At 71.0% G+C, this 112,912-nt stretch carries 105 protein-coding genes and 1 pseudogene (1 of these 106 cut by a window edge); 61 read left to right on the forward strand and 45 right to left on the reverse strand.

All coding sequences use genetic code 11. The features are described from left to right. Window positions 1-454 (reverse strand): annotated as a pseudogene (locus tag ACIRL2_RS20285) (hypothetical protein); the annotation flags it as partial. A 176-nt stretch (window positions 455-630) separates the two neighbouring features. On the opposite strand from ACIRL2_RS20285, the gene ACIRL2_RS20290 reads away from it, so the two are divergent. From ACIRL2_RS20290 to ACIRL2_RS20305, 4 genes are all read left to right on the forward strand, one after another. Further along, complete coding sequence (locus tag ACIRL2_RS20290) at window positions 631-2,085, forward strand: NCS2 family permease (protein WP_402233807.1); 1,455 nt, start codon at window positions 631-633, stop codon at window positions 2,083-2,085. 729 nt (window positions 2,086-2,814) lie between these two features. After that, on the forward strand, window positions 2,815-3,216 hold the full coding sequence (locus ACIRL2_RS20295; RefSeq protein WP_395873381.1) for a MarR family winged helix-turn-helix transcriptional regulator: 402 nt from the start codon (window positions 2,815-2,817) through the stop codon (window positions 3,214-3,216). An 87-nt stretch (window positions 3,217-3,303) separates the two neighbouring features. Then, on the forward strand, window positions 3,304-4,608 hold the full coding sequence (locus ACIRL2_RS20300; RefSeq protein ID WP_395873379.1) for an MFS transporter: 1,305 nt from the start codon (window positions 3,304-3,306) through the stop codon (window positions 4,606-4,608). 108 nt (window positions 4,609-4,716) lie between these two features. Next, entirely contained in the window at window positions 4,717-5,475 is a 759-nt protein-coding gene (locus ACIRL2_RS20305; RefSeq protein ID WP_395873378.1) for a maleylpyruvate isomerase family mycothiol-dependent enzyme, read from the forward strand. A 231-nt stretch (window positions 5,476-5,706) separates the two neighbouring features. Here the strand turns inward: ACIRL2_RS20305 and ACIRL2_RS20310 are convergent, their stop codons facing one another. Further along, window positions 5,707-6,444: a 3-keto-5-aminohexanoate cleavage protein gene (locus tag ACIRL2_RS20310; protein ID WP_395873377.1), complete on the reverse strand. Its 738-nt coding sequence runs from the start codon at window positions 6,442-6,444 to the stop codon at window positions 5,707-5,709. A gap of 155 nt (window positions 6,445-6,599) precedes the next feature. Between ACIRL2_RS20310 and ACIRL2_RS20315 the strand changes: the two genes are divergently transcribed. Further along, window positions 6,600-7,655: a hypothetical protein gene (locus tag ACIRL2_RS20315; protein WP_395873376.1), complete on the forward strand. Its 1,056-nt coding sequence runs from the start codon at window positions 6,600-6,602 to the stop codon at window positions 7,653-7,655. A 71-nt stretch (window positions 7,656-7,726) separates the two neighbouring features. On the opposite strand, the gene serC is transcribed toward ACIRL2_RS20315, so the two are convergent. Continuing rightward, a complete protein-coding gene (gene serC, locus ACIRL2_RS20320; protein WP_395873375.1) occupies window positions 7,727-8,845 on the reverse strand; it encodes a phosphoserine transaminase in 1,119 nt (372 codons plus the stop codon). Between the two features lie 158 nt (window positions 8,846-9,003). Between serC and ACIRL2_RS20325 the strand changes: the two genes are divergently transcribed. Further along, window positions 9,004-11,859, forward strand: coding sequence for an FAD-binding and (Fe-S)-binding domain-containing protein (locus ACIRL2_RS20325; RefSeq protein ID WP_402233810.1), 2,856 nt, complete (start codon window positions 9,004-9,006; stop codon window positions 11,857-11,859). A 61-nt stretch (window positions 11,860-11,920) separates the two neighbouring features. Continuing rightward, window positions 11,921-12,352 carry a PPOX class F420-dependent oxidoreductase gene (locus ACIRL2_RS20330; protein ID WP_395873373.1) on the forward strand — a complete coding sequence of 144 codons (432 nt, stop codon included), beginning with the start codon at window positions 11,921-11,923 and terminating at the stop codon, window positions 12,350-12,352. Between the two features lie 75 nt (window positions 12,353-12,427). Here ACIRL2_RS20330 and ACIRL2_RS20335 read toward each other — a convergent pair whose 3' ends face one another. Next, window positions 12,428-13,375, reverse strand: a complete 948-nt coding sequence (locus ACIRL2_RS20335) for a threonine/serine dehydratase (protein ID WP_395873372.1) — start codon at window positions 13,373-13,375, stop codon at window positions 12,428-12,430. Between the two features lie 142 nt (window positions 13,376-13,517). On the opposite strand from ACIRL2_RS20335, the gene ACIRL2_RS20340 reads away from it, so the two are divergent. After that, window positions 13,518-14,366 (forward strand): (2Fe-2S)-binding protein, encoded by an 849-nt coding sequence (locus tag ACIRL2_RS20340; RefSeq protein WP_402233812.1) that lies wholly within the window; start codon window positions 13,518-13,520, stop codon window positions 14,364-14,366. A 108-nt stretch (window positions 14,367-14,474) separates the two neighbouring features. Here the strand turns inward: ACIRL2_RS20340 and ACIRL2_RS20345 are convergent, their stop codons facing one another. Then, a complete protein-coding gene (locus tag ACIRL2_RS20345; protein ID WP_395873370.1) occupies window positions 14,475-15,587 on the reverse strand; it encodes a citrate synthase 2 in 1,113 nt (370 codons plus the stop codon). A gap of 390 nt (window positions 15,588-15,977) precedes the next feature. On the opposite strand from ACIRL2_RS20345, the gene pdxH reads away from it, so the two are divergent. After that, on the forward strand, window positions 15,978-16,610 hold the full coding sequence (gene pdxH, locus ACIRL2_RS20350) for a pyridoxamine 5'-phosphate oxidase (protein ID WP_402234067.1): 633 nt from the start codon (window positions 15,978-15,980) through the stop codon (window positions 16,608-16,610). A 439-nt stretch (window positions 16,611-17,049) separates the two neighbouring features. Further along, window positions 17,050-18,306 carry an MFS transporter gene (locus ACIRL2_RS20355; RefSeq protein WP_402233814.1) on the forward strand — a complete coding sequence of 419 codons (1,257 nt, stop codon included), beginning with the start codon at window positions 17,050-17,052 and terminating at the stop codon, window positions 18,304-18,306. Window positions 18,307-18,352: 46 nt separating this feature from the next. Here the strand turns inward: ACIRL2_RS20355 and ACIRL2_RS20360 are convergent, their stop codons facing one another. From ACIRL2_RS20360 to ACIRL2_RS20370, 3 genes are all read right to left on the reverse strand, one after another. Continuing rightward, complete coding sequence (locus ACIRL2_RS20360; protein WP_402233816.1) at window positions 18,353-19,207, reverse strand: hypothetical protein; 855 nt, start codon at window positions 19,205-19,207, stop codon at window positions 18,353-18,355. A gap of 8 nt (window positions 19,208-19,215) precedes the next feature. Then, window positions 19,216-19,962 (reverse strand): sugar isomerase domain-containing protein, encoded by a 747-nt coding sequence (locus ACIRL2_RS20365; protein ID WP_395873367.1) that lies wholly within the window; start codon window positions 19,960-19,962, stop codon window positions 19,216-19,218. A gap of 76 nt (window positions 19,963-20,038) precedes the next feature. Continuing rightward, entirely contained in the window at window positions 20,039-21,439 is a 1,401-nt protein-coding gene (locus ACIRL2_RS20370; RefSeq protein WP_395873366.1) for a cryptochrome/photolyase family protein, read from the reverse strand. Between the two features lie 196 nt (window positions 21,440-21,635). Here ACIRL2_RS20370 and ACIRL2_RS20375 point away from each other — a divergent pair, with 196 nt between their 5' ends. Next, window positions 21,636-22,325, forward strand: a complete 690-nt coding sequence (locus tag ACIRL2_RS20375; protein WP_355538171.1) for an iron dependent repressor, metal binding and dimerization domain protein — start codon at window positions 21,636-21,638, stop codon at window positions 22,323-22,325. Between the two features lie 193 nt (window positions 22,326-22,518). Here ACIRL2_RS20375 and ACIRL2_RS20380 read toward each other — a convergent pair whose 3' ends face one another. Continuing rightward, on the reverse strand, window positions 22,519-23,175 hold the full coding sequence (locus ACIRL2_RS20380) for a bifunctional DNA primase/polymerase (RefSeq protein ID WP_395873365.1): 657 nt from the start codon (window positions 23,173-23,175) through the stop codon (window positions 22,519-22,521). Between the two features lie 445 nt (window positions 23,176-23,620). Here ACIRL2_RS20380 and ACIRL2_RS20385 point away from each other — a divergent pair, with 445 nt between their 5' ends. From ACIRL2_RS20385 to purU, 6 genes are all read left to right on the forward strand, one after another. Further along, window positions 23,621-24,997, forward strand: a complete 1,377-nt coding sequence (locus ACIRL2_RS20385; protein WP_395873364.1) for a transcriptional regulator — start codon at window positions 23,621-23,623, stop codon at window positions 24,995-24,997. A gap of 206 nt (window positions 24,998-25,203) precedes the next feature. Then, entirely contained in the window at window positions 25,204-26,592 is a 1,389-nt protein-coding gene (locus ACIRL2_RS20390) for a hypothetical protein (RefSeq protein ID WP_402233819.1), read from the forward strand. Window positions 26,593-26,863: 271 nt separating this feature from the next. Next, on the forward strand, window positions 26,864-27,988 hold the full coding sequence (locus ACIRL2_RS20395) for a uroporphyrinogen-III synthase (protein WP_402233821.1): 1,125 nt from the start codon (window positions 26,864-26,866) through the stop codon (window positions 27,986-27,988). A 191-nt stretch (window positions 27,989-28,179) separates the two neighbouring features. Beyond that, entirely contained in the window at window positions 28,180-28,992 is an 813-nt protein-coding gene (locus ACIRL2_RS20400) for a hypothetical protein (RefSeq protein WP_395873361.1), read from the forward strand. Between the two features lie 187 nt (window positions 28,993-29,179). Beyond that, on the forward strand, window positions 29,180-29,617 hold the full coding sequence (locus ACIRL2_RS20405) for a hypothetical protein (RefSeq protein ID WP_395873387.1): 438 nt from the start codon (window positions 29,180-29,182) through the stop codon (window positions 29,615-29,617). A gap of 146 nt (window positions 29,618-29,763) precedes the next feature. Beyond that, entirely contained in the window at window positions 29,764-30,660 is an 897-nt protein-coding gene (gene purU / locus ACIRL2_RS20410; protein ID WP_395873360.1) for a formyltetrahydrofolate deformylase, read from the forward strand. Window positions 30,661-30,802: 142 nt separating this feature from the next. Here the strand turns inward: purU and ACIRL2_RS20415 are convergent, their stop codons facing one another. Next, entirely contained in the window at window positions 30,803-31,021 is a 219-nt protein-coding gene (locus tag ACIRL2_RS20415) for a hypothetical protein (RefSeq protein WP_402233823.1), read from the reverse strand. A gap of 428 nt (window positions 31,022-31,449) precedes the next feature. Between ACIRL2_RS20415 and ACIRL2_RS20420 the strand changes: the two genes are divergently transcribed. Then, the gene (locus ACIRL2_RS20420) at window positions 31,450-32,643 is read left to right on the forward strand and encodes an RtcB family protein (protein ID WP_402233825.1); all 1,194 of its coding nucleotides are present in this window, start codon (window positions 31,450-31,452) and stop codon (window positions 32,641-32,643) included. Between the two features lie 96 nt (window positions 32,644-32,739). On the opposite strand, the gene ACIRL2_RS20425 is transcribed toward ACIRL2_RS20420, so the two are convergent. From ACIRL2_RS20425 to ACIRL2_RS20435, 3 genes are all read right to left on the reverse strand, one after another. After that, window positions 32,740-33,282 (reverse strand): DUF1772 domain-containing protein, encoded by a 543-nt coding sequence (locus ACIRL2_RS20425; protein ID WP_402233827.1) that lies wholly within the window; start codon window positions 33,280-33,282, stop codon window positions 32,740-32,742. 115 nt (window positions 33,283-33,397) lie between these two features. Beyond that, window positions 33,398-33,877, reverse strand: coding sequence for a DUF1772 domain-containing protein (locus ACIRL2_RS20430; protein WP_395873356.1), 480 nt, complete (start codon window positions 33,875-33,877; stop codon window positions 33,398-33,400). A 2-nt stretch (window positions 33,878-33,879) separates the two neighbouring features. Continuing rightward, window positions 33,880-34,734, reverse strand: a complete 855-nt coding sequence (locus ACIRL2_RS20435) for an NmrA family transcriptional regulator (RefSeq protein ID WP_395873355.1) — start codon at window positions 34,732-34,734, stop codon at window positions 33,880-33,882. Window positions 34,735-34,814: 80 nt separating this feature from the next. Between ACIRL2_RS20435 and ACIRL2_RS20440 the strand changes: the two genes are divergently transcribed. Continuing rightward, window positions 34,815-35,804, forward strand: coding sequence for an AraC family transcriptional regulator (locus tag ACIRL2_RS20440; protein WP_395873354.1), 990 nt, complete (start codon window positions 34,815-34,817; stop codon window positions 35,802-35,804). A 55-nt stretch (window positions 35,805-35,859) separates the two neighbouring features. Here ACIRL2_RS20440 and ACIRL2_RS20445 read toward each other — a convergent pair whose 3' ends face one another. Together ACIRL2_RS20445 and ACIRL2_RS20450 are read right to left on the reverse strand one after the other, a co-directional pair. After that, window positions 35,860-37,305 carry an ATP-binding protein gene (locus ACIRL2_RS20445; RefSeq protein WP_402233830.1) on the reverse strand — a complete coding sequence of 482 codons (1,446 nt, stop codon included), beginning with the start codon at window positions 37,303-37,305 and terminating at the stop codon, window positions 35,860-35,862. Next, window positions 37,302-38,003, reverse strand: a complete 702-nt coding sequence (locus ACIRL2_RS20450) for a response regulator transcription factor (RefSeq protein ID WP_402233831.1) — start codon at window positions 38,001-38,003, stop codon at window positions 37,302-37,304. The genes ACIRL2_RS20445 and ACIRL2_RS20450 overlap by 4 nt, the downstream gene beginning before the upstream one ends. Before the next feature lie 65 nt (window positions 38,004-38,068). Between ACIRL2_RS20450 and ACIRL2_RS20455 the strand changes: the two genes are divergently transcribed. The 5 genes from ACIRL2_RS20455 to ACIRL2_RS20475 all read left to right on the forward strand — a co-directional run bounded on the left by ACIRL2_RS20455 (window position 38,069) and on the right by ACIRL2_RS20475 (window position 42,809). Continuing rightward, a complete protein-coding gene (locus ACIRL2_RS20455; RefSeq protein ID WP_402233833.1) occupies window positions 38,069-39,271 on the forward strand; it encodes a UDP-N-acetylglucosamine--N-acetylmuramyl-(pentapeptide) pyrophosphoryl-undecaprenol N-acetylglucosamine transferase in 1,203 nt (400 codons plus the stop codon). Beyond that, the gene (locus tag ACIRL2_RS20460; RefSeq protein WP_402233835.1) at window positions 39,268-40,293 is read left to right on the forward strand and encodes an SDR family NAD(P)-dependent oxidoreductase; all 1,026 of its coding nucleotides are present in this window, start codon (window positions 39,268-39,270) and stop codon (window positions 40,291-40,293) included. Before ACIRL2_RS20455 ends, ACIRL2_RS20460 begins: the two co-directional genes overlap by 4 nt. 108 nt (window positions 40,294-40,401) lie before the next feature. Next, window positions 40,402-41,307 carry an alpha/beta hydrolase gene (locus ACIRL2_RS20465; RefSeq protein ID WP_395873349.1) on the forward strand — a complete coding sequence of 302 codons (906 nt, stop codon included), beginning with the start codon at window positions 40,402-40,404 and terminating at the stop codon, window positions 41,305-41,307. Window positions 41,308-41,340: 33 nt separating this feature from the next. Next, a complete protein-coding gene (locus ACIRL2_RS20470) occupies window positions 41,341-41,544 on the forward strand; it encodes a hypothetical protein (protein ID WP_402233837.1) in 204 nt (67 codons plus the stop codon). An 83-nt stretch (window positions 41,545-41,627) separates the two neighbouring features. Beyond that, entirely contained in the window at window positions 41,628-42,809 is a 1,182-nt protein-coding gene (locus tag ACIRL2_RS20475) for a hypothetical protein (RefSeq protein WP_402233838.1), read from the forward strand. Between the two features lie 84 nt (window positions 42,810-42,893). On the opposite strand, the gene ACIRL2_RS20480 is transcribed toward ACIRL2_RS20475, so the two are convergent. The 5 genes from ACIRL2_RS20480 to ACIRL2_RS20500 form a co-directional block, all read right to left on the reverse strand. Then, window positions 42,894-43,805: a DUF2797 domain-containing protein gene (locus ACIRL2_RS20480; protein WP_395873347.1), complete on the reverse strand. Its 912-nt coding sequence runs from the start codon at window positions 43,803-43,805 to the stop codon at window positions 42,894-42,896. Window positions 43,806-43,967: 162 nt separating this feature from the next. Then, window positions 43,968-45,548 (reverse strand): acyl-CoA synthetase, encoded by a 1,581-nt coding sequence (locus ACIRL2_RS20485; protein WP_402233840.1) that lies wholly within the window; start codon window positions 45,546-45,548, stop codon window positions 43,968-43,970. Between the two features lie 2 nt (window positions 45,549-45,550). Then, entirely contained in the window at window positions 45,551-46,402 is an 852-nt protein-coding gene (locus tag ACIRL2_RS20490; RefSeq protein ID WP_395873345.1) for an SDR family oxidoreductase, read from the reverse strand. Beyond that, complete coding sequence (locus ACIRL2_RS20495) at window positions 46,399-47,103, reverse strand: nitroreductase family protein (RefSeq protein WP_402233842.1); 705 nt, start codon at window positions 47,101-47,103, stop codon at window positions 46,399-46,401. The genes ACIRL2_RS20490 and ACIRL2_RS20495 overlap by 4 nt, the downstream gene beginning before the upstream one ends. Before the next feature lie 60 nt (window positions 47,104-47,163). After that, window positions 47,164-48,339: a CaiB/BaiF CoA transferase family protein gene (locus ACIRL2_RS20500; protein WP_395873343.1), complete on the reverse strand. Its 1,176-nt coding sequence runs from the start codon at window positions 48,337-48,339 to the stop codon at window positions 47,164-47,166. A gap of 231 nt (window positions 48,340-48,570) precedes the next feature. On the opposite strand from ACIRL2_RS20500, the gene ACIRL2_RS20505 reads away from it, so the two are divergent. From ACIRL2_RS20505 to ACIRL2_RS20525, 5 genes are all read left to right on the forward strand, one after another. Next, a complete protein-coding gene (locus tag ACIRL2_RS20505; protein ID WP_402233844.1) occupies window positions 48,571-49,197 on the forward strand; it encodes a TetR/AcrR family transcriptional regulator in 627 nt (208 codons plus the stop codon). A gap of 18 nt (window positions 49,198-49,215) precedes the next feature. Next, window positions 49,216-50,388 (forward strand): cytochrome P450, encoded by a 1,173-nt coding sequence (locus ACIRL2_RS20510; RefSeq protein WP_402233845.1) that lies wholly within the window; start codon window positions 49,216-49,218, stop codon window positions 50,386-50,388. Window positions 50,389-50,520: 132 nt separating this feature from the next. Continuing rightward, on the forward strand, window positions 50,521-52,203 hold the full coding sequence (locus tag ACIRL2_RS20515; RefSeq protein WP_402233847.1) for a serine/threonine protein kinase: 1,683 nt from the start codon (window positions 50,521-50,523) through the stop codon (window positions 52,201-52,203). Window positions 52,204-52,323: 120 nt separating this feature from the next. Further along, window positions 52,324-53,163 carry a hypothetical protein gene (locus tag ACIRL2_RS20520; protein ID WP_395873339.1) on the forward strand — a complete coding sequence of 280 codons (840 nt, stop codon included), beginning with the start codon at window positions 52,324-52,326 and terminating at the stop codon, window positions 53,161-53,163. Between the two features lie 290 nt (window positions 53,164-53,453). Further along, entirely contained in the window at window positions 53,454-53,642 is a 189-nt protein-coding gene (locus ACIRL2_RS20525) for a DUF397 domain-containing protein (protein WP_395873338.1), read from the forward strand. A 649-nt stretch (window positions 53,643-54,291) separates the two neighbouring features. Here the strand turns inward: ACIRL2_RS20525 and ACIRL2_RS20530 are convergent. From ACIRL2_RS20530 to ACIRL2_RS20550, 5 genes are all read right to left on the reverse strand, one after another. Then, window positions 54,292-55,197 carry a helix-turn-helix domain-containing protein gene (locus ACIRL2_RS20530; RefSeq protein WP_402233849.1) on the reverse strand — a complete coding sequence of 302 codons (906 nt, stop codon included), beginning with the start codon at window positions 55,195-55,197 and terminating at the stop codon, window positions 54,292-54,294. Between the two features lie 212 nt (window positions 55,198-55,409). After that, window positions 55,410-56,348, reverse strand: a complete 939-nt coding sequence (locus ACIRL2_RS20535) for a TauD/TfdA dioxygenase family protein (protein WP_395873337.1) — start codon at window positions 56,346-56,348, stop codon at window positions 55,410-55,412. Further along, complete coding sequence (locus ACIRL2_RS20540; RefSeq protein WP_395873336.1) at window positions 56,345-57,082, reverse strand: helix-turn-helix domain-containing protein; 738 nt, start codon at window positions 57,080-57,082, stop codon at window positions 56,345-56,347. Before ACIRL2_RS20540 ends, ACIRL2_RS20535 begins: the two co-directional genes overlap by 4 nt. Before the next feature lie 85 nt (window positions 57,083-57,167). Then, complete coding sequence (locus tag ACIRL2_RS20545; RefSeq protein ID WP_020556484.1) at window positions 57,168-57,599, reverse strand: hypothetical protein; 432 nt, start codon at window positions 57,597-57,599, stop codon at window positions 57,168-57,170. A gap of 203 nt (window positions 57,600-57,802) precedes the next feature. Beyond that, window positions 57,803-58,795, reverse strand: coding sequence for a hypothetical protein (locus tag ACIRL2_RS20550; RefSeq protein WP_395873335.1), 993 nt, complete (start codon window positions 58,793-58,795; stop codon window positions 57,803-57,805). 294 nt (window positions 58,796-59,089) lie between these two features. On the opposite strand from ACIRL2_RS20550, the gene hemL reads away from it, so the two are divergent. From hemL to ccsB, 6 genes are all read left to right on the forward strand, one after another. Next, complete coding sequence (gene hemL / locus ACIRL2_RS20555; protein ID WP_395873334.1) at window positions 59,090-60,406, forward strand: glutamate-1-semialdehyde 2,1-aminomutase; 1,317 nt, start codon at window positions 59,090-59,092, stop codon at window positions 60,404-60,406. 2 nt (window positions 60,407-60,408) lie between these two features. After that, window positions 60,409-61,089, forward strand: coding sequence for a histidine phosphatase family protein (locus ACIRL2_RS20560; protein ID WP_395873333.1), 681 nt, complete (start codon window positions 60,409-60,411; stop codon window positions 61,087-61,089). Window positions 61,090-61,267: 178 nt separating this feature from the next. Beyond that, complete coding sequence (locus tag ACIRL2_RS20565; RefSeq protein WP_395873332.1) at window positions 61,268-61,882, forward strand: TlpA family protein disulfide reductase; 615 nt, start codon at window positions 61,268-61,270, stop codon at window positions 61,880-61,882. Window positions 61,883-61,908: 26 nt separating this feature from the next. Next, entirely contained in the window at window positions 61,909-62,643 is a 735-nt protein-coding gene (locus tag ACIRL2_RS20570; RefSeq protein ID WP_395873385.1) for a cytochrome c biogenesis CcdA family protein, read from the forward strand. Further along, window positions 62,643-64,355: a cytochrome c biogenesis protein ResB gene (locus ACIRL2_RS20575; RefSeq protein ID WP_395873331.1), complete on the forward strand. Its 1,713-nt coding sequence runs from the start codon at window positions 62,643-62,645 to the stop codon at window positions 64,353-64,355. Before ACIRL2_RS20570 ends, ACIRL2_RS20575 begins: the two co-directional genes overlap by 1 nt. Window positions 64,356-64,399: 44 nt before the next feature. Next, complete coding sequence (ccsB, locus tag ACIRL2_RS20580) at window positions 64,400-65,413, forward strand: c-type cytochrome biogenesis protein CcsB (RefSeq protein WP_395873384.1); 1,014 nt, start codon at window positions 64,400-64,402, stop codon at window positions 65,411-65,413. Between the two features lie 125 nt (window positions 65,414-65,538). Here the strand turns inward: ccsB and ACIRL2_RS20585 are convergent, their stop codons facing one another. From ACIRL2_RS20585 to ACIRL2_RS20595, 3 genes are all read right to left on the reverse strand, one after another. Continuing rightward, window positions 65,539-66,225 (reverse strand): hypothetical protein, encoded by a 687-nt coding sequence (locus tag ACIRL2_RS20585; RefSeq protein WP_402233853.1) that lies wholly within the window; start codon window positions 66,223-66,225, stop codon window positions 65,539-65,541. A gap of 347 nt (window positions 66,226-66,572) precedes the next feature. After that, a complete protein-coding gene (gene mqnP / locus ACIRL2_RS20590; RefSeq protein WP_402233855.1) occupies window positions 66,573-67,487 on the reverse strand; it encodes a menaquinone biosynthesis prenyltransferase MqnP in 915 nt (304 codons plus the stop codon). Next, window positions 67,484-68,935: a menaquinone biosynthesis decarboxylase gene (locus ACIRL2_RS20595; RefSeq protein ID WP_402233856.1), complete on the reverse strand. Its 1,452-nt coding sequence runs from the start codon at window positions 68,933-68,935 to the stop codon at window positions 67,484-67,486. Before ACIRL2_RS20595 ends, mqnP begins: the two co-directional genes overlap by 4 nt. A gap of 92 nt (window positions 68,936-69,027) precedes the next feature. Here ACIRL2_RS20595 and ACIRL2_RS20600 point away from each other — a divergent pair, with 92 nt between their 5' ends. The 3 genes from ACIRL2_RS20600 to ACIRL2_RS20610 all read left to right on the forward strand — a co-directional run bounded on the left by ACIRL2_RS20600 (window position 69,028) and on the right by ACIRL2_RS20610 (window position 73,278). Further along, entirely contained in the window at window positions 69,028-71,142 is a 2,115-nt protein-coding gene (locus ACIRL2_RS20600) for a DUF4139 domain-containing protein (RefSeq protein WP_402233858.1), read from the forward strand. A 2-nt stretch (window positions 71,143-71,144) separates the two neighbouring features. Then, complete coding sequence (locus ACIRL2_RS20605) at window positions 71,145-72,749, forward strand: mucoidy inhibitor MuiA family protein (protein ID WP_402233860.1); 1,605 nt, start codon at window positions 71,145-71,147, stop codon at window positions 72,747-72,749. A 91-nt stretch (window positions 72,750-72,840) separates the two neighbouring features. Then, a complete protein-coding gene (locus tag ACIRL2_RS20610) occupies window positions 72,841-73,278 on the forward strand; it encodes a PLD nuclease N-terminal domain-containing protein (protein ID WP_402233862.1) in 438 nt (145 codons plus the stop codon). A 152-nt stretch (window positions 73,279-73,430) separates the two neighbouring features. On the opposite strand, the gene ACIRL2_RS20615 is transcribed toward ACIRL2_RS20610, so the two are convergent. Beyond that, window positions 73,431-74,333, reverse strand: a complete 903-nt coding sequence (locus ACIRL2_RS20615) for an IclR family transcriptional regulator (protein WP_395873324.1) — start codon at window positions 74,331-74,333, stop codon at window positions 73,431-73,433. A gap of 94 nt (window positions 74,334-74,427) precedes the next feature. On the opposite strand from ACIRL2_RS20615, the gene ACIRL2_RS20620 reads away from it, so the two are divergent. After that, complete coding sequence (locus tag ACIRL2_RS20620) at window positions 74,428-76,203, forward strand: amidohydrolase family protein (RefSeq protein WP_402233864.1); 1,776 nt, start codon at window positions 74,428-74,430, stop codon at window positions 76,201-76,203. A gap of 224 nt (window positions 76,204-76,427) precedes the next feature. Here ACIRL2_RS20620 and ACIRL2_RS20625 read toward each other — a convergent pair whose 3' ends face one another. Both ACIRL2_RS20625 and ACIRL2_RS20630 read right to left on the reverse strand, forming a co-directional pair. Beyond that, a complete protein-coding gene (locus tag ACIRL2_RS20625; protein ID WP_402233865.1) occupies window positions 76,428-77,420 on the reverse strand; it encodes a hypothetical protein in 993 nt (330 codons plus the stop codon). Window positions 77,421-77,508: 88 nt separating this feature from the next. After that, window positions 77,509-78,114, reverse strand: coding sequence for a rhomboid family intramembrane serine protease (locus tag ACIRL2_RS20630; protein WP_395873321.1), 606 nt, complete (start codon window positions 78,112-78,114; stop codon window positions 77,509-77,511). Window positions 78,115-78,167: 53 nt separating this feature from the next. Between ACIRL2_RS20630 and ACIRL2_RS20635 the strand changes: the two genes are divergently transcribed. Beyond that, window positions 78,168-78,851: a UbiX family flavin prenyltransferase gene (locus ACIRL2_RS20635; protein ID WP_402233867.1), complete on the forward strand. Its 684-nt coding sequence runs from the start codon at window positions 78,168-78,170 to the stop codon at window positions 78,849-78,851. Window positions 78,852-78,888: 37 nt separating this feature from the next. On the opposite strand, the gene ACIRL2_RS20640 is transcribed toward ACIRL2_RS20635, so the two are convergent. Further along, window positions 78,889-79,023, reverse strand: coding sequence for a hypothetical protein (locus ACIRL2_RS20640; RefSeq protein ID WP_395873319.1), 135 nt, complete (start codon window positions 79,021-79,023; stop codon window positions 78,889-78,891). Window positions 79,024-79,203: 180 nt separating this feature from the next. On the opposite strand from ACIRL2_RS20640, the gene ACIRL2_RS20645 reads away from it, so the two are divergent. The 6 genes from ACIRL2_RS20645 to ACIRL2_RS20670 all read left to right on the forward strand — a co-directional run bounded on the left by ACIRL2_RS20645 (window position 79,204) and on the right by ACIRL2_RS20670 (window position 85,378). Continuing rightward, window positions 79,204-79,662: an Lrp/AsnC family transcriptional regulator gene (locus tag ACIRL2_RS20645; RefSeq protein ID WP_026219445.1), complete on the forward strand. Its 459-nt coding sequence runs from the start codon at window positions 79,204-79,206 to the stop codon at window positions 79,660-79,662. A 106-nt stretch (window positions 79,663-79,768) separates the two neighbouring features. Beyond that, window positions 79,769-80,728 (forward strand): threonine/serine dehydratase, encoded by a 960-nt coding sequence (locus ACIRL2_RS20650; RefSeq protein WP_402233869.1) that lies wholly within the window; start codon window positions 79,769-79,771, stop codon window positions 80,726-80,728. Window positions 80,729-80,808: 80 nt separating this feature from the next. After that, window positions 80,809-81,972, forward strand: coding sequence for an aminofutalosine synthase MqnE (gene mqnE / locus ACIRL2_RS20655; protein WP_395873317.1), 1,164 nt, complete (start codon window positions 80,809-80,811; stop codon window positions 81,970-81,972). Window positions 81,973-82,065: 93 nt separating this feature from the next. Continuing rightward, on the forward strand, window positions 82,066-83,133 hold the full coding sequence (locus ACIRL2_RS20660) for an SUKH-4 family immunity protein (RefSeq protein ID WP_402233871.1): 1,068 nt from the start codon (window positions 82,066-82,068) through the stop codon (window positions 83,131-83,133). A gap of 130 nt (window positions 83,134-83,263) precedes the next feature. Then, complete coding sequence (locus ACIRL2_RS20665; RefSeq protein WP_395873383.1) at window positions 83,264-83,575, forward strand: DUF4229 domain-containing protein; 312 nt, start codon at window positions 83,264-83,266, stop codon at window positions 83,573-83,575. A gap of 402 nt (window positions 83,576-83,977) precedes the next feature. Continuing rightward, window positions 83,978-85,378: a dicarboxylate/amino acid:cation symporter gene (locus ACIRL2_RS20670; RefSeq protein ID WP_402233873.1), complete on the forward strand. Its 1,401-nt coding sequence runs from the start codon at window positions 83,978-83,980 to the stop codon at window positions 85,376-85,378. Window positions 85,379-85,439: 61 nt separating this feature from the next. On the opposite strand, the gene ACIRL2_RS20675 is transcribed toward ACIRL2_RS20670, so the two are convergent. Further along, complete coding sequence (locus ACIRL2_RS20675; protein ID WP_395873314.1) at window positions 85,440-86,591, reverse strand: helix-turn-helix transcriptional regulator; 1,152 nt, start codon at window positions 86,589-86,591, stop codon at window positions 85,440-85,442. 74 nt (window positions 86,592-86,665) lie between these two features. On the opposite strand from ACIRL2_RS20675, the gene ACIRL2_RS20680 reads away from it, so the two are divergent. From ACIRL2_RS20680 to ACIRL2_RS20690, 3 genes are all read left to right on the forward strand, one after another. Next, window positions 86,666-88,405, forward strand: coding sequence for an MFS transporter (locus ACIRL2_RS20680; protein ID WP_402233875.1), 1,740 nt, complete (start codon window positions 86,666-86,668; stop codon window positions 88,403-88,405). A gap of 144 nt (window positions 88,406-88,549) precedes the next feature. Then, window positions 88,550-89,068 carry a GNAT family N-acetyltransferase gene (locus ACIRL2_RS20685; RefSeq protein ID WP_395873312.1) on the forward strand — a complete coding sequence of 173 codons (519 nt, stop codon included), beginning with the start codon at window positions 88,550-88,552 and terminating at the stop codon, window positions 89,066-89,068. A 50-nt stretch (window positions 89,069-89,118) separates the two neighbouring features. Further along, complete coding sequence (locus ACIRL2_RS20690) at window positions 89,119-89,622, forward strand: DUF4186 domain-containing protein (RefSeq protein WP_395873311.1); 504 nt, start codon at window positions 89,119-89,121, stop codon at window positions 89,620-89,622. A 121-nt stretch (window positions 89,623-89,743) separates the two neighbouring features. Here ACIRL2_RS20690 and ACIRL2_RS20695 read toward each other — a convergent pair whose 3' ends face one another. Both ACIRL2_RS20695 and ACIRL2_RS20700 read right to left on the reverse strand, forming a co-directional pair. After that, window positions 89,744-90,751: a fibronectin type III domain-containing protein gene (locus tag ACIRL2_RS20695; RefSeq protein WP_402233878.1), complete on the reverse strand. Its 1,008-nt coding sequence runs from the start codon at window positions 90,749-90,751 to the stop codon at window positions 89,744-89,746. Window positions 90,752-90,866: 115 nt separating this feature from the next. Further along, the gene (locus ACIRL2_RS20700; RefSeq protein WP_402233880.1) at window positions 90,867-91,163 is read right to left on the reverse strand and encodes a multiprotein-bridging factor 1 family protein; all 297 of its coding nucleotides are present in this window, start codon (window positions 91,161-91,163) and stop codon (window positions 90,867-90,869) included. 353 nt (window positions 91,164-91,516) lie between these two features. Between ACIRL2_RS20700 and ACIRL2_RS20705 the strand changes: the two genes are divergently transcribed. From ACIRL2_RS20705 to ACIRL2_RS20715, 3 genes are all read left to right on the forward strand, one after another. Further along, window positions 91,517-92,356 (forward strand): hypothetical protein, encoded by an 840-nt coding sequence (locus tag ACIRL2_RS20705; RefSeq protein ID WP_402233882.1) that lies wholly within the window; start codon window positions 91,517-91,519, stop codon window positions 92,354-92,356. 73 nt (window positions 92,357-92,429) lie between these two features. Beyond that, window positions 92,430-93,221, forward strand: coding sequence for a hypothetical protein (locus tag ACIRL2_RS20710; RefSeq protein WP_402233884.1), 792 nt, complete (start codon window positions 92,430-92,432; stop codon window positions 93,219-93,221). 129 nt (window positions 93,222-93,350) lie between these two features. Further along, window positions 93,351-94,499: a cystathionine gamma-synthase gene (locus ACIRL2_RS20715; protein WP_402233885.1), complete on the forward strand. Its 1,149-nt coding sequence runs from the start codon at window positions 93,351-93,353 to the stop codon at window positions 94,497-94,499. 159 nt (window positions 94,500-94,658) lie between these two features. Here the strand turns inward: ACIRL2_RS20715 and ACIRL2_RS20720 are convergent, their stop codons facing one another. The 3 genes from ACIRL2_RS20720 to ACIRL2_RS20730 all read right to left on the reverse strand — a co-directional run bounded on the left by ACIRL2_RS20720 (window position 94,659) and on the right by ACIRL2_RS20730 (window position 96,445). Next, on the reverse strand, window positions 94,659-95,003 hold the full coding sequence (locus tag ACIRL2_RS20720; RefSeq protein ID WP_402233886.1) for a hypothetical protein: 345 nt from the start codon (window positions 95,001-95,003) through the stop codon (window positions 94,659-94,661). A gap of 399 nt (window positions 95,004-95,402) precedes the next feature. After that, a complete protein-coding gene (locus ACIRL2_RS20725; RefSeq protein WP_402233888.1) occupies window positions 95,403-95,600 on the reverse strand; it encodes a DUF397 domain-containing protein in 198 nt (65 codons plus the stop codon). Beyond that, the gene (locus ACIRL2_RS20730; RefSeq protein WP_402233889.1) at window positions 95,597-96,445 is read right to left on the reverse strand and encodes a helix-turn-helix domain-containing protein; all 849 of its coding nucleotides are present in this window, start codon (window positions 96,443-96,445) and stop codon (window positions 95,597-95,599) included. Before ACIRL2_RS20730 ends, ACIRL2_RS20725 begins: the two co-directional genes overlap by 4 nt. Window positions 96,446-97,020: 575 nt before the next feature. Here ACIRL2_RS20730 and ACIRL2_RS20735 point away from each other — a divergent pair. Next, window positions 97,021-97,725 carry a hypothetical protein gene (locus ACIRL2_RS20735; protein WP_402233891.1) on the forward strand — a complete coding sequence of 235 codons (705 nt, stop codon included), beginning with the start codon at window positions 97,021-97,023 and terminating at the stop codon, window positions 97,723-97,725. Between the two features lie 80 nt (window positions 97,726-97,805). Here ACIRL2_RS20735 and ACIRL2_RS20740 read toward each other — a convergent pair whose 3' ends face one another. Next, window positions 97,806-98,027, reverse strand: a complete 222-nt coding sequence (locus ACIRL2_RS20740; protein WP_402233893.1) for a hypothetical protein — start codon at window positions 98,025-98,027, stop codon at window positions 97,806-97,808. A 121-nt stretch (window positions 98,028-98,148) separates the two neighbouring features. Further along, window positions 98,149-99,003 (reverse strand): mycothiol conjugate amidase Mca, encoded by an 855-nt coding sequence (gene mca, locus ACIRL2_RS20745; RefSeq protein ID WP_395873382.1) that lies wholly within the window; start codon window positions 99,001-99,003, stop codon window positions 98,149-98,151. A gap of 170 nt (window positions 99,004-99,173) precedes the next feature. Between mca and ACIRL2_RS20750 the strand changes: the two genes are divergently transcribed. Both ACIRL2_RS20750 and greA read left to right on the forward strand, forming a co-directional pair. After that, window positions 99,174-99,560 (forward strand): DUF4307 domain-containing protein, encoded by a 387-nt coding sequence (locus tag ACIRL2_RS20750; protein ID WP_395873296.1) that lies wholly within the window; start codon window positions 99,174-99,176, stop codon window positions 99,558-99,560. 261 nt (window positions 99,561-99,821) lie between these two features. Next, window positions 99,822-100,319: a transcription elongation factor GreA gene (greA, locus tag ACIRL2_RS20755; protein ID WP_395873297.1), complete on the forward strand. Its 498-nt coding sequence runs from the start codon at window positions 99,822-99,824 to the stop codon at window positions 100,317-100,319. A gap of 105 nt (window positions 100,320-100,424) precedes the next feature. Here the strand turns inward: greA and ACIRL2_RS20760 are convergent, their stop codons facing one another. From ACIRL2_RS20760 to ACIRL2_RS20775, 4 genes are all read right to left on the reverse strand, one after another. Then, on the reverse strand, window positions 100,425-101,285 hold the full coding sequence (locus ACIRL2_RS20760) for an ABC transporter permease (protein ID WP_395873298.1): 861 nt from the start codon (window positions 101,283-101,285) through the stop codon (window positions 100,425-100,427). Continuing rightward, window positions 101,285-102,316, reverse strand: a complete 1,032-nt coding sequence (locus ACIRL2_RS20765; protein ID WP_395873299.1) for an ATP-binding cassette domain-containing protein — start codon at window positions 102,314-102,316, stop codon at window positions 101,285-101,287. Before ACIRL2_RS20765 ends, ACIRL2_RS20760 begins: the two co-directional genes overlap by 1 nt. 312 nt (window positions 102,317-102,628) lie before the next feature. Beyond that, window positions 102,629-103,852 (reverse strand): threonine ammonia-lyase, encoded by a 1,224-nt coding sequence (gene ilvA, locus ACIRL2_RS20770; protein WP_395873300.1) that lies wholly within the window; start codon window positions 103,850-103,852, stop codon window positions 102,629-102,631. A gap of 188 nt (window positions 103,853-104,040) precedes the next feature. Then, a complete protein-coding gene (locus ACIRL2_RS20775) occupies window positions 104,041-104,538 on the reverse strand; it encodes a MarR family winged helix-turn-helix transcriptional regulator (RefSeq protein ID WP_395873301.1) in 498 nt (165 codons plus the stop codon). Window positions 104,539-104,875: 337 nt separating this feature from the next. Here ACIRL2_RS20775 and ACIRL2_RS20780 point away from each other — a divergent pair, with 337 nt between their 5' ends. Both ACIRL2_RS20780 and ACIRL2_RS20785 read left to right on the forward strand, forming a co-directional pair. After that, window positions 104,876-105,451: a hypothetical protein gene (locus ACIRL2_RS20780; protein ID WP_395873302.1), complete on the forward strand. Its 576-nt coding sequence runs from the start codon at window positions 104,876-104,878 to the stop codon at window positions 105,449-105,451. Beyond that, window positions 105,448-106,140: a hypothetical protein gene (locus ACIRL2_RS20785; RefSeq protein ID WP_395873303.1), complete on the forward strand. Its 693-nt coding sequence runs from the start codon at window positions 105,448-105,450 to the stop codon at window positions 106,138-106,140. Before ACIRL2_RS20780 ends, ACIRL2_RS20785 begins: the two co-directional genes overlap by 4 nt. A 192-nt stretch (window positions 106,141-106,332) precedes the next feature. On the opposite strand, the gene ACIRL2_RS20790 is transcribed toward ACIRL2_RS20785, so the two are convergent. Beyond that, entirely contained in the window at window positions 106,333-106,884 is a 552-nt protein-coding gene (locus tag ACIRL2_RS20790) for a class IV adenylate cyclase (protein WP_402233895.1), read from the reverse strand. Between the two features lie 641 nt (window positions 106,885-107,525). Between ACIRL2_RS20790 and ACIRL2_RS20795 the strand changes: the two genes are divergently transcribed. The 4 genes from ACIRL2_RS20795 to ACIRL2_RS20810 form a co-directional block, all read left to right on the forward strand. After that, on the forward strand, window positions 107,526-108,875 hold the full coding sequence (locus ACIRL2_RS20795; protein WP_402233897.1) for a DNA cytosine methyltransferase: 1,350 nt from the start codon (window positions 107,526-107,528) through the stop codon (window positions 108,873-108,875). Next, window positions 108,872-109,648, forward strand: a complete 777-nt coding sequence (locus ACIRL2_RS20800) for a very short patch repair endonuclease (RefSeq protein WP_402233899.1) — start codon at window positions 108,872-108,874, stop codon at window positions 109,646-109,648. Before ACIRL2_RS20795 ends, ACIRL2_RS20800 begins: the two co-directional genes overlap by 4 nt. 472 nt (window positions 109,649-110,120) lie before the next feature. Beyond that, entirely contained in the window at window positions 110,121-112,499 is a 2,379-nt protein-coding gene (locus ACIRL2_RS20805) for an ATP-binding protein (protein ID WP_402233901.1), read from the forward strand. After that, a protein-coding gene (locus ACIRL2_RS20810) for a DEAD/DEAH box helicase family protein (RefSeq protein WP_402233903.1) crosses the window boundary here: on the forward strand, window positions 112,496-112,912 show its 5' end (the start). Its footprint extends 1,263 nt past the window's final position; 417 of the gene's 1,680 nt are visible here — the first part of the coding sequence; it begins with the start codon at window positions 112,496-112,498; the stop codon falls past the right edge of the window. Before ACIRL2_RS20805 ends, ACIRL2_RS20810 begins: the two co-directional genes overlap by 4 nt.

The following is a 112,912-nucleotide window of genomic DNA, read 5'->3' on the forward strand; positions in this document are numbered from 1 at the left end:
GAGGGCTCGTGCCCGGGCCGTAGGCCGCGTATTCGCCGCTGCCGTGGGCTGCCGGGTTGGGGTCGTATGCCTGGTATTCGCCGCTGCCGTGCGCGTCGGCGTTCGCGTCGTAGGCGGTGTATTCGCCGCTGCCGTGCGCGTCGTGGGCGGTGTATTCGCCGCTGCTGTGAGGGCTCGTGCCCGGGCCGTAGGCCGCGTATTCGCCGCTGCCGTGGGCTGCCGGGTTGGGGTCGTATGCCTGGTATTCGCCGCTGCCGTGCGCGCTCGGGCTCGGGCCGTAGGCGGTGTATTCGCCGCTGCCGTGCGCGTCGTGGGCGGTGTATTCGCCGCTGCCGTGAGAGCCCGCGTCGTACGCGTCCTGGACGGGACCCGAGGCCGCGTTCGGGCGGGTCGCGCCCGTATCGTCCGGATCCGGCGAGGTGCGCCGTCGTTTCCCGCTCCCGTGCCTGCTCACGAAACCTAGGCTACTTGGCCGCCCACATCGGCCCCGCGCGCGTCCCGACGAACAAGCGGAGGGACCGGTTCCCTTTTTTGCTGTGGTGTCTGGCACCCTTTTCAGGTCTCCCGGTACCGGTCCCAACGTGCCGTGTGCGTGTCTTGACTCCCCGTTCCCACGCTCCGAGGATCCGCATGTCCCCCCAGGCCGCCACCGCGACCGATTCGCAGGCCCCCAACAAGCCGAGGAGCGGCCTCGACCGCTTCTTCAAGATCTCCGAGCGCGGCTCGTCGCCGCTGCGCGAGATACGCGGCGGGCTCGCCACGTTCTTCGCGATGGCCTACATCGTCGTGTTGAACCCGATCATCCTCGGCTCCGCGCACGACAAGTACGACCAGCAGCTCTCCCAGCCGCAACTGGTCACAGCGACCGTTCTGGTCGCCGCCGTGATGACCATCCTGATGGGCCTGATCGGCAACATGCCGCTCGCGCTGGCCGCCGGACTGGGCATCAACGCGATGGTCGCGTTCCAGATCGCGCCGCAGACCACTTGGGACGAGGCGATGGGCCTGGTCGTCCTGGAGGGCATCGGCCTGTTGATCCTGGCCGCCACCGGGCTGCGCGAGGCGATCATGAACGCCATCCCGCTGGTGCTCAAGCAGGCGATCGGGGTCGGCATCGGCCTGTTCGTGACCCTGGTCGGCCTGGTCAGCGCGGGCGTGGTGACCAGGGTGCCGGACAAGGTGAACTCCACCGTGCCGGTCGCGCTGGGCAGCGGCGGCACGCTGCAGGGTTGGCCGGCCGTGGTCTTCTGCTTCGGCCTGGTGCTCACGTTCGTGCTCGTGGTGCGCAAGGTGCCGGGCGCGATCCTGATCGGCATGGTCGCCTCGACCGTGCTCGCGGTGATCGTGCACCAGGCGGCCGGCCTGGACAAGGCGGCCTGGGGGCTGACCGCGCCCGAGGCGGACGGCGTCGTGGACACGCCCGACTTCGGGCTGATCGGCAACGTGGACCTGTTCGGCGCGTTCGGCCGGGTCGGCTTCATCACCGCGTCGCTGCTGATCTTCACGCTGCTGCTGTCGAACTTCTTCGACGGCATGGGCACCATCATCGGGGTCAGCCGCGAGGCCGGACTGCTCGACCAGCAGGGCAAGGTGCCGAACCTGGGCCGCATCCTCACCGTCGAGTCGGTCGGTGCGATCGCCGGCGGCGGCGCCTCGGCGTCCTCCAACACGGTCTTCGTCGAATCCTCGGCGGGTGTCGGCGAAGGTGCCCGGACCGGCCTCGCCAACCTGGTCACCGGCGGCCTGTTCGCGCTCGCGCTGTTGTTCACGCCGTTGGCGAAGCTGGTGCCCGCGCAGGCCGCCACCCCGGCGCTGGTCGTGGTCGGCGCGCTGATGATGACGCAGATCAGGCACATCGAGTGGGACGACATGACGGTCGCCGCCCCGGCGTTCGTGACCATCGCGCTGATGCCCTTCACGTACAGCATCACCACCGGGATCGGCGCGGGCTTCATCCTGTACGTCGTGCTGCGCAGCGCGGTCGGCAAGGCTCGGGAGATCCCGGTGTTGTTGTGGATCGTGTCGGCTTTGTTTGTGGTGCATTTCGCGATCGATCCGATTGAGCAGGTGTTGGGGGTGAAGTAGGGGGGCGTGGGGCGGGTGGGGGTGCGGGGTGGGTGTGGGGTGGGTGTGGGGGCGTGTGGGTGGGGCGGTGGGGAGACGGGTCTGGGGGCCTGAGGCGTGGGGGGCGATGGGCCGGGGGCCGAGTCGTGGAGACAGGGGGGCGGTGGGCGGGGGTCGTGGGGGCGGCGGGGCGGTGTGCGGGGGTCGTGGGGGCGGCGTTGCTGTTTGTTGGGCGACTTCGTCGCCGGCTCGCGAGGCACCGCTTTTTCTTTCCCCCGCTTCGCTCCTCCAAGAAAAAGCGGTGCCTCGCTCGGGGCTTCGTGTCCCTCCGCTTCGCTCCGGGTCACGAAGCCCAAGCTTGCGGCTCCGCCGCTCTCCGCGCTTCGCGCGTCGATCAGTGGGGGTGGGCCGGGTCGGGGGCGCTGACGCGCCGGGGGTTGGGCGGGGCGGGTGGGGTGGTTGTGGGGGTCAGGGGTGGCGGGGCCAGGTAGGAGTCGCTGGAGGTGGCCAGGGGTTGGGCGGTTCGGGGGAGGAAGGCGACCGGGGCGGCGATGTCGGCGGCGGACCGCCGACGTGGACCGGGGGTGCCGTCGGGGGTGTGGATCTCCGTCGGGCTCAGGAGGGGGAAGGTCGCCGGTGGAAACTTGCCCGCGTCCCGGGAATATCCCTGGGACGTAAACCATTGGAAGTTAGCGAGAGTAAAGAGTTAAGCTAAGAAACGTGTCCCCGTCCGAACCCGACCGTGCCACGGTGGCAGCCCTCCGTGCCTCGGTGCTGAAGCTCTCCCGTCGCCTGCGCAACCAGCGGGCCGACGAGACCCTGAGTCCCACCCAACTCTCGGTGTTGACCGTGCTCGTCGTGCGCGGCGCCATGACTCCGGGCGAACTGGCCCGGCAGGAAAAGGTGCAGCCGCCGTCGATGACGCGGGTGATCGCCGGCCTGGAGGAGCGCGGCCTGGTGCGGCGTGAGCCGCACGCCGACGACCGCAGGCAGGTCGTGGTCTCCGCGACCGAGCCCGCCGCCGCCGTGGTGGAGGAGAACCGCAGGCTGGGCAACGCCTGGCTGGCGGAACACCTGGCCCGGCTCACGCCCGAGGAGAACGAGGCGTTGCGCGCGGCCCTGCCGGTGCTGGAGAAGCTGGCGCAGGCCTAGGGCCTGCTCAGGCGCCCCGCGTCGCGGTTCGGTTCAGGGACGGATGTTCATCCGGCCTCGGCCGAACGTACGACGAAAGGGGAGCCCGTGGCGGCGACAGCCGGCACCTTCTCATCACTACGAAACCGCAACTTCCGGCTGTTCGCCGCCGGCCAGACCGTGTCGAACACGGGCACCTGGATGCAACGCATCGCGCAGGACTGGCTGGTGCTCAAGCTCACCGGCAGCGCGACCGCGCTGGGTGTGACCACCGGGCTGCAATTCCTGCCCATGCTGCTGTTCGGCCTGTGGGGCGGCGTGATCGCCGACCGCTACCGCAAGCGCCTGTTGTTGATCGGTACGCAGACCGTGATGGGTCTGCTCGCCGCCGTGATGGCGGTCCTGGTGTTGAGCGACGCCGTCCAGGTGTGGCACGTGTGGTTGCTCGCGTTCGGTCTCGGCATGGCCACCGCGGTGGACAACCCCGCGCGCCAGGCGTTCGTGATCGAGATGGTCGGTCGCAAGGACCTGGCCAACGCGGTCAGCCTGAACTCGGCCAACTTCCAGCTCGCCCGGATCGTCGGCCCCGCCGTCGGCGGTCTGCTGATCACCGCGATCGGCACCGGGTGGGTTTTCGCGGTCAACGCGGTGTCCTACATCGCGGTGCTGCTCGGCCTGTTGGCCATGCGCGAGTCCGAGCTGCGCACGATGCCGGTGGTGTCGCGCGAGAAGGGCCAGCTCCGCGAGGGGCTGCGCTATGTGCGCGGCCGTCCGGACCTGCTGGTGGCGATCGCGCTGGTGGGCTTCATCGGCACCTTCGGCTACAACTTCGCGGTCACCCTCGCGGCCTTCTCCAACGACGTCTTCCACGCCGGACCCGGCTCGTTCGGGCTGCTGAACACGGTGTTCGCGGTCGGCTCGCTGGCGGGCGCGCTGTTCGCCGCCAAGCGCGGCCGGACCCGGTTGCGGGTCCTGGTCGGCGCCGCGATCGCGTTCGGCCTGCTGGAGACGATCGCCGCGCTGATGCCCGGCTACTGGAGCTTCGCGCTGCTCCTGGTGCCGATCGGGATCGCCGGACTGACCTTCAACACGGCGGCCAACTCGACCGTGCAACTGGGCAGCGACCCGGCGATGCGTGGTCGGGTGATGGGCATCTACATGCTCGTGTTCATGGGCGGCACCCCGCTGGGCGGCCCGCTGACGGGTTGGCTGGCGGAGAGTTTCGGACCGCGTACCGGGTTGCTCGTGGGCGGCCTGATCTCGCTGGCCGCGGCGCTCGTGGTCGGCGCGCTGCTCGCCCGGCACGCCGGGATCCGGCTGCGGCCGAGCACGGTGGTGCGCGCCATGAGGCCGGCGGCGCCGGCAGCCACGGCGACACGGTCGGAGTTCGGTAATCCCGTGGTCAAGATCTGACACAGCGTCAGCACAGGTGTGCGATACACCTTTTCTTGACGAGGGATTCACGCCCTGGGGTGACCCAGGCCATCGACACGTCACCCGGAACGCTGGAATCCTTGAACGATGGACTACGTGCGGTTCCAGCACCTGTTCCAGGCGGAGGGTCTCCGCTTGGGCCAGGCGGCCGTCACGGACATGGACGCGCCGGTACCGTCCTGTCCCGGTTGGACGGTCGCCGACGTCGTGCGACATTCCGTGCTCATGTACAACAGCGCCACCGGGCAACTGCGCCCGGAGCGTCGCCCGGTCGCGGGCGGCGCGAACAAGGGGGAACTGCTCGACACCTACACCCGGGCGCACGCGGCGCTCGTGACCGAGATGGCCCGGCGGGACCCGCTCGACCCGATCGAGGGGGAGGACCTCGAACCCGGCGTCGCGGAGGGCGTGGAGAGCGGGGGACCCGACCCGGGCACCGCCGGCTTCCTGATCCGCCGGATGGCGCGCGAGGCCGCCGTGCATCGCGCCGACATCGAGATGGCCGTCGGCACCCCGGGACCGCTGGACGCCCAGCAGGCCCTGGACGGCATCGACGAAGTGCTGGGGGTCCTGCTCCCGGCGCACTACGACGGCCGCGCCAAGGACGGCGCGAGCGGGCGCACGATCGGCGTGCACAGCAACCGGCACCACTGGCGGCTGACCATGCAGCGCTCCGGCGTGAGCATGTCCCGCGACCAGGGGTTCACGGACGCGGCGGTCACCGGCGAGCCCGCCGAACTGCTCCTCTACCTGTGGGGCCGCAGGCCCGGCTCGGTCGTCTCGCAGACCGGCGACCGCACCGTGTTGACCGCCTTCCGCCGCCGTCTGGCGGCCTCGATGGTCTGACCCGCGAGCGCGGGCGCCCGACCGGAATTCGGTCGCGCGCCCGCGCCGCGTAGGCTCTGGGGCGTGAATCCCCGCACCAGAACCCGCGTCGTCACGGCCACCCTGGCCCTCCTGCTCATCGCCGTGATCATCGGCGCGCTCATGCGCTGACGCGTCCGCGCCCCTGCGCCGACGTGCCGACCGCGGGTGCGGGCGACAACGTCGGAGCCGGGCCGGCCCCGAGACCGCGGATCAGTGCGGGTTGCCCGCCGCGCGGACCCGATCGGCGGCGATCCGGACCAGCGTCGCGTTGCCCGGGACCCGGCGGCCCTCCGGGTCCAGCAGGGTGTCCTCCAGCCCGATCCGGGTGTCGAGGCCGGCCGCGATCGCGGCGTCCAGGACCGGCCACGCGGACTCGTCCGCGCCGTGCAACAGGCGCGGCACGCCGATGTCGTGCCGGTCCAGGACGGTCAGGATGCGTCCCGCCTCGTCCAGCGCGTCCACCGGATCGGCGCGTTCGACCTCGACCAGGATCCGGGTGCACACCGCGGCCAGATCCTGCTCCACCAGCAGCTCCGCGTCGGCCTCGGTCCACACCCCCGCCTCGACCCCCACACCCAAGTGCGCGAGCGCGTGGGCGAGTTCGACCGAGCCCGGCTCGGACAGGTTGACCGAGGCCAGGTCGGGCAACACCCGCCAGGCCCGCACCGCGGCCAGCCGGGCGTCCGGGCCCGCCTCGATCCACGCGCCCGTGCTCACACCGATCGGCACGCCCGGGGCCGCGCCCCGGATGGCCCGGAGCACCGCCGCGATCACGTCCGGCGCCAGGCTCTCCCGACCGTCGCGCCCGCGCGGGTGCACATGCACGATGGACGCGCCCGAGGCCACCGCGGCTCGACTGTCCGCGGCGATCTGCGCCGGTGTCAGCGGAAGCGCCGGGTGCTCCTCGGGGCGCCGTGTGCCGTTCAGACATGCCTTGACAAGTGTCATGGAAGACTCCGGATGCCGACGCCCACGAAGCTCCCATCCCATCCCCGACACACGGCAAACCGCAATGGCTTCAGCCGAGCCGTCGCAAAGTGGTCCCCGACCCGACGGGGACCGGGGCCGGGCCGGCAGGCTGGACCCATGACAGGACGGGACGGGTGAAGCGCGTGGGAAAGCGCCGGATGCGCGGCCTCGGCGCCCTGACGGCGGCCGTTGCCCTGGCGGTGGCGGTACCGGCGTCGGCGGCGGCCGATTCGGACGTGTTGTTGACCATCAAGGACGAGCGGATCACCGAGTCCAGCGGCCTGGTGGCCAGCGCGCAACACCCGGACGTCTACTGGACGCACAACGACAGCTCCGACGCGCCCAGGATCTACGCGATAGGCAAGGACGGCGCCACCAAGGCGACCATCACGCTGTCCGGTGTGGACGCGCGGGACTGGGAGGCGATCACGGTCGGCAAGGACGACGCGGGCAAGCCCGCGCTGTTCGTCGGCGACATCGGCGACAACCTGCACGGCAAGTGGCCCGAGGTGTGGATCTACCGCTTCGCCGAGCCCGCGACGCTGGCCGACGCGACGGTCAAGCCGACCAAATTCCGGGTCAAGTACGACAACGGCCCGCGCGACGCCGAGGCGCTGCTGCTGGACCCGCGCACGAACAAGCTCTACATCGCGAGCAAGGAGGCCGAGGGCGGCCTGTACGAGCAGCCCGAGCAGCTCTCCGCGACCGGGATCAACACCTTCAAGCGGATCTCCGCCGGAGGCTCGACGGTGACCGACGGCGCGTTCGCGCCGGACGGGTCGCGGTTCGTGTTGCGCGGCTACTTCTCCGCCACCGTGTTCGCCGCGCCGGGCAAGGAGTTGGCCGGGGTCTCCGTGCCGATCCAGCGCCAGGGCGAGTCGGTCGCGTGGAGCCGGGACGGCAAGGAGTTGCTGTTCGGCAGCGAGGGCAAGGGCAGCCAGGTGCGCCGGGTCGAGCTCAAGGGCGACAACCGGCCGGATTCGGTGCGCGCCGGATCCGGTGCCAAGCCCGGAGCAGAGTCGGCCGGCGGCACCGCCTCCAGCGACGCGAGCACGGCCGCCGGCGACGAGAGCGACGGCGATTCCGGGATGGACAAGGCCAAGACGTACGGCCCGGGTGTGCTGGCCGTGGTCGGCCTGGTGGTGCTGTTCTTCGCGTATCGCCGCCTCGGCGGCCGGAACCGGGCCTGATCGCCGAAGGGCCGCCGCCCCGGGACCGGTTCGGTCCGGGGCGGCGGCCCCTCAGGCGCCGCGAACGCGGATCAGAGCTGCTCGATCACGTAGTCGACGCACGCGGTCAGCGCCTCGACGTCGGCCGGCTCGACGGCCGGGAACATCGCCACCCGGAGCTGGTTGCGGCCCAGCTTGCGGTAGGGCTCGGTGTCCACGATGCCGTTCGCGCGCAGCACCTTGGCCACCGCCGCCGCGTCCACCGAGTCGGCGAAGTCGATCGTGCCGACCACCTGCGAGCGGGCCGCCGGGTCGGTCACGAACGGGCTCGCGTACGAGGACTTCTCGGCCCACCCGTACAGCCGGCCCGACGAGTCGGCGGTGCGCCCGACGGCCCAGTCCAGGCCGCCCTGCCCGTTGATCCAGTCGAGCTGGTCGGCGAGCAGGAACAGCGTGCTCAGCGCCGGCGTGTTGTAGGTCTGGTCCTTGACCGAGTTGTCGATCGCGGTGGCCAGGTCGAAGAACGGCGGGATGTAGCGGTCCGACGCGGCGATCCGCTGCGCGCGCTCCAGCGCGGCCGGCGAGAACGCGGCGAGCCACAGACCGCCGTCGGCGGCGAAGTTCTTCTGCGGTGCGAAGTAGTACACGTCGGTCTCGGCCGCGTCCACCGGCAGCCCGCCCGCCGCGGAGGTCGCGTCGACGAGCACCAGCGAGCCCGTGTCGGCGCCGGCCGGCCGGGCGATGGGCATCGCGACACCGGTCGAGGTCTCGTTGTGGGTCAGGGCGTACACGTCCACGCCCGCCTCGGCCTGCGGCAGCGGGTGCGTGCCCGGCTCCGACTTGATCACCGTCGGCTCCTCCAGCCACGGCGCGGCCTTGACCGATGTGGCGAACTTGGAGGAGAACTCGCCGAACGACAGGTGCTGGGACTTGCGCTCGACCAGGCCGAACGCGGCGATGTCCCAGAAGGCGGTGGCGCCGCCGTTGCCCAGGATCACCTCGTAGCCCTCGGGCAGGGAGAACAGGCTGCCGACACCTTCGCGAACCCGGCGCACCAGGTTCTTCACCGGCGCCTGCCGGTGCGAGGTGCCCAGGAGAGAGGTACCGGTCGCCGCGAGAGCGGCGAGTGCCTCGGGACGTACCTTGGACGGGCCCGAACCGAACCGGCCGTCGGCGGGCATGAGCGCTGCGGGAATCTGGATCTCGGCCACGCGGAGAGCGTAGTCGTGTCCGATTCGTGGGTGATGTGTATTCCGCACAATGAGACGATCGCGCCCGGCATGTGGCACGGGGGCGTCTCGACGGGTGGGCGACACGCGCCCGGCGGCGGGCGTTCGACGGTCGGGTCGGCGTAACGAGTGAGGATGGCGTGGTGACGGCACAGCTCGGGGACCTCGAAGGCGCGCTGCGGGCGCGGGTGCGCGGCGAGGTCCGGTTCGACCCGCAGGCCCGCGCGCTGTACTCGATGGACGCCTCCAACCACCGCAAGGTGCCGCCGGGGGTCATCGCCCCGCTGGACGCCGAGGACGTGCTCGCGGCGCTCGCGGTGTGCCACGAGCGGGGCGTGCCGGTGACCGTACGCGGCGGCGGCACCAGCATCGCCGGTCAGGCCACCGGCAACGGCCTGGTGCTCGACCTGGCCCGGCACCTGAACCGCATCCACGACGTGGACCCGACCACCCGCGTCGCGCATGTCGAGCCCGGCGTGGTGCTCGACGACCTGCGCCGCGCGGCCGGCCGGTACGGGCTCACCTTCGGCCCGGACCCCTCCACACACAGCCGCTGCACGCTCGGCGGCATGATCGGCAACGACGCCTGCGGGTCGCACTCGGTCGCCTGGGGCCGCACGAGCGCGAACGTCGAATGGCTGGACGTCGCGACCATGGACGGCACCCGGATGCGGGTCGGCCGGGATCAGACGGTGCCCACCACCGGCCGCGCCGCCCAGATCCACGCCGCGCTCACCGACCTCGCCGACGCCAACCTGGCGCTGATCCGGCGGGGCTTCCCGGCCTTGCCGCGCCGGGTCTCCGGCTACGCCCTGGATCGACTGCTGCCCGAGCACGGACGCGACCTCGCCCGGGCCCTGGTCGGCACCGAGGGGACCTGCGTCGTGGTGCTCGGGGCCGGCCTGCGCCTGGTCGAGGCGCCCAAGGCGCGCGCCTTGGTGGTGCTCGGCTTCCCGGACGACTTCGCCGCGGCGGACGCGGCGCCCGGCCTGCTGCCGCACGGCCCGCTCACCGTGGAGAGCCTGAGCGCGGGCCTGGTCGCGTTGGCCGCGTCCGCGCGCGACGTGGCACTGCCGCCGGGCGCGGCCTGGTTGTTCGTCGAGGTCGGCGCGGACACGGTCGCCGAGGCGAAGGAGCGCGCACACGCGCTGGCCGGTTCCGGACCGGCGCGGGTGGTCACCGATCCGGCGGGGCAGCGCGCGCTGTGGCGGATCCGCGAGGAGGCGTCCGGCACCGCGACCCGGATGGCCGACGGCTCGGAGGCGTGGCCGGGCTGGGAGGACACCGCGGTGCCGCCCGAGCGGCTCGGCGCGTACCTGCGCGCGTTGGCCGCGCTGATGGACCGGCACGACCTGCGCGGCCTGCCCTACGGGCACTTCGGCGAGGGCTGCGTGCACATCCGGATCGATTTCGACCTGCTCACCACGCGTGGCGCCGCGGCGTATCGGGCGTTCTCGTCCGACCTGGCGGACCTGGTGGTCGCGCACGGCGGCTCGCTCTCCGGGGAACACGGCGACGGACAGGCCCGGGCCGAGTTCCTGCCCCGGATGTACGGACCGGAGATCGTCGAACTGTTCGGCGCGTTCAAGGCGATCTGGGATCCGGCGGGGCTGTTGAACCCGGGCATCGTGGTTCGTCCACACCCTGTGGACGGCAATCTGCGGTTCGCCGGGATGCGCACGCCCGTATCGGTCGAGTTCGGCTACCCGGCCGACGGCGGCGACTTCGCGGCGGCCGTACGGCGCTGCGTCGGGGTGGGCAAATGCCGCGAGTCGGCCGACACCTCCTCGGGCGGCGTGATGTGCCCGTCGTACCGGGTCACCGGCGAGGAGGCGCACTCCACGCGCGGGCGGGCCCGGCTGCTGCACGAGATGCTGATCGGCGAGGTGATCACCGACGGGTGGCGCTCCACCGAGGTCCGCGACGCGCTCGACCTGTGCCTGTCCTGCAAGGGCTGCCGCAGCGACTGTCCGGTGGACGTGGACATGGCCACCTACAAGGCCGAGTTCCTGCACCACCACTACCGGGGCCGGTTGCGGCCGGCGGCGCACTACGCGCTGGGCAATCTGCCGCTGCTGGCGCGCGCGATGGGGTCGGTGCCGGGCCTGGCGGGCCTGGCCAACGCGGCGGCCGGGGTGCCGGCGCTGCGGCGTGCGGCGCTCGGCCTGGCCGGACTCGACCGGACCCGGGAGATCCCCCCGTTCGCGCCCGAGCCGTTCACCCGGTGGTGGCGCGATCGGCCGCGCGTGAGCGGGAGTTCGCGCCGCCGGGTGGTCCTGTGGCCGGACACCTTCGGCAACCGGTTCCGACCCGAGGTCGGGCGCGCGGCGGTCGAGGTGCTGGAGGCGGCCGGACTGGAGGTGGTGGTGCCGCCGGGGTCGGTGTGCTGCGGCCTGACCTGGGTTTCGACCGGGCAACTGGACATCGCGCGACGGGTGATGGCCCGTACGGTGCGCACCCTGCGGCCGGCGATCGAGGCCGGGCTGCCGATCGTCGGTCTGGAACCGTCCTGCGCGGCGGCGCTGCGCACCGACGTACCCGAGTTGCTCGGCCGGTCGGCGGACGGCCTGGCCGACTCGGTCAAGACCTTCGCGCAGACGCTGGAGGAGTACGCGCCGCACTGGGCGCCGCCGGTGCTCGATCGTGAGGTGACCGGCCAACTGCACTGCCACCAGCACGCGGTGCTGGGCGACGCGGCCGACCGGCGGTTGCGCGCCCGAGCCGGGTTGACCGGCGAACTCGCGGGCGGTTGTTGCGGGTTGGCGGGCAACTTCGGCTACGAGGCGGCGCACGCCGAGGTGTCGCGGGCGGTCGCGGCGGACCGGCTGCTGCCGGCGCTCGCGGCCGCGGGACCGGACGCGGTGACCCTGGCCGACGGGTTCAGTTGCCGCACCCAGATCACCCACGTGAGCGACCGCCGCCCGATGCACCTGGCCGAACTCCTGGCCGCCGCACTGCCGTCGGCCCCGGACCCGGACCCGGTGGTGCGGCCGTGACGGTCACCCGTGTGCGCGGCGCGGGGAATAGCCGGCGGGCGATCGCGACTTGGCACCGGACATGACCGACACAGCGTTCAACCCGCGCACGCTCCTCGCCGAAAGCCGCCTGGGGGTCCTCGCCACGATCAAATCGGACGGCCGCCCCCAGCTCTCCCCGGTAATGCCGTTCTACGACGGGGAGGCCGGTGTCCTCTACGTCTCGATGACCGAGGGCCGTGCCAAGACGGCGAACCTGCGCCGCGACCCGCGAGCGGCCCTGGAGGTCACCAGCCCCGACGGTCGCTCCTGGGCCACGGCCGAGGGCACGGTGACCCTCGTCGGACCGGGCACCGACCCCGAGGGCCCGGAGGTCGAGGCGCTCGTGGACTACTACCGCCGTGCCGCCGGGGAGCACCCGGACTGGGCCGAATACCGCGCGGTGATGGTCGCCGACCGCCGGGTGCTGATGACGATGGCCGTCGACCACGTCTACGGCGCCGACATCGGCTGAATCCGGACGGTCCGGGCCACCGCGCGATCCCACGCTCGCGGTGGCCCCGGTACCCCGTGCTCCGGACCGCGGGTTCTAGACCAGGTTTCCCGGGTCGGTGTTGGCGCCGCACAGTATGACGGCGACCTTTTCGCCCTCGGCCGGGGTGTACGCGCCGGTGGAGAGGGCGGCGAGGGCCGTGGCGGCGGCGTGTTCGACGACGATGCGGAAGTTGTCCCACAGGGCCTGGCGGGACTCGACGATGGCCTTGTCGGAGACCAGGACCGAGAACGCGCCGGTGCGCTGAGCCGTGGCCAGCGCCGTGGCGGAGACCCGGCGCGCGCCCAGGGAGTCGGCGGCGATCGAGTCGGTCGGCACGTCCACGACCTCGCCCGCCTCCAGCGCGGCGTTCAGCGCCCGACAGTTCTCCGGTTCGACCGCGACGGTGCGGATCCCGTGTTCCTCGGCGGCGGTCGCCACGCCCGCGAACAGACCGCCGCCGCCGACCGAGACGATGACCGTGTCCAGCGTGCCGGGCAGGCTCGCGACCATCTCCGGCACCAGCGTCCCCGCGCCCGCCGCGATCAGCGGGTTGTCGTACGCGTGCGACAACAGCGCGCCGGTGTCCTCGGCGAACCGTCGCGACGCCTCCAGCGCGTCGGCGTACTCCCGGCCCACGAGCAGCACGTCCGCGCCGTACGTGCGCAACCGCTCGACCTTGATCCGCGGCGCCGTCTCCGGCAGGAACACCGTCGAGCGCACCCCGGCGCTGCGCGCCGCCCACGCGCACGCGAGGCCCGCGTTGCCGCCGGAGGCGATCACCACGCCGGCCTCGGGCATGGTGCCCGCCTCGATGTGCGCGGTGGTGAAGTTCGCGGCGCCGCGCGCCTTGAACGACCCGGTGTGCTGGATGTACTCCAACGCGAGCCACACGTGCGGCGACGGATGGATCGGCATCATGGTGACCGGCTGGGTCTGGCCCACGATGCGGTCGGCGGCGTTCCTGATGTCGCCGTAGGTCAGTTCGGGCGTGGCGGTATCCATGACGCACGACCCTATGCGCCGGCCGGCCGCCGCGGACCTCGGTCGGTGTGCCGACGAGCGGTCGCCCGGCACACGGGTGATGTGCGGGACATCTCGATCACTTACGTGGACATCCGGGTTAGGCAAGCCTTACCTTCGGATCATGACGTTGGTCGATCTTCGGGAGTCCGGGCCCTGCCCCGCGTTGACGGAGACCTTTCGCGGGCTCGGCGCGGCGTGTCCGCTGATCACGGTCGAGGCGGGGCATCCGCGGGCGGGTCTGCTGTGCGTGGCGCGCGTGGCCGAGGACCCCGAGGTGCTCGAGGGTGTGCTGACCGCCGAGCGGCAGCGGATCACCGCGTCCGTGGCCGCCGAGCCGCGCGCGGACGCGATCGCGATGTGGGCCCTGCACGGCTACGCCTGGTACGCGTGCCTGATGTTCGCCGGGCCGTGGTTCCTCAGCCGCCGGGTCCCGTTGGTGGACCTGGACGACGTATGGCTCGACCTCTCGCCGGAACGGTCGAGCAAGTGCCTCACCGTCACCTCGAACGCCTTCGCGTGCCTGCCCGACGACCCGGACGCGGGCGCTCCCGGCGCGCGGGTGGTGGCCGACGAGGCCGCCCTGCGCGCGGTGCTGCTGCGCGCGGTGTCCGAGCACCTGGAGCCGCTGCTCACCGCGTTCCGGCCGCACCTGCGGCGCGGCGAGCGGGTGGTGTGGGGGATGGTGGCGGACGAGGTGGTGAGCGCGGTCTGGTACCTGGGCCGCTCGCTGGGCGCGGACGAGGGCGAGCGCGCGGTCCGCGAACTCGGCGAACTCTTTCCCGGCGACACCGGCCGGTTCAAGCGCGACGCCGGATTCCGTACCCTCCGGGGCACCGAGGGCCGCACCCACTGCCACCGCACCCAGAGCGTGTGCTGCCTCTGGTACACGCTGGAGCCCGACGCGCTGTGCGGCACCTGCCCCCGCGCCGACGACGAGCGCCAGGTGGCCATCCTGGAAGGTCGCGTCTGACCGGGATCCCGTGGCGCGCGACCGGACCCGGGGCCGGGCCGGGCATGACGGAACCCCGCACCCTGACGGGTGGCGGGGCTCCGGGTGAGCGTCGAGCGCGTCGAACGCTCAGTGCTTCAGGTTGCGGACCGTGTCGTCGTAGCCCGGGACCTCGGTGATCGGGCGGGTGCCCGGGCCGACGTACAGGGCGGCCGGACGCACCAGACGCGACGTGCGCTTGTGCTCCAGGATGTGCGCGCTCCACCCGGCGGTCCGGGCGCAGGTGAACATCGAGGTGAACATGTGGGCCGGCACCTGGGCGAAGTCCAGCATCACCGCGGCCCAGAACTCCACGTTGGTGGCCAGGATGCGGTCGGGGCGCCGAGCCTGGAGCTCCTCCAACGCCGCCTTCTCCAGTGCCGCGGCCACCTCGTAGCGAGGCGCCCCCAACTCCTTGGCCGTCCGTCGCAGCACACGTGCGCGAGGGTCCTCGGCGCGGTACACGCGGTGGCCGAAACCCATCAGGCGCTCGCCCCGGTCGAGGACGCCCTTGACGTACGCCGTGGCGTCGCCGGTGCGCTCGATCTCCTCGATCATGTGCAGCACGCGCGAGGGCGCACCACCGTGCAGCGGGCCGGACATCGCGCCGACCGCGCCGGACAGACACGCCGCGACGTCGGCACCGGTGCCGGCGATCACCCGCGCGGTGAACGTCGAGGCGTTCATGCCGTGCTCGGCCGCCGACGTCCAATAGGCGTCGACCGCCTTGACGTGCTGCGGATCCGGCTCGCCGCGCCAGCGGATCATGAAGCGCTCGACGATGGTCTGCGCCTTGTCGATCTCGCTCTGCGGGACCATCGGCTTCTCCAAGCCGCGGGCCGACTGGGCGACATACGACAGCGCCATCACGGCGGCCCGGGCGAGGTCGTCCCGCGCCTGGGTGTCGTCGATGTCGTGCAGCGGTTTCAGACCCCACACCGGGGCGAGCATGGCCAGCGCGCTCTGCACGTCCACGCGGACATCGCCCGAATGGATCGGGATCGGAAACGGTTCGGCCGGTGGCAGGCCGGGGTTGAACGCCCCATCCACCAGCAGGCCCCAGACATTGCCGAACGAGACGTGGCCGACGAGATCCTCGATGTCCACACCTCGGTACCGGAGCGCGCCACCCTCCTTGTCGGGTTCGGCGATCTCCGTCTCGAACGCTATGACTCCTTCGAGCCCGGGTACGAACTCGGACATCAGGCGGCTCCTCATGCGATCTCGACTGACTTGTGGCCGGGTCCTTCATACCCCGCACTACCACACCGTGTCTTCCCCCGAAAAGGCCGGGGCGCATGGTGCCGATCAAGCTCCGCACCTGGGATCCGCCGGTGATTCGGGGAGGTGTTCCGCTCGGTCCGGGCGAGGCTCGGGATGGTGCCTCGCTTGAAGGTATGGGCCGATCGAAGTCCGTCGGTCAGGATATCTCTTGATATCGAGACGACCTACGCCGGAACGCACCCGGGCGAGTGAGGTCCGGCACAAATCGGCCCGGGTCGGTCACCCGATGGTCACTCGTCGGGGGTGATCGTGCCGGGGGCGGGCGACTGGTGGTACTCGTTGTCCGTGGAGTTCACCGAGCTTGCCGCGATGCGCCGGCAGTACCGAGGCGAAGGCATCGACGTCGGCGCCTTGCCGCCGACCCCCTTCCCGCTGTTCACCGCCTGGCTGGCCGAGGTGGCGGCGGCCGAACTGCCCGAGCCCAACGCGATGGTCGTGGCCACCGCGACGCCGGACGGACAGCCCAGCACCCGCACCGTCCTGCTCAAGGAGTTCGACGAACGGGGCTTCGTCTTCTATACGAACTACGGCTCGCGCAAGGGCGCCGAACTGGCCGCGAACCCGGCGGTGAGCCTGCTCTTCCCGTGGCACGCGCTCGCGCGTCAGGTAGTGGTGACCGGTTCGGCCGAACGGGTGTCGCGCGAGACCACCGCCGAGTACTTCCGCTCCCGGCCGCGCGGCTCGCGGATCGGTGCCTGGGCGAGCGAGCAGTCCGCCGCGGTCTCCGGGCGCGAGCAGTTGGAGAAGCGGTACGCCGAGGCCGAGGCCGGATTCGCGGCCATCGACGACATCCCGGTGCCGGAGTTCTGGGGCGGCTTTCGGGTCCGGCCGGACGCGGTGGAGTTCTGGCAGGGGCGCGAGAACCGGATGCACGACCGACTGCTGTACCTGCGCGAGGGCGACGAGGGGTCGAGGTGGCGGGTCGAGCGACTGAGCCCGTGAACCGGAATGGGTCGCGGGCCCCCGGTCGTCGGGTCGGACGAGTTTCGGCGCGACCGGGTTCGCCGCCGGGTCGGTCATCGGGTCCGTGAACGACAGCGACCCGCAGGTCGCTTCTCCGTCCACCTCGGTGAGGTGGAACGAAGGCCGGGGGACGATCCCGGCGACCTGCGGGTCGGGTGTCTGCCTGGTGTTGCCGGCCGCCTGCCTGCGTCCGTCGCGGTGCACTCACGACGGGGCCTGCCGAGCCGGTAAACCGGAGTGGCGGCTAGCGGGCAGCCACCTCACGCGTCCGAATGCTATGCAACTTCAGACCACCTCCTCTCCCGTGTGCCAGTGAGGTTAGATCCGCTCGTGGGCGGGTGCAACGCATTTTCGGGGTGCCCGATCCCACATCGAAATCAGGAATAGATGCAGGGGGCATTGGGATTGGATGAGGCGGGTGCCCCCTGCCTCGAAACGCTTCGCCAAAGCCGTCCTGGCGGACGTGACCCCGCTGCGCGAGTTCCCCGACTTCCGTCGCCTGTGGTTCGGGCACTCGGTGTCCTCGCTGGGCCAGCAGATGACCGCCGTCGCGGTGGCGATCCAGGTGTACGACCTGACCGGGTCCAATTTCGCGGTCGGGGTGGTGGGGCTGTGCTCGGTGCTTCCGCTGATCGTGTTCGGGCTGCTCGGCGGCGCGATCGCGGACAGCCTGGACCGCCGACTGGTCGGCCTGGTGACCGCGAGCGGACTCGCCGCGGTGTCGATCGTGTTGGCCGGGCAGGCGTTCCTCGACCTCGCACAGGTGTGGCTGCTGTACGTGGCGGTCGCGGTGCAGTCGGCGTTCTTCGCGGTGAACAACCCCGCGCGCACCTCGATGCTCCCCAAACTGTTGCCGCCGGCGCGGCTGCCCGCGGCCAACGCGCTGAACTCGATAGCGATGGCCCTCGCGATGACGGTCGGGCCGATGCTGGGCGGCCTGGTGATCGGCCTGTGGAGCTTCCAGGCCGCCTACCTGATCGACGCGATCGCCTTCTCCGCGGCGCTGTACGCGATGTGGCGGCTGCCGTCGATGCCGCCGACCCGGGCCGAGGACGGGCGCAAGCGGGCCTCGGTGCTGGAGGGGCTGCGCTTTCTGCGCGGCAGGCCCAACGTCCGGATGACGTTCCTGACCGACATCGTCGCGATGGTGTTCGGCATGCCCCGCGCGCTGTTCCCGGCGATGGCGGCGACGCTGTACGGCGGCGGGGCGACCACGGTCGGCCTGCTGGTCGCGGCGCCGGCGGTCGGCGCGCTCGCGGGCGGATTGTTCTCCGGTTGGCTGGGCCGCGTGCGGCGGCAGGGGCGCGCGGTGGTGCTCGCGGTGATCGCGTGGGGCTCGTGCATCACCGTGTTCGGGCTGGGCGGTCCGCTGTGGCTGGGACTGATCCTGCTCGCCCTGGCGGGCTGCGCGGACACCATCAGCATGGTGTTCCGGAACACCATCATGCAGGTGGCGACGCCGGACGCGATGCGTGGGCGACTGGCCGGCGTGTTCATCGTGGTGGTCGCCGGCGGGCCACGGCTGGGCGACTTCGAGGCCGGGTCGGTGGCGTCGCTGACCACCGAGCGCATCTCGGTGGTCAGCGGCGGCCTGGCCTGCGTGGTCCTGGTGATCGCGCTGTCGCTGCGGTGGCGCGGCTTCTGGCGCTACGACGCGCGTGATCCGCAACCGTAGGGCGTGTCGCACGGGTGCGCGCCTGCGCCGGCCGGTGCGGCGGGCGTCAGGTGCGCGGCGCGATCCACACCTGTTCGGCGTGCGCGGCCACCCGGCCCTCGGCGTCGTAGAGCGTCGTCGCGGTGCGCACCTTGCGGCCCTCGCGGCCGAGTCGGCGGCCGAGCACGACGCACGGTTCGTCGGGATAGGGCAGTGCGTACACGTACGCGGTCATCCGGCCCAGCAGGAGCGCGGTGTCGGCGTCCATCCCGGTCCAGCCGCCGGGGCAGTCGAGCGCGGCCCAGACGAACTCGGGCCCGATCTGCTCGGTACCGGGCGCCACCAGCGAGGTGTGCGGGGTCCACACGCACGCGTTGGTGTCCGGACGGTCGGCGAGCAGGCCGGGGAACAACCGCAGGCCGTCACCCTCGGCGCGCCCGGTGCCGCACACGAAGCATTCGGTGTAGGGGTTCCACGCCGCGAAGCCGGGGAAGGCCCGGCTCGCCTCGCGGGCCTCGGCCGGAGTGGCCGCGTCGATCGGCGTGGGCAGCGGCAGCGCGGCGTCGACCGGGATCGCCTCCGCGATCGGCCCGTCCTCCCGACCCAGGGTCAGCCCGCCGGTAGCGGCGTCGCGGGTGACCGGCAGCGGCCGATCCAGCGGCATCGCGCGGCGCAGCGTCACGGTCACCCCGGAGGCCGTCCCGCCGCTCGCTCGCGCGGCCAGCAGCCCGGCCAGGTAGCCGCCGTTGCCCATGCCCGGCGGCCCGTTGAAGCGGGCCGGGACCACGATCGCGGCCGAGCGCCGGTCGGGCACCTCGACCGGCTCGGCCGCCGGCGGCGGAGCGGTGGGAGACCGTCGGTCCGGGGTCTGCCGGTCCGGCGCCCGCCGATCGGGAGACTGGGACCGTGCGTTGGGATGCACTGCCGGGTTCACCTCAGGTAGAAGATCCGGTCCGCGTGTTCGGCCAGCAACCGCTCGTTCCACGCGGCTCCGCCCTCGACGTTCGCGGACATGAACACCGGGGGTTCGACCCCCCGGGAAACCAGGTGGCCGATCACGCCGACCATGAGTGTCTGCAGCACCGCCGAGCACACCACGCCCGAGGTCGGGCCGATCCGCTGCGGTACGCCGTCCACCTCCAGCGCGGCGTCGCCGGGCGCGATGGCGGTGTCCAGGACGATGTCGCAGTTGTCGAGGACTCGCGTACCCGACGGATGCCTGGGCGACTCGGCCCTGCTGGCCACGATCGAGGTGACGCCGATCACGAGCACGCCGCGCTCGCGCGCCTGACGGGCCAGCTCCACGGGCAGCCCGTTGCGTCCGGACAACGAGATCACCACGAGCGCGTCGCCCTTGCGCAGGCCCGCGCCGTCCAGGACCGGGCCGGCCAGTTCGGCGAGCTTCTCCACCGCGGTGCTGACCGTGATCGGGCGCACGGTGAGTTCGTTGCCTGGGGCGATCAGCGGGTTGGCCAGGATCAGGCCGCCCGCGCGGTAGATCACGTCCTGCGCGGCGAGCGCGGAGTGGCCGCCGCCGAACACGAACAGCCGGCCACCGGCCGCCAACGCCTCGGCGATCCGGTCCGCGGCACGGTCGACGGTGGGCAGCTCTTCGTCCCGCAGTCGCTCCAGCAGCGCGATCGCCGCGTCGAGGTAGCGCGCACCCAGCTCGACCATCCCCGGTCCTCCCGTTCGTTTCGGTGTGTTCCGAGCTTCGTATACGGATCCGCCGTGCGTACGCGGATCCGGCACCTTACCGCCGGATCGCCTGGTAGCGGTCGAGCGCGACGCGTCTTTCCTCGGCGTGCTCGACGACCGGGTCGGGATAGCCCTCGACGCCGATCCGCCACGGCTCGTGCACCGCCTTGCCCGCGATGCCGCGCAACTCGGGGACGTAGCGCCGGACGTAGTCCCCGTCGGGGTCGAACCTTCGGCCCTGGGTGATCGGATTGAAGACCCGAAACCACGGCGACGCGTCCGTGCCGCAGCCCGCGGTCCACTGCCAGCCGTGGCTGTTGGAGGCGAGGTCGCCGTCCACGAGGTGCCGCATGAAGTGCGCCGCGCCGCGCGTCCACTCCTGGTGCAGGTCCTTGACCAGGAAGGACGCGACCACCATGCGCACCCGGTTGTGCATCCAGCCCTCGGCGAGCAGTTGCCGCATCCCCGCGTCCACGAACGGGAAGCCGGTCCGGCCCGCGCGCCACGCGTCGAACAGCGCGTCGGCGTCCGGGCCGCTGTCGTAGCGCATGTCGGCCATGTCCCGGTTCAGGTACTCGCGGGCGGTCTCCGGCTGGTGCCACAACACGTCGGCGTAGAACTCGCGCCAGGCCAGTTCGCTGCGGAAGGTCTCGTCGACCCGGCCGGCGAGCAGTGTGCGCGGGTGGATCTCGCCGAATTTCAGGTGCACCGACAGCCGTGAGGTGCCGTTCAGGTCGGCCCGGTCGCGCAGTTCGCGGTAGCGGTCCAGGCCGTGCGCGCGGAACTCGTCCCAGGTCTCGCGCGCGACCCGCTCGCCCGCCTCGGGCAGGCGTACCCCGGCGGGCGCGGGGGCGGCCGGGTAGTCGACCGAGTCGGCCCACGCCCACGTGAGATCGGTCGGTCGCGGCAGCGGGGCGCGCCGGTCGTGCTCGAGCCACGCGCGCAGGAACGGCGTGAACACCCGGTAGGGCGACCCGTCGGCCTTGCGCACCCGCCCCGGGGCCACCGCGTACGGCGATCCGGTGGCCCGCAGCGGCACTTCGAGGGCCGCCGCGACGGCCGCGTCGCGGGTGCGTCCGTAGGGCCCGAAGTCGGCGCTGACGTGCACCTCGGCGGCGCCGACCGCGCGCACGAGCGCGGGTAGCTCGCGGGTCGGGTCGCCCGCGCGGATCACCAGACGCCCGCCGAGCTCGCGCAGGTCCGCGTCCAGGGCGCGCAGCGAGCGGATCAGGTGTGCCCGGCGGGCGGGCCCGGAGGCGTCCCACAGGACCGGGTCCAGGACGAACAGCGGCAACACTCGGGCGGGCTCGCCGTCCCCGGTGCCGGGAAAGCCGGTTCCGGCCGCGGCGTGCAGTGCCGGATGATCGGTCAGCCGGAGATCACGACGGAACCAGAGGACATGTACACGATCGGGGGATCCGGACGGACCCGAGGTCTTCCGGGATGGCAATGGCATACCGGAACGTTATGACCGTACGCACCCCACAGCGTGGGCCCACGCGGGCGGCAGACACGTACGGATGACGCGGCGGCACGCGCGGGACGGCGCGGACGGGGAAAGCCGCGGGGGCTCGATCGGCCGGACGTCCGCGTCGGCGGTCCAGGTGCGTCAGAATTGGACGGCAGGACCACCAAGAACGGAGCCGCTGGTCGTGAGTGGACTCATCGACACCACGGAGATGTACCTCCGGACGATTTTCGAGCTGGAGGAGGAGGGCGTGGTCCCGCTGCGGGCGCGGATCGCGGAGCGGCTGGAGCAGAGCGGGCCGACCGTGAGCCAGACCGTGGCACGGATGGAGCGGGACGGGTTGTTGACGGTCGAAGGTGACCGTCACCTGGAACTGACGCCCGAAGGGCGGGGAATCGCGACGCGGGTCATGCGCAAGCACCGGCTCGCCGAGTGCCTGCTCGTGGACGTCATCGGATTGCCCTGGGAACAGGTGCACGCCGAGGCGTGCCGTTGGGAGCACGTGATCAGTGAGCAGGTGGAACGTCGCCTGCTCGAACTGCTGCGCTATCCCAAGGAATCGCCGTACGGCAACCCGATCCCGGGCCTGGAGGAGCTGGACCAGGAGCTGCACGCCGACTCCTTCAAGGAAGGCGGGCTGGTCACGCTGCTCGAGTCGGCGGGGCCGGAAGGCAAGAACGTCGTGGTGCGGCGGCTCGGTGAGCCGCTGCAGACCGACGCCCAACTGATGTACACGTTGCGCCGAGCCGGGATTCGTCCCGGGGCGGTCGTGAGTGTGCACGAGTCCGCGGGTGGCGTGATGGCGGGCAGCGGCGGCGAAGCCGCGGAGCTGTCGCCGGAGGTCGCGTCGCACGTGTTTGTGGCCGCGCGGTAGTTGCGCGTAAGCGCGCGGGTCGATGGGCCCTCGTATCCGAGATGGTTCGGGTGCGAGGGCCCTTGCGTTGCGTCTTGGGCGGGTTGGGGGTTTTGTGCCCACCCGCCCATTCGCGCCTTCGGGTGGGATGGCTGCGGATCCACCGCGATGGGGCGGCGTGCTGGGGCCCCGCGGCCACTGGGCAGGTTGTTCGCTACCTGGCCTCGACCAGTGCTCGGCCGCAGGCGTAGGCGATGGGGCTCACCAGTTCGCGGGCTTCGGGGAGCCAGCGGTTGAGTTCGGTGGGTTCGCGGGCCCACGAGGCGCTGCCGGAGCTGCCCATCCGGGACGGCGGGGCGACCACCCAGTCGCCCTCGCCCTTGGGGATCAGGTCGATCGCGCTGGTGCCCCAGCCGATGCGGCGCAACATCTCGCCCATCTTGTCCCGGGCGCCGGGGAGTACGAAAAACTGGAGCCGCCGGGTCGGGGTCGCGATCACCGGGCCGAGCGGCAGCCCCATGCGCTCCAGCCGGGCCAGCGCGAGGCAGCCGGCCTGTTCCGGGACGTCGATCACGTCGAAGCCGCGACCGGTGGGCAGCAGGATCGCCGCGTCCGGGTGCTCGCTCCACCAGCGCCGCACCAGCGCCGGCGAGCTGGCCGCCTGGACCGCCCAGTCGCGCAGGATGGGGTGCGCGCCCGGGGTGGCGCATCCGGGATGGCCGCAGCTGCAACGACGCCCCGCACTGTTCTCGATCACCGAGGCGCCGGGAACCACGTCCCAGTGCCGGTCCCCGGCGTAACGGACTGCGGTCTCTACAAGCGTGTCGCGGGCGAGCTGCCGGGCCCCCAGGGTGTCTTCCACGTGCTGCACAACTGTGGGACCACGGGATGGTTACGGCCGGCCGCCGCCGCACTCGCGGCCACCCGTGCGGCGGACCCCGAACGGCGCGGGGTCGCGCGCCGGAGCGCCGCACTTCGGGAGGGCGAAACCGGATGATCAGGGGCGACGGGATCACCGGTGGCCATCCGGCGCAAGGGGGGCGCATGGGTGCAGACCCGGGGGCGCAATGAAGGGTGCCCTATCCGCTGCTCTATACGGGTCACTACGCTCCGTACGCGGATGACATTTCATACGACCGGCGGGCAAGATCGGCAATTCCGGCCGGCCCGGATCTCGGCAGATGGATGACGTCCGCTGGACACGCATCACGGACTCATCAGGCATCAGGGCGAGGACACGACAGGGCCGGAGGATCCCCGTCGCGCCGATCCCGCATGCCACAAGCCCGCACCGACGGGTCGGGGAGGGAACGCCGATGGCCGCGCGAACGCAGGCGAGCAGGCAGCCCAACGAAAGGTTGACGGCACTGATCCAGGAGGCCGGCTGCTCGAATGCCGGGCTCGCCCGCCGGGTCAACATGTGCGGTGCCGAGCACGGCATGGACCTGCGCTACGACAAGACCTCGGTGGCCCGCTGGCTGCGCGGTCAGCAGCCGCGCGGCGCGGTGCCCAACCTGATCGCCGAGGCGATCGGCCGCAAGCTCGGCCGGCCGGTCACCGTCGAGGAGATCGGCATGGCCGACGGTCGCAGCCTGGCGACCAACGTCGGCCTCCAGTTCGCCGCCACACCGGCGGCCACCGTCGAGGTGGTCACCGAGTTGTGGCGCAGCGACGTCAACCGGCGCGACTTCCTGCTCAACTCCTCGGTCGCGGTGGCCGCGCTGGTCGCGCCCAGCCGGGACTGGTTGATCACCGAGCCGGACGCGCAGGTGGCTCGGATCGGCGGGCCGCGCGTGGGCGCCTCCGACATCGAGGCGGTGTGCGCGACCACGGACATGTTGTCCGCGCTGGACCACCGGTTCGGCGCCGGCCACATCCGCCCGGTCGTCGTGCACTATCTGGGCAGCGTGGTCACCCAGCTGCTCAACGGGACCTATTCCGACGAGACGGGTCGCGCGCTGTTCGCGGCCGTGGCCCGACTCACCGAGCTGGCCGGTTACATGGCCGTGGACACCGGCCAGCCGGGTCTCGCCCAGCGCTACTACATCCAGGCCCTGCGGCTGACCCAGGCCGCGGGCGACCGCGCCTACGGCGGATACGTGCTCGCCGCCGGGATGAGCCACCTCGCGGGCAGCCTGGGCAACCCGCGCGAGATCACCCAGCTCGCGCGCGCCGCGCAGGAGGGCGCCAAGCAGGAGGCCACGCCCACCACCCAGGCGATGTTCCACGCCGCCGAGGCACGCGGGCACGCGCTGCTCGGCGACGCGCGCGCGTGCGAGGCGTCGTTGTCCCGGGCCCAGTCCGCGATGGACGTCGCGACGCCGGACGAGGATCCGCAGTGGATAGGGCACTTCTCCCAGGCGTACCTCGCCGACGAATTCGCGCACTGCTACCGCGACCTGGACCGGCCCCGACAGGCCGAGGCGGCGGCCCGCGCGGCCCTGGACGGGCACGCCGACACGCGGGTCCGGCGGCGGGCCGTGGACACCCTGCTGCTGGCCACCGCGCACCTGCAACAGAACCGGCTCGACGAGGCGTGCTCGGTCGGCGCACAGGCGCTGGACCTGGTGGGCCGGCTGCACTCGGCGCGCGGCCTCGAATACCTCAAGGACTTCCAGCGCCGACTGGAGCCGTATCGCGACGAGCACGTGGTCCGCGAATTCGCCGAGGCCGTGCACGCCGTCCCGGTCTGAGCCGCGCGTGGGCCGCCGACCTGCGCGAAGACGTGTTTCCTCGGCCGATTTCGGCCGGTGGAGTCGGTGCGCCCGGGGGCGCGCCGCTGTTCGCCACTCGAACGTCTGAGTTACCGTCGGGCGGAACGCGGTCCCGGCCGCCGGGCGAACCGGCGGTCGCGCGGCCGCCGGGCGCGACGGCTCGAGGCGACGAACGGGTGGATGGCATGGGATCCGGTGGAGCGGACGGCGGCGGGGGCGAACGGGGCGGGGGCGGCGAGCAGCCGCCGGGGCCGTCACCGTTCGGTCCGCTCGAACTCCCGCGCGACGAAACCGAGGTGCTGCCGAGGTTCGAGGACTACGCGGACCAGGGGCCGCCGCAGGGGTACGGCGCGCCACAACAGCCCTACGGCGCGGCGCAGCCGTACGGCGGCGGGCCCTACCCGCCGAACGAGCCGTACCGGACGAACCCGCCCTACCCGCAGGCGTCGGGAGGCCCGGCCGACCAACCCGGAGCGACCCGGCTCGCGCCGCTCCCCGGGCACGCGCCGCCCGCCGCGCCGGGGCACGTACCGCCGCGCCCCGTGCACGCGCCCCCGGGGGCGCCCGGCGCGTCGGCCGGTCCGGCGGTCGGGCCGGACCTGTTCCGCCCCGACCCGGCGCCCGCCGGCGGACCGGCCGACGCCACCCAGGTGTTCCCGGCCGGATTGTTCCGGGACGACGTCGGCGCCTCGCCGGCCGGACCGGGACCTGCGGGCACCTCCGGACAACCGCTGCCGCCGGCCTACTCGGCGCAGCCGGCGCCTCCCGCCTACACGGCGCGGCCCCCGGCCCCCGGCCCGGTGGGGCCGCCCGCGGCCGCCGGATACGCCGCGCAGCAGCCCTACTCCCCGCAGTACGCGCCGCCGGGCGCCCCGCCGCACGGGCCCGGGCCGGGCGGTCACGGCGACTCCGGCTCCGGGCGGCCCAGGACCCCGCTGATCGCGGCCGGCGTCGGTGCGCTCGTCGTGGTCGCCGCGATCGGCGTGTTCGCCAGCGGCGCGTTCGGCGACGACGACAAGAGCGACAGCGCGGACAAGGGCACCGCGGCCGGCTCGTCCGCGAAGCCGGACCCGTCGGGCTCCGGAGCGCCCGGGACCACCGCACCGCCGGCCAAGGCCGACGAGGCCGGCGCCCAGGCGTCCGCCGTGGATCGGCTCCTCCAGGCCGGCGCCGGGTCCCGCCAGGTGGTGTCCCAGGCCGTGCAGCGGATCCAGAAGTGCGACGACCCCGCGGCCGGCGCGCAATCCCTGAACGAGGCGGCCCGACAGCGCGACCAGCAACTCGCCGGCCTGGCCAAGTTGTCCACCGACAAGCTCACCGGCGGCGCCCAGTTGGTCGCGGGCCTGCGCGACGCGTGGACCGCCTCCGCCGAGTCGGACCGCGAACTCGCGGCCTGGGGAACCGAGATGGCCCAGGGCGGCTGCAAGGGCAAGCGCGCCGAGAACACCGACCACAAGCGCGCCGCCGACCGCGCGAGCGGGCGGGCCACCACCGCGAAGAACAAGGTGGTCGGGCTGTGGAACCCGATCGCCACCGAGCACAACCTCAAGAAGCGCACCGCCGGCGAGTTCTGAGCCCCGGACCCGCCCCGGTCCGGCCGGCCGGCGAGCTCGGGGCAGGCGGGCCCGCTCCGGACCCGTCGGGCGGCGAACTCCGAGCCCCCGGACTCGCCTCGGACCCCGTCGGGCGGCGGGTTCGAAGCCGGTGGACCCGCTCCCGCTTCCGTCGGGCGGCGAGCCGAAGCCGGCGGACCCGCCCCGCTCCCGCCGGCTTTCGACGCACGCGCTAACTCCCGCGTGACCGTCCGGCAACAGAGCCGTAACACACGTCGGCGAGTCTCACCCCATGGAGACTGGCACGGGGGACGAGCCGCTGATCGGGTTCACCATCGGCGTCACCGCGGCCCGGCGTCGCGAGGAACTCGTCGCCCTGCTCCAGGGCTTGGGCGCCAAGGTGGTCGACGCGCCCACCGTGCGGATCGTGCCGCCGGCCGAGGACACGATCCTGCGCCGGGCCACCGAGCAGGCGTTGGACCGTCGCCTCGACTATGTGGTGGCCACCACCGGCGTGGGCTGGCGCGGCTGGTTCGCCGCCGCCGACGGCTGGGGGCGCGGCGCCCGGCTGACCGCCGCGTGCCGGGCCGCCGTGGTGGTCAGCCGGGGGCCGAAAGCGGGGACCGCGGTGCGCGCGTGCGGCCTGCGCGAGGTGTACTCGCCCGGTTCGGACGCCGGCGACGAGGTGTTGGCCTGGCTGCTCGCGCGCGACCTGCGCGGGCGGCGGATCGCGGTCCAGCAACACGGCGCGCCGCTGGAGGGCTTCGCCGACGCGCTGCGCGAGCGCGGCGCGGACGTGCTGGAGATCCCGGTGTATCGCTGGGGACCGCCGGACGACCCGACCGCGGTGCGCCGCCTGGTCGAGCAGACCGCGCGCCGGGAGATCCACGCGCTCACCTTCACCAGCGCGCCCGCGATCGGCGCTTTCCTGGACACCGCCGACGAACACGGCCGCCGGGCCGACGTGTTGGCCGCGTTGCGGGCCGACGTGCTGCCGGTGTGCATCGGCCCGGTGTGCGCGCGGCCGCTGGCCGAGCAGGGCATCGAGTCGGTGTGGCCCGAGCGCGGTCGGCTCGGCTCGCTGGTGCGCACGATCACCGAGACGTTGCCCGCCCGGGCCCGCCGCGAACTGGACACCGGCACCGAACGCCTGGTCCTGCAGGGCAACGCGCTGTTGGTCGACGGTCGGACCATCTGGCTGCCCCCGGTGCCGGGCGCGGTGCTGCGCGCGCTCGCCGAGAAGCCGGGCTGGGTACTCAGCCGGGCCGAGTTGTTGCGCCGGGTGTGGGCCGACACGCGCACCGACGAACACGCGGTGGAGGCGGCGGTCGCCCGACTGCGCGCCGCGCTGGGCCCGTACGCGAGCCTGGTCCGCACGGTCACCAAGCGCGGCTACCGCCTGGCCGTCGACCCCTGACGCGGGTTCTCCGGGCCCGCCGAGCCCGAAGTCCCGGGCCAGGATCGGGGCACCGGCAAAGCGGTATATTTCCAGTGCCCGCCACCCCCCGCCTGGTAGGAGCCGAGGGCCAACCCGCACCATGGGCGGGTGACAGGGGGTGAACACGAACCTTGATACGCATACGGAAGCGCACACGATTGTCGACGGTCGTGCTGCTCGCCACGACCATGGCCGGCGCCGCCGCGTGCTCCGGATCGCCCGACACCGGCCGGGTCGCCGGCACGGTCGCCACCACGGGGCCCAGTTCGGCGCGCCTGACCTCGGACGGCCCCAAGCCCGCCGCGGACCGGCCGAGCGGCTCGGTGCCGCCGGTGGTCCCGCCCGCCGCCGCCGGCGATACTCCCGAATCGGGTGCCTACGGGACCGAGCTGCTGACCCACCTGCGCACGACCCCGCACGGGAGCCACGTGAGCAAGGTCCGGGTGGCCAGCTCGTACAAGGTCTACAAGGTCACGCTCGAAACGGACCTGGTTCGCGGCAACGGTTCGGACACGCAGGCCGAGGAGATCGTCCGCGACCGTGCGGGCAAGCTGCTCACCGAGACCGCCCAGTGGGCGGAGGACCATCCGGCGTTGTGGGTCGGCGGGATCGAGATCCTCGACTCGGACCGCGACGCGATCGACTTCCGGCTCGGCGCCGAGCGGGACGACCGCAAGCCGGCCGCGGACGACTACGGGTCCGCGATGCTGGCCGCGCTGCACACCACCCCGGAGGGCACGCGTCTGCAGCAGGTGCGGCTGACGCTGGACCACAAGGGCAAGTACGAGGTCGCGATCGACACCGACCTGTCCTCGCACCTGCCGGGGGACTACTCGACCGAGGCCGCGCAGACCTTCAACACCGCGGCCCGGATCCTGCTCGTGGCGCAGAACTGGATCCGCGACCACCCGGGCTTCGACGTGGCCGCGCTGCGCGTGTACGACGTCGAGCGCGGGCTGATCACCATCAAGATCGTCGACTGAGCGAGCCGACCGGCCGACCGACCCGCGACCGGACCGCCCGGTTGTCGGGATCGGTCCGGTCTGCGGCATGATCGGTGGAAATTCGAGGTGATCGAAAGCATCCCGTCCTGAACCGATCGGGAACGGAACGGGATCGGATCGGCCAAACCGAAGCGGGGACAGGGGAGGAGGCGCCACGATGACACGTATGCGCCAGAGCACCGTTCCGTGGTGGCGTTGGCGGGCCCAGGTCCGTTCCGCGCTGCACATGTTCGGCGACCCGACGTTCCAGCGCGAGTCCTGGCTGGCCGGCCGCCCGGAGTACGGCTCGATTACCGACGCCGTCTATCGCCTGGTCGGCGACTCGTGGCTGGACCGCTGGTCCGCGACCACCTACATCGGATGCCTGGTCGTCGACGCGGACGAGGCCGCGCTGGTGGACGCCGCGGTGGTGGAGATCCTCGCCGTCCTGCACGACATCGGCGAGGACGCGCCCGCGCCCGCCTACCTCACCCACTCGCGCTGGCCGCAGGTCGTCGCCACCTCGCGGGCCGCGCACGTCGCGCTGGCGAAGACGGACGAGGACGACCCGGAGGCGCCCCCCGACTCGCTCGACGTGCTCCGCATCCGCACCGGCGGGCGCTGAGCCCGCGCGGGACGTGGGATCCTGTACGACCGGCCGGGTCGCCCGGCCGGTGGGGTCCCGTCCGGGATCGGGCCGCGCGGACAGCAGCGGATCGGGCACCCGGAAGGCCGAAACCAATGCCGCAGATGGAGAAGAAGGGCACGTCCATGACCGAGCAGACCCAGCCTGTCGACGGCAGTGGTGACGTGTCGACCGGCGGCCAGTACGTGCTGACGCTGTCCTGCCCGGACAAGCGCGGCATCGTGCACGCGGTCGCCAGTTTCCTGATGATGACCGGCTGCAACATCGTGGACAGCCAGCAGTTCGGCGACCGGGACACCGGTCTGTTCTTCATGCGCGTGCACTTCACCGCCGAGCAGGGCGTCGAGTTGGACGCGCTGCGGGCCGGCTTCACCGCGGTCGGCGCGTCCTTCCACATGGACTGGCAGATCCACGACGGGGACGCGCGGATGCGCGTGTTCGTGATGGTCAGCAAGTTCGGCCACTGCCTGAACGACCTGCTCTTCCGCAGCAGCATCGGCGCGCTGCCGATCGAGATCGTGGGTGTGGTGTCCAACCACCGCGACTTCGAGGAACTCTCCCGCTCCTACGGTGTGCCGTTCCACCACATCCCGGTCACCCGGGAGACCAAGCCGGAGGCCGAGGCGCGGCTGCTCGCGCTGGTGCGCGAGAACGACGTGGAACTGGTGGTGCTGGCCCGATACATGCAGGTGCTGTCGAACGACCTGTGCAAGCAGCTCGAGGGTCGGGCGATCAACATCCACCACTCGTTCCTGCCGAGCTTCAAGGGCGCCAAGCCCTACCACCAGGCGCACGCGCGCGGGGTCAAGCTGATCGGCGCGACCGCCCACTACGTCACGGGCGACCTGGACGAGGGCCCGATCATCGAGCAGGAGGTCGAGCGGGTGGACCACGCGGTCACCCCCGCCGGCCTGGTCGCGGTCGGTCGCGACGTCGAGTGCCAGGCGCTCTCGCGCGCGGTCAAGTGGCACTCCGAGCGACGGGTGCTGCTCAACGGGACTCGCACGGTCGTCTTCACCTGAGGGCCCTGAGGCCCTGAGGGACTGAGCGATCCGAGCCATTCGAGCTATCCGACGGCCCCGCGTGCCCTGAGCGATCCGGGGAGCCTGGGGAACCCGAGCGATCCGGGCAGCCCGAGCGCCCCGGGCGAACGGTCGACTCGGCTCACCTGACGCTGAGCACGAACGCCGCCGAGCCCACCGCGGCGGCGGCGACGCCGGCGATCCACCCGGCCCGGGCGGCTCGGGGAAATTCGGTGCGCTCCCGGGGGCCGTCGCCGTCGAAGTCGCGGACCACGGGTCGCACCCGGGGCCGATGGCGGTCGCGCCCGAACACGACACAGGCTACGGCGGTGATCCACGCGGCTACCCCGACGACGAACATGCCTCGGGAATGTACGCCCGACCCGGTTGGCTGTCACAGCGGCGCGCGGGTGTGCGCGCGGGGCGCGCGCGTACATCGCCTCCGCCCCGGCCGGAAAATCCTTTGCGGGGTGGGCCGTTGCCGTGGCTTGATGGAGGTCGAGCCACGACAGGTCCTCCGTGTGTCCTGTCCTCGTAGGGAGAGGAGCGAGCCGGTGCGGTTCCGTGACAACGGCCGATGCCCCGTCCAAGGCGCCTCGGCCCGCCGCGTGTAACCCCTGCTTCGCTCCCGCTCCGCGGGTCCCGCAGTCGCCAACCCTGCGGCGCCCGCCACCGGCTGCCCCGTGCCGCACCCGGACTCACTCCCCGGAGTGCGCCGGGGCAGCCCACCAAGACTTCGAGCCGCCGCGCTCATGTTCAGCCATACCCATTCAGGAGAATGATCCAGATATGTCGTACACCGAGGTCCCGGGTGCCCGGGTACCGATTCGCATGTGGACCGACCCGGCCGCGGTCGAGGGCCAGGCCATGCAGCAGCTCCGCAACATCACCACGCTCCCGTGGCTGCACGGCCTCGCCGTGATGCCCGACGTGCACTACGGCCGCGGCGCCACGGTCGGCTCGGTGATCGCCATGCGCGACGCCGTCTGCCCGGCGGCGGTGGGCGTGGACATCGGCTGTGGGATGAGCGCGGTGAAGACCTCGCTCACCGCGGCCGACCTGCCCGACGACCTGTCCCGGGTGCGCTCGAAGATCGAGCAGGCGATCCCGGTCGGGATGGGCATGCACGGCGAGGCGGTCGACCCGAGCACGCTGTACGGGCTCGGCTCGGCGGGCTGGGCCGACTTCTGGGCGCGCTTCGACGACGTCGCGGACGCGGTGAAGTTCCGCCGGGACCGGGCGGCGCGGCAGATGGGCTCGCTCGGGGGCGGCAATCATTTTGTGGAACTTTGTGTAGATATGTCCGATTCGGTATGGCTCATGCTGCACTCGGGCTCGCGCAACATCGGCAAGGAGCTGGCGGACCACCACATGTCGGTGGCTCGGTCGCTGCCGCACAACCAGGGCATCGTCGACCGCGACCTCGCGGTGTTCGTCAGCGACACCCCGCAGATGGCGGCGTACCGCTCCGACCTGTACTGGGCGCAGGAGTACGCGGCGAAGAACCGGGCGATCATGATGGCGCTGTTCCAGGAAGTGATCCGGCGCGAGTTCCGTAAGGCCCGGGTGGGCTTCGAGGAGCCGATCAGCTGCCACCACAACTACGTCTCGGAGGAGACCTACGACGGTGTGGACCTGCTCGTGACCCGCAAGGGCGCGATCCGGGCCGGCGCCGGCGACCTGGGCATCATCCCGGGCTCGATGGGGACGCGGTCCTACATCGTCCGGGGCCTGGGCAACGAGGCCGCGTACAACTCCGCGTCGCACGGAGCCGGCCGCAAGATGAGTCGGAACGCCGCCAAGAAGCGGTTCACGGTCGAGGACTTGGCCAAGCAGACCGAGGGCGTCGAGTGCCGCAAGGACTCGGGCGTCGTGGACGAGATCCCCGGTGCGTACAAGAAGATCGAGCAGGTCATGCGTCAGCAGCAGGACCTGGTCGAGGTGGTCGCCGAGCTGCGCCAGGTGGTCTGCGTGAAGGGCTGACCGCCCGGCGACGGAAACGGCCGAAGTCCCGCCTCCGCGAGCAACTGCTCGCCGGGGGCGGGACTTCGGTGTTCCGGGGGAGGGGCTGTCGGTCGGTCAGGGGGTGCGGGTGGTCCGGGCGAGGAGGTGGACGGCTCGGGTGAGGGCGGCCAGGGCGGCGGTGGCGGCGAGGGTGCGGGCTATGTTCCAGGCGATCCAGGCGTTCTCGACGTCGTCGCGGAGCTTTTCGGGATCGGCGATCCGGGCCGGGTCGCCGGCGTCCTTGATCTTGTTGTTCAGCGGGATGTTGCCGCCGATGGTGATCAGCATGCCGACGAAGGCGAGGACGACGCCGGCGATGATCCAGCGGTTCGCCGCGGTGAGGCCGAGCTTGCGGGCTCGGACGATCGTGATCACGCCGAGGATCGGGGCGCCGAAGAAGCAGGCGAAGAAGACCGGGTTCTCGATCCGCTTGTTGACCTGCTGGAGGACGTCGACGAAGGTGCGGGCGTCGACCCGGCCCAGGCCCGGCATGATCGCGACGGCGAAGCAGAAGTAGACACCGGCGACCAGGCCCGTGGTGACCAGGGTTGCGCCGAGGAGGATGGCGGCGGTGCGGGTCGCGGGAGTGGTTTCGGGTGGAGTGAGCTGCCGAATCATGCCGGGGTCCCCGTTGTCGACTGGTTGGTGATCGTGTCGCCGGTGCTGTGGTGCTGTGGTGCTGTGGTGCTGTGGTGCTGTGGTGCTGTGGTGTTCGGTGTTTTCGGAGCCGGGGTCAGCGGGTGAGGGCGATGACGAGGAAGGCGGCCGCCGCGATGCCGGAGAGTGCGCGCAGGTGGTTCGCCCGCGTCCAGTCGGCGAGGTAGCCGGCCCACAGCCGCTCCTCCGCCGCGGAGTTCGGCTCGACGGCGGCGAGCGCGTTGTTGCGGGGCACGTGGTACCCGGCGGTGAGCACGATCGCGCCGACCAGGTAGAGCGCGGCGCCGACGAGCAGATAAACCGCGTACGCCTCGCCCCACGAGACGATCGCCGCGATGCCCAGGCCCACGCACAGCAGTGCGGTGCCGAACAGGCCGGCCATGAAGGGGGCGGTCACGGCCGTGACGTTGATCGATCGCATGGCCGCGGCCCCCTGAGCCGCCGGGAGCCGGCCGAGGCCCGCCATGACGAAGGAGGAGAAGCCGAAGAAGACTCCGCCCATGCTCGCGCAGCCCAGGGCCGCGACGAGCGTCAGGATGAACAGGGGGCCGCTCATGGTCACACCTTCCAGACACCGCGGGCGGCGGCGTCACGTGCGTAGTCGGAGAAGTCGCGGGGTGCCCGGCCGAGCGCCCGCCGCACACCGTCGGAGACGTGTGCGTTGCGCCCGTCGAGAACCTCGCCGAACAGGAAGGACAGCAGGTCGATGACCTCCGCCGGTACCTGGTGCTCGACCAGGACCGCCGAGTATGCCTCCAACGGGACCTGCGTGAACGTGATTTCCCGGCCGGACGCGCGGGCGATCTCGGCGACCGCGTCGGCGAAGGTCAGCAGCCTGGGGCCGGTCACCTCGTACACCTGGCCGGTGTGCCCGTCCTCGGTGAGCGCGGCCACCGCGACGTCGGCGATGTCGTCCACGTCGATGAACGGCTCGCCCACGTCGCCGACCGGCAGCGCCACGTCACCGCTCATGATCGGGCCGAAGAACTCGCCCTCGTCGAAGTTCTGCGCGAAGAAACTCGCTCGCACGACGGTCCAGTGGGCGCCGGAGGCGCGCACCCGGGCCTCGGCGTCCTGCGCCTCGGGCTCGCCCCGACCGGACAGCAGGACCAGGTGCCGGACGCCGCTCTCGACCGCGAGCTCGGCGAACGCGCCGACCGTGTCCGCGCCGCCCGGGGCGGCGATGTCGGGCTGGAAGGAGACGTACACGCTGTCGATGTCGCGCAGGGCCGGGGCCCAGGTGGTGCGGTCCTCCCAGTCGAAGGGGATGGGCGCCGAGCGGGAGCCGAGCCGGACCGAGCGGCCGAGCGCGGTGAGCTTCCCGGCGATCCGGCGGCCGGTCCTGCCGGTCCCGCCCAGGACCAGCGTGGTGGTGTCGGTGGTGTTCGCGGTGTGCTGCTCGTTCGTCGTCATGGCTTTATTCAATGCCCTGGCGATGAGAGTGAACATCGCTGAAGCGCCCAATTACATGTTTGATCGTCTAAGATTTCGGCATGGACGCTCTCGCGAGTCTGCTCAACGGACCTCGGGCGCAAGGCGCCTTCCTGCTGCGTTCGATGCTGAGTCCGCCGTGGTCCATGCGGATCCACGACGAGGCGCCGCTGACCATCGTGGCGATGGTGCGCGGGCACGCGTGGATCGCGCTGGACCGGGGGGACGCGGTACGGCTGAGCGCCGGCGACGTGGCCATCGTGCGCGGCCCCGACCACTACCGGATCTCCGACGAGCCGGGTTCGCAGCCGCAGATCATCATCCATCCGGGCCAGCGCTGCTCGACCCCGGACGGGCGGGACCTGGCCAAGGAGATGGCCCTGGGCGTGCGTTCGTGGGGAAACAGCGCGGACGCCGAGACGATCATGCTGACCGGGACCTATCAGATGGCCGGCGAGGTCAGCCGTTCGCTGCTCGAATCGTTGCCCACGCTCGCGGTGATCCGAGCGGACGAGACGGACTCCCCGGTGATCCCGCTGCTCGCCGACGAGATCGTCAAGGACGGGCCGGGTCAGGACGCGGTCCTGGACCGGCTGTTGGACCTGTTGCTGATCTCCATGCTGCGCACGTGGTTCGCCCGCTCGGGCGCGGACGCGCCGGGCTGGTACCGCGGTTACCGCGATCCGGTGATCGGGCACGTGCTGAGCCTGATCTACAACAACCCCGAGCAACCGTGGACGGTCGCGTCGCTGGCCGCCGAGGCGGGAGTGTCCAGGGCCTCGTTGGCGCGCCGGTTCGTCGAGCTGATCGGCGAGCCGCCGATGACCTTCCTCACCGGCTGGCGCCTCGCGCTGGCCGCGGACCTGTTGTGCGAGCCGACGGCGACGGTCGGCGGGGTCGCCGAGAAGGTGGGCTACGGCGACGCGTTCGCGCTCAGCACGGCGTTCAAGCGGGTCCGGGGGCTGAGCCCGCGCGAGCACCGCACCCGAGCGCTGCGGCGCGAGGGCGTGGGCATCGACGGTTCGCGGCACCTGATTCCCGACCGGGGCTGACCCGAGCCGCCCGACCCGGACCGCCCGCCCGAACCGCGCGCGTCGGTCGGCCCGGTCAGCCCGATCGCCCCGCCGGTCCGCCGGTCGATGGCGGGGGCACCGGGGGCACCGGGGGCTGCGGGGTCGCGCCGGCGGAAGGCGCGGCGGCGAACCGCAGTCGGAACAGCGCGCCGCCGCCGGGCGAGGACTCGGCCGTGAGCGTGGCGCCGTGTGCCCTGGCGATCTGCCGGGCCATCGCCAAGCCGAGCCCCGAACCGGGCAGCGCTCGCGCGGCGGAGGCTCGATAGAAGCGGTCGAACACGTACGGCAGGTCCTCGGGCGCGATGCCGGGACCGTGGTCGCGCACGGTGAGTTCGAGGTCGGTGCCGAGCACCACCTCGACCGGGCCGCCGGCCGGGCTGAACTTGGCCGCGTTGTCGAGCAGGTTCGACACCAGTCGGGCCAGCCGGGCGGGTACGCCCGGCACCGTGCGTTCGCCCGCGAGGTCGACGAACTCGAAGGCCACCGCCGGCCAATGGCGCCGGGCCGCCCGCACGCAGTGGCCGACCAGCGTGCTCGGCCGGACCTGCTCGACCAGCGGCTGCGGCTCCTCGTCCCGGGCCAGTTCGATCAGGTCGTTCACCAGGCCGGTCACCTCGCGCAGTTGGCGCTGCAGCCCGGCGCTCGCGCGTTCGCGCTGATCCGTCGTCAGCCGGTCGGCCCGGCCCAGTAGTTCCGCGTTCGTGCGGAGCGCGGTCAGTGGGGTGCGCAGCTCGTGCGAGGCGTCCGCGACCAGCCGGCGCTGCGCGGTCACCGACTGCTCCAACTCGCCGAGCATCGCGTTGAAACTCCCCGCCAGGCTGGTGAGTTCGTCCTCTCGTCGGCCCGACGGCACATCGATGCGCAGGCTCGCGTCCCGGGTCGCCGCGATCCGCTTCGCGGTAGCGGTCAGCCGGGCCACCGGGGCCAGGCCGGTGCGGGCCACCGCGTAGCCCAGCCCGGCCGCGAGCAGCACGCCCGCCGCCGCGACCGCCGCCATCAACTCGCCCGCCTGCCGGACGCCCTTGTCCACCCCGTCCGAGCGCAGCGCCACCTGGATCGCCGTGCCCGGACCACCCTGGGTGGTCAGCATCCGGGCCGGCCGGCCGCCGACGGTGACCTTGGTGTAGAACGCCCGGCGTTCGCGCGCCGCCACCTCGCGCGTGGCGGACCCCACCGGCAGCAGATACGGCGCGGACGGGTCGGCCCCGGGATCGGCCGGCACGATCTGGGCGCACGGCGGGGCGGCCAGGTAGGCGCATTCGCCCTGGAGCACTCCCGGCGGGTCGGCGCGGTGCTGGAGTCGAACCTGCGTGGCCTGCTGGGTCAGGTTCAGCTCGAGCTGATGGACCAGCTCGTAGCGGATGATCGTGTACGCCGCCGCGCACACCCCGAGCGCGACCAGGGCCACCGCGCCGGTGCAGGCGAGGGTGAGACGGGTGCGCAGCGGCCGACGCCTGCGCCACCGCGCGTGCGCCCTCACCCGCGGTCCGAGTCGCGGTCCAGCCGGTAGCCCACCCCGTGCACGGTGTGCACCAGGCGCGGTTCGCCGCCCGCGTCGAGCTTGCGGCGCAGGTAGCCGATGTACACCGCGAGCGAGTTGGAGTCGGGACCGAAGTCCGCGCCCCACACCCGGTCCATGATCACCTCGCGGGGCAACACCTGGCCCCGGTGCCGGAGCAGCAGTTCGAGCAGGGCGAACTCGGTTCGGGAGAACTCCAGCGGCCGGCCGCCCCGGTTGCCGGTGCGGGTGAGCGGGTCCACGGTCAGGTCGCCGTAGGTGTAGGCGCGCTCCTCGGCCGGTTCGGGGGCGGCCCGGCGCAGCAGCGCGCGCAGGCGGGCGGTCAACTCGTCCAGCGCGAACGGCTTGACCAGGTAGTCGTCCGCGCCCGCGTCCAGCCCGTCCACCCGGTCGCTGACCGAGTCGCGCGCGGTCAGCACCAGGATCGGGGTGCGGTCGCCGAGGGCGCGCAGGCGGCGGCACACCGCGAGGCCGTCCAGGACCGGCATCAGGATGTCGAGCACGATCGCGTCCGGTTGCCACCCGGCCACCTCGCTCAGTGCCGCCGGGCCGTCGGCGGCGCCGCGTACGTGGTACCCCTCGATCGCGAGGCCGTCCTCGACGGCGGCGCGTACTTCCGGGTCGTCGTCCACGACCAGCACCCTCGGTCCGTTGCCCATGGGGCCAAGGCTCTCAAAAGGGACGCTTAGAACTCTCTTATCCCGGGCCGTGAGGCTTCGGTGTCATGCGCTCAGGACATGCGGAACACCTCGACGAAGGCCCCGGCGACCGGCCGCTCTCGGTGCTGATCGGGGCCGGCGGCACCGGCGGCCACATCTACCCCGGGCTGGCGCTCGCGGACGCTTTGCGGCGCGCCGATCCGAGAGCGGTGATCTCGTTCGTGGGCACCGATCGCGGTCTGGAGACCCGATTGATCCCGGCGGCGGGCTACCGGCTGCACACCGTGGACATGATTCCCTTCGACGCGGCGCTGGGGCTGCGCCGCTACCTGCTGCCCGCGGCGCTGCTGCGCTCCGGGCTGCGCTGCCGGGAGATCCTGCGTGCCCAGGGCGCGCAGGTCGCCGTGGGGATGGGCGGCTATCCCAGCGCGCCGGCGATCGTCGGCGCACGGCTCGCGGGTCTGCCGAGCGTGGTGCACGAGTCCAACGCGGTACCGGGTCGGGCCAACCGGTTCGCGGCCCGGCTGACCCCGAACGTCGCGCTCGCCTTCGACCGCACCCGCGAGCACCTGCCCGCGGGCCTGGCCGCCGAGACGGTCGGCATGCCGTTGATCGGAGAGTTGGCCGGGCTGGACCGGCCCGCGCTGCGCCCCGAGGCGCGGGCCCGGCTCGGGGTGCCGCGCGGTGCCCGCCTGGTCCTGTTCAACGGTGGCAGCCTGGGCGCCGCACGACTGACCGAGGCCGCGGTCGCGCTGGCCGAGCGCTGGCGCGAGCGCGCCGACGTGCGACTGCTGATCAAGACCGGCCCGGCCGCGTTCGAGGTGGTCCGGGCCGCGGTGGCGGGCAGCCCGGTGGCCGAGGCGGTCGCCTACCTGGACCGGATGGACCTCGCGTACGCCGCCGCCGACCTGGTGGTCTGCCGAGCGGGCTCGGCCACCGTCGCGGAACTGGCCACGATCGGCGTGCCCGCCGTGCTCGTGCCCTACCCGTACGCGCCGCACGACCACCAGACGCACAACGCCCGCGTGTTGTGCGACGCCGGCGCCGGGTTGCTCGTGCCGGACGCCGCGTGCACCGGCGAGCACCTGGCCGCCGTACTCGAACCGCTGCTCGCCGATCCGTTGCGGTTGGCCGCGATGGCCCGCGCGAGCGGGTCGGAAACCCACGCGCACGCCGCCGACCGACTGGCCGCCGCGGTGCTGCGCACGATCGGCCGGCCCGCGGCGCCGGCCCCGCACCGCACCGACGAATCCCGGAGGATCGCATGACCACCAGCCTCGACCCGAACACCCCGACCCCGGCCCCGACCGACTGGACCGGCCGCACCGTGCTGGTCACCGGCGCCGAGGGCTTCATCGGCAGCACGCTCGTCGACCTGCTGGTCGAACGCGGGGCCCGGGTGCGCGCGTTCGTGCACTACAAGCCGTACGCCGAACGCGGCCACCTCGCCGGCCACCTGGCCGACGGGCGGGTGGAGATGCTCGCGGGCGACGTCCGCGACGCGCATCGCGTGCTGGACGCCGTCGCGGGCTGCGACACGGTGTTCCACCTGGCCGCGCTGATCGGCATCCCGTACAGCTACCAGGCACCCGAGGCGTACGTGCAGACCAACGTGGTCGGCACGCAGAACGTCGCCGCGGCCTGTGTGCGGCAGGGCGCCCGGCTCGTGCACACCTCCACGAGCGAGGTGTACGGCACCGCGCTGGTCGCGCCGATCGCCGAGACCCACCCGCTCCAGCCGCAGTCGCCGTACTCCGCGTCGAAGATCGGCGCGGACATGATGGCGCTGTCCTACCGGCACGCGTTCGAGCTGCCGGTGTCGGTGGTGCGGCCGTTCAACACCTACGGTCCGCGTCAGTCGGCCCGCGCGGTGATCCCGACGATCCTGGCCCAACTGCACGCGGGCAGCCGCGAGGTGCGGCTCGGCTCGCTCACCCCGACCCGGGACTTCACCTACGCGAGCGACACCGCCGAGGGGTTCCTGGCGGTGGCGCTGGCCGACGCCACCCTGGGCGAGGTGATCAACCTGGGCACCGGCACCGAGGTCTCGATCGGTGAACTCGCCCGGGCGCTGATCCTCGCCTCCGGCCGGGACGCCGAGGTCGTGGTCGACCCCACGCGCCTGCGCCCGACCGGCAGCGAGGTCGAACGGCTGCTCTCGGACAACACCAAGGCCCGCGAACTCGCCGGCTGGAAGCCCCGCGTCGACCTGGCCGAGGGCCTGCGCCGCACCTCGGCCTGGATCCGCGACAACCCCCGGGCCTTCGCCCCGAACCGCTACCAGGTCTGATCCATCGGCGGCGGCCGGGTGCTCGGCGGCAGGTGGGAGGGGGCCGCGGCGGGCCGAAGCGGGGACGTTCTAGGGTCGGACGGGAGTGTCGGCGGCGAAGGAGACGTGGTGTACGACCCGAGCGAGCAGTCCACCTCCGGTGAAGTGGTCCGGGAGATCGATCCGGATCTCGATCATGCCTACGACGCCCGAGGGACGGTCGGGGTCGAGGGGTTCGCGCGGTTGATGGCGCGGTACCGGGCCGAGTCGGATCTGGCGGTGGACGGACTCATCGGCACCGCCGGGGTGCGCTACGACCCGGAGAGCGCCGAGGTGTTGGACGTGTGGGGCGCCGCCGCCGGCGGTGCGCCGCGACCGGTCCTGCTGTTCGTGCACGGCGGCTACTGGCGGGCACTGTCCCGCCTGGACTCGGCGTTCATGGCGCGGATGCTGGACGCGCAAGGGATCGCGACCGTCGTCGTCGACTACACGCTCGCCCCGGAGGCGACGCTGGAGGAGATCGTCCGCCAGGTGCGCGCCGCCGTCGCCTGGATCCACCACCACGGTGGCGAGTACGGCCTGGACCCGGCCCGGCTGGTCGTGGCGGGCAGCTCGGCGGGTGGGCACCTGGCCGCGACCACGCTGGTCGAGGGGTGGCAGGCCGGGTACGACCTGCCCGCCGACGCGATCAAGGGCGCCGTGCTCTTCAGCGGCCTGTACGACCTGCGCCCGCTGTTGGCCACGGCGGCCAACGGTTGGCTGCACCTGGACGAGTCGCGCGCCGAGGCGCTCAGCCCCGCGCTGCTCCCGCTGCGTACCGATCTGCCGGTCACGGTGATCGCGGCCGAGGGCGAGGCGGCCGGCTTCCACACGCAGACCCGCGACTTCCGGGAGCGGATCACGCCCGGCGCCGAGCCCGTGGTGATTCCCGACCGCAACCACTTCGACGTGATCCTGGACCTCGCCGATCCCGAGTCCACGGTGTCCCGCGCACTGGTGGACGTCTTCCGCCGGGTGGACCCCCGCCGGGCCTGATCGCATGAACGCACCGAACCGAACGGCAAGCGCGTGACACCTCGCATCACGGTCGCCCAGACCCGGCGACTGCTACGGACCCGGCCCCACCCGGACGACGCGGCGGCGGCGTCCTTGGCCACGCTCACGCCCGCGCCCGCAGCCGCGTCCGCGGTCACGCCCACGGACACGCGCCGGTTCCGGTCCGGGTGCGCGGCCCGCTCGGCGAAGACCGTGTGGGCGACGGCGATGCCGTAGCGCGAGACCGTTGTTTTCGAAGGGAAACGTGATTTGCGCGACCCTTGATCGGACGTGTCGGTTGGCATCGATATCTTGCTCGCGTGTCGGAACACAGGGGGGACCGGGACGCAGGCGACGGCCGCGACCGGACGGATGGTCAGTCGGGTGACGCGTCGGGTGGGGCCGCCGCGAACGACCCGTTCGAGGGGTATGTCTTCGACGAGAATTTCGTCAAGGGCGCGACCCGGGTCGAGGGGTCCGCGCGAGCGCGGATGCTCGCTCGCAAGTGGGCGGAGGAGCCGCCGGAGCATGTGCCCTGGCGGGCCGACGGGCCCGAACGGCGCGGTGGGCGGCGCCCGCTCCGCACGATCCTGGTGCTCGCCGCGGTGCTCGCCGTGGTGGCCTTCGCCGCCGCCCCGGACCGGGTGTACGGCTGGTTCAGCGGATCCAACACGGCCACCGCGGACGACCCGATGGTGCAACCGCCGGTCACCGGCATCGCCACCTCCGTGCCGTCGACGGCGGCGGATCGGCGGAACGCGGACCCGAATCGGCCGACCAGGACGAACCCGTTCGCGGGCTCGCCGGCGGTGAACTACGCCGACAACGAGGCGGGGTTGACCCTGCCGGAGGTCAAGTCCGTACCGGGGTACTCGGCGGCCGAGGTCACCGAGGCGCTGGAGGTGACCCGTCGGCTGCTGATCGCGGGCAATCTGGACCGCGAGGTGCTCGCGGGCGGCCGACCGACCACCTTTCTCGGCCTGCTGGATCCGACTGACGGGGCCGCCGCGCGGATCGAGAACGCGGTGATCGCGAATCGATCGGACGGCGACAACGCGCGGTCGTGGTTGACCAGATTCGATCCCAAGGATGTCGAGCTGGTCGGCCGGGTGGTCAAGGTGAACGGCGTCATGACCTACGACACCGATCGCGAGGGCACCCTGACGGTGCACGCCGACTTCTCGTTCGTCTACCCGGTGGCCAAGGCGGGCAGCGGTTCGGGCGCGAGTGTCACCCGCTCGGTGGTCCGCCGGATGATGGAGACGAAGGTCTACCGGGCTCCGTATCAGGCCACCGTACGCGGCCGGGTCGCCTTGGGGAACGTCGACGCCGACATCGCGAACAGCTCGTGCACCCGCCTGGACGGCTTCGTGCGCCCGGAGTTCGAAGACGACCTCCGGGGTCCGAGCCACGCCCCGGCGACGATCGACCCGTACGACCGCAGCAAGCCGATCGACGCCGACACCGATCCGGGCGCGTGCCCCGCCGTGTCGCGGGTCTGAGGCGTTGCCCCGCCCCGGCCTCCGGGACCGCGGCCGGGCGAACGTCGTTCGGCAGTGCCCTGGCGAACGACCTTCGGCAGGGCCCTAGAACAGCCCTTCCTGTACCGACCCGTCCGGCGCCATCCCGGTGTCCAGCGGCTTGACCGTGACGCCCGAGGTGCGACCGCGATCCGGGGTGAGCCGCCAGCCGGTGAGCAGGCGCAGGTCCACGAACAGTGGGCCGGTGTCCGTGGTGACCAGCGCGTCGTGACCCGCGACGCAGGTGAACTCGCCGTGCAGCACCGCGTCCTGGCTGAGCGCGGCGACCTGGTCCCGGGTCGGCGGCGGCGGGTCGGTCAGGCCGTAGAACCTGGTCAGGTCCTGGATGTCGCACCCGGCCGGGGTCAGGGTGTCCGGCAGCAGCGGGGTCAACCGCGCGTGCGCCTCGGCGAGTTCGGCCGGCGGACCGGGGGTGCGGGTGCGCCACCAGGCCGCCGCCTTGGCCCGGTGCGGTATACGTTCGCGGACCGTGCCGGTGGCCGAGCACTTGCGCTCGGTGCTGCGGATCGGCACCAGCGGGCCGTGCGCGAGCCAGGTGAACATCGGCGCGCCCTGGTCGGCGAGCCGGGCCGCGCGGCGTTCGGTGGCGGTGAGGCCGACCTTGACCAGGCCGGGGCCGAACCACGCGAGGTAGAGCGAGAACGGGCGCGGGTCGTCCATCGCCTGGTCGCGCGCGAGCTTTCGACCCGGATCGGCGAGCGCGCACGCGTCGCACTGCGATCGGGCGGCCGTGGGCGGCAGCGGCGCGAGGGTGGGACACACGACGCGGCGACCGGTCTTGCGCCGGATGCCGACACACGTGCGCGGACCGGAGAGTCGCCAACCGGCGGTGGTCCCGGGGGCGAGCGGGTGCAGCGTCTGCTCGTCGGCCGGGTCGGTCAGCACCAGGTGTGGTCGACCCTCGTTCCAGCGGATTCCGGTCGCGAGCAGTCCGGGGCGCTGGTGGGGGACGGTCATGGGGCCACGATAGGTGAAGCGGGTCGGGCCGCGGGATCCCGCCCGCGGCACAACCGCCTCGCCGTGCCCGCGCCCCCTCGCCGGCGCCCACGCGTGCGCCCTTGCCGCGCCCGCGACTCCGCCGCGCCCGGAAGCCGTCGCGCCCCGGCCGCCCCGACCACCTCAGCCCGACAGCGCCGCCACGGCCGTCGCCTTCGCCCACCGATAGTCCGGTTTCCCGGCCGGCGTGCGCGGCACCTCGGCGACCGTGACCAGGTCGCGCGGGATCTTGTACCGGGCCAGCCGGCCGCGGGCGTGCTCGGCCAGGTCCTCCGTGGTCAGCGTGTGACCCGGGCGCAGCGACACGACCGCGGCCACCCGTTCGCCGAAGCGGGCGTCCGGGACGCCGACCACGACGGTGTCGTAGACCGCCGGATGCGCCTTGAGCACGCCCTCGACCTCCTCGGGGAAGACCTTCTCGCCGCCGGTGTTGATGCACACCGAGCCGCGTCCGAGCAGCGTCACGTCGCCGTCGTCCTCGACCCGGGCGAAGTCGCCGGGGATAACCCAGCGCACGCCGTCGGGGTCGACGTGGAAGGTGTCCGCGGTCTTGACCGGGTCCTTGTAGTAGCCGATCGGGATGTACCCGGTCCGGGCGATCCGGCCGCTCTCGCCCACGCCGACCGGGCGCAGGTCCTCGCCGAGTACCGCGGTCTGGGGCTTGAGCGGGAATCGGCCGCCCGGGGTCTGCGAACTGCCCGCGCCGAACTCCGAGGCGCCGAAGCTGTCGGCGATGTACAGGCCGGGGATCAGCCGGGTGAGCTGGGCCTTGACCGACGGGGACAGCAGCGCGCCGCCGGAGCCGATCACCTTGAGCGTCTCGACCTTGTGGCCGCCGCTCTCCAGCGCGTCCGCGATCGGGCGCGCCATCGCGTCGCCGACCAGCATCATCGTGACGCAGCCCTCGCGTTCGACGGCGCGCAGGATCTCGGCCGGGTCGTAGCGCAGGCCGGTCCACAACACCGCGGTGCCCGCGCTGAGCAGGGTGATCCAGGTGACCCACTGGCCGTTGCCGTGCATCAGGGGTGTGGTCAACATCTGCACGAGCGGAGCGCCCTGGGCCTTGTCGGCGAGCAGCTCGGGGTCGGTGATGGGCTCGCCACCGAAGTTGCCGCCGCCCATCGCCGAGCAGAAGATGTCGTGCGAGCGCCACTCGACACCCTTGGGGAAGCCGGTGGTGCCGCCGGTGTAGACCATGTACCGGTCGTCGGGAGAGCGCTGCTCGAAGTCGCGGGCACCGCTCTCGGCGGCGAGCGCCGCTTCGTAGTCCACGGTGTCGTCGAGCTTCTCGTCGAACTCGTCCGCGAGCACGAACACGTGCGCGAGCGCCGGCGCGTCCGCCCGCACCGCCGCGACATTGGGCAGATAGCCGCGCTCGACGACCAGTGCGGCCAGGTCCGCGTTGTCGACGATGTAGCGCAGTTCCTCCTCCACATAGCGGTAGTTGATGTTGATCGGCACCATCCGCGCCTTGAACGCACCGATCATCGCCTCCAACCACTCGGCCCGGTTGCGCGAGTAGATGCCGATGTGGTCGCCGACCGCCAGCCCTGCCGAGGCGAACGCGTGCGCGACACGGTTGGCCCGTTCGTCCAACTCGCGGTAGGTCAGCCTGACCTCGCCCGCGACCAGCGCGAGCCGGTCCGGACACGCGTCCACCACGACCTCGAACAGGTCCGCCAGGTTGAACACCCGCTGGGTCATTGTCAGTTCCCTTCCGCAACGATGCCGCGCAGACCGTCCGCGCCGAAGACCGGCTCCAGGAAGGCCCGGAAGTCCGGACCCCGACGCAGGTGGTGGCCGCCGTCCACGTTGATGTTCTGGCCGGTGATCCAGGTCGACTCGGGGCCGACCAGGAAGGCCGCGAGCGAGGCGATGTCGTCGGCCTGTCCGACCCGACCCAGCGGGGTGCAGGCCAGGTAGTCCTCCAGCACCGGGCCGCCCCGGGTGACCGCGTCGACCATCTCGGTGGCCACCAGGCCGGGCAGGATGCTGTTCACCCGGACGCCGCTCGCGCCCAGTTCGTCGGCCGCGAGCCGGACCAGGTGGTCGATGCCGGCCTTGCTCACGCCGTACGCGCCGAACCAGCGGTGCGTGGTCGAGGAGGCGATCGAGGAGATCGCCACGAACGAACCGCCGCCGGCCGCCGCCATCAACCGGGCGGTGTGCTTGAGCACGAGCATCGTGCCGGTCAGGTTCAGCTCGACCGTCTCGCGCCACTTGCCGGTGTCGATCGAAGTCAGCGGACCCATGGTGGAGTTGCCGCCCGCCGAGGCGACCACGGCGCGCAGCGACCCGAGTTCGGCCGCGGTCGCCACCGCCGCCTCGACCTGGCCCTCGTCGGTCACATCGGTCACCGCGTACGCGACCCGCACGCCGGCGGCCGCGTCCTTGTCCAGCTCGGCCACCGCGGCCCGCAGTCGATCCTCGCTGCGGCCCGCGATCAGTACGTGCGCGCCGTCGGCGGCGAACCGCCGCGCGCAGCCCAGCCCGATCCCGCTCCCACCTCCGGTCACCAGCGCCACCGTGTCCCGCAGTGGTAGGTCGGCACGTGTCACCGGGCATCTCCTTCGAACGTGGTGGGCACGTACGCCGCACCGTCGGCCGGCCACAGTGGTGCCGGTACCTCGAACCCGATCGGCTCGCCCCAGCCGTTGCGATAGGCCACCTCGTCGGGGGAAGTCCTGGCCGCGACACCCCACTTGCCGGTGGGATAGCCGAACGACACGCAGCAGGCCATGTGCCAGCCCTGGTCGGCCGGCACCCCGAGCACCTCCAGCACCGCGTCCCGGTGCGTGATCCCGAGCACCGCGGTCAGCGCGCTGCCCACGCCCTCGGCGCGCGCGGCCAGCATCGCGCTCCACACCGCCGGGAAGATCGAGCCGCCGGTGGGGTCCTGTCGGACGAAGCCGAACATGAACAGCGGGATCCGCTCGAAGTTGTCCGCGAGCCACTGCGACGAACGCCGCGTGCGGACGAAGGACCGGCTCTCCGCGCTGTCCGGATCCGCCTCGGCGGCGGCCACGCGCGGTGCGTAGATCGTCTTCCACAGGGAGTCCATCGCCTCCCGGTACAGCGGCCCGATCCGGCCCTTGACGCCCGGGTCGTCCACCAGCAGGAAACGCCAGTTCTGGGCGTTTCCACCGCTGGGCGCGCGTACCGCCGCGTCCAGCAGGCGGGCCTGCACCTCGTGCGGAATCGGATCCGGTGCGACCCTGCGCATCGCGCGCGTGGTGTACAGCGCTTCGTGAAGTTCCATGCGGTCCCCTGCCTGATACCTGAACTGATACCTGTTGCCCGTACTGGTGGTGATGCGGCGTCAGACGACCGCGCCGGCCTCGCGCAGGCGCTCGACGTCGGCCGCGGCGACACCCCATGCGGCCAGCGCGGCGTCGGTGTCGCCGCCCGTCGCGGCCGGGCCCGGGTGCACCGGCCGGGCCGGCTCGGCGGCGGGGGTGCGGGAGAAGCGCGGCGCGGGCGCCGGCTCGGGCAGGCCGTCGGCGTGCAGGAAGGTGCCGCGCTCGACGTGGTGGCGATGCGCGGGAGCCTCGGCGGGGGAGAGCACCGGGGCGAAGCAGGTCTCGGTGCCCTCCAGCAGCGTGCACCACGCGTCCCGGGTGCGGCCCGCGAACACCTCGGCGAGGCGGGCCTTCATCGCCGGCCAGTGCGCCGGGTCGTGCTGTGTGGCGAAGTCGGCGAACACCGGGTCCTCGGCCAGGCCGAGTCGGTGGATCAGCTCGGCCCAGAACCTGGGTTCGATCGCGCCGACCGCGACGTACCGTCCGTCCCGCGTCTCGTACACGTCGTAGAACGGTGCGCCGCCGTCGAGCATGTTGGTCCCGCGCGGGCCGAGCATCCCGGCGGCGCCCATGGTGAACCAGGTCGCGCCCAGCGTCGCGGCGCCGTCGATCATCGCGGCGTCCACCACCTGGCCCCGCCCCGAACGGCCCGCCTCCAGCAGCGCGGCGACCAGGCCGAAGGCGAGCAGCAGGCCACCGCCGCCGAAGTCGCCGATCAGGTTGAGCGGAATGCTCGGCGGCTGCCCGGCCCGGCCGATCGGCTCCAGCATCCCGGCCAGCGCGATGTAGTCGATGTCGTGTCCGGCGGCCGGGGCCAGCGGCCCGGTCTGTCCCCAGCCGGTGAGCCGGCCGTACACCAGCCGCGGGTTGCGCTCGGCGACCACGTCCGGGCCCAGGCCCAGGCGTTCCATCACGCCGGGCCGAAACGGCTCGATCAGCGCGTCGGCGTCGGCGAGCAGCCGCAGCGCGAACCCGACCCCGTCCGGGTGCTTGAGGTCGATCGCGATCGAGTGCTTGCCGCGGTTCATCGGATTGCGCGGCGGCTTCGCGTAGCCCTTGCGGGCCTCGTCCGCGCGATCCACGCGCAGCACCTCGGCGCCCAGATCGGCGAGCAGCATCCCGCAGAAGGGACCCGGCCCCAGGCCGACGAACTCCACCACCCGGATGCCCGCGAGCGGTCCTTGTCTGGCTGTCACGGCAGCTCCAGCGTTCGTCGGGGCCAATGGCGTGCGGTCGAGGCAAATACTGAAACACGTTCTCACTAGATCTGACGAGACGTCAGACTAGACTTCCGTCTCATCCGTAGGCAAGATCACCGCGGAACGAGTCGGCGCACCGCCCGCGGTCGCGTCGCCCCGAGCACCCGGCCCGGTACCAAGCCCGCGGTACCAACCCCCGAAGCACGACCCCAGAGGACAGGCTCTCCCGTGGCCGAACCCCGCACCAGCTCGACGATCACTCTCACCAGGTCGCTCACCCGCGACCAACAGGCCCGGCGCGAGCGGTTGGTGCGCGCCGCGTGCGACCTCGCGCTGGAGGGGGGCTATGCGGCCGTGACGATGCACGACGTCGCGGATCGCGCGGGGGTGGCCAGGGCCACCGTGTACCGCTACTTCACCTCGAAGAACCACCTGCTGAGCGAGGTGTCCGCGCTGTGGATCGGCGAACTCGCCGACGAACTCGCCGACCGACCGCTGCCTGCGGACCCGGCCGGCCGGCTGGCCGCGCTGCTGTGCCGGATCGTCGAGATGAGCGCGGAGAACCGGCTGCTGACCGAGGCCGTGGTGCGGGCCGCGACCGCCCCGGATCCGTCCGCCGGTCAATCGCAGGAGACCTTCCACCAGAGCATCCACCGGATCACCGGCCTGGCGTTCGGTGAGCCGGCCGACCCCGAGGACGGCGCCGCGGGGGACCGGCGGCGCGACATCGAGGTGGTGCTCGGCCACGTGCTGCTCTCCGGTCTGGTCAGCCTCACCGCCCGCGGCCGCGCGCTCGACGAGGTGCAGGACCTGATGCGTACCGCCGTCCGACTCTTCGTTCCGCTCGACACGTGATCACCACGGAGGCTTGCCATGACGGCTCCCACGATCCGCGACATCCACCTGCTCGACCGGGACTGGTACGCCGGTGACCCGTTCGCCGACTACGCGTGGCTGCGCGAACACGCGCCGGTGTACTACAGCGAGCGCGCCGGCGTCTGGGGCCTGAGTCGGCACGCCGACCTGGCCTGGGCCGAGCGCAACCCCGAGCTGTTCTCCTCGGCCAAGGGCTCGCGCCCGATCGGCTACCCGCAGCCGTCGATGATCGACTCCGACGACCCGACCCACTACCGCCGCCGCAAGTTGGTCTCCAAGGGCTTCACCCCCCGGCAGATCGCCGCGATGGAGGAGCACGTCCGCGACATCGTGACCTCGCTGATCGACGCGATGATCGCGGCCGGCCCCGGCGCCGACCTGGTCCGGCAGTTCTCCGCGCCACTGCCGATGACACTGATCGGCGAACTGCTCGGGGTCGGCGCCGAGCACCGCGACCAGCTCCAGCACTGGGCCGACGTGATGGTGATGCTCTCCGACGGCGGCGAGCTCAGCCACAAGGCGGGCGAGGCGTTCACCGAATACGTCGCCTACACCACGCAGGTGATCGAGGACCGCCGCAAGACCCCCTCCGACGACCTGATCGGGATCCTGGTCGGCGCCGAGATCGACGGCGAGAAGTTGTCCTTCGACGAGCTGATCGGCGAGTCCCTGCTGCTGCTCGTGGGCGGCAACGAGACCACCCGCAACGTGATCTCCGGCGGCATCGCCGCACTGCTGGCCAACCCCGACCAGCTCGCCCGGCTGCGCGAGGACCCCACGCTGATCCCGTCCGCGGTCGAGGAATCGCTGCGCTGGGTGTCTCCCGTGGTCAACATGGCCCGGCACACGACACGTGACGTGGAACTGCACGGCACGGTGATCCCGGCCGATTCGATCGTGATGATGCTGTACGGGGCCGCCAACCGGGACGCCGAGGTGTTCACCGATCCCGAGCGCTTCGACGCCTTCCGCACGCCGAACCAGCACATCGCGTTCGGCACCGGCCCGCACTTCTGCCTCGGCTCCTCGCTGGCCCGCCTGGAGATCCGGGTCGCCTTCGAGGAACTGCTGCGCCGGCTGCCCGACCTGCGGTTGGCCCCGAACGCCGACCTCGCGCACGGCCCGTCCTCCTTCATCCGCGGTCTGATCGCGCTGCCCGTCGAGTTCTGAGCCGACCGCCGGTCCGGGCCCGGACCCGAGGGAAGCACCTCGGATCCGGCCCGGACCGGCCGTCCGGGACCCCCCAAATGCGGACAGCCGCGTATTCTCTGGCCAACTGCCGGCCGACGAGGGGGATGTCCTGTGAAACCGCTGGAGCCCGAGGATCCGCGGCGGATCGGCGGCTACCGGGTGCTCCGCGTGCTGGGGGCGGGCGGCATGGGTCGGGTCTACCTCGGCCGCAATCGGGGTGGGCGGATCGTCGCGATCAAGGTGGTTCGTGCCGAATGGGCCGACGACCCCGGATTCCGCGAGCGTTTCCGCCGCGAGGTGGACGCGGCGCGGCGGGTCGGCGGCGCGTGGACCGCGCCGGTGCTGGACGCCGACACCGAGGCCGGGACGCCGTGGGTGGTCACCGGCTACGTGGCCGGACCCAGCGTGTACGAGGCGGTCGCCGGGCGCGGGCCGCTGCCCGAGGAGACCGTGCGCACCCTCGGTTCGGGCCTGGCCGAGGCGCTCGTCGCGGTGCACGGGGCGGGCCTGGTGCACCGGGACATCAAGCCGTCGAACGTGTTGTTGTCCCTGGACGGGCCGCGCGTGATCGACTTCGGCATCTCGCGCGCGATGGACGCGTCGGTGCTCACCCGCACCGGGCACACCGTCGGGTCGCCGGGCTTCATGTCGCCCGAGCAGGTCGACGGGCGCGACATCGGGCCGCCCAGCGACGTGTTCTCGCTCGGCTCGGTGCTGGTGTTCGCCGCGACCGGCGCGGGACCGTTCGGCGAGGGCAGCGGTCAGGCCCTGATGTACCGGATCGTCGCGCAGGAGCCGCGCCTGGACGAGGTGCCGGCCGCGCTGCGGGAGATCGTCGCCGCGTGCATGACCAAGCACGCCGCGTCCCGGCCGACCCCGGCGGATCTGCTCGCGGCGCTCGCGCCGGACGGTACGCGCGACCTGGTGGCCGGCAACTGGCTGCCGCCGGACCTGACCACCGCGCTGTCCCGGCGAGCGATCGAACTGCTCGAACTCGACGAGGACGGCGCGCCGGACGCGGGCACGTTCGTGGCCACCGGGCCCACGGGGGACGACCGCCCAACGGAGACGGCGGCCTCGGCGACGTACGCCGGGACGTACGCGGGGTCGGACGCCGCGTCCACGAAGCCCGCGCAGACCTCGCCCGCGCATTCGCCGCCCTCGAACCTCACGTTCCCGGGCTCGGCGGCCGCGGATTCGCCGCCTTCGGGACCTGCACCCGAGACCTACATGCTGCGAGCGGCTCCGCAGCCCGCCGCACCGCGTCCTTGGTGGCGTCGGCCGTGGCTGATCACGCTCGCGGCAGTGCTGATCGCGGGCGTCGTGGCGGCGGTACTGCTGCGGCCGTGGACCGGGGACGAGGACGACCCGTCCACCGCCCGGGAAGGTGCCGGCGGGCCCGGCACATCGACCTCGCCGCCGACCGGCTCGGGCACGTTGCCGAGCGTCTACGAGGGCACCTGGTCCGGGACGATGACATCGCAGCTCGGCAGTGTGTCCACGGTCACCCTCACGCTGACGGGCGGGAAGGTGGGCGACAAGAAGGTGGGTGTCAGCAAGCTCACCGCGACCGGCCTGTTCGGCGAGCAGGCCGACTGCGAGTCCGACCTGGAACTGCTCTCGGTCGGCGCGGACACCGGTGTCGAACTGACCAGTCACCTGACCCGCAACCAGGGCTGCGCGGACGGCCGGGTGATCCTCAAGGAACAGAGCCCGACCACGCTCTCCTATGTCGCGCCGGCCAGTGTGGGGACCAGCGAGTCGCGGGGCACGCTGACCCGCAAGGCGGGATGAGCGCCCGAGCGGCCGGGAACCATCGCGCTCGGCCCATACGTCAAACTGAACACCTGTCGAATGCGGAACGGCCTGTCGGGTCGGTAAGGCCCGATCGAGTGGGGAATGGCGAGTTCGGACATGCGGCACAGCCCTGAGCACGCGGACGACGACGACCACGACGTCGAGCGGCTCGACGAGCGTTTTCGTGAACTCGTCGTCCGGATCGCCCCGCAGGTCCCGCTGCCGCCGGTCGCGGGCATCCACAAGGCGGTCCGCCGTCGGCGCCTGCGCAACCGGGTCCTGATCGGCGCCGCCTCGCTCGCGGTGCTGGCGGGCGGGGTGACGCTGGTGAGTACCGGGTCCGACGACTCCCGACCCCGGAGCCGGCAGGCCGCCGCGTCGCTGCCGGTGGCGAGCCCGGTGACCACGACACAGACGGAACTGAGCGACACCTTCTATCCGACCGCGCAGGAGTTCCCGGTGGTGGCCGGGGCGTACGAGAACTGGCGCGTGGTGGAGACCCGGCAGGCGATGGCCGACGAACTGGGCCCGTGCACCACCAAGACCATCTCCGCACTGGGCGCGGTGCAGACCCGGGAACGGCTGTACCTGCACGACGGGCAGGGCGGCGGCCTGGTCGTCCTGGTCCGCTACCCGGACGAGCGCACCGCCGAGGTGGCGGCGAGCGACCTCACCGGCGGCCTGGGCGGCGCGTGTCCGACCAACCAGCCCAACCCGGCGGCGGACGGCGCGCCCAGCATCAAGGCGCTGGACCGGGACGGCAGCGTGTGGCGCACCCAGGGCCTGGTGAACAGCCAGGACCAGTACGTGGACTGGGGCATCGTGCGCAGCGGTCCGGTGGTGGCGGTGGTCCACGTGACCGTCATCGACCCGGACCGGGTCCCGCCCACGGACGCGTTCCTCCGATTGGTCGACAGCCTCCGGAATCGACTGGGAAAGAACGGATCCGGACCCTGATGTTCCGAATTCACGGCTTTCGCTCTCTCCCGTTCGCCGGTCATAACCGGGCGGGTCGGGAATGCTGCGAACGGGTGAGCGACGGTGCAATCCGCCACCTGGCAATTCGCCATGCGACGACGGTGGATTTCATACGGATGGGTGTGGCCGGATTTCACGCACGGCCGAGGTCGGGCGCTAAGCTATGCGCGCGCCCTCGAAGTCGGTCAACCCGCAGAGGTGTCGACCCTGCACGGAACCATCCGACCGGCGGCTTTCCTATTTCCATCGGCCCTATTCGGAGGCAAGTCATGGCGGAGTTCGATCCGCTGGGACGTGCGTGGCGCAAGAGCAGCGCGAGCGCAACGAGCAACTGCGTCGAGGCAAGGTTGGCCGACGAGGTCCAGGTCAGGGACTCGAAGGCGCCCGCGCCTCGCCTGGCCTTCGGGGCCCGGTCCTGGGGGACCTTCCTCGCCGAGGCCGGCCGCTCGTCGGTCTGAACTCCGAACGCCGCAGGCCGACCGGGTTCGGCCCATCGCATTCGGTAGGTCGGGCCCGGACATGCGAGGCGGCCTGCCTTACGGCAGGCCGCGAATGACATGGGCACAGGGCCCGGTGGGTTGGTATCCGTTACGCGATGAGAGTGAGCAGACCGGCGGCCCGGAGCGTGTAATAGAGCGCTCCTGCTGTCACCGCGGCCACGGCTACCAGCAGAAAGATCACGCGAAGCATCCTCTCGAAGTCGTCCTGCACGAGTTCACCCCCTTTCCCTAATCAGGCGTCCTTTCGTGGCGACGGTGGGTACCGTGCAGGGGCGGGGTGGACGGCGATTATGCCCTCATCTGTGATTGTGCATGGGGATGTCCGCTTCCGCCAGAGTGAGGCGATCCTGCTATGCGAGGGACGATGCAAAAAAGAACGAGTTGCCCCGAAAAGTCATGAAATCCGACTTCGGAACAACTCGTTCGAAGCTCCGCGGTGGCCGCCGCGAAACCGTGCTGCTCATCGACATCGAGCAACGGATACCTCTTGTCATTATGCGCAGGAACGCGCAATCAGCCAAGTGGCTCTTGGGATGTATTCAACTCGCATCCTGGCAGCGCGCGTGCAGGCAGCCGGCCTGCTGCCACTACGCCGTCCGCACATGGTCTACTCGCCGCCGGTGGGCGGGTGTCCCGCGGCGGGGGCGAAGCGTTCGAGGGCGGTGTCCAGCAGGGCCGGCGCCAGGTCGCGCGAGGCCAGTTGCTCGATGCCCCAGAACGTTTCCAGATAGGACAGCGGCGAGACGGCCGGCGGATCCTCCTGGTTGCCCTCGCGGATGATCATGTCGCCCGAGGGGTTCTCGATGAACAGCACCGCCTCGTCCTCGATGTCCGGGAACTCCAGGAGCTGGTAGGCGATCCGGGCCCGCGAGTACAGGCCGGCGGAGAACGGGATCACCCGCAGGGTGATGTTCGGCCACTCCCCGAAGTCGCGCATCCGCCGGATCTGGTTGCGCATCACCGCCGCGTTGCCCACGGTGCGGTGCATCACGCTCTCGTCCACGATGAAGTGCATGGCCGGGCCGTCCGGTCGGATCAGCCGCTCCTGCCGCTCCATCCGCAGTGCGACCAGGTCGTCCAGGCCGGGGGTGTCCGGCGGGGACATGATCCGCAGCACCTCGCGCGCGTATTCCTCGGTCTGTAACAGGCCGGGGACCAGGAGCGGTTCGAAGTTGCGGATGACGGTGGCCGAGGACTCGTAGCCGAGCAGCACCTTGAACTCGTTGGTGATGTGGTTGCGGTACTGGTACCACCAACTGCGCTGCTTCGAGGCCCTGGCCATGTCGATGTACTCGGCGACCCGGGCGGGCTCGACCACGCCGTAGTGCTGGAGCAGCGCCTTCAGGTCGGTGGTCGAGATGTTCACCTGGCCGGTCTCGATCCGGATCAGCTTCGAGAGCGACCAATCCATTTCCAGCGCCACGTCCCGCTGGATGTACCCGCACGCCTCGCGTGTCTGGCGAAGAAACGCTCGGAGCCTGCGCCCCTGGAACATCGGGTCCCGTGTCGGCATCGGCCGCCCCCCAAGGCTGTCGGCAGCGATCTCGCATCTAGCGAGGGCGCAAAACGGGTGGTGCACAAACGCCACCCGGAGAACAGCATCGCGTCGAATCGGCCGACCCGACAAGCCCCCTCGCTGATGTCCGACCGGCAGATCCGACGCCCCGTCAGGTGGCGGAGCGTCGGATCCGGACGCGCGGGGTCGATCGGTGTCCCTCGGGGTGCTCAGGTGTTCAGGACGTAGGATTCCGCGCCGTCCGGGCCGACCGAGTTGGCGCCCTGGAGGGTCACCCGCTGCATCGAGCGGCGCATGCCCGGCGGCACGTCCGTGGGTACCAGATGCACCGTTGCCCGGTTGTCCCAGAACGCGATGCTGCCCGGCTGCCAGCGGAAGCGCACGCTGAACGCGGCGTCGGCGATGTGCGCGTAGAGCATCTCCAGGATGTGCGCGCCCTCCTGCCGGGTCAGTTCCAGGATGTGGCTGGTGAAGTTCGGGTTGACGAACAGCACCTTCTCGCCGGTCTCCGGGTGCACGCGCACCACCGGGTGCACCGCGCGCAGCCCGTCGCCGAGGAAGCGCTTGGCGAGTGCGCCCGGCAGTTCGCCGCGCTTGATCGGCAGCGTGTTGTGGTGCACCGCGTGCAGTCCGTCGATCAAGTCCTTGAGCGGGTCGGACAGTTGCTCGTAGGCCAGGGCCAGGTTGGCCCACTGGGTGTCGCCGCCGTACGGCGGCACGATCACCCCACGCAGGATCGAGGCGGTCGGCGGGTTGGGGATGAAGGTCACGTCGGTGTGCCAGCGGCTCTCCACGAAGCCGCCCCCGGCGTCCTTGCCCAGTTGCTCGTTGTCGAGCAGCAGGATCTCCGGGTGTTCGGGGAAGGCGGCAGGCAACGTCGGGTGTCCCGGGGCGAGTTCGCCGAAGCGCAGGCCGAACGCCTTGTGCTGTTCCTGGGTTATGTGCTGGTCGCGGAAGAACACCACCTTCCACTTCAACCAGATGGCGCGGATCTCGGCGACCGCCTCGTCGGTGAGCGGCTCGGTCAGGTCGACGCCGAAGATCTCGGCGCCGATGTTCCCGGCCAGCGGCCGGACTTCCAGGCCGAGCGCGGCGGCCGCGGCGGGGGTGGGGTCCTCGTAGGTGGGCTGTTCGATGGTGCTCGTCATGGTCGAACCTCCGGATCGGCGCGAGGCCCCGGGTCGGCCGGGACCTCTGTGGATCGTTCGAGTGCTGCCTCGGTCCGGGCGGAGACCGGGGCCAGCAACAGGGCGACGGCGGTGTCGGTCAGGCCCGCCAGGAAGACCTCCCGGTCGGTGAGGGTGCGCCCGCCGGGGTGGTGCAGCGCCATCTCGCGGTCGGCGAGGGCGTGGGTGAGATAGGACGACACCAGCACCCAGCGTTCGATCCGCAGGCGCGCGGGGAACTCGGCGAGCAGGCCGAGCATGCGCTCGCGCACGGTGTAGACGCCGCGCGTCCACTCCTCCCGGGCCAGGTCGTGCACCGCGGTGCCCTGGAGGAAGGCGGCGTGGATGCTGAATCGCAGGTACCAACTCGGTTTCCCCACCTGGCCGAGGGTGTCGGCGAGCGGGTACAGGAACGCCTCGACCAGACCCCGGGCTTCGTGCCCGTGCCCGGCCCGGTCGAGTTCGTCGAGCATCGCCAGGCGCCGCGCGTTCACCGGCTCCATCCGGTGCCGGAAGACCGCGTCCACCAGGGCCTCCTTCGACCCGAAGTGGTAGCGCGCGGCGGCGGTGTTGCGTTGCCCGGCCTGGGCGCCGATCTCGCGCAGCGAGACCCCGTTGATGCCGCGCTCGGCGAACAGCCGTTCCGCGGCCTCGATCATCAAAAGGCGTGCGCCGGCACCGCGGTCCGACGCCGAAGCGCCGTGCGTCCCTGTCATGGATCGCACGTTAAACCGCTTGGGTTAATAACTCAAGTGGGTTAATCGAGGAGGGGTCTACTCCGGTGTACCGGGTCCGGCCGCGTCACGAGTGCATCAGGCAGTACAACTGGTGCCCGGCGTGGTGCAGTTCGCGGGCGAACTTGGTCCAGTCGTGCAGCATCCGGTACAGCAGATAGGCGTCGCGCGGCACCCGCCGGTCCGGGAACGTCGACCAGATGAAGGCCGCCGCGCCCAGTTCCTCCTCGGTCGCGTTGCGCAGTACGTCCATCAGCATCGGCGGCAGCTGCATCACCGCGTGCGCGGGATGCAGCACGACCAGCTCCAGCGGTGGCGTCGCGTCCTGTGGGGTGTCCCCCAGCAGCGACAGCACCATCGCGCTGACCGTCTCCGGCTTCACGAACGACACATAGGAATTGCTGGGACGTTCCACCGTGTCGGTCGGATCGATCAGCGGAGGCACCCGCGCCGCGGTCGCGCGATCGGGTGCGCCGAAGTACTCATATGTCACGCCCACGTGTGCACCTCCCGACCGAGGTCGGCTCCGTGACACGTGCGCACACCCGTGGCGCCCGACGCCATCGCTCCCTGCTCGCTTGTCTCGGTCTGGTCGGTGATCGAGGGGACTCGTTGAAGATCGTCGCAGGTCATCCGGGCATTCCGTACCGCGGTTGAGTAACAGGTGTGCACCACTCGGAACCGGTCCCGCCCCGGCATGCGTCAGGACTCCCGGCCAGGCGGCCCGCCCGAGAAAGTCTGCCCGAGCGACAGGTCGTTCAATGCCTTGACGAATACCGCCGTTCGTACCGAACCGGCCGAACGCGCGGTGATCTTCACCACGTTCGTCTCGACCACCTCGGCTCGCACGTCGGCCAGCACCGTGCTCCACGGCACCCCCTGCGCGGTTTTGCCGCCGCCGGTGAACACCGTGCGCAGTCGATCGGCCTCGGCCCGGGCGGCCGGCTCCGAACCGGTGGCCACACACATCACGTCGGTGCCCGGGACGCCCGCCTTGCCGCTCACCCCGACCGCGATCCTGGGCCCGTTCGCCCGCTCGCCACCGGCGACGCGATCGGTGATCACCGCGGCCAGCGGCTTGCCCAGGCAGTTCGCCAGCGCGCGCACGACGGGATCGGCGCCCAGCATCGTGCCGCCCCGGCCGAGGTCGGCGCCGCGCCCGGTGGAGCCGTAGCCGATCTGCTTGTCGGTGACCCGAATCACGTTGAAGTGGTTGATGCCCAGCGGAAGTTTCTGCGCCAGCGTGTCGTCCAGGCTCAATTCGTTGTCGGGACGCAGCCGCTGCACACTCGGCTCGGCCGGCTCCGGCTTGCCACCCAGTTCCCGGAGCTTGCCGAGCACGGTGCCCTTGTCGAAGCCGCCGACGAACACCCCACCCTGGTACGGCGGTCGGCCGGCGGACCAGGCCTCGTGCGCCTTGGTCGGGTCGAAGCCCAGGGCCGGCGCCACCTGATCGCGCATCGCGGCCAGGTCGGGGTAGCCCGTGCCGATCAGCGGTCCGTAGGGTCCGGCGAAGTCACCACCGCCGTTGGCCTTGCTGATCGCGGCCGTGTCGCCGTACTCGAACCAGCCCCGGGTGGATTCGTCGTCGCGCACCCGATCCAGCGCGCCGCGCAGCCCGGTCCTGCCGTCGTCGTCCGAGTCCCCGCCGCCGCACGCGGCCGTCCCGGCCAGCGTCAACAGCGTCGCCAGCACCGGTCCGAGACCGCCGGCTATCCGGTGGTGTCGCCCGGACCGCCCACCCCGACGTGTTCTCGCCGCCACGCGCGCACCCCGATCTTCGTGCTGCACCCCGCCGGACATGCCTCACCCGTGGGCACGGGTCCGGGTCGCCCGATCATACTGCTCCCCGCCCCCGGTTTCGGTTGGCGGATCCCCGGGAACCAACGCGAATCCGCGCACACCCTCCCCGGCGCCCATGTGGTTGGTCCACCCGTCGGGCGAGCCGCGGGCGACGGATGTGCCCGGTTTGTTTGAGAGCATGACCGGGTGAGCTCTGTCAACGAGAACCCCGCACCCGCCTCCGCCGCCCTGTTCGCGCGTGCGAGGGCCGTCACCCCCGGCGGGGTCAACTCGCCGGTGCGCGCCTTCCGCGCGGTCGGCGGCACGCCGCGCTTCATGGTCTCGGGCCGAGGCCCCTACCTGACCGACGCGGACGGCCGTGAATACGTGGACCTGGTGTGCTCCTGGGGCCCGATGATCCTCGGCCACGCGCACCCCGCCGTACAGGAGGCCGTCCGCGAGGCGGTCGCGCGCGGCACCTCCTTCGGCACACCCGGCGCCGGCGAGGTGGAACTCGCCGAGGAGATCGTCTCCCGGGTCGCCCCGGTCGAACAGGTCCGCCTGGTCAGCTCCGGCACCGAGGCCACCATGTCCGCGATCCGGCTCGCGCGCGGCTTCACCGGCCGGGCCAAGGTGGTGAAGTTCGCCGGGTGTTACCACGGTCACGTGGACGCGCTGCTGGCCGCCGCCGGCTCCGGCCTGGCCACCTTCGCGCTGCCGGACACGCCCGGGGTCACCGGGGCCTCGGCCGCCGACACGATCGTGTTGCCGTACAACGACCTGTCCGCCGTCGAGTCGGCGTTCGCCGTCCACGGCGACGACATCGCGTGCGTGATCACCGAGGCCGCGCCGGGCAACATGGGTGTGGTCACCCCGCGTCCGGGCTTCAACGCGGGCGTCAAGGCCCTGTGCGAGCGGCACGGCGCGCTGTTCGTCTCGGACGAGGTGATGACCGGCTTCCGGGTGTCCAAGGCGGGTTGGTTCGGCATCGAGGGCGTGGTCCCCGACCTGCTCACCTTCGGCAAGGTGATGGGCGGCGGCTTCCCGGCCGCCGCGTTCGGCGGGCGCTCCGACGTGATGTCGCACCTGGCGCCGCTCGGCCCGGTCTACCAGGCCGGCACGCTGTCCGGGAACCCGGTGGCCACCGCGGCGGGCGTCACCACTCTGCGGTACTGCACCGACGCGGTGTACAAGCACCTGGACGCGGTCTCCCTCGCGCTGCGCACCGAGGTGTCGGCCGCCCTGGCCAAGGAGGGCGTCGCGCACACGGTGTCCACGGCCGGGAACATGTTCTCGGTCTTCTTCACCGATCGCCCGGTGCACGACTACGACCAGGCCCGCACGCAGGAGGCGTTCCGCTTCTCCGCGTTCTTCCACGCGATGCTGGACGCCGGCGTGTACCTGCCGCCGAGCGCGTTCGAGGCGTGGTTCCTGTCCGCGGCCCACGACGACGCGGCCGTGAACCGTATCCTCGACGCGCTGCCGGCCGCAGCCCGCGCCGCAGCGAGTGCCCAGGAGAACTGACGATGGCTCAGAAGCCGCAGACCAACCGCGACGTGACGATCGTCCACCTCATGCGCCACGGCGAGGTGCACAATCCGCACGGCATCCTGTACGGCCGCCTGCCCGACTACCACCTGTCGGAGCTGGGCAACAAGATGGCCGAGCGGGTCGCCGACCACCTCGCCGAGCGCGACATCACGCACGTGGTGTCCTCGCCGCTGGAGCGCGCCCAGGAGACCGCCGCGCCGATCGCCGGTCGACACAATCTGGAGATCGCCACCGACGATCGACTGATCGAGGCGGAGAACATCTTCCAGGGCAAGACCTTCGGAGTGGGCGACGGTTCCCTGAAGAACCCGACGCACTGGAAGCACCTCACCAACCCGTTCAAGCCCTCGTGGGGCGAGCCGTACATCGAGCAGGTGGTGCGGATGATGGGCGCGCTCGGCGCCGCCCGGGACGCCGCGCGTGGGCACGAGGCGGTGTGCGTGAGCCACCAGTTGCCGATCTGGGTGACCCGCTCCTTCGTCGAGCGGCGGAGGTTGTGGCACGACCCGCGCAACCGGCAGTGCTCGCTCGCGTCGCTCACCACGTTCACCTACGAGGGGGACAAGATCGTCTCCGTCGGCTACAGCGAACCGGCTCGGGATCTGCTGCCGGCGAAGCTCGCGGGCAAGACGCAGAACAAGAGCTTCGGGGCGTGACACGAAGCCGCGACTTCGGGGGATGACACGAAGGCGCGGTTTCGGGGCGTGACGAATAACCGCGGATTCGGGGCATAGTGCCCTATTTATTTAGGACGAATCGGGATGAACTGAAGCAGTGTCAGCGGCACGACGGACCCCGCGTGGAGCGGGCGCGGAGGCATGCGAAACTTTTCACATGCTCACACGCCGCCTGCCTCGTCGTGCCGCGCTGCTCACCGCCGCGGCCCTGCTCGCACTCACCGGCTGCGGCGGGATGAGTGCCGGCGGCAAGAGCAGCGGCGACGGCAAGGGCTATGTCGACAGCGACAACAGCGGCATCGTGCGGGCCAAGGCGGGCGACCGTACCGCGGCTCCGAAGGTCTCCGGCAAGACGCTGGAGGGCAAGGACATCAGCCTTGCCGAGTTCAAGGGCAAGGTCGTGGTGCTGAACGTGTGGGGCTCGTGGTGCCCACCGTGCCGGGCCGAGGCGGCCGACTTCCAGCAGGCCCACACCGAGACCGCGGACAAGGGTGTGCAGTTCCTGGGGATCAACACCCGCGACGCCACCCAGGACAACGCGATCGCGTTCACCAACAGCAAGGGCATCACCTACCCGAGCCTGTGGGACCCGGACGCGCGCGAGATCCTCAAGTTCACCGGCAACCTGAACCCCAACGCGATCCCCAGCACGCTGATCATCGACCGTGAGGGTCGGATCGCGGCGCGGGTGTTGCGGGCGGTCACCATCGAGGAACTGCGCTCGATGATCGACCCGGTGCTGAACGAGCCCGTGCCGAACGAGAAGGCCTGATCGAGGTGCTCGTCGCAGCCGAGGGGATGAACAACACGGTCTATACGGGGTCGTTGTTCGCGGCCCTGCCGATCGCCCTGCTCGCGGGGCTGATCTCGTTCTTCTCGCCGTGCGTGTTGCCGTTGGTCCCCGGCTATGTCAGCTACGTCACCGGGGTCTCCGGGGCGGATCTGAAGGATGCCCGGCGCGGTCGACTCTTCCTGGGCACGCTGCTGTTCGTGCTCGGCTTCACCGCCGTGTTCGTCTCCATGGGCGCGGCGTTCGGCTACTTCGGCAAGACGCTCCTGGCACACCAGGCGACCATCACCAAGGTCTTCGGCGCGGTCACCATCGTGCTCGGGCTGTCCTTCATGGGCGTTCTCCCGGGCATGCAGCGCGAGTTCCGGGTGCACAAGCGGCCGGCCATAGGGCTGGTCGGCGCGCCGCTGCTGGGCATGGTGTTCGGGCTCGGCTGGACGCCGTGCATCGGCCCGACCCTGACCGCGGTGCTGAACCTGTCCGTGAGCGAGGCGAGCGCCAATCGCGGCGCGCTGCTCACCGTGGCCTACTGCCTGGGTCTGGGCGTGCCCTTCCTGGTCACCGCGCTCGCGTTCCGCAAGGCGCTCGGTGCGTTCGGGTGGGTCAAGAAGCACTACGTCTGGGTGATGCGCCTGGGCGGCGGCATGCTCGTGCTGCTCGGCGTACTGATGCTCACCGGCGCGTGGGACCAGATGATGCGTGAGATGCAGTCCTGGGCCGGGCAATACACGATCGGATTCTGATGAGCCTGGAGACCCGAACCGACGACGACCTCGCACGCGACGACGACCTCGAAGGAATCGCGAAGCCCGAGGCCAGGGCCGATGCCGGGATGTCGACCGCGCCCGCGCAGGACGACGGCGACGAGGAGATCCGCCAACCGCAGCTGGGCGTGCTCGGCTGGCTGCGCTGGCTCTGGCGGCAACTGACCTCGATGCGGGTCGCGCTGATCCTGCTGTTCCTGCTGTCGGTCGCGGCCACGCCGCCGACGCTGATCCCACAGCGGCCGGTCAGCCCGATCAAGGTCAGCCAGTACTTCCGGGACCATCCCGACCGCGCGAAGATCATGGACAAGTTCCAGCTCTTCGACGTGTTCGCGTCGTGGTGGTTCGCCTCGATCTACATCCTGCTGTTCGTCTCGCTCGCGGGCTGCATCGTGCCGCGCTGCTGGGCGCACGCCAAGACGTTGCGGGCCAAGCCGCCACAGGCGCCGAGCAACTTCACCCGGCTGCCCGCGCACGCGCGCTGGGAGACCTCGGCGGACCCGGACACGGTGCTCGCCGCGGCGCGCGTCGCGCTCAAGAAGCGCCGTTTCCGGCTGAACCCGAGCTCCGACTCGATCGCGGCGGAGAAGGGCTACGCCCGGGAGAGCGGCAACCTGCTGTTCCACATCGCGCTGTTCGGCATCCTGGTCGCGTTCGCCCTGGGCAGCCTGTACAGCGTCAAGGGCGGCAAGATCGTGGTCGAGGGCGGCAGCTTCGCGAACGTGCTCACCCAGTACGACGACCGCCAGTTCGGCGCGCTCGTGGACGCGGACAACCTGGAGCCCTTCGGGTTCCGGCTCGAGTCGGTCGAGCAGAAGTTCCAGCCGACCGGCGCCAAGCGCGGCGAGCCCAGGTCGTTCACCGCGAACATCGAGTCCTGGTACGGGCACGAGGGCAAGGACAAGGCCGGGAAGATCAGGGTCAACCACCCGCTGGAGGTGGGCGACACCAAGGTGTTCATGATCGCCACCGGCTACGCGCCGGAGGTGACCGTACGCGACGCCAAGGGCAAGATCGCCTACAAGGGCCCCACCGTGTTCCTGCCCCAGGACGGCAACCGCACCTCGACCGGCGTGATCAAGGTCCCCGACGTCAGCCCCGGCCTCAAACAACTGGGCTTCGACGGGCAGTTCCTGCCGAGCGCGCCGGTGGACCAGGACGGCAACCTGCTGGTCGACCCCAGGCGCGGTCCGATCTCGGTGTTCCCCTCGCTGCTCAACCCCCGGCTGCTGATCAGCGGTTACGAGGGCGACCTGGGTATGGACTCGGGCGTTCCGCAGAACATCTACGCGCTCAAGGCCGACAAGATGTCGAAGTTCATGAACGGCTCCGACGTGTGGCGCCAGGCGCTCAAGGTCGGCGACACCGTGGAACTGCCCAACGGCGCAGGCACCGTCACCTTCGACGGCGTCAAGACCTGGGCCAACTTCCAGGTCGCCAGCGAGCCCGGCAAGGGGCTCGCGCTCTTCAGCGTGGTGGCCGCGATCGTCGGCCTCGTGCTGTCACTGTTCGTTCGCCGCCGCCGGATGTGGGTGCGCGCGGTGGAGGGTCCCGACGGCCACACGGTCGTCGAGGTCGGCGGGCTCGCCCGCACCGAGGGTGGGGGCCTCGGCGATGAGGTACAGGAGTTCGTGGACGCGTTGCGCGAGGCCGCGCCGGCGAACTCACCCGGCACCAAGGTCAAGGAGTGAGCGTGGGCGTCAACGAGAACCTCGCCCAATTCAGCAATGTGCTGATGTATTCGGCGATCGCCGTCTACCTGATGGCGTTCTTCGCCTATTGCATGGAATGGACCTTCGGCAGCAGCGGCGCGGTGGCCAAACGCTCGGCCGACCTGTCGGTCGAGGTCTTGGAGCCCGCCGCGAAGGCCGGCGCGGCCGGCGGGGTCGCGCTGGCCGAGCGGCCGGTCGTGGTGCTGCGCGAGGGCGGGCACGACGGTGCCGGCGCCGACGACCAGGGCAACGTGGCCGGCGGCGACGAACGCGCGGACCGGATCGGCCGGGTCGCGGTCTCGCTGACCGTGCTCGGCTTCCTGCTGCACGCCGGTTCCGTGCTCACGCGCGGCATCTCGGTCGAGCGGGCCCCGTGGGGCAACATGTACGAGTTCTCCACCTCGGTCTCGCTGGTGGTGGTCGCGGCCTTCCTGGTGCTGCTGTGGAAGTACCCGGTGCGCTGGCTGGGCCTGTTCGTCACGCTGCCGGTGCTCACCACGCTCGGCGTCGCGGTGACGGTCCTGTACACCGACTCCGAGCAACTGGTCCCGGCACTCGACTCGTACTGGCTGTGGATCCACGTCGCGTCCGCGATCGTCTCGTTCGGCGCATTCCACATCGGCGCGCTCGCCTCGATCCTGTTCCTGTTCCGGCAGAAGTACGAGGGCAAGGTCGCCCGCGGCGACAAGCTCGGCCGCTTCGACGAGAAGCTGGCCCGGCTGCCGAGCGCGGCGTCCCTGGACAAGACCGCCTACCGCGTCAACGCGATCATCTTCCCGCTGTGGACCTTCGCCATCGTCTGCGGCGCGATCTGGGCGGAGAACGCGTGGGGCCGCTACTGGGGCTGGGACCCCAAGGAGGTCTGGTCCTTCATCACCTGGGTCGCCTACGCGGCCTACCTGCACGCCCGCGCCACGGCCGGCTGGAAGGGCACCAAGGCCGCGATCGTCTCCCTGGTCGCCTTCGCCTGCTTCCTGTTCAACTACTACGGCGTCAACATCTTCGTGAACGGGCTGCACTCGTACGCGGGCGTCTGACGCGTCACCAACCGGAACGGGTCCGGTCCCACACCACTCGCGGTGTGGGACCGGACCCGTTCCGGGTTCGGGCGACCTGCCGACCACATGCTCTGCGTCGGGTTCGTATTCTCAGGTCCAGTCGTTCACGCGGCGGCTTCGCGGGCGGCCTCGTCCAACATCGCGGCCATCTCGGCCGCAGCCGGACGGGCGGCTGCCAAGCTGTCCGCGTCGGCGATCGTCTGTTCGAGTTCGCGTAGCCGACGCGCCCGGGCGGGCATCCGCCGCAACGCGACGAACACGGCCCAGCGTCGAAGGAATGTGTGCATGGGCACGGTGCTGTCGGTCTGCACGGCCTCCTGCCAGACACCGTGAAATTCCTGCTCGAAGCGAACAGCCGCGACCGGATCGAGCGAGAGCACTGCCACCCGCAGCGCCTGCTCGGTTACCGGTGGCATGGGAAACAACGGCTCCTTCCCCGCGAGTCCGAGATTCGGCTCACTCGCCACAACCGCCTCCTCAGCTCGTGCACCAGCGCTGTCCCAGCTGTCCGCGTCGGCGATCGTCTGTTCGAGTTCGCGTAGCCGACGCGCCCGGGCGGGCATCCGCCGCAACGCGACGAACACGGCCCAGCGTCGAAGGAATGTGTGCATGGGCACGGTGCTGTCGGTCTGCACGGCCTCCTGCCAGACACCGTGAAATTCCTGCTCGAAGCGAACAGCCGCGACCGGATCGAGCGAGAGCACTGCCACCCGCAGCGCCTGCTCGGTTACCGGTGGCATGGGAAACAACGGCTCCTTCCCCGCGAGTCCGAGATTCGGCTCACTCGCCACAACCGCCTCCTCAGCTCGTGCACCAGCGCTGTCCCACCTCATTCCCGCGCACCTCTAAGCTTCGCCGGCGCATGGCGAGATCATCGGTCGCCGCGCTCCGCCGACGCCGGCTCGGCCGACGGGTGATACGCGGGCAGACCGTGCATGACCCGGGCTGTTTTTTGCCCCGAGCGGATGGCGCCTCCCATGTACCCGGGCATTCGGTGGCACATCCGATGCCGGAGCAGTGGGCGCGGTCGAAAGTTTGCGTGCGCTCGGGCGGAAAAAGTCCGGATGCAGGGGCGACGTGGGGGCCGTGGCGGGCTCGGGTGAGCGCCTCGGGCGTTTTCGGTGGCGGCCGTCCCGGCCTACGGCCGCAGGCCCCGCACGCCCAGATCCAGCAGCGCGCACACGAACAGCGCGATGCCGATGAAACCGTTCGTGGTGAAGAAGGCCCGGTTGAGCTTGGACAGGTCGTCCGGCTTGAGCAGCGAGTGTTCGTATACGAATGCCGCGCCGACGATCAGCAGGCCCAGCCACCAGAAGAAGCCCGCGCCGGTGAGCGCGCCGAACCAGATGAACAGCAGCGTGGTCACCACGTGGGTGACCTTCGAGGCGTTCAGCGCGGCGGCGATGCCCCACTTGGCGGGCACGCTCTTGACGCCGTGCGCGCGGTCGGCCGCGACGTCCTGGCAGCCGAAGATCAGGTCGAAGCCGCCGATCCAGGTGCCAACCGCCAGGCCCAGTACGACCGCCTGCCACGACCACTCGCCGGTGATCGCCAGCCACGCGCCGACCGGCCCGATCGCCTGCGCGACGCCCAGGATCGCGTGCGGGACGTTGGTGAACCGCTTGCCGTACGGATAGATCACCATCGGGATCACCGCGACCGGCGCGAGCGCCAGGCACAGCGGGTTCAGCAGCGCGGCGGCGACCAGGTAGAAGAACAGGGCGACCAGCGCGCCGATCCACGCGGTGCGCACCGACACCGCGCCGGTGACCAACTCGCGCGACGCGGTGCGCGGATTGCGCGCGTCGATCTCGCGGTCGATGATCCGATTGCAGGCCATCGCGAAGGTGCGCAGGCCGACCATCGCCACGGTGACCAGGAACAGTTCCCAGTAGTGCAGCCGTTCGTTGCTCTCGTACATCGCGGTGAAGGCCGCGATATAGGCGAACGGCAACGCGAAGACCGAGTGCTCGATCAACACGAGGCGCAGGAACGCCTTGACCCGGCCCACCTCCGAGGGAGCCCCGGGTGCGGGTAGCGCGGCGGACGTCACAGTCCGTATTCCTTCCATCGGCGGGTCACCTTGGCGGCGGTCTCGGGATCCGACACGACCATCTCCGGCCAGCCGCCGTCGCGCGTGTAGCCCTCCTCGGGCAGCTTGCGGGTCGCGTCGATGCCCGCCTTGCCACCCCAGAACTGCTGGTACGACGCGTGATCGAGGTGGTCCACGGGCCCCTCGGTCAACAACAGGTCGCGCGCGTAGTCGGTGTTGCCGAACGCCCGCCACGCGACCTCGTGGTAGTCGTGCACGTCGCAGTCGGCGTCCACCACCACGATCAGCTTGGTCAGCGACATCATGTGCGCACCCCAGATCGCGCTCATCACCTTCTGCGCGTGCTTGGGGTACTTCTTGTCGATCGAGACGATCGCGCAGTTGTGGAAGCCGCCCGCCTCGGGCAGGTCGTAGTCGACGATGTCCGGCACGATGATCTTGAGCAGCGGCAGGAAGAACCGCTCGGTGGCCTTGCCCAGCGGCCCGTCCTCGGTGGGCGGCCGGCCGACCACGATCGACTGCAGCAGCGGCTTCTCCCGCATCGTCACGCAGTCGATGGTCAGCGCCGGGAACGGCTCCTGCGGCGTGTAGAAGCCGGTGTGGTCGCCGAACGGCCCCTCCGGCAACATCTCGCCCGGGGTCAACCAGCCTTCGAGGACCACCTCGGCCTCGGCCGGGACCTGGAGCGGCACGCTCACGCAGTCGACCATCTCGATCCGCCGACCGCCGATGAAGCCGGCGAACAGGTACTCGTCGATGTCGCCGGGCAGCGGCGCGGTGGACGCGTACGTCACCGCCGGCGGGCAGCCGAACGCGATCGCCACCGGCAGCCGCTCACCGCGCTTGGCGGCCACCTGGTAGTGGTTGCGGCTGTCCTTGTGGATCTGCCAATGCATCCCGATGGTGCGCTTGTCGTGCCGCTGGAGCCGGTACAGACCCAGGTTGCGCACGCCCGTGTCGGGGTCCTTGGTGTGGGTCAGGCCCAGGTTGTAGAACGAGCCGCCGTCCTCGGGCCAGGTGAAAAGCGCCGGGATGCGGTCCAGGTCGACGTCGTCGCCCTTGAGCACGACCTGCTGACAGGGCGCGTCCTTGATCTTCTTCGGCGGGATGTGCGCGACCGAGCCGAGCTTGCCGAACGCCTCGCGGATCCCGGTGAACCCCTGCGGCAGTTCCGGCTTGAGCAGGCCGCCGATCTTCTCCGACAACTCGTCGTAGCTCTTCAGCCCGAGCGCCATCAGCATGCGCTCGTCGGTGCCGTAGACGTTCATCGCCAGCGGCATCGAACTGCCCTTGACGTTCTCGAACAGCAGCGCCGGACCCTTGGCCTTGTTCACCCGATCGGTGATCTCGCCGACCTCCAGATGCGGGTCGACCTCCGCGCGTACGCGCTTGAGTTCACCACGCTTCTCCAGTGCCTTCAGGAAAGCGCGCAAGGTCCCGTATGCCATGCGTGCCAGTATCCGATACGGACTCGCCGGACCCGCACGCGCACCCGGCCGGTCGGGCTACCTTGGTCCCTCGTGCCGAGCAGGAGGGGTACATGCTCACGGTCGCTTCGGAATTGCGTTCGGTGGTCGTCCATGCCGTGGGGGCGGTGTGTGTGCGGAATTGCGACGTGGACCTGCCGGCCGGCCCACCGGGTCCGGTGCGGGTGCGGGTGACCGGATTCCCGCTCACCGCGTACGGCGACTGGCTGCGCGCGCGGGTGATCGGCGGCGGTACGGGGGTGCGGGTCACCGACATCCGGCCCGTGGTCGACGTCGAGATGGTGGAGGAAACGGACCTGCCCGCCGTACTGCTCGACCTGGAGGCGGCCGAGTCCCGGGTCCGGGCGCTGCGCGCGAAAAGCGCGCGGCTGGCCGACGAGCTGGCCGAGATCGCCGGGCTCCAGGCGGTACTGCCATCCGTGCGCCGCGGTGATCCGCCGCGCCCCGCACCGGTGTCCGCGCTGCTGGAGCTGGCCGCGTTCACGGACGAGCGGGCCCAGGCGCTGTACGAGCGCGTCGGCGTCTGCGACGCCGAACTGCGCGAGGCGGTCCGCGACACCGAGTTGTTCCGGGCTCGGCTGAACGCGGCGTCCGGCGCGCAGCGCACCGAACGGACCCAGGCGTCCGGCACCGCGGTGGTCACCCTGGAGCACTCCGGCGAAGCCGGCCCGGTCGAGCTGGCCGTGGAGTACCACGTGCCCGGCGCGCGCTGGGCGCCGATGTACCAGCTGCGCCTGGACGAGGCGATGACCGGCGGCACGCTGGTGATGCGGGCCTGCGTCGCGCAGCGCACCGGTGAGGACTGGACCGGCGTACGGCTCGGCCTGTCCACCGCCGACCTGGCCCGGAGCACCGACCTGCCCGAGCTCAAGTCGCTGCGCCTGGGCCGCCGGCAGAGCGCGCCCGCGCACGCGGGTTGGCGCGAGCCACCGGCCGGGCTGGCCGAGCTGTTCGCGGGCTACGACGCGGGTGTGGCCAAGCGCCCGGCGGCGCGGTCGGCGTATGCCGGGGCGGCTGCGGCCCCGGCCGAGGAGTTCGCCGCCGAGGACCGGGTCCTGTATCGGGCGGCGCCGATGCCCGCGCCGATCACCCCGGCCGCCCCGGGGGCGGCCATGCCACCGCCGATGCAGGTCGCCGGCGGCTTCGGCGCGCCGCCGCCCGCGCCGCGCCCCGCCGCCGCGAGGGCGCGCCGGGCCCGAGGCGCCGCGTCCCAGGACTCGGCGCTCGAAGGCTCCGCGCCCGGCGGCGCCTTCGAACTCGCCCGTTTCGACGGGGCGGCCGACGAGGACCCGATCTCGCCGAAGGCCGAACCGGCCCCGCCGGCGCAGCCCGAGCCCGGCAGCGACCTCCTCGACTACGCGGCCCTGGAGCTGCGGGGCGCGGACGACGCCGAGGCCCGCGGCCGGCTGCGCGCCGCGCCGTACGGTTCGGGTGGAACCGCGATGGAGTACCGCCGGCGTGCCGACGAGGTGACCCGGCTGACGCTGCCCGAGCACGCGCTCGCGCCGCGCGACGCGGCCGGGTCGTACGACTATCGCTTCGACACCACGGCGCCCGCCGAGGTGGCCGCCGACGGGGTGTGGCACACCATCCCGGTGTGCGAGATCGAGGTCTCGCTCGAGCCCGAGTTCGTCTGCGTACCGGCCCTGGACGACGCGGTGTTCGGCACGGTGGTGCTCGCCAACGCGTCGGCGCACGCGCTGCTCCACGGCCCGGCGGACGTCTCGGTGGCCGGCGAGTTCCTGATGACCGTGCCGCTGCCGACGCTCGCACCCGGCGCGCGCGAACGGGTCGGCGTCGGCGTCGTGGAGAGCGTGCAGGTGTCGCGGAACGCGCACATGCGCGAGTCGACGGCGGGTCTGCGCGGCGGTACGGCCGTGCTCGACCACCGGATCGAGATCGAGGCGGTCAACCACCTCGCCCGGCCGATCCGGCTGGACATCCTGGAGCGTGTTCCGGTCACCGACGACAAGGACGTCAAGATCGAGGAGCACGCCGGCGCGCCGCGCTGGGTGCAGGACACCGAACTGCGCGACGGGCGGCACGTCCCGGGCGCGCGGGTGTGGCATGTCGAACTCGCCCCGGGCGAGCGGAAGAACCTGACCGGTGGCTACGAGATCCGGATCCCGGCAGCGAAGGCCGTGGTCGGCGGCAACAGGAGGGTCTGACCATGACTCAGCCGACGCTGGAAAAGAGCACGCCGGCCGAACGCAAGCCGGAACCGCTGCCGATCACGGCGGTGACCTGTCTGGAGGACCGGGCGCAGGTGACCCGATCCGGCCGGATCGAGGTGGCCGAGGGCGTACAGCGGGTGCTGGTCGGCCCGGTGACCCCGCTCGCCGTGGACCGGTCGCTGCGGGTCGAGGTGATCGCCGACGACGGCAGCGCGACCGCGATCGACGCGCGCGTGGTGCGGGTGTACACGCCCAGGCCCGCGACCGGCCCCGGCCCGGACGCCTCCGAGCTGCGCCGGCTCGTGCACGACCTGGACGAGCGGCGCGTCGCGCTGTCCCGGCACTCGAACCGGCTGCACACCCGGCTCACGCTGATCGCGCAGGCCCGGACCGAGCTGCGCCGCAACATCGCCGAGCAGACCGGCTTCGGTACGGCCGAGCCCGAGCGCTGGGCCACCGAGCTGGATCGGCTCTCGGCCGAGGCCGAGGACCGGCACGCCGAACTGCACGCCCTGGCCGACGAGCAGTCCTCGGTGGAACGCCGGCTGCGCGAGGCGCGGGTGGCGCTCGACGTGGCCGAGCAGGAACCCGCGGAGCTGACCGCGACCGTCGAGGTGGTGATCGAGGCCGAGCGCACCGGGTCGGCCGAGTTGCGGGTGGTGCACCTGGTTCCGTGCGCGTTGTGGCGACCCGCCTACCGCGCGACGCTCGCGCCGGACCGCCGGTCGATCGAGCTCGAATGCGACGCGGTGGTCTGGCAGCGCACCGGCGAGGACTGGTCCGGCGTCGCGCTGTCCCTGTCCACCGCGCGTCCGACCCTGGCAGCGCGGCCGCCGAGCCTGGTCGAGGATCGGCTGACCCTGCGCGAGCGCACCCAGGTGGAGAAGAAGCAGGTCGAGGTGGACCTGCGCGAGGAGGAGATCGCCACGGTCGGCCGGGTCGCGGGCGGCTCGGCCGAGCTGCCCGGGGTGGACGACGGCGGCGAGGTCCGGGTGCTGGCCGCGCCCGCGCCGGTGGAGGTGCCCTCCGACGGGCGGCCGCATCGGGTCCGGCTGACCACGTTCACCGCGGCGTGCGAGCCCGAGGCGGCCTGCGCGCCCGAGTTGTCGCAGTACGTGAGCCAGGTGGTGCGCTTCGCCAACGACGCCGGTCACGCGCTGCTCGCGGGCCCGGTGGAACTGGTGCGCGGCAGCGGGTACGCCGGCCGCGGGCAACTCGACTTCGCCGCGCCGGGCGAGGAGGTCCGGTTGCCGTTCGGCAGCGAGGACGACTTCCGGGTGGTACGCGACGTGACCGAATCGCGCACGACGGCCTCGCTCACCGGGCGCACGGTGGTCACCCGTACGGTGACCGTCTTCCTCTCGCACATCGCCGCGCCGGAGGCCGAGTCGCCCGGGACGGTGGTGTTGCGCGAGCGGGTGCCGGTGTCCGAGGTGTCGGCGGTCGAGGTCAAGGTGCGCGGTGACCTGTCGGAACCGGCGCCGGACGCGGTCGACGAGCAGGGAATCGTCCGCTACGACGTGCGATTGACGGCGGGCGAGCGGCGCCGGATCACGCTCGTGTACGAGCTGCACGCGTCGGGCAAGGTCACCGGGCTGTGAGGGGTCCGGTGTTCATGGAGCCGACCGTTTACGCTGGACAGGAGACGCATCCGAGTACCAAGCGCCGAGTACCTGCCTGGGAGACCGCCACATGATCAGGGTTCTGCTGTTTCTGCTGCCCCTGGCCGTCGGGATCTACGCGTTCATCGACTGTCTGACCACCGATGAGCAGAAGGTCCGCAGCCTGCCCAAGATCGCCTGGGTCTTCATCATCTTGTTCTTCTGGCCGGTCTTCCTCGGCCCGATCGGCTGGTTCGCCGCCGGACGCCCCAAGCGCGAGTACACCCCAGGCGGCTCCGGCGGCTTCGGGTTCGGCGGCCGGGCCCAGGGCCGGCAGCTCGCTCCGGACGACAACCCGGAGTTCCTGTCGTCCCTGAGCAAGGACAACCGCAAGCCGAGCGACCCGTCGTCGAGCAGCGACGAGGACGAGATGCTCAAGCGCTGGGAAGAGGACCTCAAGCACCGCGAGGACGACCTGCGCAGTCCCGACCAGGACAACCCGGAAGGGCGCGCGAAGGACAAGGACTGAGCCGGGCTTCGGCCGCACGGCCGGTCGGGACGCGTATCGCGGCCCGGCCGGCTTTTGTGTGTCCGGGTCTTGGGCGGCGGCGTGTGCGCGATGCGGCCGTAGGACCGCGGTGGTGGACGTGCGGCCGGCGGCGGGGTGCGGCGTTAGGCCGCTCAGGTCGCGGCGGCCACCTCGGCCGCCGCGTCCGCGAGCAGCCGGCCGGTCTTCTCCAGCGTCCGTCCGTCGGTCCGGGGGGCGAAGCCGCGCAGGCTCAGGATCAGGACCAGGTCGCCGTCCCGGTCGTGCACCGGCGCGCTGATCGCGCCCACCCGGTAGTCACGGTCCGGTTCCAGCTCGTCGATCTGTCCGCCGTCGGAGCCGCCGATCTCGGCCGCGATCTCCTCCAGGAGCGTGCGCAGCCGGGCAGCCGACGCGCCCGCGCCGAGCGTGTCCAGCCCCTCCAGGTGCTCGTCCAGTTCGCCGAGCGTCTCGCCCAGCCGGGTCTCCACGTCGGTGACCAGTTCGATCGCGAACCCGCGGTGCCGCGCGTTGTCGATCGCTCGCGACATCCGCCCGCGCGCGGCCGGGCCGTCCGCCTCGTCGAGCCAGCGCCGGATCGTCTGCTCGTCCGCCCAGGGTACGTAGCCGATGCCCAGCGGCGGGGTGATCGGCGCCTGGGCGCCGACCCGCAGCCGGTGCGACTCGGGACCCGGCGCGCGGACCACCTCGGCGATCGCCACGTGGTGTTCGCCGGGCGTCATCGCGAAGCAGGACAGGCCGGTCTCGTCGCGCAGCCGCGCCATGATCGGCCGCGCCACGTCGAGCACGCCCAGCCCGCGCGCGGCGGCCCGGCCCACCGCGACCAGCGCCGGGCCGAGCCGGTAGGTGCGGCGGGTCGGATGGCGGATCAACCAGCCCAGCGAGGTCAGGCTCGCGAGCATCGGATGGCAGGTCGCGGGCGTCACCGCGAGATGCCGGGCGATCTCGGACAGGGTCAGTCCCTCCGCCGGCCGTTCGGCGATCGCGTCGATCAGCGAGACGAGTCGGTCGGTCTGCGGGGACGGTCGTGGGGCCATGGCCGGCACCCTACTGGATCTTTTCGCATAGTGCGCATATTGACTCGCACAATGCGCAGCCGTACGGTCTGCCCACGTTACCGGGGAGGCTCATATGTACGACCTCAAGATCATCAACGCCACGATCGTGGACGGCACCGGCGCGGACCGGTTCGTCGGTGACATCGGTGTCCGGGACGGCCTGATCGTCGCGGTCCGCCGGCACGACGGCCCGGATCCGGCCCTGGACGGCGACGCGGTCGAGACGATCGACGCGACCGGTCACCTGGTCACGCCGGGTTTCGTGGACATCCACACCCACTACGACGGCCAGGCCACCTGGGACGAGGTGCTCGACCCGTCCACGTCGCACGGCGTGACCACGGTGGTCTCGGGGAACTGCGGAGTCGGCTTCGCGCCGGTTCGCCCGGGCCGCGAGGACTGGCTGATCCGGTTGATGGAGGGCGTCGAGGACATCCCCGGGACGGCCCTCGCCGAGGGCATGACGTGGGGCTGGGAGACCTTCCCTGAGTACCTGGACGTACTCGAGCAGCGCACGTTCGCCGCCGACATCGGCGTCCAGGTCGCGCACGGCGCGGTGCGGGCGTACGCGATGGGCGACCGGGGCGCACGCAACGAGCCGGCCACGGCCGAGGACATCGAGGCGATGGCGGTGATCGTCAAGGAGGCGATCGAGGCCGGAGCGCTGGGCTTCTCCACCTCGCGCACGGTCGCGCACAAGGCGATGGGCGGCGAGCCGGTACCCGGCACCTTCGCCACGGAGGACGAACTCTTCGGCCTGGGCCGGGCGATGGCCGCGGGCGGGCGGGCCGTCTTCGAGTTGGCCCCGACCGGCTCGTCCGGCGAGGACATCGTCAAGCCCGCCTCCGAGGTGGCCTGGATGCGTCGACTCGCCGCCGAGATCGGCATGCCGGTGTCGTTCGCGCTGCTCCAGGTCAACGCGGCGCCGGAGCTGTGGCGCGAGTTGATGGCCGAGTCGCAGGCCGCGAACGAGGCGGGCGCGCGGCTGCATCCGCAGATCGCGGGCCGCCCGTTCGGGATGCTGACCGGGTTCGGCACCCGCAACGCGTTCAGCAAACGACCGACGTTCCGGGCGATCGACGACCGGCGGGTGGCCGGCGAACTGGACGACGCGGCGTTCGCGGCCGAGTTGGCCCGGCCCGAGGTCAAGGCGGCGATCCTGGCCGAGAGCGACCTGCCCAGCGACCCGAACATCCCGGGCGACTCGGTCAACCTGGCGATGCAGTTCATGCTGGACCGGATGTACCCGATGGACACCGTCCCGGACTACGAGCCGCTGCCGGACCGCACGGTGACCGCCATCGCCCGGGCGCGCGGCGAGGACCCGCTGTCCACGCTGTACGACCTGCAACTGGAGGACGACGCGCGGACCACGCTGATGGTCCCGATGTTCAACTACTCGGACGGTGACCACGAGGCGATCCGAGAGATGCTCACCCACCCGGCGAGCGTCTTCGGCCTGGCCGACGGCGGCGCGCACTGCTCGATGATCTGCGACGCCTCCCAGCCGACCTTCCTGCTCACCCACTGGGCCCGCGACCGCACCCGCGGCGAGCGCCTGCCGCTGGAATTCCTGATCCGCAAGCAGACGATGGACACCGCCGCCCTGTACGGCCTGTCCGACCGGGGCGTGCTGGCCGAGGGCAAGCGCGCCGACCTGAACGTGATCGACCTGGACGCCCTCACCCTGCACCGCCCCCGGATGGTCCACGACCTCCCGGCCGGCGGCGGCCGCATGCTCCAGAACGCGACCGGCTACCTGGCCACGATCGTCGCGGGCCAGGTCACGAGGCGAGCGGGCGTCGACACCGGCGCGAGGCCGGGCCGCCTGGTGCGTGGGGCCCGGTAGCGCCGGTTCGCCCACAGGCGTCGGTCGGCGTGCTCCGCTCCCGGCCACCACGGCGAGCCGCGGATCACCCGCCCGACCCGCGCCGCCGTTTCATGTGGAACACGTCGGCCCCGGCTCCCGTTACGGGCGTCGGGGCCGACGCACCGGGAACCGCGTCCCGATGGCGAAGCGAGGGTGGCCGACAGGCCGGGCGGTCAACGGGTCGTTGCCGCCCGCCGGCCCGGTCAGGCCGCCTTGTTCTCGCCGAACAGACCGCCGCCGCCGCCGAAGGACTTCAGGAGGCCGTTGAGGTCGATCGTCTCGCCGGCCGGCGGGGCCTTGGGGGAGATGCCACCGGAGAGCTTGGAGTACTTGAGGTCGAGGGAGACCTCGTTGGTGCCGTCGCTCTTGTCGTCGGCGGTGACGCGGACCGGGAAGGGCTTGCCGTTGGCCGCGATGTAGATGGTGAGGGTCGCGCCGTCCTCCTTGGAGATCAGCGGGATCACCTTGGTCCCGTTGATCTCGGTGGTCTCACCCTTGGTCAGCTTCGGCTTGTCGCCCGAGTCCGAGCCGGAGTCCGAGTCCGAGTCCGAGTCGGAGCCGAACGGCGAGCTGTCCGAGCCACCGAACGGCGAGCCGTCCGACCCGCCGAACAGCCCGTCCAGCGACGGCTTCTTGCCGCCCTTGAGCAGGTCCTGGCCGAGCTTGCCCGCGCTCCCGTCGCCGAGCTTGATGTACTTGCCCTCGACCAGCTTGGCGCCCTCGACGAACATCTTGGTGAACTCGTCGCCCAGTTCCAGGTCGTCGGCGGACGGGGCCTCACCGGACGCGGCCTCGGCCCGCTTGCCCAGGTCCACGAGGGTCTGCACGGTGCCGGGCGCGATCCGCACGTAGACGGTCTTGTCGACCCCGATCAGGTCCACCGGCTTGTCCCCGAGGGTGATCTTGCCCTCGACCTGCTCGGGGGTGCCGATCTTGACGTCCAGGCCGAGCGGGGTGTCGTAGATCTTCCCGGTGCCCTGGACGCGCAGGTTCGTCAGGTCGTCGAAACCGGTCTCGGCCTGCTTGGAGAGCGCCTCGACGCTCAGTCCCTCGTTCGACGGGCCCTTGGGGTCCAGGGCGTCACCGCCACCGCCCAGGCTGTTGAAGGGGTCTCCCGAGGACGACTCGCCACAGCCGGCGGCGAGCAGGACCAGCGGTACGGTCAGGGCCGCGGCGGATATCCGGAGCGAACGCACAGTTGAACTCCCGGTCGAGAAACGATCGATGGCACGGCGAAGCGTGCAAGGGTGCCTACCCGAATGGTAGGCAGCGATGTCCACCCCATTACCCGACGGGCAGGTCCGCGGGCGAGAGCTGCGACACATCGCGTCGGCGGCGGAAGGCCAGCGCCGCCAACACGCCGCCGATCAGGCCGAACAGGTGGCCCTGCCAAGACACTCCCTCCGCGAGCGGGGTGACCCCCATCGCGAACGAGCTGCCGTACAGGCCCAATACGGCGAAGCCGATCAGCACGTCCAGCACCCGGCGGTCGGCGAACCCGCGCACGATCAGATAGCCGAACAGACCGAAGACCAGGATGCTCGCGCCCGCCGTGTTCGATCGGTCCGGCGCGGTCAGCCACACTCCGAGACCGCCGATCAGGGTGATGGTGAGCAGTACGGCGAGGAAACGGGCGACCCCGCGCAGCGCGGCCAGGAAGCCGAGCAGCATCAGCGGGAAGGTGTTGGAGACGATGTGTCCGGTGCCGAAGTGCAGGAACGGCGCGCTGAGGATGTCCGGCAGTTCGTCCGCCCGCCGGGGGGCGATCCCGTGGGTGAGCAGTGAGTCGTCGGTCGTGTAGTTGACGAGCTGGACGACCCAGACGGCGCCGATCAGCACTGCGGTGATCAGGGCCGCGTCGCGGACCCCCGACACGGATATGCGGGACATGCACACCCCTCCCCTGCGGCTGGTGCCGCCGCTACGAAGCCACAATAGGAGCCATGGACCAGGAGCGGGACAGTACGGGACGACGTCCGTGGATCGTCGGCGTCTCGGGGGCCTCGGGCACGCCGTACGCCGCGGCGGTGTTGCGCGGGCTGCTCGACGCCGGTGAGCACGTGGACCTGGTGGTCAGCCGGGCCGCCCGGCTGACCCTGATCGACGAGACCGGGCTCGCGTTCCGCGACGCGCACTGGCGCGACGACCTGGCCGCGTGGACCGAACTGGACGCGGACGCGCTGGCGCGGGTCCGCTACTGGGCGCCCGGCGACCTGGGCGCGGGACCCGCGAGCGGGTCGTACCCGGCCAAGGGCATGGTCGTGGTGCCGGCCAGCACGGCCTCGGTCGCGGGCATCGCCATCGGCCTGTCCAAGGACCTGCTCCAACGCGCCGCGGACGTCACGCTCAAGGAGCGTCGCCCGCTCGTGCTGGTGCCGCGCGAGACCCCGCTCACCGGCACCACGCTGCGCCATCTGGTCCGGCTCGACGACGCCGGCGCGGTGATCCTGCCGGCCTCCCCGGCCTTCTACGCGGGTGCCCAGGACGTGCGGCGCCTGGTCGACTTCGTCGCGGGCAAGGCGCTGGACTCGCTCGGCGTCGCGCACACCCTCTACCGACGCTGGGACGGCGAACTGGGCGGCGCCCGACGTGAGGCGGCCGGAGAACCAAAAAGGCCCCCGCGGTGACGGGAGCCTTGACGGTCTTGCCGGATCCGCCGGGCGATCAGCGCCCGGACTTGCGGCGGCCGACCAGACGCTTCACACGCTTGAGCGTGCTGGACGGCTGGGTGGCACGTGAGCGTTCCGCGATGGCATGCAGTTCCTGCATGTGTGCGCGGGCCATCTCCAGGGTGTACACGGTTTTGTCTCCCCACGAGTCGTCATCGGAGGCTTGTAGCTCCCGATGCCTTTGATTCTAAGGGTTAGAATCAGAATCGTCCAATGAATTACAGGCCCCATGCGGGTTTGCGCCTCTGTCATGTCGCAGACCCCTGACGGCCCCCCGGTGGACACCATCGATTACCTGGAGGAAACGGACATGGATGCCGTCGACCGCAAGCTGATCCAGGCGCTGCGCGGCAACGGGCGGGCGTCGTACGCGGAGCTGGGTCGACTCGTCGGCCTGTCCGGGCCGAGCGTCACCGATCGCATCAACCGGCTCGAACAGGCCGGCGTGATCACCGGCTACCGCGCCTCCGTCGACCCGGTCTCGCTCGGCCTGGGCGTGACCGCGCTGATCGGGATCCAGCTCTCCGACGCGGCCGACCACGACGACGTGAGCCGCCGGCTGCGCGACCTCGACGAGATCGAGGACTGCTGGTTCATCGCCGGAGACGACTCGTTCATGCTCAAGGTCCGGGTCTCGGACATGGAGGGCCTGGAGAACGTGGTCCGCCGCCTCTCCGGCACCCGCGGGGTGGCCCGTACCCGCACCACCGTGGTGCTCTCGACCAAGTGGGAGTACCGCGCGGCCGAACTGCCCGAACCCACGGAATAGCCGTGCCGAGCCCCGCACGGCCGTGCCCGACCCGCCGAGCGGCCGCGCCGGCCGTGCCCGGAAAAGATCGGCGGTCGCGCCCACGCCTGCTCGTAGTGTGGCGGACATGACGAACCTGGTGACTCTCGAAGACCTCGAGGCCGCACGGAAGCGGATCGCGGGCACGGCCGTACGCACCCCGTTGCTGCCGTCCCTGCACGGTGACGCCGACCGACCCCTCTGGCTCAAGCCGGAGGGTCTCCAGGGGATCGGCGCGTTCAAGATCCGCGGCGCGTACAACGCGATCGCGGGGTTGACCGAGGCCGAGCGCTCGCGCGGGGTCGTCGCACACTCCAGCGGCAACCACGCGCAGGCGGTGGCCTACGCGGCCCGCCTGTTCGGTGCCCGGGCGGTGATCGTGATGCCGGACACCACGCCGACCGTCAAGATCGAGGCCACCCGCGCGCTGGGCGCCGAGGTGGTCATCGTCACCCCCGAGCGGCGGGACACCGCGGCCGGCGAGTTGTCCGCCGAGCACGGCTACGCGTTCGTGCCGCCCTACGACGACGCGCGGATCATCGCCGGCCAGGGCACCGCCGGCCTGGAGATCATCGAGGACCTGCCCACCGCGGACACCGTGCTGGTCCCGGTCAGCGGCGGCGGCCTGATCTCCGGCATCGCCGCCGCGGTCAAGCTGACCAGCCCGCGTACCAAGGTGATCGGCGTCGAGCCCGAACTGGCCGCCGACGCGGCCGAGTCCCTCCGTACCGGCGTGCGCACCACGTGGTCCAGCACCGACACCTACCGCACGATCGCCGACGGCCTGCGCAGCACCTCGGTGGGCGTACTGCCGTTCGCGCACATCCAGGCGTACGTGGACGACATCGTCACGGTGACCGAGGAGCAGATCCGCGAGGCGATGCGCTTCCTGGGTCGGCGCGCGCGCCTGGTCGCCGAGCCCTCGGGCGCGGTGGCCACCGCGGCCTACCTCTTCCGCCAGGACGCGCTGCCCGCCGGCCGCGAGCACGTCGCCGTGGTCAGCGGTGGCAACGTCGATCCCGCGCTGTACGCCGAGGTGATGGCCTGAGCGAGGGCTCGGCATACCGGGCGTAACCTCGTAGCAGCCGTGCAGCGGCGGACGAGAAGATCTAGAGGGAGTGCCGACACATGGACGCGGGCCTGCGCAAGGAGATCGAGGACAAGGTTTTCGCCGGGGAGCGCTTGAGCCGTGAGGACGGCATCGCGCTCTACGCGAGCGACGACCTGGCGTGGCTCGGCGGGCTCGCGCACCACGTGCGGACGGTGAAGAACGGCGACAAGGTCCACTTCAACGTCAACCGTCACCTCAACATGACGAACGTGTGCAACGCCTCGTGCGCCTACTGCTCGTTCCAGCGCAAGCCGGGCGAGAAGGACGCGTACACGATGCGGATCGAGGAGGCGGTGCGGCTCGCGAAGGAGATGGAGCCGGACGGCATCACCGAACTGCACATCGTCAACGGCCTGCACCCGACCCTCCCGTGGCGCTACTACCCGAGGTCGCTCAGCGCGCTCAAGGAGGTGCTGCCGAACGTCGCGCTGAAGGCGTTCACCGCGACCGAGATCCACTGGTTCGAGAAGATCTCCGGCCTGTCCGCGTCGGACATCCTCGACGAGCTGATGGACGCGGGCCTGGAGTCGCTCACCGGCGGCGGCGCGGAGATCTTCGACTGGGAGGTCCGGCAGCACATCGTCGACCACGACACGCACTGGGAGGACTGGTCGCGGATCCACCGGCTCGCGCACTCCAAGGGCCTCAAGACCCCGAGCACGATGCTCTACGGCCACATCGAGGAGCCGCGGCACCGGGTCGACCACGTCATCCGACTGCGTGAACTCCAGGACGAGACCGGCGGGTTCCAGGTCTTCATCCCGCTGCGCTACCAGCACGACTTCCACGACAGCAAGGACGGCATCGTCCGCAACCGGCTCCAGGCCCGGACCAGCATGGCCACCGGCGCCGAGGCGCTCAAGGTGTTCGCGGTCTCCCGGCTGATGTTCGACAACGTTCCGCACGTGAAGTGCTTCTGGGTCATGCACGGCCTGGCCACCGCGCAACTCGCGCTCAACCACGGCGCGGACGACCTGGACGGCTCGGTCGTGGAGTACAAGATCACCCACGACGCGGACGACTTCGGCACGCCGAACAAGATGACCCGCGACGACCTGCTCGACCTGATCCGGGACGCGGGCTTCCGTCCGGTGGAACGCAACACCCGTTACGAGACGCTGCGCGAGTACGAGGGCCCCGACCCGGCCCGCCGCGACACGCCGCAGCCGATGAAGCTCTGACGTCGCGCCGGCGGGTGCGCCCGGACTCGGGCCCGGGTCCGGACCGCCCGTCGTGGCCGAACGTGTTCGACGATGGCTCGGGAGGGCTGCCGGATGGCTGACGCGCTGCGGATCCCGCTCACCCGGGCGCAGGTCGAGGAGTGGTTCGGCGACGTGGTCCGGCGCGATCTGCCGGAGATCGCGCACGCGCCCACCCGGCGCTTCCTGGCCGAGGTGGGTCTGCCGCGCGAGGCCGCGCTGATCCGGTTCGAACCGGGCGGCACCCGGGACCACCTGATCGTGCTCGGCACGTACGGCTCGCCGCACACGCCGTCGTACGCGGTGCTGCTCGAGGGCACGACCGGTCGGGTGTTCGTCGAGCAGCGCTTCGGCGATCCGACGCCGATGTCGATGGACGTGTCCACCCTGGTGCGCAACACGGGCCTGGTGGAGGCGATCCGGGCCGGTCGCGGGCCGGTGCGCACCGGCGAGGAACTGATCGACCTGCTCGGCGAGACCGAACCCGAGTTGGATCCGAGGCACTCGTTCTGGCACACGTCCTTCGCGCTGTGGCAGTTGCGCCGGGCGGCGGTGCCGGGCGAGGGCCTGGCCGTGCGGATCACGCCGGCGATGCTGGACCTGGTGTACGAGAACGAGTTCTCCGGCTACGACGAGCGGCAGTTGCCCGCCGCGATCACGCACGAGCCGACCCGGCGCTTCCTGCTCGACGTCGGGTTGATCGACGCGTGGGCCTACCTGGACATGCGCAGCGACGACAAGCCGCTGGTGACCCTGGCCGAGTTGATCGCCGAGCGCCGGGCCGACTGGGACGACGAACCCGAGCCGCCCGCGGACGCGGAGCACCTGGTCGTCCTGGGCTACGTCAGCGAGGACGGCGACCTGCTCGTGGACGGCCGTACCGGGGTGGTCCGGCGCTGGTACACCGGCGGTGACGAGCCGGCGATGGACACGCTCAACACCGATCTGTCCACGCTCGCCTTCACCATGTGGGTGATCGGGCGGATGCGCCGGCAGGGCGAGCGGTTCGGCATCGGCATCCACGACGTGTGGGAGCCGATCGTGGTCGACCTGCTGTCGTCGGTCGATCCGCTCGCGTGGGCGGAGCCGGGAGGCTACTGGGAGTACATGATCCTGGACGGCATCAACGGCCTCGGCCCGTGAGAGGACCGGTCGGGTTCCGAGTCGGGGCCCGGCTCGGCGTCTCGAATACGGGATGCTTGACTGGAGGGGACGGCCCGGCTCGCGCCCGCCGCCACTCGTACCGCTCTGGCTAGGGGAACCGAAGGTGACCATGTCGAATCCCGCGCTGCGCTACTCGCTCTACCGGCTCGGCATCTTCGCCGCGTTGTTCGGCGTGGTCATGGTCGTGTTCGGGTTCTTCGACCTGGACGGTCGGGGGAACGTCTTCATCGCGATCGCCATCGCGGCCGCGGCTTCGGCGGTGATCAGCTACAAGTTCCTGAACGCGGAGCGGGACGCGATGTCCGAGGCCCTGTACGAGCGCATGCAGCGGGCCAAGCAGCGCATCGCCGAGGACAACCGCGCCGAGGACGAGGCGGTGGCCCCGATCACCCGGATCGCCAAGACCAAGGAAGCCTCCTAGGCCGCCTGTTGGTCGAGGGGGCCGTGCGGCACGGGACGTCTTCCGGTCGAGGAAGCCTCTTAAGCGAGGTGTGGCCGGCCGTGTCCGTGGGTGTCCGGCGGTGTCCGTTCCGTAATTCTTTGCGTTTATCGGTTTAGTGTCGCTATCCTCATTTCCATGATTGGTGCAGGCGACACGCAGTTGACGGACGCGGCGGTGGGTTTCCCGCTCGTGTCCCGTCGGCACGTCGACCTGGGCCGTTGCGCCACCGCGCTGTGTCGCGGCTGACCGCCGCCGTGCCCCTGCCGGGCTGACGTCTCCACGCTCGTCGCCCCGACCGCCCGCACGCCGGCCCTCCGCGGCCGTTCTGCGCGAAGTATCGCTTCTTCGTAGTCCTTCCTGCGGGCACACGTGTGCCTATTGATGCGCAGGTTCACGGCCGCTCCGTACCGCCACCCCCGTCCCCCACGGTGCCCGTTCAGGAGCCCTGCCTTGTCTGCTGTCGATTCACTCAAGACCCTGAAGAGAACTCCCTTCTGGGCCCAGATAGCCGCCGGCCTCGTGCTCGGCGTGGCCTTCGGCTTCATCGCCAAGGAATACAACGTCTCGTGGCTGACCCAGACGCTCGACCAGATCGGCACGATCTTCGTCCAGCTGCTCAAGCTGGCCGTACCGCCGCTGGTGTTCACCGCGATCCTGGTCAGCGTCGTCAACCTGCGGAACGTCAACAACGCCGCGCGGCTGGCCGCGCGCACGCTGCTGTGGTTCCTGATCACGTCGCTGATCGCGGTCGCGATCGGCCTCACCATCGGCCTGGTCACCAACCCCGGCGACGGCTTCAAGCTGCCGGCCGACCCGGGCAAGGCGCCGAAGACCAACGGTGACTGGCTCGACTTCATCACCGGCATCGTGCCGACCAACATCGTCACCGCCTTCTCCGAGGTCAAGGTCCTGCAGATCGTCTTCCTGGCGGTCGTGCTCGGCTCGGCGATCCTGTCGGTCGGCGCCAAGGCCGAACCGCTGGTCAAGGGCGCCGAACTGGTCCTGGAGATCATCCAGAAGGCGCTGTGGTGGGTGATCAAGCTGTCCCCGCTGGGCACGCTCGGTCTGATCGGCACCTCGGTCGCCACCTACGGCTGGGACCTGATCAAGCCGCTGGGCACCTTCACCGCCGACATCTACATCGGTTGCGCGCTGGTGATGTTCGTGGTCTACCCGCTGCTGCTCGCGCTGGTCGGCAAGGTCAACCCGCTGAACTACTTCAAGGGCGCGTGGCCGGCCATCCAGCTCGCGTTCGTCTCGCGCTCGTCGGTCGGCACCATGCCGGTCACCCAGAAGGTCACCGAGCGCCTCGGCGTCCCGAAGGACTACGCCTCGTTCGCGGTGCCGTTCGGCGCCACCACGAAGATGGACGGTTGCGCCGCGGTCTACCCGGCGATCGCCGCGATCTTCGTCGCCGAGGTCTACGGCGTGAACCTGGGCATCAAGGAATACCTGCTGATCGCGTTCGTCTCGGTGATCGGCTCGGCGGCCACCGCCGGTCTCACCGGCGCGATCATCATGCTGACCCTCACGCTCAGCACGGTGAACCTACCGCTGGCGGGCGTCGCGCTGCTGCTGGCGATCGACCCGATCCTGGACATGATGCGGACCGCGACCAACGTGGCCGGGCAGATCGTGGTGCCGATCCTGGTCTCCGCTCGGGAGAAGACGCTGGATCTGGAGAAGTACAACAACCCGCGTGATCTGGAAGCGCCCGACGAGCCGGCCACGCCGCACGTCCCGCTCCAGAAGACGGCGGAGCGCGAACCGGTCTCGGTCTGACGCTCCCGCTCGACCGGCGCCCCCGATCCCCTCGTGCCGAAGGGGTCGGGGGCGCTGTCGTTCATCGGCGGGGAGCGGCGGGGGCGTCCTCGGGGTCCTCGACAGGCGCGGGCGCAGGCGCGGGTGCGGGGCCGGGGATGTCGGCGGTGGTGGTGACCGCGGGGCCTGTCGGCTCCGCCGCGGTCGCTCCCTCCGTGGTCGCTCCCTCCACGGTCGTCCCCTCCGCGATGGCCGTCGCCGCGTCCGCCGCGTCGGCGACCGGGGTCGCGCCGCTGTAGCGTCGGGCCAACCGGCGGATGTAGGCGACCAGTTCCGGCGGGTCCTCGATCTCGAAGTCGGCGTCGAGCAGGCTGATGTAGACGGCCAGGTTCTCGATGCTGGACGCGCTCGTCTCGAACAGGCAGGTGTCGTCGTCGACCACCGCGAACGCGCCGAAGGCGGGCGGCACCTTCTCGGCGACCGAGCCGATCGGGGCGCGCACCAGCACCCGGGCGCGGAACTGCCCGCGCGCGCTCTGCACACCCTGGTTCACGAAGGCCGCCACGTCGCCGTCGGCGGGCAGTTCGCGCGGGGTGAAGCGGGGGCCGTGCGGCGGACGCGGGGTGATCCGGTCCATCCGGAAGGTGCGCCAGTCCTCGCGCTTGACGTCCCACGCCACCAGGTACCAGCGGCCCATCCGGTGCACGAGCCGATAGGGCTCGACCACGCGCGAGGTCTCCTTGCCGTCGTGCGAGCTGTACCGGAAGCGCAGTTGCTCGTGGTCGCGGCAGGCGCCGGCCAACACGGTCATCACGTCCATGTCCACGGCCGGACCGGTCTGGCGGACCGGGACGGTGTACTTCTGCAGCGCCTTGACCCGGCGATGCAGCCGGGACGGCAACACCTGGTCGAGCTTGGCGAGGGCGCGTAGCATCGCCTCGTCCATGCCGTCCACCACGCTGCCGGCGGCGATCCGCAGTCCGACCACGATGCTCACCGCTTCCTCGTCGTCCAGCAGGAGCGGCGGCAGCGCCTTGCCGGCGCCGAGGCGGTAGCCGCCGACCACGCCGCGGCGCGCGTGCACCGGATAGCCCAGGCCGCGCAGCCGCTCGATGTCGTAGCGGACCGTCCGCCCGCTCACGCCGAGCCGTTCGGCGAGTTCGGGGCCGGTCCAGTCGGGCCGCGTCTGCATGAGCGAGAGCATGCGCAGGAGTCGCGCGGAGGTTTCCAGCATGCGTCGAAGTCTGCCGGCTCCGGGGTGATCAATCAGGAACGAACATTGCCTGTTTCGAATCTAGTCTCGGAGTTGTGGAAAACAGCGGCGAGAAGACCCTCGCGACCCCGACGTCCCAGTCCCCGGTAGGCCCGCGGCAGCGCTGGCTCGGTCTTCTGGCGGTGCTGGCCGCCACCTTGATGAACCTGCTCGACTCCAGCGTGGTGGGCGTCGCGGCCCCCGCGATCCGCGGCGATCTGGGCGGGAGCTACGCGAGCCTGCAGTGGATCGCGGCCGGCTACACGCTCGCCCTCGCGGTGGGCCTGCTCACCGGCGCGCGGCTCGGCGACATGTACGGCCGCAAGTTCATGCTGATGGTCGGCGTGGTCGGCTTCGTGGTGCTCTCGGTGGCCTGCGCGATCGCCTGGTCGCCGGAGACGCTGATCATCGCGCGGGTGCTCCAGGGGCTGCTCGGCGCGCTGATGATCCCGCAGACGTTCGGCCTGATCCGGGACCTGTTCCCGCCGGCCGAGATCGGCAAGGCGTTCGCGGTGTTCGGCCCGGCGATCGGACTGTCCACGGTGCTCGGGCCGATCGTCGCGGGCGTGCTCGTGGACGGCGACGTGTTCGGCACCGGGTGGCGGATGATCTTCCTGATCAACATTCCGCTGGGCGCGTTCGCGTTGCTGATGGGGTGGCGGATGTTGCCCGACGTGGCGCCGAGCGAGGCGGGCGGGCGGCTGGACGTGGTGGGCATGGCGCTCGCCGGTGTCGGTACCTTCATGCTCGTGCACCCGCTCGTCCAGGGTCGCGAACTGGGTTGGCCGGTATGGTCGTTGGTCGAGTGTGCGGCGTCGCTGCCGATGCTTGCCGCGTTCGCGGTGTACCAGTTGCGCCGCGAGGCGGCCGGCAGGGTGCCGCTGATCAAGCTGGGCGTGTTCCGGCGTCGCTCGTACGCCTCGGGCGTCGGCTTCGTGATGGTCTTCTTCGGCGCGATCGTCGGGATCTCGATGGCGATCGGCCTGTTCCTCCAACTGGGCCTGGGCTACAGCCCGACCCGGGCCAGCCTGACGATGGGCGTGTGGGCGCTCGGCGCGTTCCTCGGCTCCGGCTTCAGCGGCGTGGTGATGGGCAAGCTGGGCCGGCGCATCCTGCACATCGGGCTGGCCGTGATGGCGGCCGGCATCGCCTGGATGTACCTGGTCTTCGCGGACGCCGGGGCGGACATCGGCACCGGCGATCTGCTCGCGCCGCTCGGGCTGTTCGGGCTCGGCATGGGGATGATCTTCGTGCCGGTCTTCGACATCATCATGGGCGAGGTCGAGGACCACGAGGTCGGTTCGGCCTCCGGCGTGCTCGAGTCCGTCCAGCAGTTGGGTGCCTCGCTGGGCATCGCGATCCTGGGCACGGTGTTCTTCGGCGTGATCGGGGCCCAGGCCACGCACAACTTCGACGAGAGCGCGGCACCGAGGCTGCGTACGGAGCTGACCGCGGCGGGTGTGCCGGTGAGTACGCAGGACGCGATCGTGGCCGGGCTGCGGGCGTGCGTGGACGCCCGGGAGAACGCGACCGACCCGGACCGGCTCCCGGCGAGCTGCACGACCGTCCCGATCACCCCGGCCTCCGCCGAGCCGGTCGCGAAGGCGGGCGCCGAGACGCACACCCGCTCCTCGATCGACGCGGTCAAGCGCACGACTCTGCTGGCCTTCGGCCTGACCGTGATCGCCTTCGCCCTGGGCTTCCTCCTCCCCAAGCGAGCCCGGGAGAACCAGTTCACACCGGCGGAGCCGACGTCGCCCTCCTCGACCCGGGAACGCGAGCCGGCCCTGGCCTGACCCCAGGCACCGTCACCGAGCGGCGCGGGACACCCACCACGGGTCCCGCGCCGCTCGCCGTTCCCGCCGGCCTCGGCTTTCGCCCGCCCGGGGCCGGATCCCGGGGCGGTTCGAGGGGTGGAGCGGGCGCGGGAGAATGGTTGTATGACAACGCCCGTCCGGCTTTCCGCGATCGATCTCGTCACGTACACCCCCGGTCTGGCCGCGCTGCTCGTGGACGCGGTCGAGGACGGGGCCGGGGTCGGCTTCCTCGCCCCGCTGCCGATCGACGCGGCCGCCGAGTGGTGGGCGGCCCAGGGGGCCGAGATACGCAGCAACCGCACCATCGTGTGGGTCACCTCGGACCACGAGGGCGTCACCGGGACCATCCGGCTGCGCCTGGCCGGCATGCCCGACAGCCGACATCGCGCCGCGGTCGCCGGGCTGCTGGTCCACCGCCGTGCCCGGGGCAACGGGCTGGCCCGCGAACTCCTGGCCACCGCGGAGCGGTTCGCCGCCGCCGCGGGACGCAGTCTGCTCACCCTGGACGCCCCGACCGGCAGCGGCGCGGAGCGCCTGTACAAGCGCGCCGGCTGGATCGAGTCGGGCGCCATCCCGGCTTACGCCGCCGACCCCTCGGGCGTGCTGCGCTCCACCACGATCTTTCACAAGCAACTGGGCTGACGGGCCGAAGGTACGCGGGCCGACCGGGACCGGTTACCGTTGAAGGCGATATGACAACCAAGACCTCCAAGGGCGCCAGGCCCGAGCCGCTCGACGCCCGCCTGGACGCGATCGGCAAGCTCCCCTCCCGCGCCAAGTTCCACCTGCCCGGTCGGGAGCGTACGGTCGCCCAGACGCTGGGTGAATCCGGTGTGCGCTGGTACGCGTACGACCTGGTCGCGCGCCGCCTGGGCCCGGCGCGGCCCAGCAAGGAGGGCCGCCAGACGCCGTACCGGGGCCACCCGGTCTTCGTGGCCCAGCACGCCACGGGCACGTGCTGCCGAGGCTGCCTCGAGGAACTGCACGCCATCCCGCAGGGACGGCAGCTCGACAAGGCCGAACTCAACTATGTCGTCAACGTGATCTGTTTGTGGCTGACCCGCGAGATCGGCCCGGTCGCCAAGCCGAGCGGTCGCGCGGCCCGCACTCCGCGCTCGGCGATGCCGACCATCCCGGAGAACCCGACGGGCTCCACCAGGTCCACCCGCGCGACCCGCGCGTCGCGGTCGCGCTGACGGCTTCCCGGCCGCCGGGGGACCGGCTTCCGGGTATCCACTCCCGGCGAAGCGCTCAAGTGCGCGTCGACGCGGCCGACGGCGTCGACGGGTCTTTGGGTGTCCACCCCGGGCGAAGCGCTCAAGGGCCGGTCGACGCGGCCGACGGCGCCGACGGGTCCGTGCCGCCGGCCGGCGCGTCGGTGAGGGTCAGGTCGGCGGAGAAGGCACCCCACTTGCCGTCGGGCAACTGGCCCCGGATCTTCAGCACCCGCCCGGCCACCGGCTGATCACCCAGCGGAAGGCTGTACTGCGCCGTACCGGACGGCGGCGCCACCCCCCACATCACCGTGGTCAGGAACTTCCCGTCCAGGTACACCTCGTAGCTCGCGACCGCCCCGTCGACGTCCGGCGGCGTCCAGCTCAGGTCGACGTACGTGCCGTCCACCGCGACCCGAGGCACCGCGCGCAGCCCGGTCGGCGCGGTGTCGCGACTATCGCCGGTGCCCTGCTCGGTGAGCACCGCCGCGGCGTTGCTCTCCGGCGACTTGTTGTCCGCGGCGTCGCGCGCGGTGACCGTGAAGCTGTACTCGGTGCCCGGTCGGAGCCCACTGACCACCGCCGTGGTCAGGTCTCCCGCGACGCTGTGCACCCGCACACCGGCCTGCCACACGTCGTACGCGGTCACCCCCACGTCGTCCGTGGCGGCCTCCCAGGACAGCGTGGCTCCGCCTGAGCCCCGGGCCTGCCCCCGCACGTTCCGCGGCGCGGTCGGCGGTACGCGCTCGCCCTGGGCCACGGACAAGGTCGTGGCCGGCACGACCGCGCTCGCCGGCGACACGTTCCCGGCCCTGTCCCGCGCCCGCACGGAGAACGAGTACGCGGTCCCGGGGGTCAGTCCGCCGACGTCGACCATGTGCCGCCCGCCGGTCACGTCCAGCACCTTCGCGTCCCCGCGATAGACCTCGAACACCGCGACGTCCGGATCCGCGCGCCACATCACGTGCACCGATACCGAACTCGACGCGAGTGCGGTGACCTCGCCGGGCACCGCCGGCGCCGAGGTGTCCTTCCCGTCCTCGGAACACCCCGTCACCACGAGCGCAACGGCCAACCCGGTCAAGCCGATCCATGCCATTCGTCGCGCCACGACGCCTCTCTCCACCGAGAGCAAATTGGTCTAGACATATATGGCACAGCACCCGGCCCGCGAACAAGACACGAGTCGGCACGGACTCACCCGGAGCAGTCCCCCCACCGCTCGTTCAAGCCGCCGTGTGCGGCGCCAGGCGCACGATCAGCTTGGCATCCAACGCTCTCGCCAGCCGCTCCAGCACCTGGATCGTCGGCACGGTCCGACCTGCCTCGAAGCGAGCCACGGCCGACTGGGTCATCCCGGCGGCGTCGGCGAGGACGGCCTGCGTGAGCCCGTGTCGCTCGCGCATCTCCCGAACGCTGCGCCCGAGCTCGAACGCGATCCGAGTCGCCTCGTAAGCCTCGTCGGCGCCGGCTTCCGCCATGCGCCGCGAGCGGATCTCCTGCCAGTCACTGCGGCCGGTCATACGCTTACTCCTCGCTTTATAGCGCTGATGCTATGAACGTGGATCCGGTTCACCCGTCGAAAGCCGAGCCGTTCGCCCGACCGTGTTCGTAGTGGATGTTCACAGTGGGACGAAGCGGTCGAAGGGAGTGCGTGCGCGGGGTGGGGCGGCGCCTCGTGCGTGCACTCACACGGAACTCCCATGAAACCCGCGTAGACCCCGGCCAGGGCTCGTGCGGTGACCGTGGCGAGCCTGCCCGTGGCGGCGAAGTAACCCTCGTAGTAGCGCTGTTCCCGCACGCGAGGCGTCGCCACCGGCTTCAATGGTTGTCGAGGCGAACGTTTCGGAAGCGGGGGCGGTCCATGATGCGCGTGGTGGCTGTGGGGGCGGCCCTGATCGTGAGCGGCGCGCTCGTGGTCGGGTGTCAGGGCGGTTCGTCCAAGGGGGGTTCGTTCGGCCTGAAGAGCGACCCGCCCACCACGAGCGCGAGCCAGGGGGACCACACCGATCCGCCCCCGCCGCCGGCCCCTCCCTCGCCGGATCCGGTCACCCCCGCGCCGCCGGTGTCCATCACGCCGCGCCCGACCGCGACCACGCGCGCCGACGTCGCGCTCACCACCCCGCAGGCGCAGGCGCTGGTCGCGGCGGTCGTACTGGTGCCCAAGGACTGGGGACCGACCTACGTCCCGCAGGAACGCAACTACGAGTACACCGGGCTGCACCGGGTGGTCACCGGCACCGACTGCAAGCAGGTGGTCCAGGGCACCACCCCGGGCGCGCTCGCGACGATGGTGCGCTACGTGTACATCCCGGACGGCCAACCGAGCGTGGACAACCTCAGCAAGACGCTCGCGACCTCCTCGGCGACGGTGTACGCCAACACGGCGGCGGCCCGGACCGACATGAAGATCGGGATCGACGACGGGCGGCGCTGCCCGAACCAGGTGCTCGCCGGCGACGAGAAGCTGACCGGCATCCAGATCTTCGACCTGACCGTCGAGGGCATCGACGAGGTACACGTCGCGCGCGCCCAGTGGGTCAGCGGACGTGGCGGCGCGCCGTTCCAGTACGTGTGGGTGACGGCCCGTCAGGGCCAGATGGTGCTCACCGCGGCCGTCGTCGACCGGGGCGACAAGACCTTCGAGTCGGCCAAGAACCAGGCCGTCGACGCTCTTGCCAAGATGGTCGCGCGTACCCGGGTGCAACTGCGCTGACCCCCGCCAAGCGTGGTGAATACCATGAGGGTTCACGCACACGGGGGGCATCGGGATGTACGGCATCAGAAGAGTGGCGGTTCACGCGGTCGGTCCGATACTCGGCGCCCTGTTGCTCGCGGGCTGCGCCGACGGTGGTGACGATCCGTTCGCGGTGGCTCCCGAGGCGGCGCCCACCAGCGCCGACCCGATGGTCAAGGGCCCGGGGACGAGCGGTTCCCCCTCGCGCCCGAGCGCTTCCGCCACCCGCCCGGTCGCCACCACCGCGCCGCCGAGCCGTACCCCCGAGCAGGCACAGGCGCTGGCCACGTCGCTCGCGCTCGGCCCGGAGGACTGGGGGACCGGCTTCGTCCGGCAGAGCACGTACGAGTTCTCCGGCGAGACCTGGACCGACTACGCCGCCGACTGCACGCAGCAGACCGTGCCCCTGGCGCCGAGCATCGTCGGCCAGTGGGTACGCCAGGTGCAACTGCCGGATCCCGGCCGGCCCGCGCAGCTTTCCAGCGGCAGCACCACCGTGATCGTGCACAAGGACGTGCGCGGCGCGCGTGAGCAGGCGCAGAACGCGCGCCAGGTCAAGGACCGTTGCCCGACCCGCACCTACCCGGACGGCACTCAGGCGAAGGACACCCCGGGCGCCCGACAGCCCGCGTTCCCGGAGGCGGACGAGGTGTTCGCCGAGGAGGGCCTGATGTACCCCAAGGCCGGCGGCGGACCGTACCCGTACGTCGTGCTGACCCTGCGCAAGGACACCGTCGTGATGTCCTCCTACTTCAGCGGCCCCACCGCCGAACGGCTTCCCGAAGTACGCACCCGCGCCGGCCAGGCCGGCCGCCTGATGCTCGACCGCCTGCTGCGGTCCTGATCGGGCGCCCGGCCCGGCCCGGGGAACTCGCCGCCACCGCACGGTCGGGCGGACAACGGCCTCGGTCCGGGCCGGCGCCCGTGCGGTGGAAGTGCGCCGGAGGCCGCCGGGGCGACTAACGTTTCGGTCATGACCCAATCGCACGGCTTTGAGACCCTGGCGATCCACGCCGGGCAGGAACCCGACCCGCTGACCGGGGCCGTGGTTCCGCCGATCTACCAGGTGTCCACGTACAAGCAGGACGGTGTCGGCGGACTGCGCGGCGGTTACGAGTACAGCCGCTCCGGCAACCCGACCCGTACCGCGCTCGAGGAATGCGTCGCGGCCCTGGAGGACGGCACCAGGGCCCTGACCTTCGCGTCCGGTCTGGCCGCCGAGGACTGCCTGTTGCGCGCCCTGTGCGCGCCGGGCGCCCACGCGGTGATCCCGGACGACGCCTACGGCGGCACGTATCGGCTGTTCGCGAAGGTCGCCTCCCGCTGGGGCATCGACTACACCCCCGCGCACGCCGGCGACCTCGACGCGGTGCGCGCCGCGATCCGGCCGGGCATCACGAAGATCGTCTGGTGCGAGACGCCGAGCAACCCGCTGCTGGGGGTGGCCGACATCGCCGCGCTGGCGGCCGTCGCGCACGACGCTGGCGCGCTGTTCGTGGTGGACAACACGTTCGCCTCGCCCTACCTCCAGCAGCCGCTGACGCTGGGCGCCGACGTGGTGGTGCACTCGACCACGAAGTACATGGGCGGACACTCCGACGTCATCGGCGGCGCCCTCGTGGTCCGGGACACGGGCCTGGCCGAGGAGTTGGCCTTCCACCAGAACGCGATGGGCGCGGTGCCCGGGCCGTTCGACGTGTGGCTGACGCTGCGCGGGCTGAAGACCCTCGGGGTCCGGATGGACCGGCACTGCGCGAACGCCGAGCGGGTGGTGGACCTGCTGTCCCGGCACCCGCGGGTGAGCGAGGTGCTCTATCCCGGGCTGCCGGGACACTCGGGCCACGATGTCGCGGTCAAGCAGATGAAGGCGTTCGGCGGCATGGTGTCGTTCCGGGTGGACGGTGGCGAGGAGGCCGCCGTGCGGGTGTGCAACCGGACCGAACTGTTCACGCTCGGCGAGTCGCTGGGCGGCGTCGAGTCGCTGATCGAGCACCCGGGCCGGATGACCCACGCCTCCGCGGCCGGCTCCCCGCTGGAAGTCCCCGGCGACCTGGTCCGCCTGTCGGTGGGCATCGAATCCGCCGACGACCTCCTGGCGGATTTGGAACGGGCGCTGGGCTGAACCCTGCGGCCGCCCTGCGGCCCGCGTGCTCTCGAACGCCGGGTGGCCCGACGTGGTCGGGCCACCCGGCGTCGGGGCCTGCGGGCCGCCGAGTTCCACTGCGGCCGGCACCGCACCCGCCCTTCGAACTCCTCGCCTCGCTCGCCGCCCCGGAGAGATTCAGATGGTGTCCGGACACTGGTAGGCCGCTCCCGGGCGACCGCCAGAGCTGTAGGCATCCTGGAAGTTCAGGCGGATCTTCGCCCCGCTGTGCCACCGGAGTTCGAGGCCGTAGGGGATCGCACCGAGCGGGTCTTCCTGTGAGTAGCGCGTGCTCACTTGCAGGAGCTCGGGACTTCCGCTGTTGACCACCAGGGCGGCCAGCCACTCCTCGATGTCGGCAACCTTGACCTTGGCCCCGTCGATCGTAGGCACCGATTCGATGCGCGCCGGTGGCTCACCCTGAACCTCGGTCTCCGGTTGGGCGTACTGGTCACCCTGTGCGGACTCCGCGGTGATGCTCAACGCGACCGTGGCCCCGTTCCTCAGCCGGAACGAGACTCCGTACGGACCCGGGCGAGGAGCCTTCTGCTTACCGGCCTCGGGCGGATCGCAACATCGGTAACCGCGCCGGACTGCCTGAGCAGCTCGGCCAACCAGGGCTCAAATCGCACGGGACGCATCGGTGCCTCTCGACGGGGGTGGGATTCAGCAGTTTGGATCGGGAGGCCGACTACCCCAGATTCGAGAGCGTGAATGAGATCTACATGAGCGAGGCCAGGCGCGACGTCCTTGCCGAGCCCACGCTCCTCTTCTCGAATGTCCGGCGGTAAAGAGGCCGTTGTTCCCGCCGGGTGGGATCTTGAGCCCCGCCGGCCGGTCCGGACGGCGGCGTTCGCCCGAAATCGACCGGCGGCGGGGTGGTCAACCCTGGTGAATGCCCGCGATGAACGCGCGGAACTGGTCATGGCCGAAGGTCAGTACGGGGCTCCGGTCGAGCTTGGAGTCCCGGGTCCCGACGATGGCCAGCAGGATCGCCGCCTCGACGCAAGAACCGCTGGATCCGCTGTGGCTGGACTTGAACCACTCCGCGCAGGTGAGGTCCATTGGGCTGGTGCTCAATTCATCTCCTTCTCGATGCGTTCAAGCATCTTGATGGTGTCCTCCGGGTCATTCGCAGCACCCACCAACTGGTCCCGAGCATGCTGGAACTTCCGAACGTCAGCGGGCCGCTGCAAGTAGATGTTCCCGCCCGCCGTCTCCAGATAGACCCCAGGTGGCGTGAGTTGCTCGAACCCGAGCAAGGTGAAGCCTCCGTTCAAGCCGACGTGAGCACCCTTGGCCTGGGCAAGAATCTGGATGTTCACGTTCGGGAGAGTGGATAGCTCAGCCAGTTGGCGCAGTTGTGCACACATGACATCGACGCCGCCAAGCGGTCGTCGAAGGGCGCTCTCCTCGTGGATTGCCCATACCGCGATCGGGTTCTCGGAACGAGTAAGTGCGCTCTGCCGCTCAAGGCGGAAGCGCACGAGTCGTTCCACGTCGTCCGGCTCGTACTCCGTGCTGATCATCGCTCGGGCATACGCCTCGGTCTGGAACAACCCATTGACAAGGATCGGTTCGTACACGTCCAGCGTGACGGCGTCGGATTCGAGCCCGGCGTATGTGCTCATGCCGGATGGCAGCACGTCGTCGTACGCCTCCCACCATCCGCGCTGCTGCGCATCCCGGTGAATCTGGAGGACGGCCGCAACCTGGGCTTCCTCGGTGACGCCGTACCAGGCCAGCAGATCCTTGACATCGCGACTGGTGATCGGTGCCTGACCCGTCTCCACGCGGCTGATCTTGGCTTGCGAGCACTCCAGGTGCGCGGCGGCATCCTCGATCAACCGTCCGGCCGAGACGCGCAAGCGCCGCAACTCCGCCCCGAGTTGCCGTTTCCGTACGGTCGGCCCGCTGGTGGCCACGTGCGGCTCCCCCTCTGGTCGTCCTGCCTCGCCGCACCAGTGTGCCCGAGCGTCACGGAGACGAGCATGAGCGTCACTCACACGAGTGAAAGATCCGAAATGAGCCATGTATTTGCCTCACGCACTTGCGTGGAGTAGGTGCGACCGTGATTCTCGATATCACGGTCCGTAGCGCATTGATTGCTCATCTCGGTGCGCGATGCCCTGTTCAGGGCGTTCGGACCTGCCGATTCGGTGAGGAGCAGCCATGACACAAGGGCACCGCGCATGAAGTTCGATGCATTTGCGCCGAGCCCCGAAGGGCGTCGGCTGTTGGACGAGCTGGTGGGAAAACAGGTGTGCGACACCCGATCGGGGGTGTGTGGCGTTCTGGTGGACGTCATCGGGTCCACCGCCTACGCGCGGATGCCGTCCGCGTTGGAGTGGCGGGCGCCCATCGGGTGCATCGCAGCGATTCCGCCGAACGCGGCCGAAGGACAGGCGCGTTGAGTGCCGACGGGCGTAGGGGGTGGGGCGGACCTGGACAGCTTGCCCCACCCCCCTCGTGCCCCCAAGTGAAAGGACACTTCCCCACGATGACAGATGATCGCGACGACATTCGCCCCGGCCCGGCCTGGATTTCGGCGCTCGAACGGGTGCCGGACGCGCGGCTGCGGCTTCCCATTCCGGAGGCGGCCCGCAGTGGGCCCAAGCCGACGAACACATCCACCATCTGGCGGGCCTTCGGTACGTCGACCGCCCTGGTGCGCGCCGAGCCGCCCTACCGCGAGGCACGGCCGAGACTCCACCCGGAGACGACGGCACACCGCGTACCGGGTTGGTCAACCGGCGAGGAGATCGACAAGGCCGCCGACTTCGTCGAGCGCTACCGGGACGCCTGGTGCCGTGACGGCCGCACGGGGCGGGAGGGCACCCTCACCGCCGTCAACGGTCGAAGCGCCTACCTGCGCGCCATGAACGGCGTCGAGTTCACCTGCCGACTGCCGACACTCGTGATCGTCCGGCTACCGCCCCCGCGCCTGTACCGGCGGGTTCGCTACGTCGGGAAGGAGGACCCGGCCCGCCGCCCACCGGGCGACATCATGGAGACGTGGGCCGTCACCAACGGCACGCTCGCGACCGTGCAACCACGCACCGGCCCGGCCTGGTTCGCCCTGCTCGCCGATCTCGAACGCGACCTCCCGGCCGGCCCCGTGGCCGACTGGGACGATCCCCCGTTCATCCCGCACCACGCCGAGGACGAAGACGCGGGCCCGGACAGGTCCCCATCACATCCGTGACCACTGCACCCGCGCACCACACCTGCGCTCCGCACGCGAGGCACGAGGCGCGGGGCGAAAATCGCGGGTGATTCGGTCGGTCAGGCGACGGGCGCGCCCTTGTCCCGCTCGGGCTCGGCCGCCCGGTCGGCGGTGGCGCCCGGCTTGCCGTCCTCGTCGAAGTCCACCCGCTTGAGCTGCTTGTTCATCGACTTGAGCAGGAGCCAGGTGGCGACCGCGATCGCGGCGACCACCACGAACCCGAGCAGGCCGGGCGTGACCTTGCTCTCCTCGACCGCGAGCTGGAGCGCGAGCGGTGTCATGACGAACTACCTCCTGGATCGGGACCCCTTGTGAACAAGAGTGACATCCGATCGGCGGGACGTATGCACCGAGGGCCCGGAGAATCGTGCTCCGGGCCCTCGTACGGTCACCCGCGGGTGGTCAGCGCCGCACGCCCACCCGTACGCCCGCGAACAGGTCGTCCTCCGGCAGATCCGTGTCCACCAGCGAACGGACCAGCTCGTAGTCCTCCGTCGGCCACACCTCGCGCTGCACCGAGAGCGGCACCCGGAACCAGAAGCCGTCCGGGTCCACCTGGGTGGCGTGCGCGATCAGCGCCCGGTCGCGCGTCTCGAACCAGTCGGCGCACGGGATGCGCGTGGTGATGTCGCGCTCGTCGCGGTCGCCCCAGCGCTCCAGCCACTCGCCGTACGGCGACTCCAGGCCGCGGCTGAGCATGCCCTCGTGCAGCGCCTCGATCCGCGCGCGCGAGATGCCCTGGTTGTAGTACAGCTTCAGCGGCTGCCACGGCTCGCCGGACTCCGGATACGCGTCCGGGTCGCCCGCCGCGTCGAAGGCCACCATGGTGATCTTGTGCGTCTGGATGTGGTCGGGGTGCGGGTAGCCGCCGTTCTCGTCGTACGTGGTGATCACGTGCGGACGGAACTCGCGGATCAGCCGGACCAGCGGCTCGGCCGCCTTGTCCACGTCCAGCACCGCGAAGCAGCCGTCCGGGAGCGGCGGCAGCGGGTCGCCCTCGGGCAGCCCCGAGTCCTCCCAACCCAGCCACGCCTGCTCCACGCCCAGGATCGCGCGCGCCGCGTCCATCTCCTTGCGGCGCACCTCGTGGATGTTGGCCTCGATCTCCGGGTCGCCCTGGAGAGCGGGGTTGAGCACCGAGCCGCGTTCGCCGCCGGTACAGGTCGCGACGAGGACCTCGGCCCCCTCGGCGACATAGCGCGCCATGGTGGCCGCGCCCTTGCTCGACTCGTCGTCGGGGTGCGCGTGCACCGCCATCAGCCTCAGCCGATCGTCACTCACCGGAACGTCGCTCCTCATCCGTGCCCCGTGTCCCAGCCGCCGGGTCGTACCGCCGGGACCTGTCGAGGGCCGCTCTTGCACCGGACATATAGTGGCCGATAGATCTCGCTCGGGCACAAACCCGGGCCCGTCCCGCAGGAGACCCGGTGAGCGCAACGCCCGTCACCCGTTACGGCAAGGGCGCCACCCGAAGCGATCGAAAGTTGCGGATCGCGTTCGCGGTCTTCATGGTCGTGCTCGTGGCCGGGACGGTGTGGATCGGCCTCGATGTGGCGAACCCCGGCGTACGCGGGTCTATTCCGAGCTTCAAGGTCACCTCGGATTCCTCGGTGCAGGTCCAGGTGGAGATCCGTAAGGACAGCGACAAGGAAGCCGTCTGCGTGCTGCGTTCGCGCGACGAGGGCGGCGCCGAGGTGGGTCGCCGCGAACTGCGTTTCGCCAAGGGCGACAAGCACATCGAGCGCACCGAGACGCTGCAGACCATGGGCCGGCCCAACACCGCCGAGCTGGAGGACTGTCACACCGTCGGCTGAGCGGCGGTGCCGATGCCGTCGGCCGATCGTGTCCCGTGTCACCCGGGTGTGCGTGACTGCCCGAGACGTCGGGAGATTGTTACTCTCGAAGCTTCGTCCCCTCACGACCCGAGGTGTTCACACCGCGGACGGTGAGGGGGCGCTGGTATATGTGACCCCCTCCGCCGACCGGGCCCGCCCGGACGGCCGGTCGGACCGCGTGTACCTCATTCGTACGCACCGTGTACGCAACCCCTGTCGCAGACCTACGAGGAGCACCCCGTGACCCAGACCAGCGAAAGCGTCACCTGGCTCACCCAGGAGGCGTACGACCGGCTCAAGGCCGAGCTGGAACACCTGTCGGGTCCCGGCCGTTCCGAGCTCGCCGTGAAGATCGAAGAGGCCCGCCAGGAAGGCGACCTCAAGGAGAACGCGGGCTACCACGCGGCCAAGGAGGAACAGGGCAAGCAGGAGCTGCGGATCCGCCAGCTCATCGGCCTGCTCCAGAACGCCAAGGTGGGCGAGGCCCCCGCGGACGACGGCGTCGTCGAGCCCGGCATGGTCGTCACCGTGATCTTCAACGGCGACAAGGACGACCCCACGACCTTCCTGCTCGGTTCGCGCGAGGACGCGGTGAGCGACGTGGACGTCTACTCGCCGCAGTCGCCGCTGGGCAAGGCGATCAACGGCAGGACGGTCGGCCACAAGGCCACGTTCGCGCTGCCCAACGGCAAGAGCACCAGCGTCGAGGTGTTGGCGGCCAAGCCCTACAAGGGCTGAGCACCGACCCCGAGCGGCCCGCGCTCCCGGTATTCGGGAGCCGGGCCGCTTGCTTTTCCGGGGCACCGGAGTGCGGGACCTGCTCGTGGATTGCGCGGCGAGGTGTCAGCCGGTCGCGCGGAGGTACTTGCGCACCGCGAGCGCGCGGAAGAGCACGATGATCAGGGCCGACCAGATCAGCGACGCCCACACGGGGTGCTGCATGGGCCACGCGTCGGACTGCACGACCCCCGGATTGCCGAACAACACTCGGGCCGCCTGCACCGTCGCACTGAACGGGTTCCACTCGGCGATGTGCCGCACCCAGGGCGTCATCTGGCTGGAGTCCACGAAGGCGTTCGAAATGAACGTCACCGGGAACAGCCAGATGATTCCGCCCGAGGTCGCCGCCTCCGGAGTGCGCACGGACAGGCCGATCAGCGCTCCGATCCAGGTGAAGGCGTATCCCAGCAGGAGCAGCAGGCCGAAGCCGGCCATGATCCGCCCGGCGGTGGTCGGCTCGGCGGAGCCGGTGCGCCAACCCACGAGCAGGGCAACGCTCGCGAGGACGAGCATCGTGATGGCCGTCTGGGCGAGATCTGCGACCGTGCGGCCGGTCAGGACGGCACCTCGCGCCATGGGCAGCGAGCGGAACCGGTCGATGAGCCCCTTCTGCATGTCGTCCGCGATACCGGCGGCCGATCCCGCGGTGGCGAAGGTGACGGTCTGCGCGAAGATGCCCGCCATCAGAAAGTTCTTGTAGACGTCCGAGTCGGTGCTGTCACCGATCTTCATCGAGCCGCCGAAGACGTACGTGAACAGCACCACGAACATCACCGGCTGAATGACCCCGAAGAGGATCATCTCCGGAATCCTGGTCATGCGAATCAGGTTCCTGCGGGCGATGACCAGGGAGTCGCGCAGCGACTGGGCCACGCCGCCGCGGACCACGGGCGCGGCTGTGGAGGTCTTGGTCAGTACGGCCATTACCGCTTCACCGCCTTGTCGAGGCCGCGCTTCGGGCCGTCCTCGGTCGTCTCGTCGGAGTCGCTCTCGCCCGTGCCGTTGCCGGCCTCGGACTCCGCGGCATGGCCGGTGAGCGAGATGAACACGTCGTCCAGGGTGGGTCGGCGCAGCCCGATGTCGTCGATCTCGATCCCGCGCGCGTCGAGCTCGCGGATGATCTCGGCCAGCAGCTTGGCGCCGCCGGTGACCGGGACGGTGATCCGCCGCTGGAGCTTGACCACGCCCAACTCGCCCTTGCCGAACGAGGTCAGCATCTCGCTCGCGTCGGCCATGCGCTCCGCGTCGTGTACGACCACCTCGACCCGTTCGCCGCCGACCTTGGCCTTGAGCTGGTCGGCGGTGCCGCGCGCGATCACCTTGCCGTGGTCGACCACGGCGATGTCGTTCGCGAGGTGGTCGGCCTCCTCCAGATACTGCGTGGTCAGCAGCAACGTGGTGCCGCCCGCGACGAGTTCCTCGATCACCCGCCACAGCGCCATGCGGTTGCGCGGGTCGAGCCCGGTGGTCGGCTCGTCCATGAACATCACCGGCGGGCTGACCACGAGCGCCGCGGCCAGGTCGAGCCGGCGGCGCATGCCGCCCGAATAGGTCTTGGCGGGCCGATCACTCGCCTCGGACAGGTCGAACTGGGCCAGCAGTTCGTCGGCCCGATGCTTGGCGTCGCGACCGCTGAGCTGATACAACTCGCCGACCATGCGAAGGTTCTCGCGGCCGGTCAGATATTCGTCCACGGCCGCGAACTGGCCGGACAGGCCGATCGAGCGGCGGACCGCGTTGGGATTCTTGAGCACATCGTGACCGGCCACCACGGCTCGCCCGGAATCGGGTTTGAGCAATGTGGTCAGTACTCGCACGCATGTCGTCTTGCCTGCGCCGTTCGGTCCGAGCAGGCCCAGGACGGTGCCGGTGGGCACACTCACGTCCACGCCGTCGAGCGCTCGGACCGAGCCGAAGGTCTTTACCAGACCTTCGGCGACGATCGCTTCCTGCATGTCGGTGGATCACTCCTCGTGCGGATGGGGGCATGGGGGGCCGATCGATTCAGATCTCCACCATGCGCCCAACGCACCGAGCATGCGACCGCTTTTCTCCGGAAGCGTAACTCTTCGTGTCCGGATGACAGCCCACCGGAATCGCCCGGTCGTGCGCCGGCGAACTCCGGATACCTCTCGGCCGCGTCCTCCGTGGACGGACATGGCTTGGCCCAACAGCCAAGCACACGACACCGACATCGCCGACTCGCCCCACCCCGCCGCCCGTTGCGACCTCGCGGCGGCGAGGCGGCGCTTTCACGCTGCGTGGACTCAGCTCTTGCCGACGGTGTATCCCGCGCTGTACAGCGCCTCCACCACCGCCGCGCAGTGGCTGCGGCCCTTGGTCTCCAGTTGCAGGTCCACGTCCGCCTCGCCGACCCGCAGCGTCGCGTCGGTGCGCACGTGCGACACCGCGGCGATGTTGGCGTCGGTCTCGGCCAGGCGAACCAACAGGGTGGCCAGCGCGCCGGGGCTGTCCGGGATCCGCACCCGCAACGACAGATAGCGGCCGGCCGAGGCCAGACCGTGTCGCAGCACCCGGAGCATCAGCAGCGGGTCCACGTTGCCGCCGGACAACACCGCCACCACCGGCCCCTCGATCGGCTCGCCGGCCTCCAGCAGTGCCGCCACCGACGCGGCTCCGGCCGGCTCGACCACCAGCTTGGCCCGCTCCATGCACAGCAGCAGGGCCTGCGACAGGGATTCCTCACCGACCGTACGGATATCGTCCGCGTGCTCCCGGATCAGTGCGAAGGGCACCTCGCCGGGGCGGCCGACCGCGATGCCGTCGGCCATCGTGCCGAACGAGGGCAGCGAGACCGGCGCGCCCGCCGCGAGCGAGGGCGGGTACGCGGCGGCGGACGCCGCCTGTACGCCGATCACCTTGACGTCGGGGCGAAGTGCCTTGACCGCGACCGCGATTCCGGCCAGCAGGCCGCCGCCGCCGGTGCCCACCAGGATGGTCTTGACCTCGGGGCACTGCTCCAGGATCTCCAGGCCGACGGTGCCCTGGCCGGCCACCACGTCCTGGTGGTCGAACGGGTGGATGAACACCGCGCCGGTCCGGTCCGCGTGGGCCCGCGCGGCGGCCAGCGCGTGCTCGACGTTCTCGCCGCCCAGGATCACCTCGGCGCCGTACGAGCGGGTCGCGGCCACCTTGGGCAGCGGCGCGCCGGCCGGCATGAACACCGTGGACGCGACGCCCAGGGTGCGGGCCGCGAGTGCGACGCCCTGCGCGTGGTTGCCGGCGCTCGCCGCCACCACGCCCCGCGCCCGCTCGGACTCGGACAGGCCCGCGATCCGCACGTACGCGCCGCGGATCTTGAACGATCCGGTGCGCTGGAGGTTCTCGCACTTGAGGTGCACGGGCACGCCGATGCGGTCGGTCAACGCCCGACACGACCTCATCGGGGTCTCGCGAACGACGCTCTCCAGCATCTTTCGCGCGATCCGGATGTCGTGCAGGGTCACCGTGGCCGGGGCAGGACTGCTCATACGCCGAGTGTCGCACCAACCGCACGTGCGGATGCGCCGGGTCTCCTCCCGTCCCGGTGGTCACGGGAGTTCGGGACCCGGGTCGGGCCCGGGTCGGGAGCCGGGTCGGGAGCCGGGTCGGGAGCCGGGTCGGGAGCCGGGTCGGGAGCCGGGTCGGGCCCGGGTCGGGAGCCGGGTCGGGAGCCGGGTCAGGAGCCGCCCGGGTTCCGGCTCTGGCGGCGTTCCATCGAGGCGTTGAAGAGGGTCAGCAGTTCGGTGAACCGCTCGCGGTCGTCCATGCTCCAGCCCTCGCAGATCTCCGCCATCAGGCGCCGCCGGGCGTGCCGCACCTGGTGCAGCCGGTCCCGGCCCTCGGCGGAGAGTTCGAGCAGTACGGCGCGGCCGTCGTCGGGATTGGGCACCCGATCCACCAGGCCCTGTTCGACCAACGGGGTGACCTGCCGGGTCACCGTGGACGAATCGATCGTCATCGCCTGCGCGAGCGCCTTGACGCCCATCGGCCCACCGGCTTCGAGCCGGCCGAGCAGCAGATAGGCCGCGCGGTCCATCGAGTTGCGCAGTTCGCCGACGGCACCGAGCCGGGTCTGCTCGGCACGACGCGCGAACAGCGCCACCTCGTGCTGCAGGCGGTCGTAGAGCGGGTCGGCAGAGCCGGTGGGGTCGTCATGAGCCTGGTCCGGTGTCATCGCCGCTCGTTCGTCGATCGGATGTGGTGCTCCGAAGGATATTGCGCGGACCGGGATCACCGGGCCTCGACCGGGTGATTCCACCCCGCATTGCCGTCCCGGTTCTTGCCGCGCCGGCAGCGGGAGGTGTGGTCGCCGTCGCCGGCGGGTGGGATCGCGGTCGTCGGCGGGCGAGGCCGCGGTCGGCGTCGGGTGGGGCACGCGGTCGGCGTCGTGATGTCGAGAACCGATATGTCGCGACTCGCGACTACCCGAACGGGTGCGGGGCAGCCTCACAGTGAGCGGCGACGGCATCGGGCCGGCCGGACATCCGCTCGGCGGATCTGCGGGAGGCACCGTGCACAAGCGCGACGCTCGCGAGTTCGACGTCTTCGTCCACAGCGTCGGCGCGCAACTGCTCCGAGCCGCCGACCTGCTCACCGGCGACCGGCAACGTGCCGAACGCCGGGTCGAGCGCGCGCTGGCGCACACCTGTGTGAACTGGAGCCGGCTACCCGACCAGGATCCGGTACGCATCGCGTGGCGGGCGCTGCTGGCCGGTTACCTGGACCCGTGGCGTCCGGGACCACGCGGGTATCGCGGCGAACACCCCGACGCGGGCGAGCCGTTCACCACCTTGGACCGGCTCGGCCGGGTCGAGCGGGCCACCGTGGTGCTGCGGTTGTACGCGCGCCTGGACGAGTACGACGCGGCGGAGGCGCTGGGGCTGCCGATCGAGACGGTGGCCCGCGCGTGGCGGCGCGGGATGGCCGAGGTACTGGCCGACGGGACGCTCTCGCGCGGCGGGTCCGGGCAGGGAGCGGGCGTGGGGACGGTTCGGACGGAGCCGGTCGGGGCGGAGCCGGTTCGGGTCGAACCGGCTCGGACGCAGACGGTTCGGATGGAACCGGTCCGAGCGGAGCCGGTCCGATGAGCGTGACGGTGTCGCCGCCCGGGTCGGCGGACGCGGAGGAGGTGCCCGAGCCGCCGGAGTTCCCGTATCGGCCGCTGCCCGCGAACCTGGCGCGGCGGGCGCGCCGGCGGGCGTACCGGCGACGGCTGTGGCACGTGCTCGGTTCGTGCGCGCTGGCCGGCGCGCTGGCCGGCGGGTTGTGGTTGGCCACGCCGGGGACCGGCGGCGGGGGCGGCCTGCCACCGGCGCCGACGCCCACACCCGTGGGGCCGATCGAGAACATCGCGCCACTGCGAATTCGCACGGACGTCGGACTGGGCGGCTCGGTGTGGTTCGGCGACGCGGGTCCGGAGCGGGGTTCGTCGTGGTGTCTGGGCGGGGCGGCCGAGGAGGAGCCGTCGACGTGCCGATTCCTGCCCACGCCCGGCCGGCTGGACACGGCGACCCTGGACCCGGGCGTGTACGCGCCCACCGGTCAGCGCCTAGTGGTCGCGATCCTGGTCGGCCAAAGCATGCCCGCCCCGGCGGTGCGCGGCGAACTGCGCGACCCCTCGGGCGCCCGACAGATGCGCCTGATCCGACCGACCGGCCTCCCCGGCGTCGCCTACCTGTGGACCTACGCGACCGACACCCCGATCTCGATCACCGTCTACGACGAAAACGGCAACCTGGTCACCGCCTGCGCCTCCTGCACGGACCCGCTGCGCTGACCCCTTCGGCCGACTTCGCCCGACGAGCCGCTCGGACACCGAGATGAATCGGCACACGACCGGTTCCGCGTTCATCGCGGGCGTTCACCAGGGCTGACCACCCCGCCGCCGGTCGATTTCGGGCGGACCGTTGCCGCCCGGACCGACCGGCGGAGCACCAGGTCCCGTCCGGCAGGAAGGACGGCCTCTCCGCTACCCGGCGTTCGGGAAAAGGAGAGTGGGCTCCGCGAGGATGTCGCGCCCCGCCTCGCTCTTGTAGATCTCGTCCACGCTGCCGAACCTGGCCTCGGCGTAGTCGAGTTCCACCAGCGCCGCGCCCCGGCGGACGGATGCTTCGTCGGGGCCCTCGATCTCCACGAAGGTGGGGAGATCGGGCCAGGTGTCGAAGTCGAAGGCGATCTCGCCCAGACGCCACTCCTCGCGGTAGTTCTCCTGGTAGCGAACCTCCCGGAGGCCGAGCCGGCGAAGGATCTCCGCCATGGCGGGCAGGTCCGCGACCTCGGTCTCGATCTCCGTCGTGCCGTCGATCCGGGTGGAGTCGGTCACCTGCTTGAGGGTGAGCGTGGACCGGGTGCCCTCGTCCTGCAGGCGCAGCCACGCACCGCCGTCGAGTGCTTCGCTCTCGAAGATCCAACGGGTGGGCAGAGTCCGGGGAAACGCCTGGACCGAACCCAGTCCGATCAGCTTGTCCCGGAGGCCGGCGACGTCGACGGCCAGGAACTTCGCCTCGTACTCGTGCTTCATCGATCCTTCTTCCCGTATCGGAGCAGGGTGGCTGTACCGGCCGTGACGAGGACCGGCTCGTGCGGTGCGCCGGCCGCAGGCCCTCCGCACCCGCCGACGCGAGTCGCCGCGCCATGCGGACGCCGGACTCGACGCGCTCGACGCGGGCCGGTTGGTGAGTCGGTGGGGTTCGGCGCGCGAGGATGGTGCCATGCCGAATCGTCTCGCCGGGTTCTCGCTTGGCGAGATCCCGAGCCTCCCCGAGATCTTGTTTAGGTGCTGTCGAGGTTGCACGGGTGAGACTTCTAGGCCTTCCCTACATGGACGAACTCATCGAGCGGGTAGAGCTGATAGACGCCGCGGCCCTTCGGCAACTGGTCGATGCTTGTGTCGCTTGGCGGCGCTCTGGTCAGCTCGGTCGGATCCGTCGCTAAATGGTTTCCAAGCGCCTTCGTGATGCTGAGGCTGAAGCTGCGGTGGAGCGTCGGCTCTCCCGGGAGCCCTGCTGTCGCCACCATGACACCCGTTGCCAACTCGTGATCGTTGTCGGTGATAGCGCTGTGGAGATGACGACATCACAGGGGTTTCTCCTGGCGGAGGGGTAAGTAGTGTCGCTACTCCGCGGTATGGTTCTACCCGCGCTGAACTGCTAGGAGTGGATAATGGAACGGACGTCGGTAGAGCTCTTCGCGGGCGGAGGCGGTCTGGTTCAGGCCAGCACGAACACCGGGTTCCGGCACCTACTGCTGAACGAGTTCGCGAAGAGGGCGTGCCAGACGCTGGAAGGCAACCACTTCGAAGCCTTTCCCGAGGATGTCGACTCCGAGGTGTTGGCCAAGTGGCTGGATGTGATCGACAAGCAACGGGTCGAGGTGGCCGGGATTGCTGGCCCTGGGGAGAGGCCGCACTACCCACCCCTGGTCACGGGTGACGTCCGCAAGCTGGACATGAGGTTCCTCCAGGAGCGTGGAGTCGACCTCCTGGCGGGAGGCCCTCCGTGTCAGCCCTTCAGCCTCGGTGGTGTCGCCAGGGGCGATGAGGACGAGCGCAACATGTTCCCCGAGATGTTCCGGGCGGTGCGAGAGATCCGCCCCAAGGCAGTGATCTGCGAGAATGTGCGAGGTCTTACACGACCGTCCTTCAACCCGTACTTCCGGTACATCAAGCGCGAGCTGTCCCTGCCGTTCGTGAAGCGCCGGGAGGGCGCCACATGGCAGGAGCACGATCGTGTTTTGAGGGAGCGGCTCAGAGCGAGGGACACAGACCCCGCTGAGACCTACGAGGTGACTCAGCACGATGTCAACGCGGCGAACTATGGGGTCCCACAGATCCGCAATCGAGTGATCCTCTTGGCATTCCGCGCTGATCTGCATGTGGACCGCAAGCTGGTTGAGCGGGCTGTCGCGCGCACTCACTCCCACGCGGCCCTCGCGCGGTCGATTCTCGGTGGCACCTACTGGAGCCGCCACAGGGAGGCGGGCGCCAGAATTCCGAAGCGGGTCATCGACTTGGTGACGTCGCGCTACGAGAACGAGCAGTTGACCTTCGAGAGCGGAGATGAAGAGCTCCAGCCGTGGCTCACCCTTCGAGACGCGGTTTTGGGCCTCCCCACGATCAACACGCGCATGCTGGACAAGACGACGGAGCAAGGCGATTTCCCTGACCACGTCGGGTGGCCCGGAGCCAGGATCTACGACGGGCACACGCCCAACGAACTCGACCGGCCGGCCAAGACCGTCAAGGCCGGGGTGCACGGTGTGCCCGGCGGTGAGTCGGTCATGCAACTCGACAACCAGGTGCGCGACGAGAACACAGGCCTGATGCGTCCTGAGTACCGGTACATGACCGTGCGCGAGGCTGCCAGGGTCATGACATTCGGCGATCGATGGAGCATGGCGGGCCCACGCGGTGAGCGCATGCGGCAGCTGGGCAACGCGGTTCCAGTGAAACTGGGCGAGGTCTTCACCAGCGCCGTCGCGAAGGCCCTCGACGACGCGGAGCAGCGCTCGTGAAACCCGTCACCGCCTCCCGGCAAGAGGGCTGGAAGGACAAGCCGCCGCCCGAGAGGGCATGGCGAGGCCGTCAGGGGCGGACCAGAAAGGCGATCATCGCCGAGCAGGATCGTGCTGCGGGTGGTCGCGAGGAGCGCTACGTTAAGCGCAAGGACGGGGAGTACGCGCTGGGCTCGATCACGTTGAAGGTGTTGCCCAGCACTCGCCGTATCCGGGCCTATCTTCGCTGGTCGGAGGGCGGCCGGTCGCCATCTCTGTACGTCGGTGAGGTCGAGCACCTGACGCGAGCGGCGAATCTCGAGCAGGCATGGAAGATCGCCAGGGACCGGAACATGGCCGGGAAGCGTCCCGTCCCCGAAGAGTCGTGGGCGTCGTCATCCGCCACACGATCGGTGATGCGCGGGAACCGGGGCCGAGACACGGCGCCGGAACTGCGGATCCGCTCCCTGCTGCACCGAGAGGGCTTGCGCTATCGCGTGTCCGCCCGACCGCTTCCCGGCGTGCGGCGAACCGCCGACCTGGTCTTCAGCCGGGCTCGTGTCGCCGTCTTCGTTGATGGCTGCTTCTGGCACGGCTGCCCTGAGCACTGTCGTCCCGCGCGCACGAACAGCGACTTCTGGCGCACGAAGATCGACGGAAACCGGGCAAGGGACGCCCAGACCGATCAGTATCTGATGGATGCTGGATGGCGCGCCATCAGAATCTGGGAGCACGAAGATCCTGTGCGCGCGGCGGGTCGGGTCGCCGCGGTCGTTCGCGGTTTTGCGGTTTAGGACGATCACAACATCCCTTGACTGCAGGAGATCGTTGATCGCGTCTGACGCGTGGGGGATGACGATGCGACCGTCTCCGTCGCTGAACGCGAGCAGGTCCTCCCCAACGCCGAGACCGGCCTCGACCAGCAGCCCCAAGGGCGGTTCGACGTGTCCATCGAACTCTACGAATAACCGGGCGGGTTCGCGGATCACAGGGTGAGTCTCCCAAGAGCCGTCGACGCCCACCAGCGGCCCTGCTGATCCTGAACGCGCGTTGCAGTTGTGATGACCCGTTGATCGCAGCGAGCCGTGCCCTTGTTCCATCAAGTGAGCTCAGTGGCAAGCAACTTGGCGCGTGATGTCAGTGGTGACCGCTACTCTCTTCTTCACGCGTACGGCTCTCCCCGGGCCGCGCGCCGAAACACGGCCCGCGGTAGGGCTGGGCTCTCTTCGGCGTGCCTACGCGACAGGACAGGGGGTCCGTCCATCTATGAAGATCACTCCTTCCGCGCGCGTGCTGCGCATGCTGGGTGAGATCGAGTTCGACGAGTGGCAGTGCATCGCGGAGCTGATCGACAACGCCTTTGACGACTTCACGGAGATCCATCGGTCCGGGACTCCCTGGGCGGGCGGGTATCGCGTCAGCGTCGAACTCCCCGACTCTGCCCAGGGGCAGCTCGTGATCACCGACACGGGGCGCGGCATGACGTACGACCGCCTTGAGCGGGCCGTGCGGGCTGGCTGGTCGGGCAACGACATGCACGACAAACTCGGCCTCTTCGGAATGGGGTTCAACGTCTCCACGGCCCGGCTCGGGAAGCGCACGCGCGTCTTGACCACGCGGCAGGGCGACACCGAGTGGATCGGCGTGGAGATCGACTTGGACCGCATCGGAGACGACTTCGAGGCGGAGGACATCACGGAGCCGAAGACCGACCCCAACGAGCACGGCACCCGCATCGTCATCAGCCGCCTGCACCCCACGCGCGCTCGGTGGTTGAACAAGAACGGCTCGGCCCTGCGCAACATCTTGGGACAGGTCTACTCCTGGATGTTCCTGAACCGTCCGTTCGAGCTGTGGGTCGGCGGTTTCCAGGTGAAGCCCGTGCGGCATTGCCGTTGGGGCGACGACCGCTCGGTCCTCTACAACAACAAGGAGCGGATCCCCGCCTACATCAAGATCGATCAGAAGCTGGAGAACGGTCTCGCCTGCGGCGACTGCGGGCAGTGGCAGCTCACTGATCGGGACACGTGTGAGGACTGCGGGAGCGATCGGCTCACCATTCGCGAGCGCCGGGTGCACGGGTGGCTCGGCATCCAGCGGTACATGCACAAGCACGACTACGGGATCGACTTCCTTCGAAACGGTCGCAAGATCCTTCGCTGGGACAAGCAGCTCTTCACCTGGCGCAACCCGGACGGCGCGGTGGGCAACGAGGAGCCGGAGTATCCGGTGGACCTCGCTCACCAGGGCGGCCGCATCATCGGAGAGATCCACCTCGACCACGTCCCGGTCACGTACCAGAAGGACGCGTTCGAGTACGGCGACCGCAGCTGGCGCTCGGCGGTCGAGATCGTGAGGGGAGTCGCGCCACTGCTGCCCCAGCGCGCGGCGAACCTTGAGTACGGGGAGAACACCAGCCCGCTCGCGCTCCTCTTCAAGGGTTTTCGTCGCAACGACGCTGGCCTTCGGTATCTGGTCCCGGGTGACGGGCGTAAGCCGATTCACGACGACACCCGCCGGTGGGGACAGGAGTTTCATCGGGGCAACCCCGATTACGAGAGCGATGAGCGCTGGTGGCAGGCGGTCGAGGACCACGAGGCGGCCAAGAGCAGGGGCAAGAACACCAAGGCCGCCGCCGCTACCCCGGGGAGGCCTGACGAGGCGGCGGTGATGGAAGCGCTCGGCTTCAGCGGAGCGGACACCGGCAAGACCAGTATTCCAGTGGACGGTGTGGACGAATCGAAGCTGGGCGCCGAGGCGCAGTCGCCGAAGGACGGCGACCCGTCCGCTCCCGCCGCTTCAGTGTCGGAGCAGCGTCCGGAGACCCGACAGGAACGCGTCACGCGCTACATGGAGAACTCGACCACCTACCCCACCTTGAGTCGCTCCTTCGGCCACCCGCGCATCGGCTTCGTCGAAGTCGAGACGCGTCAGCTGACGGTGGGGGGCTTGACGGACGAGAACCTGCATCCCACGCCGGTTCTGCTCGACCAGCGCGCCGGCAACAGCCTCGTAGCGTTCCTCGATCTCGGTCACCCGATTTTCCAGAAGTTCGGTGCGGACCCTGCGGACCTGCTGCTCGCGGAGATCGCGGTGCTGCTCAGGGTGCGAGCGGAGACGGAGTGGAGCCACTCCGAACTGATCGCCGCGATCCGGGCGGAGTCGCTGCCCGCCACCGCTCTGGACGCCCAGATGATTAGCGCCGAGGCGCAGGAACTCCTAGCCGAGATCCGTCACCGGATGGTGTCGGAGCTGGACCGCACGGGCGAGGCCGAGAAGGCGTATCACTACCTCTCGCCGGACGAACTCACCGCGACCGAGCACGCCATGATCGCCAATGGCAAGGTGACTCATACGGCCGACCTCGGCACGAGCGGCGAGTTCCTGCTTCATGTACCCGCGCTGTTCCTCGTCCGTCTCGTCGAGTCGCTGCCGTCGGCGTTCATGGACAGCCGTGTCTTCCAGGGCGTCTACGAGGGCGTCGCCTCCGCTTCCGCGCGGCGGCTCAGCCTGGCTCGCACGGTCGGCTACCTCTCCGACGTAGCCACCCAGGCGACCTTCGCGGGGGCCAATTTCCCGAATCAGCTGCTGCGCACCAGGCTGAGCATCCGCCTGCTGGCCGACGATCTCGCGGAGGAGAAGTGAGCGCCGTCTTTCTCACGGCGGAGGAGTTGTTGAGGGGAGGGCCCGTAGGTCTCACCCATGCCGTAGAGCGGGCCCTCTGGCACCTCGGCTTCAACGACGTGCGTGTCATCGACGGAGCGGGCGACCATGGCGCGGACCTCCTGGCCGTACGCGGACGGGAGCAGTGGGTCTTCCAATGCAAGTGGAAGGCGGGCGGGAAGGTCGACCGCAGCGGCGTGGACGACCTGGAGCGGGCTCATGCGCGCTACCGCGCGGACAAGGCCGTCCTGGTGACCAACACCGACATCAACGCCGTAGCGGCGGCGCGTCGCGTAGCGCTCAACGGTGTCGGCGTACCAATCAGCCTCTGGCACGGCGCGACTTTGGGATCTATCGGGGACCAGATGCCCGAGACGGTTCCCGCGAAGTACGCG

Origin of the sequence: Embleya sp. NPDC127516, from assembly GCF_044765325.1 — a bacterium.
Taxonomy (GTDB): Bacteria; Actinomycetota; Actinomycetes; order Streptomycetales; family Streptomycetaceae; genus Embleya.

Bases quoted from the DNA above. Each gene is read 5' to 3' on its own strand.
- ACIRL2_RS20365 (WP_395873367.1), bottom strand. From the start codon at position 19,962: ATGGTCGAGCTGGGTGCGCGCTACCTCGACGCGGCGATCGCGCTGCTG.
- ACIRL2_RS20735 (WP_402233891.1), top strand. From the start codon at position 97,021: ATGACAGATGATCGCGACGACATTCGCCCCGGCCCGGCCTGGATTTCG.
- ACIRL2_RS20425 (WP_402233827.1), bottom strand. From the start codon at position 33,282: ATGATTCGGCAGCTCACTCCACCCGAAACCACTCCCGCGACCCGCACC.
- ACIRL2_RS20390 (WP_402233819.1), top strand. From the start codon at position 25,204: ATGGGATCCGGTGGAGCGGACGGCGGCGGGGGCGAACGGGGCGGGGGC.
- ACIRL2_RS20450 (WP_402233831.1), bottom strand. From the start codon at position 38,003: ATGGGCAACGGACCGAGGGTGCTGGTCGTGGACGACGACCCGGAAGTA.
- ACIRL2_RS20340 (WP_402233812.1), top strand. From the start codon at position 13,518: ATGACGTTGGTCGATCTTCGGGAGTCCGGGCCCTGCCCCGCGTTGACG.
- ACIRL2_RS20540 (WP_395873336.1), bottom strand. From the start codon at position 57,082: ATGACAGGGACGCACGGCGCTTCGGCGTCGGACCGCGGTGCCGGCGCA.
- ACIRL2_RS20620 (WP_402233864.1), top strand. From the start codon at position 74,428: ATGTACGACCTCAAGATCATCAACGCCACGATCGTGGACGGCACCGGC.
- ACIRL2_RS20740 (WP_402233893.1), bottom strand. From the start codon at position 98,027: ATGACACCGCTCGCGCTCCAGCTCGCGGTCGAGGAGAGCAAGGTCACG.
- ACIRL2_RS20525 (WP_395873338.1), top strand. From the start codon at position 53,454: ATGGCGGAGTTCGATCCGCTGGGACGTGCGTGGCGCAAGAGCAGCGCG.
- ACIRL2_RS20455 (WP_402233833.1), top strand. From the start codon at position 38,069: ATGCGCTCAGGACATGCGGAACACCTCGACGAAGGCCCCGGCGACCGG.
- ACIRL2_RS20685 (WP_395873312.1), top strand. From the start codon at position 88,550: ATGACAACGCCCGTCCGGCTTTCCGCGATCGATCTCGTCACGTACACC.
- ilvA (WP_395873300.1), bottom strand. From the start codon at position 103,852: ATGAGCAGTCCTGCCCCGGCCACGGTGACCCTGCACGACATCCGGATC.
- pdxH (WP_402234067.1), top strand. From the start codon at position 15,978: ATGCGCCGGCAGTACCGAGGCGAAGGCATCGACGTCGGCGCCTTGCCG.
- ACIRL2_RS20370 (WP_395873366.1), bottom strand. From the start codon at position 21,439: ATGCCATTGCCATCCCGGAAGACCTCGGGTCCGTCCGGATCCCCCGAT.
- ACIRL2_RS20310 (WP_395873377.1), bottom strand. From the start codon at position 6,444: ATGACACTTGTCAAGGCATGTCTGAACGGCACACGGCGCCCCGAGGAG.
- mqnE (WP_395873317.1), top strand. From the start codon at position 80,809: ATGGACGCGGGCCTGCGCAAGGAGATCGAGGACAAGGTTTTCGCCGGG.
- ACIRL2_RS20665 (WP_395873383.1), top strand. From the start codon at position 83,264: ATGTCGAATCCCGCGCTGCGCTACTCGCTCTACCGGCTCGGCATCTTC.
- ACIRL2_RS20785 (WP_395873303.1), top strand. From the start codon at position 105,448: ATGAGCGTGACGGTGTCGCCGCCCGGGTCGGCGGACGCGGAGGAGGTG.
- ACIRL2_RS20600 (WP_402233858.1), top strand. From the start codon at position 69,028: ATGCTCACGGTCGCTTCGGAATTGCGTTCGGTGGTCGTCCATGCCGTG.
- ACIRL2_RS20615 (WP_395873324.1), bottom strand. From the start codon at position 74,333: ATGGCCCCACGACCGTCCCCGCAGACCGACCGACTCGTCTCGCTGATC.
- ACIRL2_RS20485 (WP_402233840.1), bottom strand. From the start codon at position 45,548: ATGACCCAGCGGGTGTTCAACCTGGCGGACCTGTTCGAGGTCGTGGTG.
- ACIRL2_RS20790 (WP_402233895.1), bottom strand. From the start codon at position 106,884: ATGAAGCACGAGTACGAGGCGAAGTTCCTGGCCGTCGACGTCGCCGGC.
- ACIRL2_RS20405 (WP_395873387.1), top strand. From the start codon at position 29,180: ATGCGCCAGAGCACCGTTCCGTGGTGGCGTTGGCGGGCCCAGGTCCGT.
- ACIRL2_RS20305 (WP_395873378.1), top strand. From the start codon at position 4,717: ATGGACTACGTGCGGTTCCAGCACCTGTTCCAGGCGGAGGGTCTCCGC.
- ACIRL2_RS20495 (WP_402233842.1), bottom strand. From the start codon at position 47,103: ATGGAACTTCACGAAGCGCTGTACACCACGCGCGCGATGCGCAGGGTC.
- ACIRL2_RS20520 (WP_395873339.1), top strand. From the start codon at position 52,324: ATGCGGCACAGCCCTGAGCACGCGGACGACGACGACCACGACGTCGAG.
- ACIRL2_RS20630 (WP_395873321.1), bottom strand. From the start codon at position 78,114: ATGTCCCGCATATCCGTGTCGGGGGTCCGCGACGCGGCCCTGATCACC.
- ACIRL2_RS20335 (WP_395873372.1), bottom strand. From the start codon at position 13,375: ATGGATACCGCCACGCCCGAACTGACCTACGGCGACATCAGGAACGCC.
- ACIRL2_RS20570 (WP_395873385.1), top strand. From the start codon at position 61,909: ATGAACAACACGGTCTATACGGGGTCGTTGTTCGCGGCCCTGCCGATC.
- ccsB (WP_395873384.1), top strand. From the start codon at position 64,400: ATGTATTCGGCGATCGCCGTCTACCTGATGGCGTTCTTCGCCTATTGC.
- ACIRL2_RS20805 (WP_402233901.1), top strand. From the start codon at position 110,121: ATGAAGATCACTCCTTCCGCGCGCGTGCTGCGCATGCTGGGTGAGATC.
- ACIRL2_RS20420 (WP_402233825.1), top strand. From the start codon at position 31,450: ATGTCGTACACCGAGGTCCCGGGTGCCCGGGTACCGATTCGCATGTGG.
- ACIRL2_RS20650 (WP_402233869.1), top strand. From the start codon at position 79,769: ATGACGAACCTGGTGACTCTCGAAGACCTCGAGGCCGCACGGAAGCGG.
- ACIRL2_RS20700 (WP_402233880.1), bottom strand. From the start codon at position 91,163: ATGACCGGCCGCAGTGACTGGCAGGAGATCCGCTCGCGGCGCATGGCG.
- ACIRL2_RS20565 (WP_395873332.1), top strand. From the start codon at position 61,268: ATGCTCACACGCCGCCTGCCTCGTCGTGCCGCGCTGCTCACCGCCGCG.
- ACIRL2_RS20675 (WP_395873314.1), bottom strand. From the start codon at position 86,591: ATGCTGGAAACCTCCGCGCGACTCCTGCGCATGCTCTCGCTCATGCAG.
- ACIRL2_RS20765 (WP_395873299.1), bottom strand. From the start codon at position 102,316: ATGCAGGAAGCGATCGTCGCCGAAGGTCTGGTAAAGACCTTCGGCTCG.
- ACIRL2_RS20560 (WP_395873333.1), top strand. From the start codon at position 60,409: ATGGCTCAGAAGCCGCAGACCAACCGCGACGTGACGATCGTCCACCTC.
- ACIRL2_RS20760 (WP_395873298.1), bottom strand. From the start codon at position 101,285: ATGGCCGTACTGACCAAGACCTCCACAGCCGCGCCCGTGGTCCGCGGC.
- ACIRL2_RS20690 (WP_395873311.1), top strand. From the start codon at position 89,119: ATGACAACCAAGACCTCCAAGGGCGCCAGGCCCGAGCCGCTCGACGCC.
- ACIRL2_RS20415 (WP_402233823.1), bottom strand. From the start codon at position 31,021: ATGTTCGTCGTCGGGGTAGCCGCGTGGATCACCGCCGTAGCCTGTGTC.
- ACIRL2_RS20610 (WP_402233862.1), top strand. From the start codon at position 72,841: ATGATCAGGGTTCTGCTGTTTCTGCTGCCCCTGGCCGTCGGGATCTAC.
- ACIRL2_RS20660 (WP_402233871.1), top strand. From the start codon at position 82,066: ATGGCTGACGCGCTGCGGATCCCGCTCACCCGGGCGCAGGTCGAGGAG.
- ACIRL2_RS20535 (WP_395873337.1), bottom strand. From the start codon at position 56,348: ATGACGAGCACCATCGAACAGCCCACCTACGAGGACCCCACCCCCGCC.
- ACIRL2_RS20430 (WP_395873356.1), bottom strand. From the start codon at position 33,877: ATGAGCGGCCCCCTGTTCATCCTGACGCTCGTCGCGGCCCTGGGCTGC.
- ACIRL2_RS20530 (WP_402233849.1), bottom strand. From the start codon at position 55,197: ATGCCGACACGGGACCCGATGTTCCAGGGGCGCAGGCTCCGAGCGTTT.
- ACIRL2_RS20775 (WP_395873301.1), bottom strand. From the start codon at position 104,538: ATGACACCGGACCAGGCTCATGACGACCCCACCGGCTCTGCCGACCCG.
- ACIRL2_RS20715 (WP_402233885.1), top strand. From the start codon at position 93,351: ATGACCCAATCGCACGGCTTTGAGACCCTGGCGATCCACGCCGGGCAG.
- ACIRL2_RS20575 (WP_395873331.1), top strand. From the start codon at position 62,643: ATGAGCCTGGAGACCCGAACCGACGACGACCTCGCACGCGACGACGAC.
- purU (WP_395873360.1), top strand. From the start codon at position 29,764: ATGACCGAGCAGACCCAGCCTGTCGACGGCAGTGGTGACGTGTCGACC.
- ACIRL2_RS20460 (WP_402233835.1), top strand. From the start codon at position 39,268: ATGACCACCAGCCTCGACCCGAACACCCCGACCCCGGCCCCGACCGAC.
- ACIRL2_RS20635 (WP_402233867.1), top strand. From the start codon at position 78,168: ATGGACCAGGAGCGGGACAGTACGGGACGACGTCCGTGGATCGTCGGC.
- ACIRL2_RS20395 (WP_402233821.1), top strand. From the start codon at position 26,864: ATGGAGACTGGCACGGGGGACGAGCCGCTGATCGGGTTCACCATCGGC.
- ACIRL2_RS20670 (WP_402233873.1), top strand. From the start codon at position 83,978: ATGCGCAGGTTCACGGCCGCTCCGTACCGCCACCCCCGTCCCCCACGG.
- mca (WP_395873382.1), bottom strand. From the start codon at position 99,003: ATGGCGGTGCACGCGCACCCCGACGACGAGTCGAGCAAGGGCGCGGCC.
- ACIRL2_RS20330 (WP_395873373.1), top strand. From the start codon at position 11,921: ATGACCGACACAGCGTTCAACCCGCGCACGCTCCTCGCCGAAAGCCGC.
- ACIRL2_RS20435 (WP_395873355.1), bottom strand. From the start codon at position 34,734: ATGACGACGAACGAGCAGCACACCGCGAACACCACCGACACCACCACG.
- ACIRL2_RS20795 (WP_402233897.1), top strand. From the start codon at position 107,526: ATGGAACGGACGTCGGTAGAGCTCTTCGCGGGCGGAGGCGGTCTGGTT.
- ACIRL2_RS20510 (WP_402233845.1), top strand. From the start codon at position 49,216: ATGACGGCTCCCACGATCCGCGACATCCACCTGCTCGACCGGGACTGG.
- ACIRL2_RS20480 (WP_395873347.1), bottom strand. From the start codon at position 43,805: ATGACCGTCCCCCACCAGCGCCCCGGACTGCTCGCGACCGGAATCCGC.
- ACIRL2_RS20645 (WP_026219445.1), top strand. From the start codon at position 79,204: ATGGATGCCGTCGACCGCAAGCTGATCCAGGCGCTGCGCGGCAACGGG.
- ACIRL2_RS20440 (WP_395873354.1), top strand. From the start codon at position 34,815: ATGGACGCTCTCGCGAGTCTGCTCAACGGACCTCGGGCGCAAGGCGCC.
- ACIRL2_RS20345 (WP_395873370.1), bottom strand. From the start codon at position 15,587: ATGTCCGAGTTCGTACCCGGGCTCGAAGGAGTCATAGCGTTCGAGACG.
- ACIRL2_RS20290 (WP_402233807.1), top strand. From the start codon at position 631: ATGTCCCCCCAGGCCGCCACCGCGACCGATTCGCAGGCCCCCAACAAG.
- ACIRL2_RS20385 (WP_395873364.1), top strand. From the start codon at position 23,621: ATGGCCGCGCGAACGCAGGCGAGCAGGCAGCCCAACGAAAGGTTGACG.
- ACIRL2_RS20605 (WP_402233860.1), top strand. From the start codon at position 71,145: ATGACTCAGCCGACGCTGGAAAAGAGCACGCCGGCCGAACGCAAGCCG.
- ACIRL2_RS20595 (WP_402233856.1), bottom strand. From the start codon at position 68,935: ATGGCATACGGGACCTTGCGCGCTTTCCTGAAGGCACTGGAGAAGCGT.